Consider the following 114,122-nt stretch of genomic DNA (forward strand, 5'->3'; position numbering starts at 1 on the left):
CTATTAAACCCGCCCCCCCCCCCCCCCCCACCCGTCCCCCCCCCGGGGCCGCGCCCCCCCCAACCCCCCCCGGGGGGGCGGGGCCGCCCCCCCCCCCCCCCCCCCCCCCCCGCCGGTGTGGAGAGCGGTCGCCGCTCGTCGAGTGCTCGGGCCTGGCCCCGTCGGGCTCCCTGGCCCCGTCCGGGACGGTTCAGGCCTGGCGCAGCGGGGCGAGCGCGTCGGTCCAGGTGACCACCTCGGTGAGCAACTGCTGGAGAGCGACCTCGTGGCGCTCGGCCGGCGTGAAGGTCCGGAATCCTTCGAAGTCCGCCTGGAGCGACAGGTGAAGCTGGGTGCTCACCGCCGCCAGCTGAACCGCACCGGCGATGTGGCGCAGGTGGTCGACGGCGCGGGCGCCGCTGACGTTGCTGCCGTACCCGACGAATCCGGCGGCCTTGTTGTTCCACTCGTTGTAGACGAAGTCGATGGCGTTCTTCAGCGCGGCCGGGATCGACCGGTTGTACTCGGGCGTGACGAAGACGAACCCGTCCAGCTGGTCGATCTTGGCGGCCCAGGCGCGGGTGTGGTCGTGCTCGTAGTCGCCCATGCGGGGTGACCGCGGCTCGTCGAAGAGCGGGAGGGCGTAGTCGGCGATGTCGACCAGCTCGAAGTCCGCGTCCTCGCGGGCACTGGCCGTCTTCTGGATCCATTCCGCGATCTGCGGCCCGACGCGGCCGGGACGGGTGGTACCGAGGATGATGCCGATGGTGGTCACGCGTGTCTCCCTGGTGCAAGGTCAGTAGCGAGGTTCGAAAGCAAGGGTCATCAGAGTGCCCGACGACGGCGCACCCACGGCGGGAACCGGCCATACCGTCTGCCCCTCCGAAGACCCGAAGGTCCGGTGGCCCGAAGGCCCGGTGGCCCGGTCAGGGCAGTACGGTCTGCGGCACAGCCACCTCGACGGGCCGGCCGGTACGTACCGACTCACGCGCCGCCCGGATGACGCGCAGCGTGCGCAGGGCCGCCGCTCCGTCCGGGCCCGCCCCACTCCCCCGGCGGGACGCGGCGACGAACTCGCCGAGCATGACCGCGTACGGATCGTCCCCGCGCGTCTCCCACCGTTCGCGGGACGTACCGGAGTCGAAACCGCCGAGCAGCCGCGGGGAGGCGCTGAACTCCACGCTCGCCCGGTCGCCGATGAAGGTCATGACCGGGCCGCCCGCGGACGGTCCGGTCTCCTGCGAACCCCAACTGCAGTCGATGGAGGCGACGGTACCGTCCGCGTAGCGCACCGTGACCAGGGCCGCGCTCTCCATGCCGGGCTCCGCGCCGAGGATGCTGTTCGACTGGGCGTAGACCTGCTCGGCGTCGATGCCGCCGAGCGCCGCGTCCACCATGTCGAGCAGCGGGGGCCCGTTGGTGCCGAGAGCCCCACTTCGCGCCTCCTGCGCGCCGGACGGACGCGGCCTGTTGTACGCCCCGTGGATCGTCGTGAGGCGGCCGAGGACCTCGCCCTCGGTCAGCTCCCGGCGTACGGCGGTGAACGCGGGGCCGAAGCAGACCGGCGAGGCGATGCTCAGACGCACCCCCGCGTCCTCGCAGACCCGCACCATGGCCTCGGCGTCCGCCTCGTCGGTGGCGGGCGGAATCTCGCACAGCACGTGGGCCCCGGCCCCGGCGGCCCGCTCGACCAGTCCTCGGCGAAGGCCCGCCTCGCTGGTGACGACCACGGCATCGGGGCGCAGCCCGAACAGCGCGTCCCAGTCGGCCGCGCAGGTGGCACCGAGCCGGTGTGCCGTGGCCCTCCCCCGCGCCGGATCGTCCGGTGAGCCCTCGGGGTCCGCGACGAGCAGGTCCACGTCCGGCATGTCATGCAGCAGCCGGGCGTACGTCGCGGCCCGCTCGTGGGCGAACGACAACACGGCGACCTTCATGCGGCAGCCCCCTTCACGGGCAGTTCGACGGCGCGTCCGGTCCAGGCGGAGCGTGCCGCGGCCTGGGTGATGCGGACGGCGGCCAGTGCGTCGTGGGCTCCCAGCCGCGGCTGGGAGCCACCCCTCAACGCCTGGGCGAATTCTCGGATCTCGCAGGTGAACGGTGATTCCCCGTAGTAGCCGAAGGTCCCGGCGGGGCCACCGGACACCTGGATCTCCTGGGGCCACTCGGAGTCGTGGACGATGGTCCCTCCCGTGCCCGAGACGTGGAAGGTGACACGGATGGGCGGCTGCGGCGTCGGCGTCCAGCGGCTCACCACCTGGCTCAGCGCGCCGCCGGCGTGGGTGAGCACGACCGTGCCGACCGCGGCGGTGCCCTCGGGCGCGGGTGCGGCGATCTCCCCCTGGTAGAGGGCATGCACGCGTACGACGTCTCCGAAGAGCCAGTAGGCGATGTCCACGCCGTGCAGCAGCTGATCGGTCAGGATGCCGCCCGACTCCGCCGAGGCATGACCGCTCCAGGGACGCGGGTGGTACCCCGCCACGGTGAACCGGGCCACCGTGCCCGTGCCCAGACGTCCCTCGGCCACCAGCTCGTGGAGCCGGGCATAGGCGGGCGCGAAACGGATGTCGTGCGCCGGATAGACGGGCACACCGGCCTTCTCTGCCGCGTCGACGATCTCCTCGGCTTCGGCGACGTCGGCGGCGAGCGGCTTCTCGCACACCACGGCCACGCCTCTGGCGATGGCGGCCAGGGCGATCTCCCGGTGGGTGTCCGTGGGCGAGCAGATGTCCACGGCATCCGCTCCGTCCAGAGCTTCCTCCAGGGAGTCCACTGCCTTCACGCCGAACTCGTCGGCCAGTTCCGCGGCACGCCCGTCCAGGGAGTGGACCCGCACGGACACCCCGGCGGCGATCCACGCCTCCAAGTGCATCCGGGCTATCAGTCCCGCGCCGATCAGTGCCGTCTCCAGCTGTCGCACGGCGTCCCCCGCTCCTCTTCACGGTATCCGTCGCCGCCGACATCCCATGGGTCCGCAGCCTGATCAGTCTCGCCCGCTGCCCCAGCGGCGGCCATCACCAACGTGAGTAGTCCCAACCGGTCCGGCGGTCCGGTGCGGCCGTCCGGTGCGGCCGTCCGGTGCGGTGGTCCGGTCCGGTGGTCCGGTCCCCGGCGGGCTGGACGGCGGTCTGGACGGCGGGCCGCTCGGGCGCACCGCGGGCCCGCCGGGGTACGGCCACTGCGATGGGGCGTGGCCGGGACCGGCGGTGGTTGCTGGAGGCACACGCGCGCCTGGCCTTCGAAGCGCGGGTGTCGTCGTGGCTGACTTTCGGTGGTGCGGGTTCAGGACCGGCGGAGAGGAACTCGAGTCCGGGTAGAGCAGTGTCGGCACGTCCGTGCAGTGCCGTCACCGGTGACCGCCGGACGCCGACAGCCGGGTTCGCTCCCGTGCGGCGGGGTCGGCGCGACCGCTGCGCGGCAGCACGAAAGGCCCTTGCCCGGGTGCGGGGAAGGCCACTGCGCGAGAACGTGTACCCACCTTTGCCAAGGGGAGAGAGTCCCCCGCCCATCTGGCCTCTGACCTGCACATACACCCGGTCCGACCCAGATCGGCAGAACTGCCAGGCAGTTCCGTCAGCAGTAGAGGCAGATCGACGGGTCTTGGTACCCGGTCCGAGCGATCGTGGTACCCGGTTCAGAGGAACCGCCACCACGTCCACAGGAACCGGGTACCACGATCCTGGGAACGCCCTAGATTGACCTCACGTACATGTCTGCCAGGTCGGCGGCCCGCCGTCACAGGCCCACGGGGAGGGACAGGCGGTACTGTCGGCCGGCAAGGAACACGGCCCACGAGCGCGGTTGATTGACTTCCTGATCATGTACGTTAGGTTCATTTGGTCGGCCTCAGGGCCGTCTGCCGCGAACACCGTCAAAGCCCACGCGTGGAGGGCCCTTTGGGAGCAGTACGCAGGCTGGTCGACGCCGACACCGGCGAGCCGGTCCCTTACGCGCCGTACGCCTTCTCGGGCAGGCACACCCAGGTCGACAAGGCACGAGTCGAGGCGATCACCGAGTCCAAGGCGTTCACACCGAGCCAGAAGTTCCTGGTGCTGTGGTGGATCGGCGTGTCCCCCGAGGGGATGGAGCCGCTGAGGGCCACCGGAGCGGACATCGGCAAACGTGTGGGAATGTCCACGGACGCGGTGGGAAAGATCAACAGAAAGCTGGTCAAGCACCGCATCCTGGTCGTGCGGGGGCGCATCGGTAACTACAAGCTTTACCGCATCAGCCCTTACATTGCTTTCCACGGGACAGGGCTGGAGCAGCGTGAAGCGGTGAAGGCGTGCAACCCGCCGGACATCCCCGGTTTCGACAAGAAGACCCCCTCGCGGTGGGAGGCCCAGTGACCAGCGACGACAAGCAGAAAAACCTGGACCTGCTGAAGGCCACGGTCGGCATGACCGCCAACCAGCGTCTCGTCGTGATGTTGTACGCCCTGCACCCCACCGACCGGTCCGGTGCCATCCTGGAAACCGCCGCCAACCTCGCGAAACTGGTAGGCATGGCGCCTCCGGTGTTCTCCCGCACCCGCAAGCAGGTCATCGAGGCCGGCTGGTTGGAGGAGACGGAGAAGATCGGCCACATCCGGTACTACCGGCTCGACCCCAAGCACCTGGGCGAGAACGTCGTCGTCCCGCTGCGTCGCGCGACCTGACGCGCACGCGAACCGACACGTCCTGAGCGCCGTACCTCATTGACGTCACGTCAATGAGGTACGGCGCTCAGGACGTCCTTGATGACTCCTGAGGCAGTGTCACCGCGGGGCGTCCCGTTGCCGCTGTTCGGCATGAGGGGGGCCGACCAGCCGTGCCGCCGCCGATGACGGTCACGCGTAGACATCAGCACCGGGGCAGCATGCTTTCCGTACGCGACAGGTACGCGACACATGCGTGACAAGTACGCGCCGCGTACGCGAGATGTACGCTGTTGGTGTCACCTCGCGGTAGCCTGACGCCCAGGAGGTGCCCATGTCGGAGTTGTTCGACGCGATCGACGCCCTGGTCGCGTCCCGCGCCCCGCTGCCGCCGCCGGAGGAGCGCAAGCGGCTGCGGAAGGCCCACGGCCTGACCGTGGACGAGGTGGCCCAGGCGCTGCGGGTCCGCCGCGCCACGGCGAGCGGCTGGGAGTCCGGCAAGACGGAGCCGCGGCCACCGGAGCGCGACGCCTACGCCCGGTTGCTCGGCAAGCTCGCGGAGCTCTATCCCACCGACTCCACCGGCACCACGCCCGCGGTGCCCCCGCAGGAGCCGCCGACGCCCCGGCCCCCCTCCTCTCCCGCCACCGCCGCCGCACCGACCGCACAGGCGCCACAAGCACCCGCCCCCGTGCGGCCCGAATCCCCGGCCGAGCCCGCCTCCCGGAACACTCGCCCCCACCCGGCCCCGACGGAGACCCCGGTCGCCCCGGTGACGGCACCGCGTCCGGCACGAGCCGGCGGGCCGCCGCCGACGCGCAGGCGCTCGGCCCCGGCCTCGACCCCTACCTCGGCCGCTGCGACCGATGGCGACGCGCGCTTCGAGAACGGCCCGCTCGCCGTCCTCGACGTCGTGGACGGCGATGTTCTCGCGCACTGTGCGGGCGGTCTCATCCTGGACGTACCGGCCAAGTCCCTGCCCGCCCTGGTCGACTGGACGCTCAAGGAGGCCCGGCTCGGGCAGCCGAGGCTGTCCGGACCGGGCAAGGACGCCGACCCGCTGCTCGTGCTCAGCGAGGCCGCGTGCCGGCGCTACGGCCTGCCCGTCCAGCTCACCGACGAGGAGCGGCTGTCCGGACGGCTGCCGGAGAACCACAAGGTCGTCAGGCAGCTGACGCGCGCCGAGTGGAAGCTCACCCGGCGCGGATTCGGCCCCTGGGCCCGGATCTACCGCCCGGCGCAGGGCTCGGCGCGCAACTGCGTGCAGCTGTGCGTCCCGTCGTGGGGCGCGCTCGACACCCGGCACTGGGCGGACGCCGCCCGGCTCCACCCGGCGGACCTCGCCCGGCTCCTGGGCACCTACGCGGCCCGGGTGATGACGCCACGCGGATCGACCGCGGTGACCGGCCTGGAGCTGATGACCGCCCTGCACCCGCCCACCCGCGCCTCCGCACCGGACGAGACGGGCCGCAGGCACAGCGAGCCCAACCCCGGTTCCCTCGGGCAGGACCCGGTCGACTGCGCCCCCTGCGAGGCCCCGGACGGCCACCCGCTCCTCGCGGACCTGCCGCGCTTCCACCGCCGTACCCCCGCGGAGGTCCTGCGGGAGGAGGCGTACGACTGGGCGCGTCCGCTCACGGACGAGGAGTGCACCCGGCGCCACCTGGTCGGCATCGACGTCAACATGGCCTTCGCCGCGGGCGCGAACGGGCTGGTCGTCGGCCTGGGAGCGCCCACGCACGTCAGGCGGCCGGACTTCGACCCGAAGCTGCCCGGTTCCTGGCTCGTCGATCTCTCCCATGTCGACCTGTCACGCGTGAAGCTCGGCAAGGAGTGGGCGGATCTGGACAGTGACCTGCTGCCCAGCCCGTTCACCCCGACCGGCGAACGGCCCGAGGGCCCGGCCTGGTACGCCACGCCCACCGTCGCCTACGCGATGGAGCTGGGTTACGACGTACGTCCGGCCGAGGCGTACGTCCGGTACGACAACGGCCGCTACCTGGACGCCTGGTACAACCGGCTGCGCGACGCGTACGTGACGACGATGGGCGACCTCGGAGTGCCGGGCACGGCGAGCCCGGAGGAGTTCCTCGCGGCGATGGACGGCTACCGGGACCGCGACCCCGGCATGGCGATCGTGGTGTCCGCGATCAAGGCCACGGTGAAGGGCGGCATCGGCAAACTGCGCGAGCGTCCGCGAGGCGAGGGCTGGAAGCCCGGTCAGCCGTGGCAAGCCCTGTCCCGGCCGACGTGGCGGCCGGACATCCGCGCCGCCATCATCTCCCGCACCCGGATCAACATGCACCGCAAGGTGCTCAAGCACGCGTCGTTCACCGGCCGTTACCCGGTCGCCATCCTCTCCGACTGCGCCGTCTACGCGGCCGACGGGCCCTCCCCGCTCGACTTCCTGCCGTACCGGGAGGGCAAGCCGCTGCCGGGCGGATGGCGGCTGGGCGTCTCGCCCGGGATGGTCAAGCACGAGGGCACCCAGTCGGTGCTGTGGGGTGAGGGCGTACGTGAGCGGTTCGACGCCCCGGAGCTCAATCTCGCCCGGTACATCAAGACCGGTGAGGTCACCAACGAGGACGACGGGGAGTAGGCACTGATGGCCCAGTTCGGGGACGGCCTGGAAAAGGCGGTGCAGCGTTCCTTCACCCGCCCGATCCCGAAGTCGGCCGGTGCGCGGATGCGGTACCTGGTACGGCAGCTCAAAGGCACGCGGGCCGCCGCCGAGCTGCTCGGCGTGTCCCAGCGAACCGTCGAGCGGTACCTGAAGGACCAGATCAGGAAGCCCCGTCCGCAGCTCGCCGCACGCCTGGAGACGGAGGTACGCAGGCGCTGGCAGCCGCAGATCCGGGCCAGGGCGCGGCAGCGGGCGGCGACCACCGACGGCATCGTCATCGACACCCGCGCCCGGATCGGTTACGCAGCCCCGATCGGCTCGACCGACGACTCCCGTCTGCGCCAGCTGACCGTCGCCCTCCCCCCGCAGTACGCCGCCCGGCTCTTCGACGCCCAGCAGCAGGGCGCCGACGACGGGCGCCTTCGGGAGATCACCGCTGAGGCGCTGAAGGACGTGTACTTCCAGGACGGCGGCCGCCGCGCCGGCACTCTTGAACAGGTCCGCTTCACCGACGTGGAACACGTCGACTTCGAGCTGTAGGCGGGCCGCCCCGTTGTTCCACTCGTGTCCGGCTCCCCACTTCGGCATGCCCGCGTCGAGGGCCTCTTCCGTGATCACCTGGGCAGGCTTCGACCAGGGATCGCGTACGAGCGCACGTACGGGCACCCCGGCGGCCAGAAGTGCGCGAGCCGTGGCCCCGCCTTGCCGGCCGGTGGCGCCGGTGACCAGGACGTAAGCTGCCTCGGCCGACCCTTTCCGAGTGCACCAGGCCCGCGTTGCTGCACCGTGCTCGTCATGGCGGCCCTCACCACGGTGCTCGCCATCGTGCTGGTGCCCAAGCGCTCCGCCTCGAAGGAATCACCGATGACAGTTCCGCGCCCGGAATCGGCGTCCCCTGCCGCGCGCACTGATGCGGCCAAGCGGGGCTGAGCCGGCCACAGCCAGGAAACCGATCGGGGAGACCGGCGTACGCGGTGCCGTGTGGTCAGCGGCGGCGCACGCGGCAGTCGACGGCCGCTGGAGAACGGTTGGAGGCCGATGGCCCGCGCCGCCGGTCTCCGGTTCACTGGGCCGATGGCGCACATGGACACGACCGGAAGGACCACGACGGCAGGGCAGTCCCTCCCGTCGGCCGGAGGGGAAACGCCCGCCTGGTACGCCGCTCACCCCGGCGTCCAGCCGTACGACCCGGGCCAGGCGGAACGTCTCCTGCGCTCCACACCACCAGCCGCGGCCTGCTCGGACCTCTTCCGGGCCGCCCGCGTCCTGTTGCACGACGGGCATCCGCTCCGGGTCGCGGTCGGGTGCGACGACCTGCTGAGCCGTGCCGGGACCTCCGCCTGGTCGGCGGCGTTCCGCGCACTGCGCTCGGAGGCCCTTCTCCACCTCGGAGACCTCGAAGCCGCCGAGCACCAAGCCACCGCCGCACGGGACACGGCCGGCCACCATCTGGCCACGCTCGGCCCCTGGTGCACCGCGCTCCTGGCGGAATCGCTCATCGAGCAGGGGCGCCACGAGGAGGCAGCCGCACATCTCGGCGGGCCCTCGGCCGGAAACAGTCTGTGCGGACTGCCCGCGCTGCGGGCCCGCGGCCGGCTTCTCCTGGCTCTGCACCGCCCCCACGACGCCCTCGCCGCCTTCACCCGTGCCGCCAGGACGGCACGGCGGCACGGCACCGGGCTACTCCCCCACCTTCCGTGGCGCAGCGACATCGCCGAGGCCCTCCTCCAGCTCGGCCGGACGGACCGGGCTCACGCACTGCTCACGGAGGAACTCTCCTCCCTGGCCGCCGGCCCCCGCGAACGCGGCGTCGCACTGCGCCTCTTGTCCGCCACCGAGGAACCCGGACAGCGTCTGCCCACCCTCTCGCGTGCCGCCACCGAACTGCGCCGCTCGGACGACCGCGTCGAACTCGCCCGCGTTCTGCGCGACTTCGCCCACACTCTCGACACCCTCGGCGAACTCAGCACCGCGGACGTCTTCCGCCGCCGTGCCGCCGGTCTGTCGGCGGCTTAGACCAGAGCGCGCCCACCCGGCGCACAAGGCGTCCCGGCCGTCGCAGTGCCGAAACGGCGGAAGCCCGCCTGAACGGCGGGCTTCCGTACGGGGCACGGCGAGGAGGGTCTCCCTCGCTACTCCGCGCGGGCGGTCGACTGCTCCACGAAGGAGCGCGCCAGCTCTTCCAGGCGAGCCGGGTCCCGGTTCAGCGCCTTGGAGTTGAGGAAGTGCAGCAGGGCGAAGAAGACGTCGTCCTTCTCGATCTTCGTGTCCAGAAGCATCGCGAGGGCGCCCGGCTCGTCGTACGGCACCCTGCGAACCTGCTGCCCCTCGCCGGTGCCGTGCGAGCCGGTGTCGCGTGCGGGCTTGTCCGTGCGCGGTTCCGGCACCGCCTGCGGGGCAGGCCGTTCGTCGGCGCTCTGGCCGCGAGCGGCCGGAGCCTTCGTGTCGGCGGCTTCTATTACGTCGTAATAGCCTTCGGTCTTCTTCCCGCCGTCCTCGTGCTCGGAGCCGCTCTCCTGCGCCTGCGTCCTCCGGTTGCGTTCCTTCCTCTCGTCCTCCTTGCGGGCACGCTCCGCCTTGAGCGCCTGAAGCGCCGTTCGCTGTTCTTCGGCCGGCTTGTTGCCCACGGCCCGGAGCAGGTCGATGGGCTCTTCACTGATCCGGGCCTGGAGTTCGGGGGTGAGGTTGAGGAGGGCGAGCCGTTGGGAGACCCAGCCCTGCGAGCGGTGGAGCCGCTTGGCCAGCGCGGTCTGGCTGCCGTGAATCTTCAGGAGCCGTTGAAGGGCGCGGGCCTCGTCCAGTTCTTCGAGGTCCTGACGGTGGATGTTGGCGACGAGAGCGGATTCGAGGAGTTCCTCGGAGGTGGTGCCCTGGTCGTCGCTGACCATGACGTTGAGGGTGGTGAGGCCTGCTTCGCGAGCTGCCGCGAGTCGGCTGCTGCCGTCGATCACGACGTGGGTGGTGTCGTGTTCGAGGTCGGGCTCGCGCTCCGGGTTGGCCTTGACGTAGGCGTCACGGTTCATGACCGTGATCGCCTGCTTCTGGCCGTGCGTCTTGAGGCTTCCCGCCAGGTCGGTGAGGTCACCGAGGCTGGAGCGTGGGTTGTCGGGGTTGAGGCTGATGCGGTGCGGGGGGAGCGCGGTCGGCGGGGCGACGCCGTCGGTGGGCACCCCGGTGGCGGCGGCGACGGCCTGACGTCGGGCGCTGAGCGGGCGCGCTCCCCCGCCGAACCGGCCGGCACCCAGCTGGTCGGCCTTGCTCATGCGATCTCCCTGGCCAGCGCGCGCATGCCGATCGCCTGCTGGGACTTGGGGGCGTACGACAGCAGTGGCTGCTTCACCCGGACGGCTTCCTTCTGTTCCTTGAGGTCTCCGATGAGTCCGACCACGCGGGGGTCCTTTATGTCGACCCACCCCTGCAGTGAGGAGGTGGCGATGTAACCACGCCGGGAGTCGTAGAGATTGACGACGATGCCGAGGTAGTCGACGTCGATCTGGAGGTCACCGCGAAGGTCGTCGATCTGCGTGGTGAGCAGGTCGTAGGCGTCGGCGGAGCTGTCCTCGGCCTGGACGACGATGAGGGCACCGGACTGGCCGGGCCTCTCACCGTCGCGGCGGCGGCCGTAGTAGGAGGCGGCGTCCATGCTGAGGCCGAGGCTGGGCGGGCAGTCGACGACGATGACGTCGTAATCGGTCTCCAGCGGGGCCAGAGCCCGCTCGAGCGCTGCCTCGCGGGCACGCACGGCGGACAGCCGTACGTCGAGAAGGAAGGCGTCGTTGCAGGCGGGCAGGAGGTGGAGCCGGCCGTCGAAGGTGTTGTCGTCGATGGAGACGATGAGGTCCCGCAGATCGCCCTTGGGGTCGCCCGCCATGTGGTTGGTGAGACTGTCACCGTTCATGGGCAGCGGGCTCGCGCCGAGTTGGTTGGTGAGGTGGCACTGCGGGTCGAAGTCGACCAGCAGGACACGGAGTCCGAGGCCGGGGAGGTTCTCGACGTCGAGCGGGTCGCTGCTCGGCTGCTCCTCGGACTCGGTGTCGCTGGCGCGGAGCGCCTTGGCGAGTGCCTTGGCGATCTGAACGGCGTGCAGTGCGTTGGGGTCCTCCGCGAGGGCCTCACCGAGTCCGGCGGTGATGGCGGTCTTGCCGACACCGCCCTTCTGGTTGCAGACGATGACGCGTCGGGTGATCTCGGGGCGGTCGACGTCGGGGGCGGGGTTGGAGTCGAGCCACAGTTGCACGGACTGGGCGAGACCCTGGATCAGGGAGACACGACGGTCGGCGACGACGTGGCGGAACTCCTCCCACTGGCCCGGCGGCAGGAAGGTGGAGAAGGAGTCTGCGCCCGCGGTGTCGACGGACGCCGTCGTGGACGCCAGACCGCACCAGTCCCTGATGCCCTGTTCAACGGCGACCTGGATCTCGATGCCGTGCTGTGCCGCTCTGATCTTGAGGTTCTGCCGGAGCCATCCCGGCAGCTTGGAGACGACCTTTTCGCGGTCGCTGGAGGTGGCTGGAGAACTCATGGGGGACACCTTACTAACGCCCATGATCCTTTGTGACACCGACACGTTAGGAAGCAGGGCTTGTTGCGTCCAGCGTCGGCTATTACGCCGTAATAGCCGACGTAGGGGAGCAGGCGTCAGGAGGGCCCCTGAGAACCGTGCCAGGGCGTCCTGGGTTCGCAGACGGCACCGTCCGGCATGGTTGGGTCGCCTGCCGCCTGAACCATGGGGCCGCTGACCGACCGATGCCTCCGGCTGGTTATTACGCCGTAATAGCCGGCACCCCACGGGGAGGCGCAGGCAGGTGGATCACTCCGCCAGTGCTGACGCGACCGCCGCACAAGCAGCGTCAGCCTCGTCCGTCCGCGCCGACGGCCGACCCGTCCGGTGCTCCAGTCTGCGCAGGGCGCGCAGCGTCGCACTCAAGTACCGGCTGAGACCGAGCATCTGTGTGGGCGTGCCGCAGTGGGGGAGGACTTCCGCGACTTCGCCGAGCCAGTACTCGGCGTCCTCGTCCAGGACGAGCGCGTCCTGGTGGTCCAGGAGACGCCGCGCGGCCCGAGCGAGGAGGCTGTGCCGTTGCCGGGCGTCGGCCTGGGCACGCTCCTCGGCAGCCCTGTGTGCCGCGATACGGCGCTCGGTCTGCCGGACCGCTTCGGGCGTGCGCCGCACCTGTCCGGTGCCCGGGACCGCGCCGGTCAGGGAGAGGGCTTGGAGTCTCCTGGCCTTGTTGTACGCGGCGCTCGGTGCGCCGACCGCCAGCGGGGGAGCGAGTTCCCGCCATTCGGCGCCGGCGGCGCGAGCGCCGGCGATGGCGGTGCTCTGGTGGAGACGCACGCGTTCGCCGAGGAACTCCCAGAGCAGTACGCGCGTCAGAGCGGCCGCCTTCTGTCGCTCCGGTGCCAGGCTCCGGAGGGAGTTGGCGTGCTTCTCCGCGTAGACCAGCGCCCCGTAGATCTCGTCGTCCGCCGGCATGCGCTCGATGTCGGGGTCCCCCGCCTTCTCATGGAGTCCGCGCAGTTCACCGACGAGTGCGCCGGCATCCAGCGGTCCGACGTTCCTGTGCTGCCTGACCAGGGGTTTCGCCGGGTCGGGGGACCTTTTCCTACGAGATGCCATGAAGAAAGCATGCCCCTTCCCGGTCCGGTTCACAGAGTGTGAACCGCAGTGTCGGGAAAGGCGCGTACAACACCATCCTCAGTTCCCAACGGCCTGCTGGAACCGGCGGAGGCGAAGGCGAACTCGGTGAGGTAGCAAGCCTGCCCTGCCACAGCGCTGATCCGCTGCCGGTTGAGTCGCTGTGTGTCTCTCGGTCGCTCCGGTCGCTTCGGTAGCTCCGGTCGCTGACCCTGCCAGAGCTCTGAGACTGAAGACCAGCTACTCAGCGACTGTTCAGTCGCTCCCTTCAGTTACTGCAAAAGCGCAGGTCAGACGGGGTGTGTCGTCGAAACAGCGACTGAAGCGACTCAAGGTCCGGGTATATGAGGACATTCGTGTGTGCGTGCGTGCGTCATATATAGAAGGCTTCAGTCGCTTCAGTCGCTATTTGATCACTGAAACGTCATCTGACCTGCGGTTTCTCAAAACGACTCTGCCAGCGACCGAAAGCCCCTCGGTCGCTGGGCTTCCCACCTCGGTCGCTGCCGGGCCTCCGGCTGGCCTCACCGACACGGCGTCACAGGACTTTTCCCCAGGCTCCATGACCTCACCGGCCGCGTTCGCTAGTCTGTGTCCATCGTTGAGTCGCTTCAGTCGCTGATGGGGGAGAGAGATGCCTGCTGAGCTGCGCTTTTCTCGCAGCGACTCACGACGGCCCGCCCTTGAGCCTTCGGTCGCTGAGCTCTCCCTCGCCACTGCCCGGTGGTGTGCCCGCCGAGGCTGGCCGGTGCACCCCCTCGCCGCAGGCCGCAAGACGCCCGTGGCGAACTGCAGCGACTGTCGCGCGCAGCCGCACCCGCCCACCGACTGCCCCTGCATTCCCGCGGGTCGCTGGTGCCACGGTTTCCACTCCGCCACCCTCGATCAGGACCGCATCCAGCAATGGTGGGGCAGCAACCCCAAGTTCGGCATCGGCGTTTCCTGCGGTCGGGCCGGCCTGGTCGTCCTCGACATCGACGCACACCCCGTCCAGCCGCCCACCCGGGACCGGATCCTGCCCGGCATCCCCATCGCCGACCACATCGACCTCACCGGACTGGCCAACGGCTTCCACACCCTCGCCGTCCTGGCCGCTCTGCGAGGCAGGCCCAGCCCCGCAGAGGACGAGTCCACGCTGCGCGTGCGCACCCCGTCCGGAGGGCTCCACGTCTGGTACCGGGTCGGCGACGGCCGCCGCTGGCAGTCCTCCGTCGGCTCCAGCTCCGGCCGAGCGCTGGCCTGGCAGGTCGACATCCGAGCCCACGGCAGCTACATCATCGCCCCCGGCACCGCCACCCGGCACGGCGTCTACACCCCCCTCGGCGACGTCCGCGAGCCGGCGGCCCTCCCGCTGTGGCTCGCTCAGGAACTCGAACGCACCGGTCATCTGCCCGCGCCGAACATCCCCGCGCCCAGACCGGTCCCGCCCCGGGCCCGGCAGGCCGTCCTCGCCGCGGGAGGCGGACGGGAGCAGCACGTCCTCGCAGCCGTCCTGGCCCCGGTCGAGGACTGCGCACAGGTCCCCGAGGGCGCGGGCTTCTCGGACACGCTCAACCGCGCCGCGTACACCCTCGGCGGGCTCGTGGCGGCGGGCCGCCTGCTCCGAGAGGAAGCCGAACAAGCTCTGCGGCACACCGCGGTCGCCGTCCGCCCCGGCCAGGAGCGCCGCATCGGGCAGATCATCCGCAGCGGCCTCACCGCAGGCCTCAACCGTCCACTCCACGACAACGGGAGGCGCCAGTGACGTCCCCCCGGCCCGAGACGCTCTTCGAGTTCAACCCCGAAGCCGTCGCCGCGCAGATCCGCGCGCAGGGCACCACGGCCGTGCCCCGTCCCGCCCAGGCCGAAGCCCCCCAGGCCCCGGTGGGCGAGGCGACAGCCGACGGACTGCTGCCCGACACGCTGTCCGACCGCGGCAACGCGAAGCTCTTCGTCAGGCTCTACGCCAACGACTACCGGCACGTCCCCGGCATCGGCTGGTACCGGTGGGACACCACCCGCTGGCAGATGGACGAGGACGACACCGTCCTGTGGGCCGCCGGTGACCTCGCCGAGAGCATCGCCACCCATGACCCCCGGGGCACCTTCACCACCACCGCCCTGCAGAGCCACCGCCGCCGCGCCCTGTCGACCACGGGCATCAACGCCATGCTCACCCAGGCCAGGTCGGCGCCCGGCATGGTGCTCAACGCGGCCCGCCTCGACGCCGACCCGTACGCCCTGTGCACGCCGGACGGCATCGTCGACCTGCGCACCGGACTGCTGAAGTCGCCCGATCCCAACAAGGACTTCCACTCCCGCTCCACCGCCGTGGGCCCGCTGCACAACGCAACCCCCCGCTGGGAGAGGTTCCTGACCGACACCTTCGGCGACGACGCCGAAGGGCGGGTGATGATCGACTACCTGCAACTCCTGCTCGGGTACTCCGTCACCGGCGACGTCGGCGGCCAGATCCTGCCGTTCCTGTTCGGCTCGGGCAAGAACGGCAAGTCCGTCCTCCTGGACGTGCTGATGAAACTCCTCGGCGACTACGCCGACGCGGCCCCGCCGGGATTCCTGATGGCGCGACCCTACGAGGGGCACCCCACGGACCTGGCCGAGCTGCACGGCCGCCGGGTCATCGTCTGCTCCGAGGTCAAGCCCGGTGACAAGTTCGACGAGGCCCGCGTCAAGCTGCTGACCGGCGGCGACCGGATCAAGGCCCGCCGGATGCGGCAGGACTTCTTCAGTTTCGCGCCCACTCACAAGCTGTGGCTGCTGGGCAACCACCGCCCGGAGGTCGGCACCGGTGGCTTCGCCTTCTGGCGCCGGATGCGTCTGATCCCCTTCGAACGCGTCGTCCCCGACCACCGGAAGATCGACAACCTCGCCGACATCCTGGTCACCGAGGAGGGCCCCGGCATCCTGGGCTGGCTCATCGACGGCGCGCGCCGCTACCTCGCGGGCGATCGCGACCTCACCGGCCCCGAACGCGTACGCATCGCCACCACCGCGTACGCGGAGACCGAGGACCACACCGGCCGCTTCTACGAAGAGAGCTGTGTGCTCGGCCCCGACCTTCGCGCGGAACAGACGGCGCTCTACGCCGCCTACAAGACCTGGTGCCACAATGAAGGGGCACCGGTCATGTCCTCAAGGGCGTTCGCGGCCCGGACCCGGGAACTCGTGGGACTGGCCTCGCCCAAGGAGATGATCCTTTCCAACCAGCGCAAGCACTATCCAGGCATCGGCCTGCTCACGGACCAGGAAAGGGCTGCAGGCGCATGAGCTCCCTGATCACCGAGGACGAGATCAGTCACGAGAGCCAGCTGGTCTGGCTGGAGGACATCGACAACCTCGACTACGTTCGCCAAAGCCTGGACCGACTGCCCACCCGGAAGGGCAAGCCCGCCTATCACCGTGACGGGCGCATGGTCGGCTACGCGCTCCTCGGGCCCACGGCCAAGGCGTCCCGGGCCTCCGGCACGTTCCGCCGGCGGGTCTTCTGGCTCCTGCCCCACGACCGCGACAGCCAGCCCGGTGGTCTCTACGCCAAGAGCGCTCCCGCCGAGGCCGTCGACCCGCGCACGCTGGACGCCCGGGTCAAGGGCTACAAGACCGAGCGCTCCGAAGGCGGGCCGCCCTCCAGCGCCATGCAGCAACTGGGCATAACGCTGCCGCTGTGAAACGCCGGGTGGGCCCCGGCGACCGCCGGGGCCCACCCGGCGTCTCACACGCCCGGGACCGGTCTCAGGGACGCGCGGGCCAGGTCCGCTCGGCCTCCACGTACAGCAGTTCCGCGGCGATGCCCGACTCCCGGCAGCGCCGCTCGAGCAGACCCGTCTGCCGGATCTGCTCGGAGTCCGGGTCGTAGGAGGAGCCCGTCAGATGCCGGACCCACGGCTCCAGGCCCAGCGCGTACATGTACACCTCGCTCGCTCCGAAACGGCGCACCAGGCGTTCCGCCATGTCGGCGTCGCAGCCCTTCAGCCGTCGCGCCTTGTCGTGCTCCCGTTTCGTGGGCCGCTCCAGGAGCGGCCCGTACAACCACGACATGGGCGCGCCCACGCACTCCAGGCCGATGAACACCGTGTCCACGGGGCCGGTGGTCTCCCGCACCCGGCGGTAGACCTCGGGCTCGGTGTCGACGGCGTCCGTGGCGAAGAGCACGCGCCGGCCGCCGATCTCCACCAGCGGTACCGCCTTGGCCCGGATGTCCAGGTCACCGTGCTCGCCGAGGAACGGCAGCATCGTGACCTTCGCGTTCTCCCCGACCGCGATGGAGTCGAGCTCGCCCAGTTCCACGACCGAGCGGAAGCCGAGCGACTCCAGGAGCAGCTTCGGGCTCGGGTCCTCCAGGGAGCCGCCGCCCGCCCGCGGTACCACGACCGTGTCCACGCGGTGGCGCAGCTGCAGCAGGGCCTCCACCGACACGTGGTCGCAGTGCAGGTGGCTGAGCACCACCGCGTCCAGCCGCTCGGGCAGGTCGGCGAAGGTGAAGTGGTCGTGGCCGTCACCGGCGTAGTGCGGAAGGGGGTCGAGCAGCACAGACGCCGACGGCGTCTGCAGGAGGACCGTGGCATGACCGAAGTACCGCATCCGTACGGTTCCGTCGGCCACCGGGGCGGCCGGAGCGGGTGCCCGGTCGGTGAACAGCGCCGCGAACGCGTCCGCCGCACCCTGGTCCGGGTCCGTCCCCAGCAGGCGCTCGGCGAGCTCGACCGGGTCGGCAGGCACCCGCGCGGCGGCGTACAGGTCGTCCAGCCTCGGGTCGTCGAACGGCACGGGCAGATCGACCCGGTCCGGGCGGGCGAGGACGGGGCTGCCGAAGGTGAACGGCTGGTCCATGTCGGGCCGGGGGAGCAGACACACGGACTGTCCCGCCCGCCAGGCCTCGGCCGCCCGGTAGGCGAGGGCCTCGAAGAAGCGCAGCCGGGGCCGGTCGGCCGTGTCGTACACCAGCTCGACCAGGCCGCGCAGTCCCTCGGGCACCTGGGGATACAGGGATTCCATCGGGCGGCCGTCGGCCTGCTCGGCGATCAGCGCCTGTGCCGCCCGGACGTCCTCCGCCAGCCGCAGCAGGCCGACGGCGTCGCGTTCCGTGCGGGTCAGCAGTTCCTCGACGTCCTCGGACGTGCCGCCGTACGGGGACAGGAAGGGACCGCCGTAGCGCGCGGGGTTGGCCAGCGCGGAGGCGTGCACCTGCGGTGACCGCAGATAGCTGCGCATCGTCGGGAGATAGCGGTAGTTCAGGTTGAGAGCCGCCGTCTGCGGTGGCACCAGATGGCACCACGCGTACCAGCGGTGCAGCAGCGGCTGCGGCACCGCGGACGGGCTCAGGTACTGCTTGACCACGCCGCTCATCATCTGGCTCCCAGTTTCTTCTCGTCTTCGCTCGGCACCGCGGCGGCCGGGGCGACCGGGGCGGGTTCGGCGCCGGACGGCACGCCCACGCCGTCGCTCGGCCCGGGGGAGGGCGTGCCGGCGGGCGCGGCCGCGTTCCGGGCCGCCAGCACGCCCGGCGCGCACAGCGCCAGCGTCAGGAAGATGCCGGCGCCGGCCACGACGAAGGCGAGCCGGGGATGCGTGTCGGGGCTGAGGAACCCGCCGCCCAGATAGCCCAGAGTGCTGCCGAGGAACGCGGCCGACGACACGGTGCCGCCGACCCGGCCGAGCACCTCCACCGGCACCGCCCGCTGCAGCAGCGTCTCCTCGCCGACGTTGGCGATGCCGTTGCCCAGGCCGGCGATCACCTGCATGGCGACGGCCACGTACAGCACGGGCGCCGCCGCCGTCAGCAGCAGGCCGAGTCCGGTGAAGAACCAGCCGAACAGGAAGACCCAGACGGGAGAGCGGTGTTCGGCTGCCCGTACGAGCCACAGCGAGGAGGCGACCATGGCCACACCGAACGAGGCGGACAGCACACCGAATCCGAACTCGCCCGTCTCCAGCGAGCGCTCGGCGAGGAACACCAGTGCCAGGTTGTCGAGCGAGCCGAAGAACACCCCGAGCAGCAGCAACATCACGATCGCCCGGGCCACCCGGTTGCCGCGTACGTGCCGCAGTCCCTCGGCGGTGTCGGAGAACAGCCCCTTCATGCCGCCGCGGCCGCCGGCGCCGAGCCCCGGCAGTGGGGGGACCCGGGTCAGCAGCGCCGCGGAGACCAGGAACGTCGCCGCGTTCAGGAGCAGGGCGCCGCGGGGCCCGACCCAGGCGCTCAGCAGGCCGCCGAGTACAGGCCCCAGCGCGGCCTGCAGGTTGAAGGCGGTGCCGAGCCAGGCGTTGGCCGGCATCAGGTCCGCCTCGTCCACCAGCCGCGGTACGACCGTGCGCCCCGCGGCGGAGAACACCGTCGAGGCGGACGCCGCCACCAGCACCAGGGCCACCAGGGCCACCAGCCCCGGCCGGATCAGGATGATGGCCGCGAACACGGCGGCCTGGACCAGCTCCGCCACGATGAGCAGTCGGCGCACGTTCACCCGGTCGGCCAGGGCACCGGCCAGAGGGCCGAAGAATCGCGGCACGGACTCGGCGAGGAGGATGAGCGACACCCCGGTCCCGGCGTTGGCCTCGCGGCTGACCAGCAGCACGAGGGCGATCATCGCCGCGCCGTCGCCCACGAGCGACACGGCGCGTGCCAGCCAGAACCGGCGGAACGCCGTGTGGCGCCGGATCAGATTGCGTTCGGTTGACAAGTCCAGGGGTCCTTTCGGGAACCGGGGTGGGGGGGGGAAGGCGCGGTCGGCCACAAGGCGCGGTCGGCCACAAGGCAGTCGCCCGGGAGGAGACTCAGACGGCAGGGAGGAGCCTCGGACGGCCGCGGGCGACTCAGCCGGCCGCGCGGCTGTACCGACCCGCTCGCAGTCCGGCTCCCAGGCGCGGATCGGCGGTGAGGTCCAGCCGCCTCAGCGGCAGGTCGCGGGCGTGCGGATCCGTGATCGCGCGCAGGGATTCGCCGTGCGCCGCGCGCCTGTTGTCCAGGACGAACAGTTCGCCGGCCCCGACCGGGACCTGGACCAGCCGTCGTCGTACGGCCTCGGTCAGGGCCGCCAGGGCCTTCGCAGCCTCCTGGTCGCCGTCGCGCGCACGCGTGGACGCCGGGTCGGCGCGCAGCCATGGAGCGGCTTCGTCGCCCTCCAGCAGGGCCACGCACCGCGGGTGCCCGGTCCCGGCGAGGGAAGCGGCGGACCGCGTGTCGTCGAAGCTCCGCGGTGGCGTGTCCGCCTCGGTGCGGCCCGTGCCGGTCACGTCCGCCAGGACGTGGAAGCGCCCTTCGAACAGCACCCGGCGAGTCGCGGAGGCCAGTGCGAGGTCGTCGACCGGGGTGAAGGCCGCGGTGCCCCGGGCGTCGTCGCGCAGGCCCAGCAGCATCGTCCAGTCCGCGCGCAGCGCGGGGGAGTGGCCCTCGGGGCGGGGGCCCGCGGTGGCGCCCGGACCGCAGTCCTCGCCGTCGCCGCCGGTCAAGGGGCACGGGCCGGGGGACGGCCGGACGGCCGGCCGGCCGGGAAGGGCCAGGGGCTCCCCGAGCAACGACCCGGCCAGCAGCAGCAGGGCCGCCGGGTGGTCCGTGCCGTGCCGTCCGGTGGGCCGCTCGTTCGGCACGGAGGCGGGCACTCCCTCGCCGAGCGGCAGACCGCCGATCAGGAAGCCCGCGTGGGGCAGGGTTCCGAGCCTGTGGTCGGTCAGCACGCGGCGCAGCGGACGGGGCAGTTCGTGGGCCATCAACGAGGCCAGCCTCAGCGCGCGTTCGGCACTCAGCGAGACGCTGGCCCGCACGTACTCGCGGGCCAGCGCGGCCACCGCGCGACCGTCACGGGGCAGCAGTTCGAAACGGGGCGGTGCCGCCGCGGCGGTCCCGTCCGCGGACGTTCCGGTGGGTACGGGTGGTGCCAACGTCTGCATGGAGGCTCCTCCGGTGACGGTAGGGGAGGCGGCCGGTGCGCGCGGTACCGCCGTGCGGCCCGGTACCCCGCGGCTCCGGCGGACCGGAGCCTTCGGCCATGGCATGCCGACTCCGGCGGACTGCCACGTGTCGGGGCCCCGCTGGTCTCCCACCTTTGCACGGGGGCCCTCAAGGACCGCTCAAGAACCCTTGGGGGCGCCACCGGTCACCGGGCCGCCGCCGGGCCGGGGCCCGCCACCGGCTCGAGGGCGGCTCCAGCCGGAATGCACGGCGCGCTGCTGCCATGACGTCATCCGAACGACGCCGCTCCCGGGTGCCGGGGGCCGACACGAGGTGGTGACGTATGACGGCGATGACCCAGACGAAGCGCCGCATCTACATGTCGGTCTTCAGCAGGTCCGCGTACCTGCCGGTGGTCTGGGGAGCGCTGCGCGCCTACGCCGAGACCCAGCCGGACGTCAGTGCCGCCTACTCCTTCGAGGAGCCGTTCTTCCTGCCGGAGCAGGTTGCCGACCCGGCCGGCCGGATGGAGGATCCCGCGGTCTTCGCCATGTCCTGCTACCTGTGGAACTTCAACAAGAACATGGCGGCCTGCCGGGCGGTCAAGGAACGCCACCCGAACGTGGTCACCGTCGTCGGCGGCCCGCACGTCCCGGACGACGCCACCGCCTTCCTCGCCGAGCACCCCTACGTCGACTTCGCCATCCACAAGGAGGGCGAGGCGCCGTTCGCCGGGCTGCTGCGGGCGCTGCTGGACGACGAGCCCGACTTCACCGCCGTGCCCTCGCTGAGCTGGCGCGACCGGGACGGCACGGTACGGCGCAATCCGCTGGGCGGCCAACTGCCGCGCGACATCGACGTCCCGAGCCCTTGGCTGAGCGGCATCATGGACGCCTCGTTCGACGCGGCCCGCGCCGCCGGCCACCTGCCGACCGTGCTGTGGGAGACCAACCGCGGCTGCCCCTACAGCTGCACCTTCTGCGACTGGGGTTCCAACACCCTGTCCAAGGTGCGCAAGTTCGACGAGGACCGGCTGCACGACGAGATCGACTACTTCGCGCGGCAGGAGGTCGCGGCGGTCCTGTGCTGCGACGCCAACTTCGGCATCCTGCCGCGCGACGTCGCTCTCGCCGACCACCTCGTACGCAACCACGAACAAGGCGGCTACCCGGGCAAGTTCGTCACCAGCTACGCCAAGAACGCCAGTGAGCGCATCGTGCAGATCAGCTCCAAGTTCGTGAAGGCCGGCATGTCCAACGGCGCCATCCTCGCCATGCAGACGGGCACCGCGGACGTCCTGGACCAGATCAAACGGTCCAACATGCCCGCGAAGAACTACGAGAAGCTCGCCACCCGCTTCAAGGAGGAGGGCGTCGAGGCGTACACCGAGGTCATCCTCGGACTGCCGCACGAGACGCCCGAGACCTTCGCCCGCGGCCTGTGCCGGATCCTGGAGATGGGCGTCCAGGACGACATCATGATCTACGAGTGCTGCCTGCTGCCCAACTCGGAGATGGGCAGCGCCGCACACCGCGAGCAGTACGGTCTGAAGACCATCACCCGCACCTACCTGCCCGACGACGTCGAGCAGGTCGAGGTCCTCGTCGAGCACAGCAGGATGACCCGCGGCGACTGGGTGGACATGTACACCTTCGGCGCGGTACTGCAGTCGATGCACAACCGCGGCCTGACCCGGCAGCTGGCCGTCTACCTGCACACCGAGGGCCTGCTGCGGTACGAGGACTTCTACCGCTCGCTCGCCGACGCGGCGACCGGCGACTCCACCACCGTGCTCGGCGAGGCCGTCGAGCGCGCCCGCACGCTGCTGTGGGACTACCTGGAGAACCCGTCCGTCCCCAACGAGGGCAAGGTCGCCTCCCAGCCGGACATGATGGCGCGCCTGAACGAGTGGGTGCCGGGCAAGGAGTCCTGGCTGATCTACGAGTGGTGCTGGGCGTACGTCCAGAACGAGATCGACCGGTTCTACCGGGAACTGCGAGCCCACCTGGAGTCCCTGGACGTCAAGGTCGACGAGCGGCTGGAGGAACTGCTGCGCTACCAGCAGGCCCGGGTGTTCCAGGTCGCCGACACCGGTACCCGGGTGGAGCTGTTCGGCCACGACTGGACGGCGTACTTCGCCGACCCGTCGGCCGGGCTGAAGCCCGGTGTGCACATCGCCCGGTTCGAGGCGCCCGCGACGAGGATGCGATGAGCGCGGCACAGCGGCTGCTCGATCTCGCCGAGCGCCGTCCCGGCCGGGTGGCGGTCGAACCGGCGGGCGCGCCGGAGCGCTCCCTCACCTACGGAGAACTCGCCGCGCGGGCCCGTGGCCTCGCCGCCCGGCTCACCCACCGCGGAGCCCGCCCCGGCGACGCCGTCGCCCTGATCGCCGCCGGCGCACCGGAGTTCGTCACCGCCCTGGTCGCCCTCGAAGCCGCCGGTCTCGTCTGCTGCCCGCTCGACGACACCCAGCCTCCCGAGCGGATGCGCCGCGCCATGCGAGTGGCCGGTGCCCGGCTCGCCGTGGTGGCGTCCGCCCGGCACGAGGCGCTGTGGACCGCCGAACTGGGTGACGCGGCCGTCACGGTCCCGGAGCCCGGCGACGAGCCGGGGGAGCCCGCGGCCGCCGACGGCGCGTGGCCCCGCCCCGTGTGGCCGGCTCGCGACGAGGACGCCGCCTACATCCTGTTCACCTCCGGATCCACCGGCACGCCCAAGGGCGTCCGGGTCGCACACGGCGCCTTCGCACGGCACTGCGACGCCGCCCGCGAGGCCTACGGGCTCGACGAGGACTCCGTGGTCCTGCAGTTCGCGTCACCCGGCTTCGACGTCGCCCTGGAGGAGATCTGGCCGACACTGCTGTGCGGAGGCAGAGTGGTCCTGCGCGACGGAGGGCTGTGGTCGCTCACCGAACTGCTGGACGTCACCCGCCGCCACGGCATCACCATGTGGCAACTGCCCACCGCCTACTGGACCCTGCTGGCCGCCGAGGCCGAGCTCAGCCCGGACCTCGTACCGCCCCCCTCGCTGGCCTGCGTGCTGACCGGCGGAGAAGCGGCCGCCCCGGCCACCGCCCGCCGCTGGCTCGCCTCGCCCCTGGGCGCGGTGCGACTGCTCAACGCCTACGGGCCGACCGAGGGAGTGGTCACCTCCACGCTGTACGAGGTGCCGCGCGACACCACCGCGCTGCCGGCGGGCGAGGCCCTGCCCATCGGCCGGGCCATCGGCGGGCGACGCGCCTTTCCCGCCGACGAGCGACTGCGCCCCCTGCCCGCGGGCCGCACCGGCGAACTCGTCGTCACCGGACCCTGCCTGGCCGACGGCTACGTGGGAGACCCCGACACCACCGCGCGTGCCTTCACCCGGCTGCCCGACGGTACGCGGGCCTTTCGCACCGGTGATCTGGTGACCGAGGGCGCCGACGGACTGCTCGAGTACCACGGGCGGCGCGACCGCCAGGTCAAGATCTCCGGGATCCGGGTCGAGCCCGGCGAGGTGGAGGCCGCGCTCGCCGAGTGCGCCGGTGTCACCGCCGCCGCCGTCACCGTGGCCGGCGAAGGGGACCGGCGGCGGCTCGTGGCCCATGTGGTGATGTCCCCGGCGTTCGCCGACCCGCTCCCGGACGCGGGCGCGCTGCGTGCCGAGCTCACCACCCGGCTGCCCGCGGCCCTGGTGCCCGCACGCGTGGAGTTCCACGAGCGGCTGCCCCGTACCGCCAACGACAAGATCGACCATTTCGCCCTGGCCGCGAGCGCGCTGCCGGGAACCCCAGTGACGGCGAGGAGTGAGGTGTGACCGCGACGACCACGACGGCCGCGACGACGGCCGCGGCACCCGGGGGCCGGCCCGGCCCCGACCACCAGGCGGACGTCGTACGGGAGTTCGCCCGCACCCTGGCCGACGACGGGCGCGCCCGCGCGGCCGGCCTGCTGACCGCCTTCGCGGACGCCCTCGCCACCGTGGCGGCCGACCCGCTGCGTCCCGTCACCGTCCCCGGCTGGTTCGCCGTGGAACGCGACACCGACGCCGACGAGGAGGACTCTCCCGACGAGGGCGACGACCTCGTCGTCGCCCTCGACCCGGAAGGGCTGCTGCCGCTGTACGAGGAGCTGTGCCGCATTCCCGACGCCGAGCGGCTGCGGGCCGCGGTGGTCCTGCTGCTCAACATCAGCGTGCGGCTCCAGCAGATCACCGGCGGAGCGGAGGCGTCCGCCCAGCTGATGCAGACCGCGGCGCAGCTGTCACCGGTGCTCGAGGCCGTGACCGGCGGTGCGCCGCCGCTCGTCGGACGGGCCGCTCTGCAGCTGACGCAGGACGGTGACCGGCTGGTACTGACAAAGCCGCACGCCGGATGGCTCGCCGCCGAACTGGACGGCCTGCCCGGACCGGAACGCCGCCGGGCCGCCCTAGGCCTGGTCGCGCTCGCCGAGCAGCTGGGGGACAAGCCGCAGACCCAGGACGCAGGGCGCGCCGTACTGGCCGTCGCCCTCGCACCGGCCACGGAGGGAGACCTCACATGATCACCAGCCAGACACTGGGCACCACCCTCTACCCGGTCAGCCTGGGCGGCGAACTGGTCGAGACGGCCGTGGAGATCGCCCGCGGTGCCGCCGCCCGTCTCGCCGGCGGTCCCGACCGGGAGCTGCTGAGGTCCCTCGGCGCCGACGCCGCCGCTCTCGACCGCCTCCTGCCCCAGCCCGCGTCACCCCTGTGACGCCGCCCGCCGACGGCCCGTACCAGCGCCGACGGCCCCCGCGGGCACCCGGCGAAGCGACGGGTGCCCGCCCCGAAGCCCCGGCTCCGCCACCGGCGGTCCCGGTGCACGACCCGGCTCCGCCCCCGGCGGTCCCGGTGCACGACCCCGGCCCCGCCGCAGGTGGCGCCGGTCTTCCACCCCGACACAACCAGGAGTCGAGATGACCCGGAACACCATGGACGTGCAGTCCGCCCAGCAGCCCGTCGCTGCCGCCCAGGCCCCCAAGCCGGCCGAGCGCAAGCCGTCGATCAGCTCGCGCATCAGCAAGTACGGCAAGTACGACCGGCTCCAGGGCTGAGTCGCACTTCCGGGAGGCGGGCGGTGGGTACCACCGCCCGCCTCCGGGCACGTCGTCGTCGAAGAGAGGTTTCCGCGATGTCCGCACAGCCGGTAAGCATCGACCCCGAACAGTTCCGCAAGGTGTTCGGCGGTGACCTGGGGGACGTGTTCCTCCTCGTCACCTCACCCGGCATCCGCGCAGGGCTGCGCGTCACCACGCGGGGCACCGTTCCCGTCCAGGAGTACAGCTGGACCGGCCCCGGCTCCCGCGACGGACTGATCGCCGAGATGGCCTCCCTGCGCGCCTGCGGCAAGCGGGCCTCCGTCCTGTGGATCGCCGACGACGAGTTCGTCCACTTCGACGACGAGCACCTCGAGGGCATGCGGCTCGGCGCCTTCTCCAGCTTCTCCGCGCCGTTCTCCGAGGAGACCCTCGCCGGCAGCGTCCGCATCGTCTCCGAGGTCGACTACGAGCGCGAACTGGAGATCGAGGAATCCTTCCTCACCCTGCTCGACCAGGCCGACGACATGCTCTTCCTCGGCCACGAGCACGGCACCGAGGCGGTCTTCCAGCACCAGTTCTCCGAGCACTGGTTCTCGCTGCACGGCCCGCTCCAGCCCGGCCAGCAGGTCGTCCTGCCCACCGGCGAGCTCAGCTCCCTCGTCAACGCCTCCGGCGAGTTCGAGGACCACACGCACTTCACCCTCAACGGCGAGGTCACCCTCCAGGGCGCGCCCATCGTGCACCGCGGCGGTCACGAGACGAGCCTCGCGCAGACCGAGCGGGTCTACCAGGACCTGGCGGCGATGGCCGACGAGCCCGCCGTCGTCACGTTCACCGACGGCCGGATCACCGCCGTCCGCCCGGCCGTGGCCGGTCGCACCCGGTTCGCCGAGGGGCTTGAGCGCCTGCTCGCCCACGACGACCGATACGCCAAGCTGCACGAGATCGGGTTCGGTACCAACGCCAGCTGCTCCCCGCTGCTGCCCGGCAACTACTTCGCCAACGAACGCCACCCGGGCGTCCACCTCGGTCTGGGCCTCGGCACCTTCACCCAGTTCCACGTCGACCTCATGAGTACCGCGATCGACGTCGTCATGCGGGGCGTCGAGGGCCGCGACGTGGAGCTGTTCCCGGCCCTCGGACTCACGGCGGGCCGCGCCCTGTCCGTGGCCGCCGCCTGATCCCACTCGCCCAGGAGGAGCGCAGGTGCTGCACGACGGTGGAACACCCTGGCCGGTCCGTCTGCGGGACGCGGAGCCAGAACCGCTCCTCGCCCCGGCAGCTCCGCCCGCGGCCCGGCCCGCCCCGGCGGGCCGGGCCGGCGCGCCCGCCCACCGCACGGCCGTACCCGCCCGGGTGGCGCCCGAGGCCGCGCGGACGCTGCACGCCATGACCGGCGGTGCCCCCGAAGGACTGCTGCTGCTGGCCGTGGCCGCCGTCCGCGTCGTGGCCGCCGGGCTCGGCGGCAACCGGCGCGTGCCCGTCGTCTGCCCCGCCCTCGGCGAGGACGCGGCCGAGGGCGCCGAATTCGCGCTGCTCGCCCCGCTGGACCCGCAGGCGCCCGCCACCCGCTTCCTGGAGACGCTGCACACCGAACTCGCCGAGGCCGCGGCCCACCCCTGGCCCGACCGCGCGGCTCTCGTCGACCGGCTCACCGCCACCGGCGCGGCCGACCCCGCGGTCCTGGACCAGCTGGCGGTCGTCTGCCCCGCCCTGCACGGGGAGCGCGCACCCGCAGCGCCCACCGGCGCGACACTGACCGTCGTCCAGGACACGCCCGACGACATCCGCCTCACCGCACACGGGACCTGCGAACTCGCCACGGCCCTCCCGCGCTGCGCCGCCGCCGTGCTCGAAGCTCTGGCCGCGGGCCCGCACCGCCCGGTGCGCGACCTCGACGTGCTCGGTGCCGCCCAACGCGCCGAACTGCGGGCCCTCGCCGCGCTGCCCGCCCCCGGCGCGTACGACGCCGCGACCGTCACCGCGCTCGTGACCGAGCAGGCCCACCGCACCCCGGACGCCCTCGCGGTCACCGGCGAGGGCCGCACCCTGACCCACGGGCAGCTCCTGGAGGAGACCGAGCGCGTCGCCGGGGTGCTCGCCGACCGCCACGGCGTCGGCCCCGGCGACCGGATCGCCGTGGTCGCCGACCGGGGCGCCTCACTCGTCGTCTCCTTCACCGCCGTCCTGCGCACCGGCGCGGCCTACGTCCCCCTCGACCCCGGCCACCCCGAGGCCCGCCTCGCCCTGCTGGCCGGACTCAGCGGCAGCCGCCTCGTGCTGCGGGCCTGCGCCGAGGGACCCGACGAGGACGCCCTGCCCGTCCCCGTGGTGGACCTCGACGACCTGCGTGCCGCCCACGCACCCGCGTGCCCCACCGCGCCCCGGCCGCAGGACGACGCGACCGTCCTGTTCACCTCCGGCTCCACCGGCACCCCCCGGCCGGTCGCCCTGCGGCACGACCAGCTCGCCCACAAGGTGCTCACCGGCGCGCGGGAACTGGGCCTGGACGCCGGCACCCGCACCGCGCTGCTCTCCGCGATCACCTCCGACGCCACCACCTTCCAGGTCTTCGCGACCCTGCTCAGCGGCGGCCGGCTCGTCGCGGTCGGCGCCCCCGACCGCATCGAGCCCGCCGCGCTGTGGCAACGCGTCCGCGACGGCGAGGTCAACCTCGTCAACTGCGTGCCCGGCCTCCTCTCCGCGCTGCTGCGCGGCCTGGACGAGGACGCCGGACTCCCCCTGCGTCACCTCCTGCTGGGCGGCGACACCATCCCCCGGGGGCTGCTGCCGCGCACCACCGGCCGACTGCGCGTCGGCACCTTCGCCAACCTGTACGGGCCCAGCGAAGCCACCATCGACGCCACCATGTACATCCGCCCCGGCCAGGAGGCCGGGCGGCTCCAGAGCGTGCCCATCGGACGGCCCTCGCCGGGCTACGGCGTCGTGGTCGTCACCCCCACCGGGGAGCTGGCCCCGGCCGGGGTCACCGGCGAGATACTCGTCGCCGGACCCGGCGTCGCCCCCGGCTACCTCGGCGACCCGGCGGCGACCGCGGACCGCTTCACCACCACGCCGCACACCGCGGACGCCCCCGTCTTCCGCACCGGCGACCTCGGCCGCTGGGACACCGACGGCGAACTGCGCTACCTCGGCCGCGGCGACGGACAGGTGCAGATCTTCGGCAACCGCGTCGAGCCCGGCGAGATCGAGCAGACCCTCGTCCGCGACGACGGCGTCACCGAGGCCGTCGTCGTCCCCCGCGTCCGTGACGGGCAGACCACCCTGCACGCCTGGTACACCGGCGCCCGCGCCCCCGAGGAGCTGGCCACCGCCCTGCGGGCCGCGCTGCCGTCCCACATGCGCCCGGCCACTCTGCACCGCCTCGACGCCCTGCCCCTGACCGCGCACGGCAAGGTCGACCGGCGCGCCCTGCTCGCCCTCCCCGGCGACGGCGACCGCCCGTGCTGGCAGCCCACCGATCCTCTGGCGGCGCTCGTCCGCGACGCCTGGGCCGACGTGTTCGGGCTCCCGCCGCGCACCGGACAGGACGACTTCTTCGCCGCCGACGGGCAGAGCCTGGCCGCGGTCCAGCTGGTCGGCACCGTCTGCGAGGCCACCGGACGGCCGGACGCGCTCACCGTCCACGACGTGTTCAGCCGGCGCACCCCCTCGGCGCTCGCGGCCGCCCTGCGCGAGCGCGACGTGCGCCCCGGCGGCCCCCGGCCGGCCCCGGCCGCACCCGGCGCCCCGGGGCGACCCACAACGGCACCCGGCACTCCCGCCACCGAGTCGCTGCCCGCCACCAACGCCCAGCGACGCATGTGGCTCCTGGACCGCCTCGACCAGTCACCGCTGCCCCCGTACAACATGGTGGAGGCGTACCGCGTCGACACCCCCGTCGACACCGCGGTGCTCGCCGCCCGCGTCGACGACCTCGTCGCCCGGCACGAGGCGCTGCGCACCGTCCTGCGGGAAGGTCCGCACGGACTGGAGCAGCTCGTCCTGCCGGCGCCCTCGGGCGTCCTCACCGTCGAACCGGTCCCCGACGGCACCGACCCCGGCGACCGTCTGCGGTCCGCCCACGCCCGAGAGTGCGCCTGGCGTTTCGACCTGGCCCACGGGCCGCTCACCCGCGTGCACTGGCTGCCCGACGCCGACGGCGGCACCCTGCTGTTCACCATCCACCACGCCGTGTGCGACGGCTGGTCGTACGCGGTACTGCTGCGCGACCTCGTCGACTCACTGCGCGCCGACGCGCCCCAGGCCCCGCCCGCCCCGCAGTACGCCGAGCACACCCGCGCGCTCGCCGACCGTCTCGCCGGACCGCGCGGCGAGGCCCACCGCGCCTACTGGACAGGTCAGCTCGCCGGCCTTCCCGAACCGCTCGAACTGCCCGCCGACCGGCGCCGCCGCGCCGGGCGCGACTCCACGGGCGGCAAGGTGCGCCTGCCGCTGCCCGCCGAACTCACCGAGGCGCTCACCGCGGCCTGCCGGGACGCCGCCGCCACCTCCTTCATGGGGGTCGTCGCCGCCGTGCGGGTGCTGCTGCTGAAGCTGTGCGGCCAGAACGACGCCCTGCTCGGCACCATCGACGCCGGCCGCGTCGGCAGCCGGGCCGCGGCGACCGTGGGGCTGTTCGCCAACACGGTCGTGCTGCGGACCCCCGTCGATCCCGACCGCTCCTTCCGCGAGCTGCTCGCCGCGGTACGCACCACCGCGCAGGAAGCCCTGGACCACGCCGAGTACCCCTTCGAGCGGCTCGTGGAGGACCTGCGGCTGCCGCGCGACGCGAGCCGCAACCCGCTCTTCGACGTACTCGTGGAGACCGCCCTGTCCACCACCGCCGTCACCGGCGACGAGACCGGGCCCGGTGTGCGCCACCTCGAACTCGACGCGCCCGTCAGTGACTTCGACCTGGCGTTCAGCTTCCTGGAAGCGGCCAGGGACCGCCCCGGGGAGCTGTGGGTCGCCTACACCGACGACCTCTTCGACCGCGCCACCGCCCACCGGATCGGCGAACGGCTCCTGACGCTGCTGACGGGACTGCTCGCCGACCCCGACGCCCCCGTGCGCCGGGCGACGGTACTCCCCGAGGCCGAACGCCACTACCTGCTCCACGAGGCCGACGACACGGCGGCTGACTTCCCCTCCGGCTCCACCCTCCTCGACCTGGTCGAGGAGCAGGCCGCCCGCACCCCCGGCAGGCCCGCCGTCGTGCACGGCGCCACCACCCTCACCTACGCCGAACTCGACGCACGGGCCGAGGCACTGGCCGCACGCCTGCGCACCGTCGCCGCCCCGCAACCCGGGCGGCTCGTGGCCGTCGTCACCGAACGCACCGAGTGGATGGCCGTCTGCGTCCTGGCGGTACTCAAGACGGGGGCCGCGTTCCTGCCGCTCGACCCGGAACAGCCCGCCGACCGGCTCGCCTTCGCGCTCACCGACAGCGAAGCCGTCGCCGTACTCGCCGACGGCGCGCACCATGCCCGCGCCACCGCCGCGGCCACCGTCCCCGTCCTCGACCCGCGCGCCCCGCACGCCCCCTGCACACCGGCCCCCGCCCCCGCCCGCCGCGCCGGCCCCCGCGACCTCGCCTACGTCATCTACACCTCCGGTTCCACCGGCCGCCCCAAGGGCGTCATGGTCGAGCACCGCGGCATCGTCAACACCGTCCATCACCGGGCCCGCCACTACGCCTTCGACGGCACCACGTCCGTCCTCCAGGTGCCGCCCCTGCACGCCGACAGCGGCGTCGGCGACATCTTCTCCGCCCTGGTCGCCGGCGCACGCGTCGTCGTCCTCGCCAAGGACCGCCTGCTGGACGCCGCCCACGTCGCCGAGGAGATCCAGCGCAACGCCGTCACCCACATCATGCTGGTGCCGAGCCTCTACCAGCTGCTGCTGGAACGGTGCGCCCCCCAGCTGCGCACCGTGCGCCAGATCGTGCTGGTGGGCGAGCGACTGCCCGAGGAACTCGCCGCCCGGCACGCCCACCTGCTGCCCGGCACCGCGCTCCACAACGAGTACGGCCCCACCGAGGACAGCGTCTGGACCACGGGACACCGCGTCACCGACCCCGGCGCCGGCATCCTCATCGGCCGGCCCATCGCCAACAAGACGGTCGACGTCCTCGACCCGGACGGCGACCTCGCCCCCCTCGGCGTCCCCGGCGAGCTGTGCGTCTCCGGCGCCGGACTGGCCCGCGGCTACCTGAACGACCCCCGGCTCACCGCCGCGCGCTTCGTACCCCACCCGGTACGCCCCGGCCGGCGCATGTATCGCACCGGGGACCTGGCCGTGCGCCGTGCCGACGGAAACCTCGCCTTCCTCGGCCGCGTCGACGACCAGGTGAAGATCCGCGGACAGCGCGTCGAACCCGGCGAGGTGGCCACCGTCCTGGCCGCACACCCCGACGTCCGCCGATGTGCCGTCGCCGTCCGCGCCCTGCCGGGCAACGGCGAACCCGGCCTGGTGGCCTACGTGGTGGGACACTGCGACCCGGGCGCACTGCGCGCCTTCCTGGCGGAGCGACTGCCCGCCGCGATGGTCCCCGCCCACTACACCGCGATCGCGGAACTGCCGCTCGGACCGAACGGCAAACTCGACCAGCGGGCCCTGCCCGACCCGGTCGCCGAGCCCGACGACGCCTCGGCCGAAGCCCGGCTCACCCCGGCCGAACAGCGGGTGGCCCGGGTGTGGCGGGACGTGCTCGGCCACCCGGTCACCGAACCGGGCACAGACCTGTTCGCGCTCGGCGGCCACAGCCTCACCGCGGCCCGCATCGCAGCCGGCCTCCAGGAGGAGTTCGGTACCCGGGTCCCGCTGAGCGCCGTCTTCCGGCATCAGACCGTCCGGGCCCTGGCCGCCCACCTCCAAGCCGCACAGCCCCTCACGCGCCGGACCGGGCCCGTCGCCGCGCTCGACGGTCCAGTGGCGCTCGACGGCCCGGTACTGCCGCTGTCCCGGGCCCAACGCCGCATCTGGTCCGCCGCACGCTCCAGCCCCGTACCGACGGCCCTCAACATCAGCGACGCGCTGCGCCCCCGGCGCGACCTCGACCCCGCGGCACTGCGCCGGGCCACCGCCGCGCTCGCCGACCGCCACGAGGTGCTGCGCAGCCGCGTCGCCGTCGTCGACGGCACGGCCCGCCAGATCGTTCTGGACCGGCTGCCCGGCGGCCCACCGCTGCGCGTCGTCGACCTCGCCCCGGGCCTGGGCGCCGACGCTCTCGCCGCCGAGCTGCGCGCCGCCCAGCAGACCGTCTTCGACCTCGCCACCGGCCCGCTCTTCGAGGTGCGGCTCCTGCGCGGCGCCCCGGGCGGCGACGTCCTCGTCGTCACCGCCCACCACATCGTGTACGACGGTGACAGCGTCGACCTCGTCGTCGCCGACCTGCTGCACGCCCACGACGCGCTGGCCGCCGGCCGGGAGCCCTGGGACGGACGCCCGCCCGCCCGCCAGTACCGGGAGTGGACCGCCGAGGAAGCCGCCTGGCTGGCCGGCCCCGAGGCCGCCGCCGACCGCGCCCACTGGCGGCGGACCCTCGCCTCGCCACTGCCGCGCCTGGACCTCGACCGCGCCGCTCCCCGCCCCGCCGCCCCGCCGCGCGGCCCCGCCGGGCTGGTCGCCCGTACCGTCCCCGTCGCACTCGTCGACGCGGCGGCGCGCACCGTGCCGGGCGCCACCGCGTTCATGGCACTGCTCGCCGCCTGGACGCGGGTCCTGCACCGCGCCGGCGGCCGGCCCGAGATCGTCGTCGGCAGCCCCGCGGCACTGCGGGACCGCCCGGAACTCGCGGGTGTCGTCGGCTGTTTCGTCAACGCCCTGCCCCTGCGCCTGGCACCCGGCGCCTGCGCGTCCGACGGCGAACTGCTCGTCCAGGTCCGCGACCGGGTCCTGGAGGCGTACGAACACGCGCGTTTCCCCTACGACGTCATCGTCACCGAACTCGTCGACCGGCCGCCGCGGGGCCGGCGCCCCGTCTACGACGTCGGCCTCAGCTGGGAGGTCTCGGAACGCGCCACCGACGGCTGGGAGTTCCTCGACGTGGTCCCCGAACACCCGCCGCTCACCGACGATCTCCGGATCTACGCGACCGCCCGCGGCAACGAGCTGCGCCTCGAACTCGCCTACGACCCCGCGCTGTTCACCCGTGACATCGCCACCGTCCTGCTCGACGACGTCGTCGGCACCCTCGCGGCGCAGGACCGGGGACCCACCACAGACACCGCCACACCCCGCCCAGCCGGAACAGCAGGGAGCGTACGGCCATGACCGCCCAGCCCGTGACCAGCCCCACGACCACCGTGTCCGCCGTCGCACGCGTCGCGGTCACCGGACTCCGGCCCCGGCCGGCCGCGCCCGCCACACCCGGACCCGCCACACCCGGACCCGCGACGACCGCGCCCGCCACGACCGCGCCCGCCGAACGCGGCCTGCCGCTGACGGCCCCCGCACGCGAGGCCCTGGCCGCGGGAGACCGGCGCGCCCTGCTGGCCGCGGCGACAGCGCTCGCCGCCGCCGCGGCGGAGGAGACCGGACGGGCCGCCGTCGTCGTGGACGGCCCCGGCGGACCCGTCCGCCCGCGCCTCGACACGTCCGCCGCGCACACCGTCGGCGACCTCCTGCGGGCCACCGCGGACACCGTCCCCGCCATGCCGGAGGCACCCGGGCTCCAGCTCGTCCTCGACGCCGAACGCTCCGTACTGCGAGCCGAGTTCGACACCGCCCGCTTCGCACCCTGGTTCGCCGATGCCTTCCTGCGCACCGTCGACCACCTCGCCGGACAACTCGCCGACCCGGGACGCCCCCTCGCCGACCTGACCCTGACCGCGGCCGCCGACCGGCAGACCGTCCACGGCCTGGGCCACGGCGGCTTCCGGCCGCCCGCCGACCCCGGCACCCTCGTGGACCGGCTGGAGCGCGGAGCCCTCGCCGGCGGCACCGCCCCGGCCGTGATCACCGCGGACGGCACCGTCGGCCATGACGAACTGCGCGCCGAGTCCCTGCGCACCGCCCGCCGCCTGCACGCCGGACACGGGGCGCGCACGGGCACCCGCGTCGCCCTCCTCGTCGGCAAGGGCCGCCACGCGCTCAGCGCCCTCCTCGGAACGGTGCGCTCCGGCGCGGCCTACGTGCCGCTCGACCCGTCCCAGCCGACGGCACGCCTCACGGAGGTACTCGCCGACGTCGACGCGGTCGCCCTGGTCGCCGAACCCTGCCACCTCGCGCTCGCCCGGACCCTCGCCGGCGCCACCGGCACCCCCGTGCTGTCCGCGGCCGAACTCGCCGCACCCGGCGGGCCCGACGAGGGCGCCGACCCCCTCCCGCCGCGGCCCGGTGACCCGGCGTACGTCATCTACACGTCCGGCTCCACCGGGCGGCCCAAGGGCGTCGTCGTACGCCACTCCGCCATCTGCGGCTACCTGGCCTGGAAGGACGACTACCACGCGCTGTCCCCGGACACCTGCCTGCTGCAGATACCCGCGCTGTCCTTCGACAGTTCCGTCTCCGACGTCTTCTCGGTGCTCGGCGCCGGCGGACGGCTCGTCCTCGTCGAGGGCAACCGCCGCCTGGACGGCCCCCACCTGCGCGCCCTCGCCGAACGCCACACCGCCACCCATGTCACGCTCGTACCGAGCCTGTACCGGGCGGTCATGGACTCGCTCGCCGCCGCGGGCACCCTGCGGGTCGTCACCGTCGCGGGCGAGGCGATGCCGGCCGGACTCGTCGACCGCCACCGGCTGCTGCTGCCGGGCACACGGCTCGTCAACGAGTACGGCCCGACCGAGAACTCCGTGGGAGCCACCGCCTTCGACTACCCGGAGCACGAGCTGCACGGCACGCCCATCGGGCGGCCCCTGAGCAACACGGCCGTCTCCGTCCTCGACGGGGCCGGCCGGCCCGTCCCGCCCGGCTTCCCCGGCGAGATCCAGCTGGCCGGACCCGGCCTCGCCGACGGCTACCTCGGGCGTCCCGGGCCGACCGCGGCGGCCTTCGTGCCCGACGCCGACGCCCCGGGCGGGCGCCGGTACCGCACCGGGGACCTGGCCTGGTGGCAGGAGGACGGCACGCTGCAGTTCCTCGGCCGGGCCGACGACCAGGTCAAGATCCGCGGCAACCGGGTCGAACTCGGCGACGTCGAGGCCCACCTGACGAACGTGGACGGTGTCACCGGTGCCTTCGCCGTGGTCACCGCGGGCCCGGACGGGCGGCCCTCGCTGGTCGCCTGGGTCACCGGCCCGGCCACCGCCGACCCCGCCCGTGTGCGGGCCCTCGCCGCCGAACGCCTGCCCTCCCCGCTCGTCCCGGACCGCGTACTGCCCCTGGAGAGCATCCCCCTCACCACCAACGGCAAGGCCGACCGCCGGGCCCTGGCGGACCGCGCCGCGGACGCCCTCGGGAACCGGCAGGCACCGCCACCGGAGCGGCCCGGGCCGCCCGCCCCGGGCGAGGTGGTCCGGGCACCGGCCCCCGATGCGCGAACCGGGCCGCCCGCCGCCGGCGGGGACCTGGAGGAGACCGTCTGCGGACTCTTCCGCGAGCTGCTGGGAGTCGACGAGACCGGCCCCGACGACAGCTTCTTCGCGCTCGGCGGCCACAGCCTTCTCGCGGTCGACCTCGTGGGCCTCCTCCAGGAGCGCCACGGGCTGCGCCTGGAGATCGACGAACTCTTCGAAGGGCCCACGGTCGCCGAGATCTGCGCCGTGCTGCGACGCGTCACCGCCGCCCCCGGCCCGGCCGGGCCGGGCGGCCCGCCGTACGGCACGGACGCCACCGCCCCCGACGACCACCCGCTGTCCGCCGCCCAGCACCGGATGTGGACCCTCGCCCACCTCGGCGGAGCCGGCGCGACGACGCACCACCTCACGGACGTCCTGCGCGTGGACGGAGCCCTGAGCCGGGACGAACTCGCCGAGGCGCTGACCGACGAGGCCGCCGGCCAGGAACTCCTGCGGGCCCGGTTCGTCGTCCGCGACGGCGCCCCCCGCCAGCGCTTCGTACCGGGCGACCGGCCCCCGCTGACCGTGGTGCCCCTGGAGCACGACCCGTCACCCGCGCGGGTCGCCGAGACCGTCGCGAGACTGGCCGCCGTGCCCTTCGACCTCGAGCACGAACCACCCCTGCGCGCCGCACTGCTCACGCTCTCGCCGACCAGCTCGGTCGTCGTCCTGACCGTCCACCACATCGCCTGCGACGGCACGTCCGCCGCCGCACTCGTGCGCCGCGTCCTCGCGCGCATACGGGCGCGGCGCACCGACACACCCGCGCCCGCCGTACCCACCGGACGCTTCACCGACCACATCGCCCGCGAGAGCGCCCGCCTCACCGGGCCCGAGGGCGCCGCCGACCGTGCCTACTGGCACGAGCGGCTGGCCGGCCCGCTGCCGTACCCCCTGCTGCCCGCCGACGGGGAGCGCGGCACGTCCGCCGGTCCGGGCGCCGCCCACACGGTGCGGCTGCCCGCCGAGGCGGGCGACCGGGTGCGCGCACTCGCCCGCGAACTGGGCACCAGCGTCTTCACCGTGGGCCTGACCTCGCTGGGCTGGCTGCTGCAGCGGTTCACCGGACAGCGACGCATGCTCGTCGGCACCCCCGTCACCCTGCGCGAGCACACCGCGGACGCCGACGTGGCCGGACCGTTCCTCAACACCGTCGTCCTCACCGCCGACCTGCCGCCCGAGGCCGCGTTCACCCAGGCCGCGGCACGCGTGCGGTCCGCCGTCGCCGGCGCCGTGGCCCACCGCCGCCACCCCTTCGACCGGCTCGCCGAAGAACTCCCCGGCGCGCGCGACGGAGGCCGCACCCCGCTGTTCACCGTGATGTTCACGGCCGACGAGCCGGGCGCCGCCGGTACCGACGAGACGTTCGACGCGGGACCCGGGCTCACCGTACGGCGCGAGCCGTTCGCCCACGACGTCAGCGAGTTCGAACTCAGCTTCCACCTGGACAACTCCGGTGACCACCTCGCCCTGACCGCCGAGTACGACACCGTGCTCTTCAGCGCCGCCCGCGTGCGCCGGCTCCTCGGCCACTGGGCCGACCTGCTCGCCCGGGCCGCCCGCGAACCGTCCCGCGCCCTCGCCGGCCTGCCCCTTCCCGACGCCGAACTGTCCGATCCGGCCCACCGCGACACGCGTGAGGCAGGCGGGCCCGCCCGGCTCCTGGACCCCTTCGGCAGTCCCGTGCCCATCGGCGTTCCCGGCGAACTGCACACCGCCGACGGCCCCACCGGCCTGGCGGCGGTCCGTGAGGAGGACGGCACCCTGGTACCCCGCGGACCGGCCGGCCGTCCCACCGCCCTGGCAGACACCGAACTGCGCCTGTGCGAGCACCCGGACGTCACCGACGCGCGGATGACCGCCCCGGACCACGCGCGGGTGACCGTACGTGCCGGCCGTCCCGTCACCGCCCAGGCCCTGCGCGCCTTCGTCCGCCGTGCCCTGCCGGCCGCCTGGGTACCGGAGACCGTCGAGATCGTCACCGCCCCGCACGGCACGACCGGCGGCGTCCCCGCCGACGACGGCACCGCGGACACCGTGACCGTCGTCGGGCGGGCCGTGGCAGCCTGCCTGGGACTGGCCGCGCCCGCAGGCCCCGACGACGACTTCTTCGAACTGGGCGGCGCCTCGCTCGACGCGATCGCCGTCGCGGGCCGGCTGCGCGCCACGCTGGGCACCGACGTCTCGCCACGGCTCGTGTTCGACCTGCGGACGCCCGCCGCCATCGCCGAGGCCCTCGCCCGCCGTGCCGCGCCCGCGACGGCACCGCCCGGCACCCAGACCCCCGCCGAGGACGGCCCGGTGCCCGCCTCCACCGACGGGCCCGCCCCGCTGAGCGCGGAACAGACCCACATCTGGCACGCCCTGCGCGACGGCGCACCCCAGGCCGCGTTCACGGTCCTGGAGGCGCTGCGCACCGGGCCCGTCGACCCGTACGCGCTGCGCGAGGCGGTCGAGTACACGGCCGCCCGCCACGACGCGCTCTCCAGCCGCCTGGTGAGCGACGGCCACGAGCCCCACTGGCAGCGGCTCTCCGTACCGCGCGTCTCCTGGCACGAGGACGACCTCGGAGCCCTCGACGAGGCCGATCGGTCCACGGCGCTGCGCGCCAGGACCCAGCGGCACCTGGCCGAACCCTTCGACCTGGCCGCGGGCCTGCTGCTGCGCGCCCGCCTGGTACGACTGTCCGACGACGAGCACGTCCTGCTCCTGGCGGTGCACCACATCGCCGTCGACGGCCGCTCCATGGAACTGATCACCACATGCGTCGAGGACGCCTACGCCGCCCTCACGTCCGGCCGGCGCCCCGGCCCCGCACCCGACGCACCGCTCCTCGCGGACGAGGCCCGCCGGCAGCGGACCCGGACACCCGACGCCGGCACCCTGGACGGGTGGCGGCGGGCCCTGGCGGCAACACCGCCCGATCTGCGGCTGCCCTACGACCGCCCCCGGCTGGTGCGGTCCGCCCTCATCCCGAGCGAACTGCCCTTCACCCTGCCCACGCCCGGTGCGCGCGCTCTCGCCCGCACCGCCGGACTCACCCCCTTCACGGCCCAGCTCACCGCGCTGACCGCGGCGCTCGCCCGCTACGCGGAAGGCCGGGACGAGGTGTGGCTCGCCACCGTCGTCAGCACCCGCGGCCGCCCCGGCCTCGCCGACGTCGTCGGCCCGCTGACCGCGACCGTCGTCCTGCGCGTGCCGACCGCGGGCGCCCACAGCCACCGCGACCTCGCCCAGCGGGTCGCCGAAACACTGCTGGACGCGCACACCCACCCCGAGACCGACCTCGCCGCCGTCGGCGACCTCGCCGAACGCGAGTACGGCATCGACCGGGCCCGGCTCAGCCAGGTCCTCGTGGTCGCCCAGGAAGAGGGCCGGCCGCGCCCCGGCGGCCTGTTCGCACCCGACGACGACACCGCGGCCGTACGTCCGACCGCCACCGCGTTCGACCTGGTGTGGTCCCTGCGGGCCGGGGCCGACGACGCCGGGGGAGTCCTCACCTACAAGGCGGAACTCTTCGACGCCGCGACCGCCGAGAACCTCGTCGACCGCTACCACCGCGCCCTGCACGCCCTGCTGCACACGCCGGACAGCCCGTGGCGCACCCCCGCGGACGGGCACGGGGAGGAACCGTCGTGAGCGGTGACTGGACCGAGACGCTGCGGCGGCTGAACGACACCGCGGCCCCCGTCCCCGACGGCACCGTCGCCGACCTGCTGCGCGAGCGGTCCGCCCGGTGGCCGGGACACCCCGCCGTGGTCACCGGCGACCGCACGCTCACCCACCGCGCGCTGCACGCCCTGGCCGACACGCTCGCCGTACGGCTGGCCGCTCTGGGCGCGGGCCCCGGCAGCGTGGTCCGCGTCTGCCTGCCCCGGTCGGCCGAACTGGTCGTCGCGCTGCTGGGCGTCCTGCGCAGCGGCGCGGCCTACCTGCCGCTCGACCCGAACTACCCCCGGCAGCGGCTGGCGGGCATCGCCGAGGACGCGCTCAGCGACCTCACGGTCACCACCGCGGAGTTCGCGGCACTGGTGCCGGACGGCCGGACGGTACTGATCGACCTGGACGAGCCGACGGCGGGCCCCGGCGACGCGGGCACCGGCGCGGCGCCGCCCGCCCGCTGCCCCGCCGCCCCCTCGGACCTGGCGTACATCATCCACACCTCCGGCTCCACCGGGCGGCCCAAGGGCGTGGGCATCGAGCACCGCAACCTCGTCAACCTGCTCGCCGCGACCGCCGAACCGTTCGGGCTGCGGCCCGGACGCCGCGTGCTGCAGTTCTCCGGCCCGGGCTTCGACGTGTCGGTGTGGGAGATCTTCGCCACCCTGTGGGCCGGCGCCGCCGTCGTCCCCTTCGACGCCCCCGTCGCCTCCGCCGAGACGATCACCGCCCTCGTCCGCGACCGCGAGGCGGACACGGTGTTCCTGCTGGCCGCGCTCCTCGCCCAGCTCGACCCCGCCGGCTTCCCCGGCGTACGCACCGTCGTGACCGGGGGAGAGGCGTTCTGCCAGGCGCTGGTGGACCGCTGGGCCCCGGACCGCGACCTGATCTACGTCTACGGGCCGACCGAGGCCACCGTCTTCCAGTCCTGGCACCGCTGCCTGCCCGGCGCCGAGGCAGAGCCCCCCACCGTGGGACGTCCCATGGCCAACCTGCGCTACCACGTGTGCGACGACCACGGCCTCCCCGTCGACGGGCCGGGCGTGGTCGGCGAACTGCTCATCGGGGGCGCGGGCGTCGGACGCGGCTACCAGGGACGGACCGCGCCCGACACCGGGCGCTTCGTGACCGACCCGTTCGCCCCGGCACCCGGAGCCCGCCTCTACCGCACCGGCGACCTGGTCAGCCACCGGCCCGACGGCACCCTCGACTTCCGTGGACGAGCCGACCGCCAGGTCAAGATCCGCGGCTTCCGTATCGAACCGGGCGAGGTGGAAGCCGCCCTGGCCGCCCTGCCCGGCGTCGCGGCGGCCGCCGTCGTCGTGCCGGACGGCACCACCGAGCCCGTCCTCGTCGCCCACCTCGTGGCACGCGGCACCGGCCTGCCCGAAGACTGGCGGGAACTGCTCGCCGGCCGGCTCCCCTACTACATGGTCCCGGCGGCCGTGGCCGTCTGCGACCGGCTGCCCGAAACCCCCAACGGGAAGGTCGACCGGCGCGCGCTGGCCGCACGCGGACTGCCCGCCGTACCGGATGCGCACGAGGCCCCCGCTCCCGCGGACGACCCGGAGCGGGCCCTCGGCGCCGCGCTCAGGCCGCCGCTGCGCGAGGTGTTCGCCACCGTCCTGGACCAGGCCGTCGCCGACCAGGACGACTTCTTCCGGCTCGGCGGCACCAGCCTGAAAGCGGCCGCAGTGGCCCAACGGGCCGCCGCCCGCGTGGGCGTCGACGTCTTCGTCCGCGACGTCTTCGAGTCACCCACGCCCGCCGCGCTCGCCGCCCGCCTGGCCGCCCGCCACTCCTTCGCCCGCCCCGGGCCGGACCCGGCCGCCGACGCCGACAGCACGCCCCGGACCCCCGGACCCGCCGGACACGAACCCGTCGGCACGCCCTCGGCGATGTCCCCGCTCCAGCGCGATCTCTGGCTGGAACAGCAACTCCGGGGCCCCGACGACACCGCCTACCACGTGCCCCTCCTGCTGCGCTGCACCGGCACCCTCCAGCCCCAGGCGCTGGCCCGGGCCGTGACCGCGTTGCAGGACCGGCACCCGGCGCTGCGGACCGTGTTCCACGAGCGAGGCGGAGAGCCGGTGCCCGTGCTGCGGACCGAGACCGCACCCCTCGCCGAGCGCACGGCGGACACCCCGACCGAGCGGGACACCCTCGTGGAACGGCTCATCCACGAGCCGTTCGACCTCGCGGCCGGCCCGCTGCTGCACCCGACCCTGATCCGCAGCCCCGGCGACTGCCACCTGCTGCTGGTACTGCACCACACCGTCGCCGACCAGATGTCCCTGGACATCGCCGCGGCCGACCTCGTCGCCTGCCACGACGCCACCGCCGAGGACCGCCCGCTGCCGCCGCCGCCCGCCGACATACCCGGGCCGCGCCCCACCGGCCGTGAACTCGCGTACTGGCAGCGGGAACTGACCCCGCCGCCCGCGCCCCTGCCGCTCCCCGTCGACCACCCCCGCACCGCCGGACCCGGCCGCCGTACCGCCGTACACCGGGAGGAACTGGACCCTGCGACGGCCCGGGCCCTGCACGACCTGGCCCAGGCCCGCCGCACCTCGCTGTTCACCCCGCTCGCCGCAGCCGTCGCCCTGGCCCTGCACCACGCCACCGGAGCCGAGGACGTCTGCCTGGGCACCGCGGTCGGACTGCGCACGGGCGGCACCGTCGGCTGCCACATCAACACCGTGGCCCTGCGCACCACGATCCGCCCCGCAACCAGTTGCGGCCGGCTCCTCGACGGCATCGCCGACCGTGTCGTCGGCGCCCTCGACCACGCCGCGCTGCCCTTCGGCGACGTGGTCCGCGCCCTGGACCCGCCCCGCACAAGCGGACGCGGAGCGTTCTTCGACGTCTGGGTCACCCTGTGGGACGAGATCGACGCCGAAGGCCCGCTGCTGCGGCTGACCGGCCACCCGGTGCCGCTGCGCGACGGCCTGTTCGACCTGTCCTTCCAGTTCGCGCGCGGCGCCCGCGGCACCCGTCTGATCCTCCAGTACGACCGTGACCTGTACGAGCCGTCCACAGCCGAGGCCCTGGCCCACCGCGTCCTGCGGTACGCCCGGGCGCTCGGCCGGGCCGGCCCCGAAGACCCGCTGCCCCTGTGGCAGCACCCCGCGGACACCTCCGTGCGGACGGCCGCACCCGCCCTCGCCGGCTTCGCCGGATTCGACTGGAGCGCCGCCGCGACCGGGCCGTCCGCCCCCGCCCCCCCTTTCCGTCCCCCACGCCTCAGCCGGCACTGACGGCTTCGAGCGAAAAGGCTTCTGAGATGCCCAGCAACAACGAACTGGTCATGCTGTTCTTCGTCCAACTGGCCGTCGTCCTGGCCGCCTGCCGGCTCCTCGGAGTGCTGCTGCGCCGCCTGGGCCAGCCGCAGGTCGTCGCCGACATGGTGGCGGGCTTCCTGCTCGGGCCCACCCTGCTCGGCCACGTCTTCCCCGCCCTGTTCGACGACCTCTTCCCGCAGGTCGTCACCGTGCCGGGAACCGGTGTGGACATCCAGCACCCCGCGCTGGCCACCCTCTTCGTCGCCGGCCAGCTCGGCCTGGTCTTCTACATGTTCGTCGTCGGGATGAGGTTCGACCACTCGATCCTGGCCGGGCACGTCCGGCAGTCCGCCGCCGCCTCGATGGTCGGCGTCGCCGCGCCGCTCCTCGTCGGCGGCCTCCTCGGCTGGTACCTGGCCGGCGGCGACCTGTGGTTCGCCGAGGACGTCGCCGGCTGGCAGGCCGCCGTGTTCCTCGGCGCGTCCTGCGCCATCACCGCCTTCCCGATGCTGGCCCGGATCATCAACGAACGCGGCCTGACCCGCACCAAGGTCGGCACCCTCGCCCTGGCCTGCGCCGCGGTCGACGACGCCGCCGCCTGGATCCTGCTCGCCGTGGTGGTCGCCGCCGTCCAGGGCGACCCGGGGGTCGCGCTGCTGGCCCTGGGCGGAAGCGCCGCGTACGTCGTCCTGCTGCTCTGCGTCAGGCGGGTCGCCGGCGAGCGTTTCGTCCGCTGGGGGACGGGCCCGGCCGGGGTACGCCCCGAGGCGCTCGGCGCGATGGTCGTGGTCCTGCTGGTCTGCGCGACCTTCACCGAATGGGTGGGCGTCTACTCGGTGTTCGGCGCGTTCCTGCTGGGAACCTGCATGCCCCGCGGTGCGTTCGCCGACGAGATCGGGCGCCGTATCGAACCCGTCACCAACTACGTCCTGGTGCCGCTGTTCTTCGTCTACTCCGGTCTCAACACCCGGCTGGACGTCGTGTTCGAGCCCGCCGTCCTGGGCACGCTGCTGGTGGTCCTCGTCGTGGCGTTCGCGGTCAAGGGCGGCGCCTGCGCCCTCGCCTCACGCAGCGCGGGCAGCAGCTGGCGCGACGCCGCATCCCTGGGCGCCCTGATGAACGCGCGCGGCCTGATGGAGCTGATCCTCCTGGGCATCGGCCGCGACGCGGGCCTGATCACCGTCGAGCTGTACACCGTGCTCGCACTGATGACCGTCATCACCACGGTGGCGGCGACCCCGCTGTACGAGTGGATCAGCGGCCGGGGCACCGACCCGGCGGCGACCGCCACGCCGTCCGGCCCGCGGCCGGCCCCGGGACGTGCCGATGCCCCGGAGCCGCTCCCCGGACGTGCCAGGTCCCCGCAGCCGGTCCCCGCACGTGCCGGGGCCCCGGAGCCGGGGCCCGAAGAGGTCCTGGCCCCGGAGCCGGTGCCCGCCGCTCAGATCGCCCGCCGGTAGCTCGTCAGCAGCATGTCCCGGTGACCCTCGGCGACGCCCGCCGCCGGATCCAGCCGCACCGGCTCGGTGCCGTGCAGGATCCGGCGGTCGTCGGCGTACAGCGAGTCCATCGGCTCGGCCAGCAACGGCCGCTCCAGCGGCGCGCCGTCGGCGGCGCAGATGATGCTCCGCCCGCCCAGCACCCCCGCGCGGCCCATCAGATGCAGAGAGATGAACTCGAAGCCGTCCCGGTGCACCCCCTCCGGCGAGGGCAGGCCCTCCTCGTCGGCCTGCGCGCGGACACGCACGAGATGGACGTCCACCTCCCAGTCGCACGGCTGGAGGCCCCGGGCGAACTCCCGCACGCTGCGCAGCAGCAGAGCGTGCAGGAACGGGTTGTCCCGCACCTCCGGCGAGACCGGGGCGAAGTACCGCGGAACGCCGCCCGCGAACGGGTTGACCTCCGCGCTCTGCAAGTACGCTCCCGGCACCGAGGGCAGCAGCGTCTGGCGTGCGGCCCGGTAGCGGTAGCGGACGTGCCGGCGCAGCCGGTACGCTCCGCCGTCGGCGAGGTAGGCGTCGGGCTCCAGATGGTCGTACGCCGCTCGCAGGCGGTCCAGCTCCGGCGCCCAGGCGGCGGTGCGGAACGCTCCGCCGGGCACCGTCACATAGCCCCGGTCGCGCACCTCCCCGGCGACATCGGCGTCGACGGTCAGCGCCACGGACCTGCCGTGGTCGATCACGGACTGCACGGGTCTCCTCCTCCTCCTCTTACTTCCGGCTTGTTCCGGTGTGCTCCTGGCCGTCAGCGCAGAAGGTCCAGCATCCGGCCGACCGCCTCGCGGGCCGGCTTGAGGTACGTCTCCTTGTCCCACTCGTTCTCCAGGTCCTCCGGAATGTGGTGGGTGTCCAGCAGCTCGCCGTCGCGGTAGAGGCGCAGCACCGGGTGGATGAACTGGCTCGTCGAACCGTCGGCGGGGTCGCGCTCCACGTGGAAGGGGTCGGCGCCCGGCGGCAGCTTTCCGTACTCCAGCGTCGTCAGCAGCACCGGCCGGCCCGCCAGTTCGGGGGAGTCGAGGGCGAACTCCACCGGCACCTCCGTGCGGGTCGCCGCCGTGCCCCCGGGGCCGTCGAGTACGTAGACGTCACCGAGGAAGCCCGGCATCTGGAAGGCCGAGGAGGCGGTCGTGGCGCGGCACGCGATCCGCTCGACGAGGGCTTCCGGGGTGCGTTCCAGCTCCTGCCACGCCGCCGACTCTCCGTGGTAGCGCTCGGCGAAGAGGCCGGCCAGGAAGCGGATGTTGTAGCGGAAACCGTGGATGAAACCCGAGAAGGACCGCTTGAAGTCACGGCCCTGCATCAGCGTGCCCGCGAAGAACAGGTCCGGAACGTTGACCGACTCCCACGAACTGGTGAGTGCGGGGAAACGCCCGCCGTACACGGTCTCCGGGACGGCCCCCTGCCCGAACACCGAGAAGTCCGGCCGGAAACCCGTGCACAGGACCACCCGGTCCACGTCGAGCGACCACTGCTGACCATGCGCGTGGTTGTACCGGAAATCGACCCTGAGCCGCCCGTCGGACAGCTTCTCGATGGATTCGAGCGACCCGTCCAGAATGGTGTTCTGCATTTTCAGCTGGTAGGAATCCAACGTGTTGACGTAGACCGCCCGGACATCGCTCACATGGTGGGTCGTCCACGCCAGCCGCACCGGACTGGGACTGAGCATGTGGGTCGAGGCCGTGTGCTGGAAGATGTTCTCCGCCGTCTCGAATCCCGAATTACCCTTGCCCACGATGAGCACGCGCCGGCCGGTGAAGTCCGCCGGGTCGGACGAGACATCGGCGTACTGCTCGGCGTGCTCGATGCCCGGCACGTCCGGCGGCGTGAACGGCTTGCTGAACCCGGTCGCCACCACCACCCGGCGTGCCCGCCAGCGCCGTCCGTGCCCGTCCTCCAGGCTGAACAGGCTCTGCCCGGACGCGTCCACGCCGCGCGTGATCCGCTCGACCCGGGTCCCGGACGTGACGGCGAGACCATGGCGTACGCGGAAGTCGCGCAGATAGCGCACCAGGTCGTCGGCCTTCGGGAAATAGTCCGGCGAGTACCGCGGGAAGACCAGCTCCGGGTCGTCACTCAGCAGCGAGTTCCAGTCCCAGCGCAGCCGCATCTCGGGATCGTCGAAACCGGTGTGCACCTTGTTGTTGGAGATCAGCCGCCGGTGCCGCGGATACCGCGTGAAGAACGTGCCGACATCCTCTCCGGCCTCCAGCAGCCGGTACGAGCGTCCCTGGCGGTGCAGGAAATAGGCGAGTTGCAGCCCGGCCGGGCCACCGCCCACGACGACGTAGTCGAGGATCTCCTCGGTCGGCTGCGAATGCGTTGCTGATTCACCCACGGAACACCCTCCGGGTTCGGCGAGGCGATCGCGGAAAGAAGCAACGGAACTCGGCACGCGCTCACCTGGGAGCGGCACCTGTCCCGGTCGCTCGACTCCCCCTCCAGGCACACTCCGCCGATGCTCTTCCCGGACTCGATCCTCTTTCCACACAATGGCGTGGTGACTTTGTACAGCGCGGTACTCGAAGCGGAGTCGAGCCCGGAGGACCGCTGCGCGGTGCCCGCGGTGGGCCTTCCGGTCTGGGGCCGCGAGCGGCCCCGGCTGTGCGCGGTCCGCGGAAACGCCGGCGGCACGGCGCAGTTCTTCCTGTGGGACCTCGCCACCGGAGCGTTCCGGCAGCTCACCGACGCCCCCCACGGCGTGGAGACCGGCCTGGTCGACCCCCGCGGCCGCGGACTGTGGTGGTACCGGGACGACGAGGGGACCGAGTGCGGCCACTGGGTCCGCTCCCCGCTGCGCGGCGGCCCCACCGTCCCCGCGCTGCCCGGCATGCCCGGGGGCTCCGCCGAAGGGCTCGCCCTCGGCCGTTCCGGCATCGCCGTGGCCGGCGTCGGTGAACCCGACGGCGGCTACGGGCTGTACGCCATGAGGCCCGGCGCCTCGGCGGTGGACACGCTGCGACGGAGCCGCAACCCGCTCTACGTCGGTGGCATCAGCGACGACGAGACCCTCGTCCTGTACGTCCACGCCGAACGCGGCGACCCCCAGCGGCCCGCCCTGCGCGTCATCACCCTCGACGGCGCCACCGTCGCCGACCTCGCCGACTGGCCCGCCAGTGGCATCGAGGTACAGCCCTTCGGTTCACCCTTCCGCCCCGGCGGCCACGAGGTCCTCGCCACCCACGAACGCCACGGCCTGCGCGCCCCCCTGCTGTGGGACCCGCACACCGGCGAGGTCACCGAGATCGACACCGGCCTGCCCGGCGAGGTACGCGCCCGTTTCTACCCGGACGGCGACGCCCTGCTGCTCCACCACCGTCACCGCGGCCGGAGCGAACTGCTGCGGCACACCCTCGCCGACGGCCGCACCACCGCGCTGCCCACCCCGCCCGGCACCGTCCACGACGTCGTCCCCCGCCCGGACGGCGGCCACTGGTACACGTTCTCCTCGGCCGCCACGGCCCCCGTGCTGTACGACGAGCGCGGCACCGAACCGCTCAGCGTGCCGCGGACGTTCCGCCCCGCCTCGCCGGTGCGTGAGGTCCTCACTGACGGGGACGGCGGCCTCGTCCCCGCCTATGTCAGTTTCCCCACCGGGCAGGGCGAGCGCCGACCGGACGGCACCGCGCACCCCGCCGTCTTCCTTCTCCACGGCGGACCGCACGCCGCCGACGGGGACGCCTACCTGCCGGCCGCCGCCGCCTGGAACGACGCCGGATTCACCGTCGTACGAGTCAACTACCGCGGCTCCGGCGACAACGGCCGTGCCTGGCGCCTCGCCCACCGCGCCGCCGTCGGCCACACCGAGCTCGCCGACGTGGCGGCCGTGCGCGCCAGGCTGGTCGCCGACGCGCTCGTCGACCCCGGCCGCTGCGTACTGACCGGCGGCTCCTGGGGCGGATACCTCGTCCTGCTGGGCCTGGGGACCCAGCCCGCCCTGTGGTCCTGCGGCGTCGCGGAGAACCCGATCGGTGACTACGTGGCCGCCTACGAGGAGGAGTTCGAGGGACTGCGCTGGGTCGACCGCGCCATGCTCGGCGGCAGCCCCGCCGAGGTTCCCGACACGTACGCCGCCGCCTCACCGCTCACCTACGTGGACGCGGTCCGCGCTCCTGTACTCGTCCTCGCCGGCCACCACGACCCGCGTTGCCCGCCCCGGCAGGTCGAGAACTACGTCTCCGCGCTCCGGCGGCGCGGTGCGGACCTGGAGGTCCGCTTCCGCGCGATGGGGCACAACACGGCCCACACCGGTCTCGGCGCCGAGTCGATCACCACGCAGATCACCTTTGTTCGCAGCCGGGTGGGTGCCCGGCCCGACACGAAAGCGGGAACATGAGCGAGAACCGCGCGAACAGCGGCTCCGGTACCAGCGGTTTCGGTACCAGCGGCGCCGACGCCACCGGCTCGGAGGGGCCCGCCCCGGCACCCGCGGCCCCGCGCCGCCGCCTGACCGTCAAGCGGGGAGGCTGCGGCTGCGAGGGCAAGCCCGCCCCCGGTGCGGCCGCTTCCGGGACAGCCGGTGCCGGTGAGGAGGCCTCCAGGTGAGCGGTGTGGAGTGGGCCGGACTGGATGTTCTGGGCTGGCGGCCGGAGTTGGCCGCCGCCTGGGACGAGGGCGGGTACGAGGAGGTCTTCCGGGGGGCGTGCCCTGGTCGTGTGGGCCAGGTCGACCGTGGCGCGTGCACGGTGCTGCTCGCCGACGGCACGGTGCGCGCCACGCCCGCGGCCCGGGTGTTCCGCCCCGAAGAGCCGCGTCTGGGCGGGCCCGGACTTGCCACTGGGGACTGGGTCGCCGTCGCCGGGGACCGGGTGGAGGCCGTCCTGCCGCGTCATTCGGCCTTCGTGCGGGGCAGTGCGGGCGCCAGGACCGAGGCGCAGATCGTGGCTGCCAACGTCGACACCGTCTTCGTGGTGGTGGCGCTCACCGGGGACCAGCGGTTGCGCCGTGTGGAACGCTATCTCGCGGTGGCCTGGCAGAGCGGTGCCCAGCCCGTCGTCGTTCTCAGCAAGGCCGACCTGCATTCCGACCCGGCTGCGGCGGCCGATGAGATCGAGGGCATCGCCCCGGGCACTCCGGTGCACACGGTGTCCTCGCACACCGGTGACGGCCTGGACGCCCTTGAGCAGTACGCCGCCTTCGGGCGGACCGTGGCCCTGGTCGGGCTCTCGGGTGTCGGCAAGTCCACGCTCGTCAACCGGCTCAGCGGCATGGAACAGCTCACCACGCAGGAGGTGCGGGGCGACTTCAAGGGCCGTCACACGACCACCCACCGGGAGTTGGTGACGCTGCCCGGCGGCGGTCTGCTCATCGACACTCCCGGGATGCGCGGCCTGGCGGTGTGGGATGCCGGGGAGGGCATCGACCGGGCGTTCAGCGACATCGAGGAGCTGACCGGCGGGTGCCGTTTCCGTGACTGTACGCACGGCGACGAGCCGGGGTGCGCGGTGAGTGAGGCGGTCGGTGACGGCGCGCTGGACGAGGGCCGTCTGGGCAGCTGGCACAAGCTGCGCCGTGAGCAGCGGATGCTGGAGTTGCGGCAGGACGCGCGTGCCCGCGCCGAGGACAAGCAGCGTGTGCGCACGCGTGCGCGTGCTCTGAAGAAGCGCCCGCACCGTTGAACGGCCCGCACCGTTGAACGGCCCGTGCCGCTAGGGTCCGTGCCGCCGGCGCGGTGGCGGGGACGGGGCTGTACGACGGCGAAGGCCCGTCGCTGTCACCGGGGGTGGTGACCGTGACGGGCCTTGGGGGTGTGGTGCTCGGTGGTGGTGGACGGCCGGGCGTGGTGCGGGTGCGCATGCCGTTTACTTGGGGTCGCGGTTGAACTGTGCCTGGGACCAGCGGTAGCCGAGGACGGTGAGGCCCAGGCACCAGGCGAGTGCCAGCCACCAGTTGTGGCCGATCTCGGTGCCGAGGAGGAGTCCGCGCAGGGTCTCGATGGCGGGTGTGAAGGGCTGGTACTCGGCGATCGGCTGGAACCAGCCGGGCATCGCGTCGGTGGGGACGAAGGCGCTGGAGATGAGGGGCAGCAGGATCAGCGGCATGGCGCTGTTGCTGGCTGCCTCGGCGTTGGGACTGCCCATGCCCATGCCGACCGCGATCCAGGTGAGGGCCAGGGTGAAGAACGCGACCAGTCCGAAGGCCGCCAGCCACTCCAGAGCCGAGGCGTCGGTGGACCGGAAGCCCATGGCGAGGGCGATGGCGCCGACGAGGACCACGCTGACGACGGCCTGGAGCACGCTGCCGATGACGTGTCCGACGAGGACGGAGCCGCGGTGGATGGCCATGGTGCGGAAGCGGGCGATGATGCCCTCGGTCATGTCGTTGGAGACGGACACGGCGGTGCCGATGGTGGTGCTGCCGATGGTCATCAGCAGCAGGCCCGGCACGATGTAGGCGATGTAGTCGGAGCGGTCGCCGCCGCCGATGCCGGCGCTCATCGCGTCGCCGAAGATGTAGACGAAGAGCAGCAGCAGCATGACCGGCGTGAGCAGCAGGTTCAGCGTCATCGACGGATAGCGGCGCGCGTGCAGGAGGTTGCGGCGCAGCATCGTGGTCGAGTCGCGTACGGCGAGGGAGAGGGTGCTCATCGGACGGGCTCCTTGGGCTGGTCGGGCTGGGCGGGGATGCCGGTGTTGTCGGTGAGGGCGAAGAAGACGTCGTCGAGGTCGGGGGTGTGCACGGTGAGTTCGTCGGCCTCGACGCCGGCGGAGTCCAGCCGGTCGAGGATGGCGCGCAGGTCGCGCTGGCTGCCGTCGCTGGGGACCTGCAGGGCGAGTGCGTCGTCGTCGCGGGTGACCCCGCCCAGTGCGGTGGCGGCGCTGTGGTAGGCGGCGGGGTGGGTGAAGCGGAGCCGGACGTGGCCGCCGGGGATGAGGCGCTTGAGTTCGTCGGCGGTGCCTTCGGCGGCGATCCGGCCGTCGTTGAGCACCGCGATGCGGTCGGCGAGCTCGTCGGCTTCCTCGAGGTACTGCGTGGTGAGGAAGACCGTCACCCCGTCGGAGACGAGTTCGCGGATGATCTGCCACATGTTGTGGCGGCTGCGGGGGTCGAGGCCGGTGGTGGGTTCGTCGAGGAAGATGACGCGGGGGCTGCCGACCAGGGTCATGGCGATGTCGAGGCGGCGCTTCATGCCGCCGGAGTAGGTCGAGGCGGGCTTCTTCGCGGCTTCCACCAGGTCGAAGCGCTCCAGCAGTTCGGCGGTGACCCGTTGTCCCTCCTGCTTGGGCAGGTGGTGCAGGTCGGCCATGAGGAGCATGTTCTCCTCGCCGGTGATCAGTCCGTCGACGGCGGAGAACTGCCCGGTGACGCCGATCGCGGCGCGTACGGCCTGGGGGGTGGCGGCGAGGTCGTGGCCGGCGACCTGGGCCTGTCCGCCGTCGGCGGTGATGAGGGTGGAGAGGATCTTGACGACGGTGGTCTTGCCGGCCCCGTTCGGCCCGAGCAGGGAGAAGATGCTTCCCTCGGCGACGGTCAGGTCGATGCCGTCGAGGACGGTCTTGTCGCCGTACGACTTGCGCAGTGCGTGAGCGGCGATGGCCGGGTTGGTCATGAGGGTGCTCCTTAGAGGCTGCGGGCGCTGATGTCGCCGTAGGAGGTGGTCGCGTGGATGTTCAGTCCGGCGCCGGCGCCGTCGGTGTTCCGCAGCGTGTTGCTGATCCGGCCGTAGGCGGTGCCGGCGTCGAGGGCCGCGGAGACCCCGCGTGCGGCGGTGACGGAGATCTCGCCCTGCTCGGTGCGGAGCGTGACCGTGCCGCGCATGGCTTCGGCGATGCGGATGTCGCCCTTCTGCGTGCTGATCTGGGCGGGGCCGCCCAGGCGGCCGAGTGAGACGTCTCCGGCGAGAACGGTCAGCCGGGCGCTCGCGGCCTCGTCGAGCTTGACCGAGCCCTGGGCGTTGTCGAAGGTGACGTCGCCGAGCCGGCCGACGCCCCGGATCTCGGCGGCGGCCGCCTTGCCCTCGACGCTGGAGCCGGCGGGCAGCTGGACCGTCACCTCGACGGCTCCGGAGGGGGAACCGAGGACCCGGTTCTTCGCCGGGGCGGCCTCGATCCGCAGGACGCCACCGTCGTAGGCGACGGTGACCTGCTCCGCGGCCTTCACGTCGCGGCTCTTGGAGGGGTCGGCGGGCAGGACCTCGACGGTGGTGTCGGTCCGGTCGGCGGCGATGAACCGGATGTGTCCGGCGGGGACGTCGATGACGGCCGAGACCTGGGCGGGGGTGTCGAACTGCGGCATGGTGCTCTCCTTCGTCGCTTTGTTTCTGATGACATGAACGCTACGTTGCGTTCACGGAATGAGCAACAGCAATATTGCGTACGAACCAAGTAAATGCAGGTCACTGACCTTATTTCGTTGCAACAATCTCGAAGATAATGCAACGAACGGCACTCGAGTCATTGCAATGAGATGGAGGTGAACGCTATGGTGGGAGCACCACAGCACATGAAGGAGGCCGCGATGCCGGGAGGTAGGCTCACCCAGCAGGAACGTCAGCAGATCGCGCTGGGACTGGCCGACGGCCTCGCCTACGCGGAGATCGCCAGACGCCTGGACCGTCCGACCTCGACCATCACGCGTGAGGTGACGCGCAACGGCGGACCCACCGCCTACCGCGCCGACCTCGCCCACCGCGCCACCGAACACCGCGCCCACCGCCGCAGGCAGGCGGCGTCCCGGGACCCGAGGACACTCCCGCAGGCCCACGGACGCGACGCCGAGGCGGTGCGCGAGTACGAGGAGATGTTCACGACCGTCCTGATGGCCTCGGGACTGCCCAAGATGATGTCCCGGGTCATGGCCTGTCTCTCCCTCACGGACTCGGGCAGCCTCACCGCCTCCGAACTCGTCCAGCGCCTCCAGGTCAGCGCGGCGTCCGTCTCCAAGGCGGTGACGTACCTGGAGAGCCAGGGCCTCGTCCGCCGGGAGCGCGACGACCGCCGCCGCGAGCGCTACGTCGTCGACGACGACGTCTGGTACCAGTCGATGATGGCCAGCGCCCGCTCCACCGCCCAACTCGTCGAGATGGCTCGCCAGGGCGTCGGCGTCCTGGGCTCCGGCACCCCCGCCGGCGCCCGCCTGGAGAACATCGCCCGCTTTCTCGACTTCGTCTCCGAGAGCCTCGCCCGCGCCGCGGAACAGGCCCGCGACGTCCTCCACACCAAGCCGCCCACGGCACAGGACGGCTAGGACGAGCCCGCCCGCACACCGGCCATTCCCGGCCCCGTCGAGCTCCTTCGGTGGCTCGGTGGCGGTGGACCCGTTCTCCGAACACCGCGGCGCGGGCCATGTTTATGGGTCCCGGTGATATGGGCTCAATGACTGCAGAAGTTGGTTGCCAATTTGGTTAAGTCGGCTGTAGTTGGTTTTCGGTTCTTCCGATGTGGGGGACCTGAGGAGCCATCTGCTGCAGCAGATCAGCCCACCGAGCCGGGCACCACCGATACCCTGACGCCGGCTTTGAGTCCGGGGCGGCCGGGCGGCTCGGCGGTGCGGGAGCAGCGGCCGGCGTACGCCGCCGGCCGGCTCGGTCAGGTCGGTGGCGGTGGGCCGGGTGGCGGGCACGTGGACGGTGGTCATGGTGTGCTCCCCTCTCAGCCGGCCCAGTGCGCGGGGACGGGCGCCGGCTCGGCGGGTGCGTCCCCGGCCGGCCCGGCCGCCGGGGCGGTGAACCGCGGGTCGACCGTGACGGTGGTGACGCCGAGTGGTCCGGTCAGCGCGCGCAGGGCGGGCTCGGCGAGGCGGATCCACGCCTGGTGGCCGCCGAGGGTCGCGACGAGCCCGCGCTCGGAGGTGAAGCCGACGGCCGTACGGCGACCCAGCGGCGTACGGAAGAGCAGGAGTGTGCATCCGGAGGAGCCCGGCCGGACCGGGACGTACAGGGGTCCGGCCGGGAACCGTTCGGAGGGCTCGGGGTCCTCGCCGTACTGCGGTACTGCCATGGGGTCCTCCCGAAGCCTGCGTCGGTGCGCAGGAGCGTGGACGGGTGTTCCGAGGCCCCGGACGCGGGAAGGCGGACCGGGGCACGTCGTCGACGCTATGCCGTCGTCCTCGTGTCCCGGCCCTCCCTGACGGGACGCTGATGTCGCTCGGGGCGATGTTGACGAGACGCTGACGGCTCTTTCACCGCAGCGGCCGGGCGGTACCGGGAGGTTCACCGCTCCTGGCGGACCCCCACGGGCGGGGGCTTCCCGAGCGGGCAGCTGCCGAAGGCCGTCATGGCCGGTGGATCCACTCCATGAACAGCGCGCCGATCAGCGTCCAGGCACCGATCCCGAGCAGCCACAGCGTCTCGGTGAGGACACCGGCGGTCAGCAGGACCGCGGCCGCGAGCAACAGGGCAAGGACGAGCCGCCTCATTCCCCGGTCGCTACGCGGCAGGACGATCACGCCGCCACCGCCCGTCGCCGGGCCGAAGCGCGGACGACCGGCCATCGAGCACTGTCCACAGTGGGACGGGGGACTGGCATGGAGCAACCGTAGACGCGAGCGCGCGCGAGAGTGAGGGACAGCGCGGGCGTCCGCCGATTCCATGACACGCCCTTGACGGCCGGGACCGGGTGGGTCACTTCTCGCATGTCTCGATGGCCTCGTTCGCGTGCGGTCGCCCCTTGGTCGTCGGAACACGTCACAGCTCTGCCTGGAGCTCTCCTGCTGGTGCTGTCATAGCTTGCTGTGGGTTCTGCATGGGTCCGGGACCGGCCCGTGGACCGGACGAGGGGGAAGCCGGCCCGGAGCCTCGACCCGGAATCCTGAACACGGGTTATGCGGCTGGGGCCAGCGTAGTTGGTGTGAGGTGCAGGGCGTTCTCGTAGGCGATCGGTGATCGTTGTCCGAGGCGGGAGTGTCGGCGTCGGGTGTTGTAGCGGTGAAGCCATCGGAAGGCGTCGAGGCGGGCCTCGTGCTCGCCTGGCCAGGTCTTTCGTCCTTGCAGGGTTTCGCGTTTGAAGGTCGCGCTGAAGGACTCGGCAAGTGCGTTGTCCGCGCTGGACCCGACCGCGCTCATGCTTCGCCGAACCCCTGCTGACCTGCAAGCTTCAGCGAATGCCCTGCTCGTGTACCGGGCTCCGTGGTCGGTGTGCATGATCGAGCCGGCGAGGCTGCCGCGGGTGCGGATCGCCGCGGCCAGGGCGTCGGTGACGAGGTCCGCGCGCATGTGGTCGGCGATCGCCCAGCCGGCCAGACGGCGTGACGCGAGGTCGATGACGGTCGCCAGGTAACAGAATTTCCCGCCCTCGATGGGCAGGTAGGTGATGTCGCCGACGTACTTGGTGTTCGGCTCGCCGGCGGTGAAGTCGCGGCCGATCAGACTTCGGTCGGTCGGCGCATGAAGGGGGGCCTCTTGGCAGCTCGGGGGTGCGAACCTGACCGAGCGGCCCAAGGAGGCCCCGTTGTCCTACGTGCAGGCGCCCTCGCCTGCCCAGTTCAACTGTTCGCCCGGGGCTCCTGCGGGCCGCGGGCCGGCAGCGTCCGACTGAGGACGAGGTTGGTGGTCGTGCTCCCGAACTCGGCCAGCGCGTCGATGACTTCCTCAAGGTGAGCCATCGACGTGGCCGCCACCTTCAGGACGTAGCAGTCGTCCCCCGTGGTGCGCAGGCACTCCAGGATCTCCAGGCGCTCCCCGAGCAACCTGCGCAGTGGCTCGTGCCGGTTCCCCGGGTACTTCAGCCGCACCACCGCCAGCACCGCGTATCCGGTCCGCTCCAGATGCACCTGCGCCCGGTAGCCCGTGATCACCTCGGTCGCCTCCAGGCGCCGCACCCGCTCCGTCGTCGCCGACGCGCTCAGGTTGACCCGCCGTGCCAGCTCCGTGAACGCGATCCGGCCGTCCCGCTGGAGCTCATCCAGGATCGCCCAGTCCGTCGAGTCAAGATTCTCGGTCATCCGCCCAGATTACCGGGGTATCCACGGGCGAACCGCCCCTGAACAGGCAGGGATCCCTTCTGGCGACCCCTGGGCCTGGCTAGGCTGATCTCTATGAAGATCGGCGTCAACGTCCTCAATTTCGGCCCCGGCACCGACCCCGGCGTCCTTCGGAACTGGGCCCGCACCGTGGAGGGCCTGGGCTTCGACCTGCTGATGGTCTCCGACCACATCGCCGTCACACCCGACGTCGCCGCGCGGTATCCGGCCCCGTTCTACGAGCCCTTCACCACCCTGTCCTGGCTGGCCGGCCTCACCACCCGGATCCGGCTCGGCACGACGGTCCTCATCGCTCCCTACCGACATCCGCTGCTCACCGCCCGGATGGCGGCCAACCTGGACGCGCTGAGCGGCGGCCGACTGGTCCTCGGCGTGGGAGTGGGCTGGGCCCGGCAGGAGTTCGCCGCCCTCGGGATTCCCTTCGAACGCCGTGGACGGCTGACCGACGAGCACCTGCGGGGCATGCGGGCGGCCTGGGCGGACACCGCCGACTACGGAACGCGGAAGATCCCGGTGTGGGTCGGCGGCAACAGCGACGCGGGACTGCACCGTGCCGTGCGGCTCGGGGACGCGTGGCACCCGCTGCGTTGCACCATCCCGTGGCTGCGCGAAGCCGCGGTCAGGCTGAAGGCGGCCGCGGACGAGCAACACCTCCCGGTGCCCGCTCTGGCCCCCCGGATCGCCCTCGAAGTCACCGCGGCGCCGGTCATCGGGGAGCAACGACTTGCCGGGCAGGGCGCGATCGACCAGATCATGGACGACCTCGACCAACTGCGGCTGCTGGGAGCCGAGACCGTCGTCCTCGACCCCTACAACGGCGACCCCCGCGAGACCTGCCACCCGCAGGCGGCCTGGCAGGCACTCGCCACAGTGGCCGCGCGCCTCAACCTTTCACCCACCCCGACCACGGCGGAGCAGACATGAGCACACCCGACGACCACACCCTCCTGAGGCAGGCCATCGCGCTAGCGGCCAAGGCACGGGCGGGTGGTAACCCCCCGTTCGGGTCGCTGCTGGCAGGCCCGGACGGCACGGTGTTGGCAGCGGAGCACAACACGACCCTCACCGACAAGGACATCACGGCGCACCCGGAACTGAAACTCGCGAGGTGGGCCGCACGGGAGCTGGACGCTGCCACGGCGGCGGAAACCACGATGTACACGAGCTGCCAGCCGTGCGGGATGTGCGAGACGGCCATCGAACGGGCCGGGCTACGGCGGGTGGTCTACGCACTGTCCAACGACCAGCTCATGGACATCAAGCCGCCCGGCAGCGGCCTGCCGCCCGTGCCACAGGACGGTCCCGCGCTGCTGGACGAGGTGAAGGCCGTGTTCGAGGGCTACTACGGCGCGTGAGGGCGTAGTGCGGCGCGACGGCCGAACCGAACGCGATCGACCACGTCGGTTCGGCCGGGCGCCTTGGTGCTGGCGGGGCGCTCGGCCGGCCGAGCCGCTTCGAACCAGGGTCGGGCCAAGGCCAGGGCCAGAGACCGGGGTCAACAGCCGTATCTCGCTGTCTGAACTTCGGGCCTGAGGACGTTGGCGCAGCAACCCAGCCGGAAGCACCGCGGATTCTCAGCGGTCAACGACTTCGCGTCTTCCGCAACGGATCGAGAACAGGCACTCACCGTACCGAGGACAGCCATCGGCGCCGTATGCCGTCGATCCCCACGGACCTGATGATCTGACAGTCGCCTCATCCCGTACAGGCACAGGCGAACCACCCTCGCACCTGCGACGACAGCGGGTTCAGCGGTCGAACCCATCCAGGAATCCGCGCACTCGCGCGCTTCGAGTCGCCGGGGACGCATGCCACAGGCCAAGGGCGTCGGTGCTCCGCATTGAAGATTACGCTGCGGCAGTCGCGAGTGATGGGGCACGGCTACACGTTGGGTGGATTGGCTGTGTTTGTGGTGGGCGCCTGGTCGATCTCGTTGCGGTTGCGGACGATATCGCTCGAGTGGCCACGGACCCAGCGCACGAGACGGATACATCTGTCACCCCGGAGTACAACCGATCGATCCCCTCGGCGCTGAAAAACGCCATCGACTTCCTTTACCGCGAGTGGAACAATAAGGCGGCAGGATTCGTCTCCTACGGCAGCAACGTCGGCGGTGCCCGAGCAGTGGAACACCTGCGCCTCGTCACGGCAGGTCTCCAGCTGGCCGGTGTACGCACTCAGGTCTCCCTGTCACTCGCCACCGACTTCGCCGCGTTCACCACGTTCACCCCCAGCGAGCATCACAACACCGTGCTCCGGCAACTCGTCACCGAGGTAGCAGCCTGGGCCGACGTGCTCGCACCACTGCGCCGTCCTTGACCAAGGTTCAGACTGCACGATGACAGGGCACGGGTTATGCGGCTTGTGCCAGCGTAGTTGGTGTGAGGTGGAAGGCGTTCTCGAAGGCGATCGGTGATTGTTGTCCGAGGCGGGAGTGAGCTTGTTCCGCTTTGACGGACATTCGCGATCTGGGATACGGCCCCGGGGAGGATGTCCATCATGGAGAGCATGGGGAAGAAGCCTCGCCGCCCTCGCGGTTCGTTCACGCCGGAGTTCAAGGCCGAGATCGTCGGGCTTGCCGACGGGGTGACCGCTCGGTCGGGCAGGTCGCCAAGGACGTGGAGCTTACCGAGACCGCGGTGCGGGACTGGGTGAAGCAGGCCGAGGTCGACGCGGCGAGCGCAACGGGCTGACCAGCGGTGAGCGTGAGGAGTCGGCCGCGTTGCGGCGGGAGAACCGTCGGATGCGTGAGGATGTCGACGTCCTCGAGCGGGCCACAGCCTTCTTCGCGAAGGAGATCCGGTGACGGTGCACCCGTTCATCGAGGCGGAGAAGCGTGCGGGTCACAGCGTCAAGTGGGCGTGTGAGCTGATGAAGGTCTCCAGGACCGCCTTCTATGCCCGTCGCTCCGGCCTGCCCGGCCCCGTGCGGTGCGGGATGCCGAACCGACCATGCGGATCGTCGAGGTCCATGCGAAATCGCGCGGAACCTACGGGGCCCCGCGCGTGCATGCCGTGCTCAAGCGCCAGGGTGCCGGGTGCGGCCGTCGTCGTGTCGCACGACTGATGCGGGCCGCCGGGCTGCAAGGCCGGCACCGCAGACGACGACACGTGACCACGATTCCCGATCCGGGGGCTGCTTCCCGTCCCGACCTCATCGTCCGGGACTTCCAGCCCGACCGCACCGGGCTCGATGCCCGCTGGTGCGGCGACATCACGTATGCCCCGACGGAGGAGGGCTGGCTGTATCCGGCTACGGTCATCGACATCGCCTTCCGGGCGCGTAGTCGGCTGGGCAACTGCCGATCATCTGCGGGCCGAGCTGGTTGCCGAGGCGCTGACAGCCGCCTGCAGGCAGCGTCGCCCCACCCATCCCGTGATCCTCCACTCGGATCGCGGCTGTCAATACACCAGTCGGCAATTGGGTTGTCCGGCAGTCCAGTTCGGGATCCGGCTGTCGGCCGGCCGCACCGGCCAGTGCTGGGACAACGCGCTCGCTGAGTCGTTCTTCTCGACCATCGAACGCGAACTGCTCGGTACCTTCGCGTGCCCCAGCCGGGCCGCCGCCCACACCGCGATCTTCGATTTTATCGAAGGCTGGTACAACTTGCACCGACTGCACAGCAGCCTCGGCTACCTCAGCCCCGCCGAGTACGAGACCGCATTCGCAGCCTGACCACCACACCAATGGTGTCCGTCAAAGCGGACCAAGCTCAGCTCACCGGAACGCGGGCGCGGGGACAACGGGCACCTGCACAGCTGCACCGGTCATCGGGACCATCCGAGCATGCCCGCTGATCATGCTGGGCCACTGGGAAACTCCAAGGTCCCCGACAGGGTCAAGCTAGCGCAGGCAGCCGGAGCGGGCCGGACCACCGGAGCGCGGGGCCCTCCGCACCCGGGAGACGCCGGTCACGCGCGCAGCAGTTCGGTCACGCCCGAGTGAGGAGGTTCAGTTCCGCCAGCGCGGCCGCGGCGTGCCTGGCGTGGCCCGAGGACCGGCTCTTGGCCAGGGCCCGGTTCAGGTGGGACGTGGCGGCGTCCCGGTCACCGCGGAGCCGTGCGGCCTGCCCGAGGCCGATCTCGGCACGGATCTCGCCCCGGTGGTAGGCGCGTTCGGCCGACACGGACAGCGCGCGCCCGTACAGCTCCGTCGCCCGCTCGGTGAGGCCGCTCGCCAGCGCGGTCCTGCCGAGGAAGGCCAGCGTCTCCACGACCTCGGTCCACAGGCCGAGCTCCTCGGCCATCAGGAGTCCCTCGCGGTGCAGCCGTTCGGTCCGTACACGGTCGCCCTCGCGTTCGGCCGCGAGTGCCAGGGACCGGGTGGCCCGGAGCTGGCCCCAGCGGTCGTCGACCTCGCGGAACAGCGCAGCGCCCAGCTCCGCGGACCCGTCCCGCGTCGGGGCGTGGCTCGCCAGCTCCACCAGGGCCGCGGCCTCGCCCCAGCGGTCCCCGGCGGCACGCGCGCCGATCAGGCTGGCCTCTACCAGCTGCCGTCCCTCGCGGTAGTGGCCGCGGCCGGTCAGCCCGGTGCCGACGAACCACTGGAGCCGGGCCTTCAGCACCGGGTCCTCGACCCCGTCGGTGGGGTCCTCGCCCGCCGGGCCGGGCACGGCGTCGGCCTGCGAGGTACGCAGCTCGACACCGGCCAGCCAGGCCCGTGCCGTCAGACGCGCGGCCGGGTCGGCGTCGGCGTCGGCCGCCAGTGCCGTCCGCAGTGACCTGCGGGCCTCGGGGATCCGCCCGCGCAGGAACCAGTACCAGGCCAGCGCGTTCACCAGCCGCATCGCGTACCCGGCGGAGTCCTGGGCGACCGCCAGGTCCAGGGCTCGGCGCAGATTGACGGTCTCAGCGTTGAGGCGTTCCAGGGAGCACCGCTGGTCCGGGCCGCGCAGCCGCTCGCTCTCCCGCTCGGCCGACTCGGTGCAGTACCGCACGAAGCGCGCGCGTACGGAGCTCTCCTCGTCCGTGTCCGCCAGCCGCTCGGCGCAGTAGGCGGCAACCGATTCGAGCAGCCGGAACCGGTCGCCCTCGCGGACCACCAGCGAGCGGTCCACCAGCCGGGAGAGCAGGTCGGGAATCCGCTCGGCGGGCAGCTTCCCGTCGGCGCAGACCGCCTGGGCGGAGGGCATGACGCAGCCGTCGGCATGCACGACCAGGCGGCGCAGCACGGTGCGCTCGTCCGGTGTCAGCAGTTGCCAGCTCCAGTCGAGCATGCCTCGCAGCGTCTGCTGGCGGTCCGGGAGCCCGCGCATCCGTACGTCAGGCCGGGCGAACCGGTCGTCCAGCCGGGCGGCGAGCTCCTGCGGGCTCAGCGTCCGCAGCCGGGACGCGACGAGTTCCAGGGCGAGTGGTATGCCGTCGAGGCGGCGGCAGATGGTGGAGACCGCCGCCGCGTTGTCCGCGTCCAGGACGAAGCCGGGTGCCGCCGCAGCGGCCCGCTCCACGAACAGCTCGACGGCGCTGGACCGGGCGATCGTCCGCGGATCGGTGTGCTCCGGCAGCGCCAGCGGAGGCACCGGGTGCACCACCTCGCCGGGGATGTCCAGGGCTTCCTGGCTGGTGAGCAGGAGGTGGGCCGCCGGCACGGCCGACAGCAGGGACTTGGCCAGCACGGCGACCGACTCGACGAGGTGCTCGCAGTTGTCCAGCAGGATCAGCAGCCGTTTGTCGGCCACCGCCTGGCACAGCCAGCCCACCTGGTCGTCCAGGTCCGGTTCGGTCGCCGCCGTGTCGCACAGGCCCAGCGTCGTGATGACGCGTTCGGCGAGGTCGTCCGGGCCGGACGCGGCGCTCAGGCCGGCCAGTTCGACCAGCCACACTCCGTCGGTGTACTGCCCGGCCGCGTCGCTCGCCGCGGCGATCGCCAGCCGTGTCTTGCCCACCCCGCCGAGGCCGGTGAGGGTGACGAGACGGGTACGCGCGCCGGGGTCCAGCCGGGCCAGCACCTGTGCGGCCGCCTCGCGCCGCCCGATCAGCGGGGTCAGTGGGGCGGGCAGGTTCGTCCGGCACGACCGCGACCCGATCGCCGGTGTGGCCAGCTGCGGCTCCTGGCGCAAGATCGCCTCGTGCAGCGCGGCGGCCTGCGGACCGGGCGAGGCCCCCAGCTCCTCGGCCAGTTCCTGGCGTAGCTCCTGGAAGCTCTGCAGCGCGTCGCCCTGCCGCCCGGAGCGGTACAGGGCGCGCATGTGGGCCATGCGCAGCCGCTCGCGCAGCGGGTGCCGTGCCACCAGCGTCCCCAGTTCCGCCGCCAGTGACGTGTGCTCGCCCAGGGTCAGCCGGACCTCGGCGTGGTCCTCGACGACGGCCAGACGCAGCTCCTCCAGCCGGGCGGTCTCACTGCGGGCGAACAGGGACTCGGCCACGTCCGCGTAAGCCGGGCCTCGCCACAGGGCGAGCGCGTCGGCGAACAGGTCCGCCTTCACCGCCGGCTCCCGGTGGGCGCGGGCGCGGTCGGCGAGCTCCTGGAACCTCAGGGCGTCGACCACGTCGTCCGCGAGCAGCAGCCGGTAGCCGACGGGCTCGCGCACCACCCGTTCCCGGCCCAGCACCCGGCGCAGTTGGGAGATCTTGGTCTGCAGGGTGTTGGCGGACCCGTCCGGCGGGTCGCTCGCCCACAGGTCCTCGATGAGGCGGTCCGCCGGCACCGGCCCGCCGCCGTGGACGAGCAGGTTCGCCAGTAGGGCGCGCACCTTCACTTCGGGGACCCTGACCGGCCGCCCCTCGGCGTCCCAGACGGCCAGCGGGCCGAGCACCCCGTAACGCATGGCCGCAGTCTATCGCCGAACGACCATCAGGAAACCGTGCGTGAGGGGCGGCACAGTGGCGATCGCATGTCGACGATCCGAGAAATGAACAGGGAGTGCCATGAGCACAACGACCGTAGGCAGGGCGGGAGTCCGGGAGTGGGGAGGGCTGGCCGTCCTCTCGTTGCCCACCGTGCTGCTGGGCCTGGACGTCACCGTGCTCTACCTGACCCTCCCCTCACTGGCCGAGGATCTGCGCCCGTCCGCTGCCCAAGAGCTGTGGATCATGGACGTCTACGGGTTTCTGATCGCCGGCTTCCTGCTCACCATGGGCACGCTGGGTGACCGGATCGGCCGCCGTCGGCTGCTGATGATCGGGGCCGCGGCCTTCGGGATCGTCTCGGTGCTGGCGGCCTGCGCCACCAGCGCCGACATGCTCATCGCCGCGCGGGCGGCCCTCGGGGTCGCCGGTGCCACGCTGATGCCGTCCACGCTGGCCCTGATCAGCAACATGTTCGCCGAGCAGCGGCAGCGCTCCCTGGCGATCGGTGTCTGGGCCACGAGCTTCGCGCTCGGCATGGCGCTCGGCCCGGTGGCCGGCGGGGCGATGCTGAACCACTTCTGGTGGGGTTCGGTGTTCCTGCTGGCGGTGCCGGTCGCGATCGTGCTGCTGGTGGCCGCGCCGTTCCTGATCCCCGAGTACTCGGCGCCACAGAGCGGCGGGCTGGACCTGATCAGCGTGACGCTGTCGCTGGTCGCGATCCTGCCGCTGGTCTACGCGGTGAAGCGCTTCGCCAAGGACGGTCTCGATCTGCCGATGATCGTCGCCGCGCTGATCGGCGTGGTCTTCGCGGTGCTGTTCGTCCGCCGGCAGGGAAAGCTGGAGAGCCCCCTGCTGGACGTGCGCCTCTTCGCCAACCGGACGTTCAGCTCCGCGCTGAGCGTGCTGCTCATCGGCCTCGTCGGCGTCGGCGGCTCGATGCTGCTGATCACCCAGCAGCTCCAGTTCGTGGAGGGACTGCCGCCGGTCGAGGCCGGGCTGTGGATGGGCCCGCCCGCCCTGCTGATGTTCCTGGCCGCGATCGGCTCGCCCCTGGTCGCGCGGCGGGTGCCGCCGGGCCTCGTGGTAGCGGCCACCCTGGCGCTGTCCACGGTCGGGTACGTCCTGCTCGCCCTGGTGGGCCCTTCGGGCGGCATCGCCCTGATGGTCGTCGGATTCGGCCTCGTCTACCTCGGGCTCGGGGCGATCGCGGCCCTGGGCACGGACCTGGTGGTCGGGGCGGCGCCGGCGGAGAAGGCCGGCTCGGCCTCGGCGATGTCGGAGACCGTGCAGGAACTGGGCGTCGCGCTCGGCGTGGCGATCCTGGGCAGTCTGGCGACCGCGGTCTACCGCAGCCAGATCGACGACAAGATCCCGACCGGCACCCCGTCGGGCGTGGCCGTCGCCGCGGGCGACAGCCTCGCCGGCGCGGTCGCCTCGGCCGAGCAGATGCCCGCCGGCTGGCTCGACCTCGCCAAGGAGGCCGCCACCTCCGGCATGAACACGGCGATGGTCGTGGCCGCGGGGTGCACCGCGGTTCTGTCGGTCCTGTCCGCGGTCGTGCTGCGGCACGTGGGAGTCATTGGCGACGAGCCGAAGGCCGCGGCGCAGGCGGCTCCGGTGGAGCCAGTGAAGTCGCAGGTCTGACCGGCCGCGTCCCGCCCCCGTCGCCGCCGCTCGCGGCGTGGGGCGACAGGGCCGCGCGCACTGGCCGCGTCCCTGCTCAGCCCCCTCCGCCGCCATGTCCCGCGCCAACTGGATGAAGGAGCTCAGCGCCGGATGGCGATCGCTGAAGGCCCGGACCGGATGCACCGGCACCGCGGGCGCCTCCCGCGGGAGGAGGTAGCTGATCTCGGCATGCGGGTGCATCCCGGCGGTGGAAGCCGGGGTCACGCCGATGCCGACACCGGCGGCGATGTAGCTCTGCCAGTCGTCGATCGTGTCCACCTCCACCACGGGTTGCCCGCCCTCCTCCCACAGGCCGGGGTTGGCGGTTGTGGAGAAGGAGTTGTCACCGGCGGGCAGTCGGCCTGGTCCCGCGGCAGCACCTCGTCCAGCCTGATCAGCGGGCAGCCCGAAGGGGCCGCGACCCCCCCGGGGCTCCGTGACGAGCGGCTCCACGTGCAGAGAGTGCCGCCCGATGTGCGTGCGCATGATCGCTACGTCCGACTGGCCGGTGGTGAACCCGCCCACGGGCTCGTCGATCCGCTTCAGGCGTACCAAGACCTCCGGGTTCGCCGCCTTCCACTGGCGCGATATCTCACTGGTGTACACACCGAACGCCGACCAGGCGTGCCCTGCCCGCAGGCCCCCCACCCGTCACAGGTCCGAGCGCATGGCGTCGTCGAAGACGGTGACGGCGGCATCCGCTTGGCTACGGCCAGCCCTGGATGGTGGACGGCACATCGGCTACGACATCACCCGCACCGTCTTCCACCTCCCCACTGGGGCGAAAAACCCGAAGGACTGCCCCCGGCCTGTGCGACTACCTCGCCACCTGGCTGCCGGCCTGGCTGGACGACGCGCTCGACCTGGCCCGCTGGAACCTGCTGGGCGAACTCCTCGTCGTCGACGCCCGCCTGCCCCAACCCACCTGGTACGGGGCATGAGGTTGGTGGCGGTCGGCGAGGCGTCTCGGGCTTCGAAACGGGCGTTATGAATTCTGTCATCCAAAACGTGCTAGGTTCGCCTCATGGCCAGACCGCGCACGTTCGACGAGACCGCAGTACTTGACGCCGCGGCGCGCGAGTTCCGCGTGCACGGCTTCGCCGAGACCTCGACCGAGCAGCTTTGCGAGGCGGCGGGCGTGCGCCGCAGCAGCCTGTACAACGCGTTCGTCTCCAAGGATGAACTGTTTGTGCGGGCCTTGCGGCACTACGTCGCGACGACCGGAGCGCGCCAATCGGCGATCCTCGCCGACGACGAGCTGACGGGCGCGGAGAGGTTGCGCACCCTTGTCGACGTCGTCGTGGACGAGGAGCTGCAGGCGGCGCACCGCGGCCACGCGGCCGGCTGCATGGTCGTACAGAGCCTCATGAACCCGGACCTGCGCGAGCGGGACGAGCGCGTGACCCGAATCCTCGACCGCGATCTACGCGAGAGACTCTCCCTTCTGTCCGGAGCGATCCGGGCCGGCCAGATCGACGGGTCGATCGCCGAAGGCGTAGATCCCGACGACGGGGCGGTGCTCGCCAGCACCGTCATCTCGGGCCTGCGCGTGACCGCACAGACCGGCGTCGACGTCGAGACGCTCCACCGGATCGCCCTGGCCGGCTTGAGCTCCCTCCTGCACTGACAGCGCCGCTGCCCGGCGGCGCTTCTTCATGTCCACATTTTGGATAATCGAGTACAGAAAGGCTCTCTCTTGAGCACAGCAACAGCACCAGCCGTGGAGAAGGCCGTCCCACCCGCGGTGTACGTCCTCGCCGCAGGGGTGTTCGCGATGGTGACCAGCGAGTTCACCGTCGCAGGCCTCATGCCCCAGCTCGCGGAAGGCCTCGTCACCGGGATCCCGCAGATCGGCTACCTTGTGACGATCTTCGCCGTCGCCATGGCCGTCGGAGGCCCACCGCTCACCTTCGCCCTGCTCAAGGTTCCGCCGAAGAGCGCGCTCATGACCATCTTCGCGATCTTCCTCGTCGGCAACGTCATCGCAGCGCTCGCGACCGGGTATCCGATGATGGTCCTCGCCCGGATCATCAGCGGGGCCGCCTCGCAGGCGTTCTTCGGTATCGCGGTCTCGATGGGCGTCCAATTGGTCGACGAGCGGGTGCGCGGACGCGCGGTCGCTGTCGTCATGAACGGGCTGATGCTCGGGACTCTGCTCGGCCTGCCGCTCGCGATCTTCGTCGGTGGCCGGTTCGGCTGGCAGACCGCGTTCTGGACGATCTCAGTGATCACCCTGGTCGCCGCCGTCCTGACGCTGGCCTTCGTGTCGAACCCCGCCGCACCGGCCGGCGGCGGTGCCGAGCCCGCCGCATCGACCCGTTCGGATTTGGCCGTGCTGCGAAAGCCCCAGTTCTTGCTCGCCCTCGCCTCCAGCACGCTCATCATCGGAGCGACGTTCTCGGCCTTCAGCTTCTTCACCCCGATCCTCACCGAAGTCACCGGCTTCTCGGACAGCCTCGTGCCCGTTCTTCTGCTCGTTTACGGAGCGGCGACCCTGGTCGGGAATCTTGTCATCGGCCGCCTGGCCGACAAGCACACGATCTCCACGCTACTGTTCGGCACCGCACTGAACGCCCTCTTCCTCACCGGCTTCGCGCTCTTCACCGACATTTCGTCACTGGCGCTGGCGTTCATGCTCGGCATCGGCCTGGTCGGCGTCACCATGAACCCCGCCATGGCTGTCCGCATCCAGCGTGCAGGAAGCACCGCACCACTGGTGAACACGATTCACGGCTCGTTCATCACCCTTGGCGTCATCATCGGGTCTGCTGTCGGCTCCGCGCTCATCCCGCTGCATGGCTTGCGAGCACCGGTCGTCCTCGGGATCGGTCTGGCAATCCTGGCAATCGCCGCCATCTTGCCCGCCCTGGCCAGCCCGTACTTGCGACGCGGTGAACCCGATGACGCATCAGAGGCGGAATCGGACCAGTCCCTCCTGTCTGCCTTGACCGAAGATATCCGAACCGATCGGGAGACCACTGTGAATCGCGTGCTGGCAGACCGCTCCGGCGAGGTCAAGGCATGACCCATGCGAACGCGCCGCTCAGCATTGAAGGACGACGACGTTTGGTCGAGCGATGCGAGAACCGGCCTGTCGCACAGGTGGCCGCCGAGAGGGGAATCTCGCGGGTGTGCGCGTCGAAGTGGGTCAACCGATGGCGGCGTCACGGTGACGCCGGACTTCAAGACCGCGCGTCGACTACACATCGGAGTCCGCATGCGACACCTGCTTGGGTCATAGAGCATCGAGACCTGGCGGCGCGACCACACATGGTCGGCCCAACGCATCACCGGCGAATCTGCCGACCTGACGAGCTCGTGCAGGAGGGGAGCCCATGTACCGTCCGCTTCCCAGTGCGCGAACCGCTCGTACGCCGTCTGCCACGGTCCGTAGCGTTCCGGCAGGTCGCGCCACGGAGCGCCCGTCCGCAACCGCCACAGCACTCCGTTGATCACCTGCCGGTGATCACGCCACGGCCCGGCCCCGCCCGTCAGCCTTCGGCAGCAGACATTCCAGCCGGTCCCAGGCCGCGTCTGGCAGCTCCCCGCGGCCCACCGCGCGATCTCTCATGGTCGAGTCCTCCCGGTATCGAGTCGCCGTCCGTCACCCCTCGGCAAGCCGCACGGGCTCACCACGACGTGCCAGGTCAGCGACGTGTTACGAAGAGCACAGGCCCATAACTGTACCTTCTGTAAGGTACAGTTATGGGGTCGTGGTGGTCTGCCGGAGAGGCGTGCGGAAATGGTGCTGAGTACGAAGCGGCGCTGGTTGCTACTCACGGTGGTGAGTGCGGGGCTGCTGTTGATCACGCTGGACAATTCCATCCTGTACGCGGCACTGCCGACGCTGGTGGAGGACCTCGGCGCGAGCAGTTCCGAGAGCCTGTGGATCATCAACGCCTATCCGGTGGTGATGGCCGGGCTGCTGCTGGGCAGCGGGACGCTGGGGGACCGGGTGGGACACCGGCGGATGTTCCTGATCGGCCTGGTGGTCTTCGGGACCGCTTCGCTGGCCGCCGCGTTCTCGTCGAATCCGGAGGCTTTGATCGCGGCACGGGCGTTCCTGGCGGTGGGCGCGGCGGCGATGATGCCCGCGACCCTGGCCCTGATCCGTGTCACCTTCGACGACGAACGTGAGCGCAACATCGCCATCGCTGTCTGGGGAAGTCTGGCGATCGTGGGCAGCGGGCTCGGCCCGATCGTCAGCGGCATCCTGCTCAACAGCTTCTGGTGGGGATCGGTCTTCCTCATCAACGTCCCCGTCGTCATCGCGGCGATCATCGCCACGCTGGTCCTCGCGCCCTCCAATGACGCCGATCCCTCCAAGCGCTGGGACCTGGTCTCCTCGCTGCTCGCGCTCGTCGCCCTGGTCGGCCTGGTGATCGCGATCAAGGAGACCGCGAAGAACGGTCCCGCATCTCTCCTCGTGGCCGCCGCCGTCCTCGCGACCGCGGTGGGCGGGTGGGCGTTCGTCAGGCGGCAGCGCCGTCTGCCCTACCCGCTGCTGGACTTCGCGATCTTCCGCAACCCGGCGTTCCTCTCGGGAGTCCTGGCCGCCGGGCTGTCCATGTTCGCCATCGCCGGTGTCCAGCTGGTCACCACCCAGCGCTTCCAGCTCGTGGAAGGCTTCACTCCCCTGCGCGCAGGACTGCTGGTCGCCGCCGTCGCCCTGGGGGCGCTGCCGACGGCCATGGTCGGCGGTGCCATCCTGCACAAGGTCGGCCTGCTGCCCATCGTCGCAGGCGGCCTCGCCCTCGCCGCGGCCGGCGCCGCGGTGGTCCTGGCCAGCTTCGACACGAGCATGGGACTACTGGTGACCGGACTGCTGCTCACCGGCGCCGGGCTCGGAGCGGCGATGTCCGTCGCCTCCAGCGCGATCATGGGCAACGTCCCGGCCCGCCGGGCCGGCATGGCCTCCTCCGTCGAGGAGGTCTCCTACGAGTTCGGCAGCCTCATCGCGGTCGCCCTCCTCGGCAGCCTCCTGACCGCCGTCTACAGCACGACCATCGACCTGCCCGCCGGAGTGCCGGACCGGGCGCGCGACAGCCTCGACGCCGCGCTCGCCCTGGGCAAGGACGACCCCTCGCTGATCACCGCCGCCTCCAACGCGTTCGACAACGCCTACTTCGTCGTGATGGTCGTGGTCACCGCCGTAATGGCCGTCGGCGTGATCGCCACGGGTCTGCTCCTGCGCCGCCACGGACCCGGATCAGCCCTGACCACCACCGCGCACCTCACCGACGCACCAGCACACCACTGACCAGACGGAGCACCCATGCGAACCAGCAAACGCACCCAGATCCTCGAAGCCGCCGCCCGCGTCGTGGAGCACGAGGGCGTCAAGAGCGTCACCTTCGAATCCGTCGCCGCCGAGGCCGGCCTCACGAAAGGCGGACTCCTCTACCACTTCGCCTCCCGCGACGACCTCGTGCAGGCCATCCACCAGCACCTCGCCAACCAATGGGAAGCGAGCATGACCGCAGCAGCGGGAAAACCCGCATCCCGAGCCACTACCGCCGAACGACTCACCGCCTACACCCGCGTCGCCACCCAGAGCGCCACCCGGGCCGAACTGCTCTTCATGCTGGAAGGATCCACGACCGCCGAACACGCCGCCCCCTGGAACGCGGTGATCGAACGCTGGGCACCGCCCCCCGCCCCGGCCACCGACGACCCCGCCACGCTCGATCCGTTCATCGCCCGCCTGGCCGCCGACGGACTATGGCTGTACGAATCCCTCACAACCGAGCGCCTCGATCCCGACCTGCGGCAAGCCATCGCCGAACGCCTTGCCGCCACCCTCCACCGCGACGGCGACTGACCCCTCCCTGTACGGCTCAGCACGTGGCTCGCTTGCCCGCGAAGCCCTGCCGGGATCCTTTGTCAGACAGGCCCTGGGCGTACTTCTCCCGCCGTAACCGTAATCACCCGCGACAACGCCGGATCAAGCACACCATCCCGAGCCGAAGAACCAGCGGGCCCATCGAACGCGAGGCGGGATCTCCGGCGATTGGCCCACAGGGTTCGACAAGACGATCTACAGGCGGAGGAATGAAGCCGAGCGGACGATCAACGCCCCGGAAGAGCTTCTGGGTCGTGGCCACGAGGTCCGACAAGCGCGCTTACATCTTCCACGGCACCGTTACCGTCGCTTCGATCCGACTCTGGTTCCGCTCGTGAGTCGCCGAACTTACGGCCGTGACGGCGACTGCGGCACGCGGCCTGCCGTCAGCCAGCTACGGCCTCGATGAGGGAGAACGGTGCGGCCTCCGTGAGCGGGGAGACCGAGGTGAGGGACAGGCCCGCGCGGTGGCACACTTCCTCGAAGTCCTTGCGGGTGCGTTCTCTGCCGCCCACGTTCACCAGCATGTTGAGGTCGCTCAGATAGGTGACTCCGCCGTCGGTGACGTCGGCTTCGGCGTTGGTGTCGACGACTTCGGGAAGCACGGGTTCCACGATCAGGACGAGGCCGTCGGGCGGCAGCACCTCGCGGCAGTGGCTCAGGATCGTGACCGCCTGGTCGTCCGTCCAGTCGTGCAGGACGCTCTTCATCAGATAGAGATCCGAGCCCTCGGGGACCGAATGGAAGAAGTCCCCGGCGATCAGAGAGCAGCGTCCCTTCAGCCCGTGCCGCTCGATCGTCTTCGGCACCTCGGCCAGACCCTCCGCCGTGTCGAAGACCACACCGGTGAGGCCCGGATGTCCGGCGAGTACACCGGCCAGGAGGGTTCCGTCGCCCCCGCCGACGTCCGTGACAGTGGTGAACCGGCCGAAGTCGAAGGTGTGCGGCAGCGCGGCGGCGGTCTCCGAGACGGCTTGGCTCATCGCCGCATTGAACTCCGCGGACAGCTCGGGGTGCTGGCCGAGGTGGCTGAAGAAGTCCGTGCCGAAGACGGTATCGAACGCGACTTCGCCGGTGCGGACGCTACCGTCCAGGTGCTCCCAGGCGCCGGCAGCCACTCAGCGGCACGCACACCACGGCGATGAGCCAGCAGCAGCCTCACGGCAACGCCTTCGAGGGGCTGCTGACGTGTCCGGAGCGGGCCACGGAGTCCGCGTGGATGCCGAGCTCACCCGACGGCACTGGCAGGGTCACGACTACGACGGCGACTTCCACATGTACGACGGCAAGCTGCCCATCGTGGCCACCGGCATGAAGCACCTCCAGGAGCACGGCCCGGCCGGAGCGGTTGTCCGGCGCTTCAGCCGACCGCACCACCAGACGCTCATCGAGGCGATCGGCAACCCGCGCCGCGAAGCCTACGACGCCCGGAAGCAGGCCGAGTACGCAGCTCGCCGGCGGGAGCACCAGCAGGAGGTGCGCTGCATCGCCGCACAGCACAGGGCAGAGCGGGAGGCCCGCCGTCCGGTGTGCGTCGGCTGCGGCACCCGGTTCACCGACGAACGGTGGAAGGCCATCGAGCCCGCCGGGTGGGGGGCTCGATGGGAGACCCACCCGCACCTGTGCGAAAACTGCAAGCAGCGCGCTATCACCACCGAGCGTTAAGCCGCGCTGGCTGGGCCCCAGTACCAGGAGCACGACCAGGCCGTGCCGAGCGGAAGGCCGGCGGCACTTGTTTCTCCCGCTTCCGCGGCTGACGTTCGCACGGAGACCATGGCCAGGCAGGACCGCGCTGCCTGGCCGTGGCGGGATGGTGCGCGCCTCGCAGTCGGCGGTCCTGCTGCGGCACTCTGCCTGGCACCTCGTCTGGGAGGGGGAAACCTCGATCTGCCGGTACCCGGCCGTTCTGCTGGAGCCGCCCCTGGTGACGGTGCTGCGAGATCGCAGCGGCAGGCACCCAGGAGGGCCGGGTAGGTGTGAACAGGCAAGCAGGCTAGGTCAGCCCGGCGGGTATCCGCTGCCCTCGACCGCCTCACCACATAGGGTGTCACTGCGCAATGGCGCCGCAGCCTGCCCACGCTCTGCCCGCCTCCGGGCGTACAGCTCGTATCGAACGCTGTTCACCGCGATCTCGGCCGCGTTGCGCCCGGGCCCGTAGTAGCGCCCGGTTTCCGGTCTCTTTCCTCCGGACACTGACATCACACCGCAAGCGGATACAGGTCTTCAAGGGGCAGGTCGTGAGAGGGTGAGGTTCGATCTGGGACGGGGGACAACGTGGGGCTGCTCTACGGCTACGACATCTATCTGCGTCCTCGGAGCGTCGCCAGGGCATTGGCGATCCTGGCCAAGCTGGCGCCACCGGCTCGTGCCGTGCCGCCGCTTGAGGTCACCCTGCCCGACGGTGACCGGGTCGTCCTCCCGTTCACGTCGCATTTCGAGAGCGAGCCGGTCGTCTGCTCCACGAGCGGCACGCTCGAGCTCGACACATCCCTCATGTTCGACGTCGATGACGCAGTGCGTGAGTACGTGCAGACGTGCGGTCCTGAGCCCGAGAAGGACGGGTGCGTCCAGATCGGCTACGTCTACGTGACGATCCGGTTCGAGTCCCGGCTGCACCCTGGCTACGCGTCGGTGGAGTGCTGGGCTGCGACATCAGGGATGAGCCGCTTGTTCGCGAGGTCGGCCAACATCAGAAAGGTGTTCACCGACCTCACCGCGGACAGCGGCGGAGTGTGCTGCCTGTTCGATACTGGCGACGGCGCCCCCGAGCAGGTGTGCTGGCTCAACGGTGAACCTGCCCAGGAGGTACTCTCCGGTGCACGCTTCCCAGATAAGCGAGCCTTGGTGACGGCTTGGTCCGATCCCGAGACGTGAGCACCGGTGGTCCCCCTCTGAGGGTACGAGATCGTATGACGAGCTCGTAGGAGACGGTTGGAGCATGAGTTCCGTCTTCTGGCTCAATTCTGTGATGGGAGAAGGGCGCTTCCTCCATGAACGTGGTCCGTCTGTCCGTCCTGCGAAGCGCCGGAGACGGGGCAAAGCTGAGATCGCTGGGGCCGTGCCGTCGGCATCAATGAAGTTGAGCCAGCGCTCTCCGTCGTGAACCGAGCCAAGCCTCGGGTGTGACGGAGAGCCCGCTCGTCGAGAGGACCGGCTCCTTGCACGGCGGTGACGGTTACGCAGCGTGAAGGAATTCACCTACCACCGTGGTGAACTCGTCAGCCTTCTCGAAGAACACGACGTGTCCGGCGTCGATCTCGGCATAGACGCTGTGGGATATCGCCGCGTGAAGGACGCGGCTGTGCTCGATGGGGACGGTGGCGTCCTGAGTGCCGCCGAGCACCAGGGCCGGGGCCTGGATGCGGGGCAGCAGGTGGCGGATGTCGATGCGGGTGTCGAGGTCGACGTGGCGCAGGGTGCCCGGCGTGGGCGGCATGTTGGGTATCAGTCCTTCCACTTGGTCCCGGCCGATGGTGTTGAGGAAGGCGCGGCTGAAGCCGGTCATGGTGACGCTGCGGCCGAAGGCAGCTGGATCGCTGTCGCCGAGCTGTCGCCAGAGCGTGAACAGGTTGCGCAGGTATTCGTCGCTGTCGGTGTGCGCCCAGCCGGCGACCAGGACGAGCCGCCGTACGAGGTCGGGCCGCAGCGCGGCCACGGCTGCGGTGACCGCGGTGCCCATGGAGAAGCCGAGCAGGTCCACGGGGCCCGCGCCGGTGTCCTCGATGACGGCGATCACTTGCGCGGCAAGCCGCTCGACGGTCAGGGGTTCGCCGGCGTCGGTGGTCTGTTCGGTGCCGGACAGATCCGGCGTGATCACGGTGTGTGCGGCGGCGAACCGAGGGGCGATCTCCCCCCAGGTGAGAGCGGCACCCGCGGAGCCGGTGCCGTGCACGAGGATCAGGGTGGGGCCGGTGCCGGTGATCTCGTAGTGAACCTGGGCGTCAGCGACGGTGACGATGGCCATGGTGGAACCTCCTCGACTGGGAAGAGCGGTCACCGCGAGGTCGGGTACTCCGGCCCCGCGGTGTCACCACCGTGCCGCTGAACGGCCAGAGGCGGCAGAGACCTGCGCACCCTGGGATCGGCAGTCCCTGGTTCGACTCGGCCCGCTCGTGCAGGATGACGGGCATGCCGATCAACCGTCGCGAGCTCGCCGACTTCCTGCGAAACCGAAGGGACCGGGTGCGCCCGCAGGACGTGGGGCTGACGCCAGGCCCTCGACGGCGGACACCGGGGCTGCGGCGGGAGGAAGTCGTTCAGTTGGCCGGGATGTCGGCCGACTACTACATCCGCTTGGAGCAGGCGCGCGGGCCGCAGCCATCCGCGTCCATGCTGGCCGCGCTCGCCCGCGCCCTGCGTCTGTCCGCGGACGAGCGGGACCACCTCTACGTGCTGGCGGGCCACCCGCCGCCCGCGGCCCGCACCGGCACCGGCCAGGTCGGCCCGGGCCTGTTGCACCTGCTCGACCAGCTGCCCCACACCCCGGCCCAGGTGCTGAGCGATCTCGGTGACGTCCTCGCCCAGAACGCGATCGCCGAGGCACTGTTCGGCGGGGTGTGCACAGTCTCCGAGCACGGCCGCAACGTCGTCTGGCGCTGGTTCACCTCCCCTGCGGTCCGGGCCGCTTACCCGCCGGAGGAGCACCATCACTACAGCCGTCTGCACGTTGCCGATCTGCGAGCCGCGGTGACACGGCGCGGCACGGACGCCGAGGCGGCCCGGCTCCTGGAGCGCCTGCGCGCGGCCAGCGAGGAGTTTCGCGAGCTGTGGGACCTGCACGAGGTCGCGGTACGCAGGCACACCCGGATGCGGATCCTCCACGACGAACTCGGTTCCATCGACCTCGATTGCCAGGTGCTGATGGCTCCCGAGGGCGACCACCGCCTCGCCCTGCACACCCCGCCGCCCGGCAGCGACACAGCCGGCCGCCTCGCGCTCCTCCAGGTCATCGGCACCGAACGGTTCCGCGAAGCCGGTCTCGACGGGAGTTGAGGCACATGCCCCGTCGCGCGTCCGCTCAGATCGGACAGGTTCCCGCAGGAGGACTGCGCCCATCGTCCGGACGCGCACCACCGGTGGTCGCCGTCCTCCAGCTCGCCGAGCCGCAGGGCCTGGCGGTCACGGTGTCTGCGCTCCAGGAGGAGCCGGAAACCGGCAGGCGCGTTCGCGGACGGGCGGCCATCAACCCCGGGGGAGTGGCGGGTGCATCCTTCGAGGCAGCCTTCCGTGTTGTGTTCCCATGTGAATCCGGCTCAGTCAGGGCGGCGTCGTCCAGGCGGTGTGTCCGGGTTGGTGGGGCTTCAGGTGGCAGGCGGGACGGCGCGGTGGCCGTCAGGGAGCCGATGCGTGAACCGGATCTGACGCACATGATCCGCCTCGCCCTAGCCTGACCAGTCCGTGCTACCTCCGGCGGGCGCCGCGAGCGCAGCGCACAAGGTGTCATATGTGGCTGCCAGCTCTCGGAGAGCGGCGGTTACAGCCGGCGTCTCGCCCACTACGAGCCTGTATTGCACGCTGCCGAGCAACCGGGCCTGGTGGTCGGCGATTTCGGAGGCGCGGGTTGCGCCCAGTTCAGCAAGCCACAGCGACGCGTCGGAAAGGCGCCGGGCACCCACCCGGACGGCGAAGCCCGCCAGATGACCGCGAGTCCGATCGTCCAGCCCAGCCTGCACGCTGGCGGCAAGACGTTCCACTGCGGCACCGCTGCCCAGGGCGCCGTGCGGGGTGCGGCTTTCGGCAGGTTGACCAGACAGCCACTGTTGTGCCGTTGCCAGTGAGCGACGCAGTGCCGCACGGACATCCACCTGCCGCATGCGCTGAAAGGCGCTGCGCATGGTGAAGGGGTCTGCGCACTCCACCAGCTGCCCCTCCCAGGCCGCGGCAAAGGCATCGACGGGCAACGTGGCAAAGGGGAATCCGTCGGGATCATGGAAGAGCACGTGCTGGTCATCAACGTCGAGCACGACTACCCAGTGGTCACTGCCGGTGGCCACGCCAACGGACCATGGCTGGTGTAACAGCAGGCCGATGTCGACCGGCCCTACCAGCACCGGGCCCAGCCTGCTGGCTCGTCGGAGTCGGTTGATGGCCTCGGCCGCATCACCGCCGCTCGTGCGCGTACAAGTCCATCCCAGCACGCCGATGGCTTGGCCCAGTCCGAGGTCGGGATCCCAGCCGAGTGGATCGAATTGAGGCAGGCCGCCCTCGGCAAACTGCGCGCCGAACGGGGACCCGGTCAATACCTCAATCGCCGACGGCGGCGGCGAATTCGCACCCAGAACCATCGCCAGCGAGTTGGAGTAGCAGTAGGGGGACGAACCGCTGAAGGCAGGTGTCATGCGCCGACCCTGGCATTTTCAATTATTGGTGACAAGAAGTCTCCGGCGGCCAGCTATTAACGGACTGCCTCCTCACCGACGGGGCTGGTGTTTGTTCAGGTGGTGTGTCCGGGTGGATCACGCGATGCCCAGGGTGATGAGCGGGCGGTTGGTGTCGCGAGCGTGGTGACGTAGTCCGGCGGCGATGTTGGTGTGGTTGGCGGTTCGAAGCGCGCCGATGGCCAGATTGCGCAGGGATGCCATGGAGACTCTCGCGGTGCACGGTGCTCGCCCAGCTGATGCGGGTGCCGCTGCTGGCCGCACCCAGAGTGCTGGGGGTGGACGACTTCGCGCTCTGCCGCGACACCTACGCCGCCCTTCTGGTCGATGCCACCACCCGTCTCCCGCTCACGCTTTGGGAGGGACGCGACGCCGAACAGCTCGGCCGGTGGCTCCGTGAGCACCCAGGTGTTGAGGTTGCCTGCCGCGACGGCTCTCTCGCCTACCGACAGGGCATCGCCGTCGTCGCCCCGGATGCCGTGCAGGTCAGTGACCGTTTGCACCTTTGGCAGGGCCTCTCCCGTCGAGTTCAGGACATCGCCTCCGGCCACCGCGGATGCCTGCCCACAGCGCTGCCCACTGAGGAGCGAGACCGGTCCCGCACCGGTCGAGGAGCCCAGCGTGGACACGCGAGCCGCGCGCCACGCCAGAAGGCATTCGAGGCTGTGCAGGCCCTGACCCTCACCGGCCGGAGCCACAGCTCCGTGGCCCGGGAACTCGGCCTGAACCGCCGAACCGTCAGTAAGTACGCCCGGGCCCCCAGCTCACGACCTGGTCCGCCGATTCGCCGCCATGGTCGAAAAACCGCGACGCGGCACCCTTGCCAGAGTGGCTGGAGGACCTCGCGAACAGCGAACCGGCTCCGCTGACCGGCCTTGCCCGAGCCCTGCGCGAAGACCGACATGCCGTCGCCGGGGATCACCACCCCATACAACTCCGGGGTCAACGAAGGTCCCATCACCGACGGCACACTGCAGAAACGCCTCATGGCCGGACGCGCTGGTGTCTCCCTTCTCCGCCACCGCGTCGTCCTGATCGCCCAGCTTCGCCGAAGCTACGTGAAACGGGCCGGCCCCAGCGTCCCCGAGATGATCTCCGACTGCGAGAATCTTGCCAGAGCCACGTTCACGTGTACGCCGACACTTGAGTCGTGACTCCTCGCGGAGCTGCCGCCGTTCGACGGTCAGCCCGCCACCTTGTGGATACCGCACGCCCTGGTGATACCGCACAGGCAACGAGCCGTCAGCCCCTACGACTCCACGAGTTCAACTCCAGTAGAGCCGTAGTGGCCGGCGCATTACATCAGCCGGGCCTGGCCGGCGTGGCAGGCTGATTCGGTCAGATTGTGGCCCCCGGGTCGGCCACTCCGGTTTCGAAGGCCAGTACGACCGCCTGGGTGCGGTTGCCGACCCCCAGTTTGGCCAGCACGTTGCCCACATGGGTCTTCACGGTCTCCAGGCTCAACACCAACTGGGCGGCGATGTCCTGGTTGGACAGCCCCCGTGCCATGAGTCGCAGCGTCTCGGTCTCGCGGCCGGTGAGCGCGGCGGTCACGGAGGCGTCCCGTCGTACGGACCGGCCGGAGGCCATCCGGCGGACCGCGTCCGGGAACAGCACCGAGTCACCGGCCGTCACCAACCGGATGGCGTGCGCGATCTGCTGTGCTGGGGCCCGCTTGCGGATGAACCCGCTGGCGCCCGCCCGCAGGGCGTCCCAGACGTACTCGTCGTGCTCGAACGTGGTGATCACCACGACCTTCGGCGGGTCGGGCAGCGTCCGCAGTCGCCGGGTGGCCTCGATTCCGTTCACTCGCGGCATGCGCACATCCATCAGCACCACATCCGGTCGCAGCCGGGTCACCGCGGCGACCACCTCGGCGCCGTCGGTGGCCTCGCCCACCACGACCAGGTCGGGCTTGGCCGACAACAGTGTCCGCAGGCCGGTGCGGGTCAGCTCGTCATCGTCCACGATGAGCACGGTCACGGGCGGATCAGCGTACTGGCCCGGTGGGTTGGAGGCGTTCATGACACCGACCGTAGCGGTATCCGGACCAGGAGCCGCCAGAGTGCGTCCTTCGCGTCCCCTCTGACGCTGCCGACGGTGTCCACCACCCCTGCGTGTGTCTCTCCCCGGAGCAGTCGCACTCGCTCCTTGATCCCCTCCACACCATGGCCCCCGGGCCGCTGCCGGACAGGTGTCCCCGCACCTACCGGATTGGTCAGCTCCACCTCCAGCCACCCGGCCCGCACTGTCGTCCGTAGCCGGATCCGGTCCTTCCCGCCGTGCCGCATGGCATTGGTCAGCCCTTCCTGGACGACGCGGTACGCCTCCCGCGACACCGTGGCCGGCACCCGGGTTAGGTCGCCTTGGACCTCCACTGCCAATTCCGCGCCCGTGCCGCGGACTCCCTCCACCAGCGGGCCCAGGTCCGCGAGGGTCGGCCGGGGCGCTGTGGACGGCCGCTCCTCCCGCAGGATCCCAAGAGCATGGTCGAGATCGTCCATCGCGGCCCGGGAGGTCTCCTCGATGCTGTTCAGGGCGCGCCTGGCCCCGGCCGGATCGGTTCCCATCAACTCCCCTGCCACGGCCGCCTGGATCGTGGACGCCGTCAGGGTGTGGCCGATCGAGTCGTGCAACTCCTGAGCCAGCCGGTTCCGCTGAGCCAGCAGGTTCATCCGCTCTTCGGCGGCGGCCAGCCGCTCGCCGAGCCGGTGGCCGAGGAACACCGGCGCGAGCGGCCGAAACACGGCCGCGCCGCCGAGAGTGCCCCCGACCGCCAGCGCCAGGCACCCTACGGCCGGCAGCAGCGTCCACGCTCCCCGCCAGCCTTCCCCGATCCGCAGGGACAACCCGAACACGGCCATGCGCTCCTCACCGCCCAGCCAGACCGAGGGAAACGCAACCGCTGCGAACGCGGCCAGGCACGAAACAGCCATCACCGCCCCGCCGAGCACCATGTGCAGCATCAGCCATACCGATGTGCGCAGCCGGTTGACCCAGCCCCACCCCGTCGTTGCCACTGGCGCGGGCAACCCGGCCCTCAGCAGCCCGTTGGCCAGCCGCACGCTCACGCGCCGGGCCGCCAAGGGAGAGCCCATGGCCACGGTCGTCACGGCGAACGCGAGCACGAAGCCCAGCACACGCAGTTCCACCGGCCACCTCGGCGGTGCGAACAGTGTGGCCGCCGTCAGCGGCAGAAGGCTCATGGCCGCTCCCAGGGCCGCGTACGTCCAGTCCCGGAGCACAGTCCCGCGCGAAGGCGGGCGAATTGATTCAGGCACGGTCGGACCGTACCTCCGTGCCGCGCCCGGCCGCCTCCCCCGAAAGTGCCAGAACGCCTCCCGACAACGAGTGAACCGTAATTCGCTCCTGGTGGCGATACGCACCCTGTTGCCGGATGTGAGGATTGGGAACCGTGATCCCCGAAGCAGGCGCCACGATTACAGAAGTCGAAAGGTGAATACGTTCATGCTCTCCAATGATGCGAAACCGTCCGCCCGTAAAGGTGTGGCATCCTTCCTTATCATTTCCTTCGCCGGAACCTGGCTGTGGTTGCTGTTCGCCCGGGCGGTCCTCGGACTGTCCCCGTTGAACCCCCTCCTGCAACTTCCCGGCTTCTGCATGCCCGGCATCGCCGCGGTGGTCGTCCGCTGCTGGATCACGAAAGAGGGGTTCGCCGACGCGGGACTGAAACTGCGCGCCAAGGCTGCCTGGCGCTACTACGCCCTGGCCTGGCTGGGGCCTCCCTTTATCGCCGCATGCACCCTCGTTCTCGCCGCGGCGGTGGGCGTGTGGGACCCGGATCTGTCCGGTCCGGGCGGGACACCCGGAACGAACGAACTGGTCTCCGTCCTCGGCCTCATGGTGGTGACCGTGATCCTTACTCCTCTCTACGCGGGCGAGGAATTCGGCTGGACCAGCTATCTCAGGCCTCGGATTTTCGGCGGTCGCACGGTGCCGTCTGTCATCGCCACGGGCGTCATCTGGGCGGTGTGGCACTTTCCGCTGGCCTTCATCGGCTACGTCGAATTCCCGAACGTGGTGTTGGGGCTGGTGATGTGGACACTTTCCTTCCAGCTTCAGGAAATCATTCTCATGTGGCTGTACCAGCGCAGCGGCAGCGTATGGGTCGCGAGCCTGGCCCACGCGGGGAACAACATGGTCCTCTTCCTGATCCTCGGTGAGATGCTGAACGAGACGGAAGGCCTGGGCGCGGCCGCCCCCATGGTGCTGTCCCTCGTCCCCATGGCCGCCATCTGCCTGTGGATCGTGAGCAGCCGAAGGCTGACACGCGAGCGCCGATTCCCGGACCCCTTGCTCGCACGGCACGGTGGCTGAACGGACTGAGGCCAACCGCGGACGCGCACCGCCTCCGTGCCGTTGTTCCCGTGTGATCCGGCTTGGTGGCGTGGTACGTTGCAAAACTTTGTTCCGACCGGAAGGAATGCCATGGACGTCCCCGCCCTCCACAGCCGGTTCCTCGGCGACGTGCTTCCTAGAATTCAGCAGGACACACGAGTGACCGGTGTTGCCCTGGCAGGATCACTTGCGGGTGGATACTCCGACGTCTACTCCGATGTCGACCTGATCGTGGTCATCGACGACGAGGCGTTCGACTCGGTCATGAAGGAGCGTCTCACGCTGATCGGTTCATGGACCGTGCTTGTGGCCGGGTTCACTGGGGAACACGTCGGTGAACCACGCCTGATCGTCACCCTTGTCGGGCCGCCTCTCCTCCATGTCGACTTCAAGTTCGTACGGGCCACCGACTTCGCCGAGCGCCTTGAGGACCCGGACATCCTGTGGGACCGAGACGGCGGCCTGGCAGACTCGCTCGCGGAGCATCCGCTGACAGCCTCGGTGCCCGACCTCCAGTGGATCGAGGACCGATTCTGGATCTGGGTGCACTACGGTGCGACGAAACTCGGCCGCGGCGAACTGTTCGAGGTCATCGGCTTTCTCGGCTACCTGCGCGAGGCAGTGCTGGGTCCCCTGGCCGCTGGCCGGGCGGGTGCGACACCCCGCGGCGTGCGCCACCTCGAATCCAGCGCACCGGATGAGGCGCGCGACCTTCGGACAACCCTGTGCGGTTACGACCGGCACGACGCCGGTCGGGCACTCCTCGCCAGCGTCAAGCTCTACCGGCGGTGGCTCGACGACACAGACGCGACGATCGAACGCCGCCGGCACGCCGAGAGACTCGCAGTGCGGTACCTCCACGATGTCATCGATCAAGCGAGCTGACCAGCCCTCTCGGCGCGCACCGTCCGGCGGCCCGCAGCAGCGAGGAAGCCGTTCACCTCGAACAGTTCGCCGCGGCCGAGTTTCGTCGCACCGTAGTGCACCCAGATCCAGAACCGGTCCTCGATCCACTGGAGGTCGGGCACCGAGGCTGTCAGCGGATACTCCGCGAAGACCGATCTGGCAGGTATTTGCCGCCATCCTCGCAGGCCACAGACGTCTCAGGAACGTGTGCTGGCTACAACCTGTCAGGGGGCTTTCTCTGCGGGGCGGGGGTTGTCTGTGCTGATCGTCCTGGTCTTCGTGATCCTCGTGGCGCCGACTGCGTTCGGGCAGGGAGTGCTGGACGTGGTGGGGGAGCTGGCCGCGGGCATCACCGACTCCAGTCGCTGAGCCAGGCCGCACTGTGCCGATTCCCTCTCTGACGGAGGCCGGCGCCTCGTGTGTCCCGGCCTGGGACCGTTCAATTCTGTTCGAGGCGGCTGCTGCCCGTGCTGCTCGCCCGCCAGACAAGGAACGATGATGACGACTGCCATGCCCCCGGTGACCGAGCCTGATACTTCGGCGCGGACCTGTCCCGGTGATCAGGTCGGCCCCTGCACCGAGTGCCAGCGGCCGACCCACCGATACGGAGCCGGGGCCCGCAGCTCACTGTGCGAGTGGTGCGAGCTGAAGCCGTGGCGAGGTGGGGCGCGAACCTCAGAGCCGCCGGCCGCTTTCGACTCACAGCCAGAACGCATCGAGCCGGCTGTGCCCACCGCTCTTACGCCCTTCCCGTACGGCTCCACGGCCCCGCTCGCCTCTTGACGTCCGCAGGAGCACGCTGGAGATGTGACCAGCGCGCCCATCGTCGTGCACCGGCCCTCCCTGTCGGGAGGCCGGAGAGTCTCCGTGCACCGCCACGGACGGGACGAGATCCTCGGCACCGCCTACAGCGACCACGACCTGGTCGTGTTCCTCGACGGCGCCGGCATCACGGATCCGGAGGCCGTCCTCGATCAGCCGCAGTGGGTGGAATGGCGCGACCGCCCGGCCCACGACTTCGGCGCCACCTGACGCCCAGGGCGTGGCAGGCATCAGCCGTGACGTTGACGCTGCCGGATCCGATGCTCACCACGCCGGTGGCCAGCCCCGACCTGCTGCCCGGAGCCGCCGCCGAGCCGAAGTGGGACGGTTCTCCAGACACTCGAAGCTGTCTCACCAAGTGGCTGTCGGGTCGGGCATCGCGGACACCAGGGCAGCGTGGATCCCGGGGAAAAGCCGTCGACCAACGTCATGCCGGTCCGGCAGGCTCCAGGCCATGACCACCCCGCCCTTCGTCCCCGGACTGGAGCTCTCCCGCCGCTTCTACCGCGAAGCCGTCCGGCCTCTGTTGGACGAGGCCGTCCCCGGCATCGTTCATTCCGCCGCCCGTCTCGGCGGCGGCTCGGAGGTTCTGGGATTCGACACCGTCCGCTCCACCGACCACGAGTGGGGACCCCGGCTCCAACTGTTCCTGCACCCGAAAGACGTCACCCGCCACGGGACGGCGATCAAGAAGCTCCTCTCCGCGCGGTTGCCGAAGACCTTCCTCGGCTATCCCACGCACTTCGCCGCCACTGCCGAGGCGGGCATCCAGATCATGCAGGCGACCGACGGGCCTGTGCACCACCGCGTCGACATCACCGACCCGGCCACCTGGTTCACCGCGCAGCTGGGCTTCGATCCCGGCCGGGACGTCACCGCGCTGGACTGGCTGGCCACTCCCACGCAGCGGCTCGCCGAGGTCACCGCCAGCGCCGTCTTCCACGACGGACTCGACCGGCTCGGCCCGGCACGTGCGCGGCTCGCCTGGTACCCGCACGATCTCTGGCTCCACCTGCTCGCCTGCCAGTGGCAGCGCATCGCCCGGGAGGAGGCCTTCGTCGGCCGGTGCGGCGAAGTGGGCGACGAACTCGGCTCCGCCGTCGTCGCCGCGCGCCTGGTCCGCGACCTGATGCGACTCTGCCTGCTCATGGACCGCCGCTACCCGCCGTACAGCAAATGGCTTGGCAGCGCCTTCGCCCGCACACCCCACGCCGCCGTCCTCACACCCGTCCTCACCGCAGCCCTGGCCGCCACCGACTGGCACACCCGTGAACACCACCTGGCCCGCGCCTACGAGACCCTCGCCGCCGCCCACAACAGGCTCGGCCTCGCCGAGCGGGTCGACCCCACCACGCGCCCCTACCACAGCAGGCCGTTCAAGGTCCTCCACGCCGAACGCTTCTCCGCGGTGCTGACCGCCCGCATCACCGACCCGACCGTCCGCGCGCTGCCGCTGACCGGCAGCGTCGACCAGTTCGCTGACAGCACCGACGCCCTCAGCAACCCACAGTGGACACGAGCGGCGACCCGGGCCACGGCCTTCGTCCCAGAGCCGTGACGGCGTCGCCGAACGTCGATCCGACGCCGCCACGCACTGCCGCATGTCTCATGAGACACCGCGAAGTCTGGAGAAGGACGGCTACCGCGCCCAGCTCGCCCGCTACGCCGACGGCAAGGTGCTGCTGCGCTCGCGGCACGGCACGGACATGACGAACGCATGCACGGAGATCCGGGACGGTGCCCTGGCGCAGCTGCCCGCCGATACGGGTCTGGACGGTGTTATGCGACCTGCCGCGCTGTCTCAGCCTGCGAATGTCTCATCCCGAAGGGCACCGGGGGCGCGCCGGGTGGCGCGATGGGCGACCGTGTCACGCCGTCCCGTATCCCTGGCCGAGACGTCACGCGCGGCCGGCGCGGCGGGCGTAGGCGCGGGCGGCGCGGGCGCGGTCACCACACCGGGTGGAGCACCAGTGGCGGCGGCCGTGGCGGAGCAGGTAGCGGTTGCAGGGGGTGGAGGCGCAGGCGGTGAGCCGCTCTGCGTCCGGGCCGGTCAGGAGGTCGGCGGCGTCGGCAGCCAGAGCCGCCAGGGCGTGATCGACGAGCTCCGAGGTGGGGTTGGGCATGGCGCGGTAGGGGCCGCTCTTGTCGTCCCAGGCCAGCAGCGGGGCGGTGGGCACGCGGGTCAGCGTGTCATTGATCGCGGCGACCGCGGCAGGCAGCGCGGGCAGCCCCGCGACACGGGACGCGAACAGCGCCCGGACCTGCTCACGCAGGGAACGCAGCTGCGCGGCGCACATCTCGAGCAGGCCCGCGTCGACCGGAGTGAGGCTCTGCTGCGTCAGCCACTGGTCGGCGCCGGCAGGCGTGCCGAGCTGGTCGACGTAGTGCCCGCCTGGCAGCGCGACGGCGCTGTTGACCAGGGCGATCGAAGGGTGTTGTTCGGCGCCCGGAGCGGGCGGCAGCCCGGACTCGATGACGAGACTTTCTTCCATGTCCCTCATGGTATGACCTGGACGCAACCATGACTCACGGTTTGATTTGCTGCCATCCGTGATGCCTGTCTATAGTCAATCACGGTTCAACTATTTCTCAACCGTGAGGTTCCTATGTCTGCTTCCCCTGCGACCACGCAATTCCCCGTCCGTGTCTTCGGCGGTCCCACGGCCCTGTTCGAGTACGGTGGCCTGCGGTTTCTGACCGATCCCACCTTCGATGCCCCCTGCACCTACCCCGCCCCTCCCGGCGCCCCGGCTCTGACCAAGACGGCCCACTCCACCGGCACCCCCGCCGACCTGGGGCCCGTCGACGTGGTCTTGCTCTCGCACGACGAGCACGACGACAATCTCGACAACGCCGGCCGTGCCCTGCTCGCCGACATCCCGCTGACCCTGACCACCACCGGCGGCGGCGAACGCCTCGGCAACAAGGCCAGGGGACTGGCCGACTGGGAGTCCGTCGAGCTGGACCGCCCCGGCGGCGGCACGCTCACGGTGACCGCCGTCCCCGCCATCCACGGGCCCGGCACCCGTGAGGAAGTCGAACCGATCGCCGGACAGGTCATCGGCTTCGTCCTGACCGGCGAAGGTCTGCCCACCGTCTACGTCAGCGGCGACAACGCCTCCCTGGACGCTGTCAGGGAGATCGCTGAACGCTTCGCCCCGATCGACACCGCGATCCTCTTCGCCGGCGCCCCGCGCTTCGCGGAAATCTTCGACGGCGGTCTGATCGTCCTGGACAGCGCCCAGGCCGCCGAGGCCACCCAGATCCTCGACGCCCGCCGCGTGGTGCCCGTCCACTTCGACAGTTGGTCCCACTTCACCGAGGGCCGAGACCAACTGCAGGCCGCCTTCACCGCCGCAGGGCTCACCGACCGCCTGCAGCTGAACTGAACAGGCCAACCCCAGCCTGCCCGTGGGGGTGTGCCGGCCCGCCGGCCACACCCCCACCCGCGTCCCGCACGTCCCCGCATCTGCGCCCGCTCCACCGACGGATGAGCACACCACGTTCATCCGTATCCACCTCATCGAGGCAGCCGACTCCCACCCACCGAGACATCCGGCCCTCCCGCCGGCCTCAGGTACGCCACAGGCTCGCCTGATGGCCCCTCCTTCCTGGATCAGCCATGGCCCACCACACGACCGCCCCGAAGACAGCGTCTCCCCAAACTCCCGCTGAGGGCAGCGGCCCGCTGAATGCCCGCACACAACAGCGCATCCTCACCGTCCTGTTCGCCTCCCAGGTCCTGAGCGGACTCGGGCTCGCCGCGGGCACCACCGTCGCCGCCCTGCTCGTGCAGGACATGCTCCACTCCACCGCGCTGGCCGGACTGAGCAGCGGCCTGCTCACCGCGGGTTCCGCGCTGGCCGCCATCGCTGTCGGCCGCCTCTCCCAGGCCCGCGGCCGCCGTCCCGGACTGGCCGGCGGGTACCTCGTCGGCGCACTCGGCTCCGTCGGCGTCATCGCCGCCGCCGTCCTCAACAGCCCTGCCCTGCTCTTCGCCGCCCTGTTCCTCTACGGTGCCGGCACCGCCGCCAACCTCCAGGCCCGCTACGCCGGCGCCGACCTCGCCGCACCGGCCCACCGCGCCCGCGCCATCTCCACTGTCCTGGTCGCCACCACCGTCGGAGGCGTGGCCGGTCCCACCCTCGCCGGCCCCACCGGCAACCTGGCCGAAGCCCTCGGCCTGCCCAGCCTCACCGGTCTCTTCATCGTCGCCGCCGCGGCCTTCGCCCTGGCCGCCCTCGTCCTGCTGGTCTGGCTGCGACCCGACCCCCTCCTGATCACCCGCACCCTGCACATCGACACGGGCACAGACAAGGACACGACGCAGCCCACCGGCGCGCCGGAGGCATCCACGACCGCGCCGGGCACCGCGCGCCGCGGGCCCGGACTGAAACTGGGTGTCCTGGTCCTGGTCCTCACGCAGGCCGTGATGGTGGCGGTCATGACGATGACCCCCGTCCACATGCATGCCCACGGCCATGGTGCTGGCGCCTCCGGTCTCGTCATCGCCCTGCACGTCGGCGCCATGTACCTGCCCTCCCCACTGACCGGCCGGCTCGTCGACCGCTTCGGCGCCGCATCCCTCGCCGTCGGGGCCGCCCTCACACTCCTGGCCTCCGGCGTCCTCGCCGCCACTGCCCCGGACGGCTCCGTCGCCCTGCTCACCCTCGCCCTCGTCCTGCTCGGCCTGGGCTGGAACTTCGGCCTGGTCAGCGGCACCGCCATCGTCACCGACTCCGCCCCCCTGGCCACCCGCGCCAAAACTCAGGGACTCGTCGACGTCGCCGTAGCCATCTCCGGAGCCGTCGGCGGCATGCTCTCCGGCCTCGTCGTCGCCGTCGTTGGCTACTCCGCCCTGGCCACCGCCGGAGCAGTCATCGCCCTCGCGCTGCTGCCCGTCATCATCGCCACCGCCCGCAAGGACTGACCACACACCACACCGTCACACCACGGTCAGGGGAGGTTGAAACCGGCGGCAGTGAGGACCTGCCGATGAGACACCTGTGGCAGCCCACATAAACGGTGAGCTGGTGGTGTGGGAGTCCGGCCGCCCCGCGTTCAAGCGGCTCCAGCCGCGCCTGGCCCGCCGCCGCGGGACCGGCACCCCGGCAGTGGCGCGGGCCTGGCCCGCGCACCTGGTCGTGTTCGGTTTCCTGCCCCTGGCCGGCGCCGATCTCACCGCCTGGTCGTACGCCCGACGCCGACGTGCTCTTGATGATCGGTGTCGGTCCCGGGGCGCTGCGCGGCGAGGCCCAGGTCTGCGACCTGGGGCCTCGTTCAGGAGTGGGTGACGCAGTCAGGAAGGACCTGAGGTGGTCACCCGGGTTCGGGGCCGTGTAGCCCCGGTCGGCGGTTGCGGACGTCTTCGATCTTGGCGGTCACGCGTTCGGCCTGGATGTCACGGCCCTTCTCGCTGGGGTGTGCGTACCACGGATCTGCTGGCCGAAGAGGTCGGGCGTGGAGTCTTCCAGCAGGCCGCCGATGCCCCGGTTGGCGCCGTCGCAGGCCGTATTGCTTCCGGCGCGGTCATAGAGGTCCAGGAAGGCGGCTCCTGGACCAAGGATGCCCGCACGAGGTCGTACAGCCGCTGCGCTCGGCTTCGCCTGTCGTCTCGAAGTGGGCTGCGCCGTGCGCCGTCTTCTCTGGGGGTCACCGTGTGGCGCGAGGCGAGTGAAGACCACTTTGTGCAGCTCAGCGCCGGTGTGATCGACAGTATCGTGTGCAACACCTGTGGCGCCACTGCCGGTTCGCCAAGCGGGATTGCCGACCCGGCAGCAGAGGTTCGGTGTCAGTGTTCGGCCCCCTTCTCACGGATGTCGGAGGCTGGTGGCACGGGGGTGGCAACCAGCAACAGTGCGGCAAACACAAGGGGAGCGGCTGTCTGATACCCGATCCACACCTCGCCCCCGGCACTGCCGTCCTGCCACGCCATCAGTAAGCCGACAAGCGCCGTCAGTACCCAGCCGCTGTCGTAGGCGACCATGAGCCGCATGTAGGTGCGGATCGGGCGACTGCGCACAAACTTGATCTCGATTCCGCCGCCGATCAGCAGGGCGACGCCGGAGACGGCCATCAACCAGGCGGACACGCCAAGTAGATCGCCAAGCCAGGAAGCGCCAATCAAGTAGGCGGCACCGAGCACTACCTTGAAGACACCGTCGGCGATGATCCCCGCCAAGCGGCGCGTCGCTGACGGTGTCGCAGCCTGGGCCTGCGTCATGAGCGTTCCTCCCTGATTCCTGTCCCACTCTAGTAACTTCGTTACTAGAATAATGGGATTATGAGAATGACGAGAGCAGAAACCAAGGAACGCAACCGCCGCGCCCTGCTGGATGCTGCCTTCCAAGTCGTCTCCCGGGATGGGCACCGCGCCAGGCTCGACGAGATCGCAGAGCGGGCAGGCCTGACGACTGGCGCTGTCTACTCACTGTTCGGCAGCAAGGGCGGCCTGGTGGCAGCCTTGGTCACCGACTACCTGCGGCCGCACTATGAAGAGATCGAACGAGTGATCCCCGCAGAAATGGATCTCCTGGAAGCGGTTGAAGCCTTCGCCCGGTACTACCGGCGCAGCTGCGATGCCCCGGCCGCGATCTCTGCCCTGTCGTTGCAGATCACCCTGCTGGACATGGCCCTGCACGACGCCGAACTCGGTTCCCAGCTCGCCGCGTCCGCGCAAACGCAGGAGAGCCACCTGATCGCGTTGTTCACCGGCAGATCGCACAACGGGAAAACCGTGACGTCGCACCAGGCACAACGTCTGGTTACCGGGCTCAGGGCACTGTTCGTCGGTCTCACGCAGGGAGTCATCCTGGGCCTCGCCCCCGGTGCCGACGAGCAGTACTTCGCTGACACCGCCTGCGCCCTGGTGTCCAACGCGACCCTCATCGATCAGGACGTCGACGCCCCTGCGTGATTCAGCTGCGTTGGTTCAGGGCTCTGGTCAGGTCTCGGTTGGCCTCCCTCGCGGCATCGAGATCGGACCGGGGCTCCTCCAACGCGGAGGTCAGTTCGACGTTGTGCTGCTCCAGCCTCGTGATCCTCCGCTGGAGCTCGTCGATGTCCGCTGGGGCTCCGAGCCCTGACTCCTGCCATGCCTGAGTTCCCAGCGCCTGCGAGAGCCGCTTCTCCAATTGCTGAACGCGGGCGGTCAGGCGAGCGTTGCGAGCCTGGGCGTTCGCGAGGTCGGCCTGAAGCGAGGCCCGGCTCACCGGTGAAGTGCCTGCCGGGTCTTGAGCCGCAGGTTCGAGCTCGGCCGCGTGCACGATCTCCAAGAGGTCGCGGTGTCGGTAGAGGAAGCTGCGATCGACTCCGGCCTGCCGGGCGATCGCTGAGACGCTGATGGGCGTGCCGTTCCTGGCGGCGTTCTTCACTGCGGTGGCGACCCGCTGGCGGCGCCGCTCGGGGTCGGCCTGGCGGCCGTCGCGCATGGCGGGGATCACGGCAGCCTCCAAGGCCTGACGTCAGGAAGCGGCTGGCCGACGCGGGGCATGCCCAGCATCACTGAGCGGCCGCGGCGAACCACGGCGACGGCTTCTTCGATCTGGGCACGTTCTTCGTCGGAAAGGTCGTCCAGGTCTGCCTTGACCCGGTTGATCAGACGGCGGACCCGGCTGATCTCCTCCTCGGAGGGCATCGCCTCGCTGCGGGCCCAGTCGTCGGCCTCGAAGGCCGACATCAGCCGTTCCCGGCTGCGGAGAAGATCAGAGAGGTATCGCTCCAGGTCCGGAAGGTAGGAGACATCGGTGCGGAAGTGGTCGCAGCCGATGCAGCGGAAGCGGAGCGGGCAGCTCTGGCCGCCGGCCGCGACGTTGTGGGGTTCCAGGCAGATGCCGTAGGCCGTGGCGACTTCGCCGATGGCCCGCCGTACATGCTCGGAGTCCAGAAGTCCTTGTGCTTTGCGCCAGACACGGGTGCCGCGGCGGTCAAACCGCAAGGCGGTGACCCGGTCGACCGCCTCACGGCGTCGCTCCTGGCTGACCCGTAATGGTGCACTTGGGTATTGGAACTCTCGGAATGCCTCGTGGACGGCGCCCATCAGCGGGATCGGTCAGCCGTGATCGGCAACCGAATGGCGCTTGGTGTCGTCCGCGAAGCCAGCGGTGGCTCGGTGCAGCTGTTCAAGGAACTGCGGCAGGGATGGGGCTGCCGGCTCGAAGTCGTCGATCCATGACGCCGTAGTGGATCGGTGGACCTGCCCGCTCTGGTCGAGAGCGAAGAGGTGTCCTCCGCCGTCGCTGCCGAAAACGATGCCAGTGCGATGGTCGGTGAGGCGAACGGGTCCGTATTCGGTGAGGTGGTCGAGCACCAGGTCGGGCGGGTGGATGAAGTATCCGTGGTCGATGTCTGGCAGCTGCAGCTCTGCGATTGAGCAGTAGAAGATGCCCAGGGCGGCTGGGAGGCCGACGGTGTCATTCAGCCGCGAGGCCGCGGCCCGGCTTCGGTCGTCGGCCGCGAGAACGCCGTTGTCGCCCGGTGGGAAACCGTGGACGGTCTCGAAGCGGGCAAGTGCCTGCTCAAGCATGGTGGTGATCTCGCGTTGCCAGGTGGTGAGCCAGTCGACCGAGAGGTCCGGGGTGGTCATCGGGTGCCCTGTTCTGTGTCGTGAGTGGGTGCGTCGGTGAGTGTGCCTGAGCGGCGGCTGACCTCGGCTGCGTAGGCGCCCCAGTCTCCGGCAGCGGCTCGCTGCCATTTGACGGCGACGGTGATGTCGATGCCGAGGGTGCGGGCGAGGACCGCAGCTGGCAGTTCGGTGGCGAGCTGGAACAGTGCGGTCGAGCGGGCTTCCGCCAGCCGGATGCCGAGCTTGCGGAGCCGTTCGCCCATGGCCCAGGCGCTGATCGGCCGGCCAGGCTGGCCCCCGGGGAAGAGCCAAGGCGATTCTCGTCGGCCGAGGACAGCGTGGCTGCGACGAATCGCGACCTGCTGTCGGGCAAGGTCAGCGACGGGTGCGGGAAGCTCGACCGGGACAGCGCCAAGGCGGATGCGAACGGTCCCGTCAGTCTCCTCGATGTGGTCGACGGTGAGCCGGGAGATCGCCGCAGGCCACTGGGCATAGAGAAGCAACAGCAAGCCGGCGAGGCGGTCTTCGGGCCTGATGGCGGCGTCGTGCAGCAGGCGACGGGCGGTGTCCCAGCGGGCCTCGTCGTCCATCGCCTGGGAGGGGCCGTTCCACCTGACGGCTGGGAAGCTGAGGTCACGGGCGATCTTCTGGGCAAGGGCCCAGCGCACAAAGTGTCCTGCTTCCCGGCGGTGGCGGCCTTCGTCGCTGGTCATCCAGCGTTCGAGGTCGGCCTGGCGGCAACGGGCAAGGGTCAGGTTCTGTTCCTCGAGCCAGTCCAGGAGATGGACGGCCGCCCGCAGATGTTGCCGTGCGCTGGCGAGCTGGTAGTGGGTGATTTCCTTGCCGCCACTGCGTCGGCGAAGCCGACGCAGGAGATGCCAAGTCGCATACCGGTGCAGGATTTTCCGTCCCTCAGCCGTCGCGTGGGAGGCGATGAGGTTCTTCACGTGCCGTTCGAGACGGACCATCTGCTCGTCCCGCGGGGGCAAGGTTCCGGTGGCGACAAGAACGCTGCGGATGTGCTCGACGACCTTCCCTTCGGGAAGCTCGTCCACGGCCTCATGGGTGAGCGGCCGGCGGCCGGAGCCGAGATCGGACAGGACGGTGGAGACGATGCCCTTGGAGAGCCAGCGCATCGCGGTGCCAGCTCGATCGGTGTCGGCCAGGGCCTCGTGAAGGGACTGGAGCTCCGGGTTTATGGAGCCTGTGCCATCGACGAGGAGTTCGTGGAGCCGCTGCTTGAGGGTGCAGCGGGGGCACGGTCCCGGCGCGTGCAGCCGTTCGGCTTGGCCGCAGGTGGGACAGGGGCGCCAGAGCTCGGCGTCCGGCGTGGTGCAGGGGCCGCAGACGGGGGCGTCGGCGGTGCCGGAGTGAATGCCGCGCATTCGTCCACAGACGGTGCAGTGAGCTTGGCGCCTGTCACAGCCGCCGCAGCGGGGCAGGCCGGTGAGCTTCGAGAGCATGCAGGGTGCGGTGCGGCCGCAGATCGAGCAAAGCAGGATGGGCAGGGGACGGCAGTTAGGGCAGATCGGCCCGTCTGCGGTGCGGTTGCTGACCATGCGTGACTCGCCGCAGACGATGCAGGTCTCCAGGTTTGCAGGGTCCTTGACCAGGCAGCTCGGACACAGTGGTCGCCCGTCGGCGTCGCGGGTGGCCGGCTCTCGCCGGGCACCGCAGCGTACGCATTCTTCGAATCGGGACTTGGCGATGCAGTTGCGGCAGACCCGCTGCCCGTCGAGCGGCTTGTCGATGCGGACCACTCGGTGGCAACGCGGGCATGTGGGCCGGACGATCCCGGCGACGCCGGCCTCGACCAGCAGGTCGATGAACCGCAGGATGGCGCGATGCGGCGCCAGAAAGCCCTCCCCTGTCAGCAGACGAGGGTTCTCCTCCAGGGCCCAGACCAGTCTCTGCCGGTATGTGGGACGGTTGGGTGCCGTGCGGCGAAGGGCTTCGGCGATCACGTCGCGGTCAGCGCCCGGGGCGATCGCGGTGATCAGTTCGTGGACGACCGTCACGGGATCGCGGTCATCGTTGTCGGGACACATCTTGCAGCGGGGTAGGCCCTTGCGGTCCCGGAAGCTGACGCGTCGGACGTTTCCGCAGGTGGTGCACTCAGCGGTCTCCTGCCCGCAGACCGAGCAATACCAGTCCTGACCCTTGCGCTGGATGGTTCGCAGCTGCTTGCCGCACTCCGCGCAGACCGGTGCCGCGATCGCCGAGGCGCCGGCCTTGCGGAGCTCGATGAGCAGATCGCCGATTGCCCGGGGCGCTGGGGACCGGCCGTCGGTCAGGACGGCGGACCGCATCGCCAAAGCCTTGGCCAGCTGGCGGGACTTCGCTCGGCCGCCCGCGACCGCGGTGACCACGGCTCGGGTTCTCTCGGCGCCGAGTTCGTTCTCGACATCGGTGACGAGGTCTGTGATCAGGCCGATCGGGTCCGTGACGGCGCGATCAAGTTGGTCAGCCGTGGTCAAGGCCGGTCAACTCCTCTGATCCGAGCCCGCTTCGGACGCAGTCCGCCGAGCCCCTCCGACTCGGGCGCCGAGCCGGCGGCGGCTGCCTTCTTCGGCTTCTTCGCGGTGCCGGCTGCCGCGATGGGCTCGATGAGGTCGTCCATGGTGCAGTCGAGGATGTCGAGCAGGGCCATGAGGATTTTTAGGCTCAGTCGCTCTGGTCGCTCGACGACGAGCCGGTAGACCTGGCTTGTGGACAGCGTGATGCCGCGTTGGGCGAGCGGCGGGAGAAGGTCGGTGGTGGAGAACATCCCGCGATCGGCCATGACCTTGCGCAGGTGCCAGTGGTAGTCGAGCTTGGCGGCCATCGCCGGATCCCTCCTGTCAGGCCCCGGCGAACGCCGGGGCCAGTGCCTTGTGCAGGGAAGTGTTCATGAAGTCGTCGCTGACGTGCGTGTAGATGGCCAGGGAACTGTCGCACTCGTGGCCGACCTGCTGCTGGATGAAGCGCCGGTCCACCCCGTCCTCGGTCAGGTGCGTGACGTACGAGTGCCGAAGACTGTGCGGGGTCAGCTCTTTCGTCAGCCCGAGAGCGTCCCGGTATGCCTCGAACCGGTCGTTGATCGAGCCGGGCTGCAGGCGGCCACCGCGTTCGGTGATCCACAGAGCGGGGTGATCGGGGAATCCGAAGCGGGGGCGGACGTGCTCGACGTAGTCGGCGACCGCCTCGACGGCCCAGTCCATCACCGAAAGCACGTTCCGCCGTCGCGGTGGCTGGCCCTTCTTCGCCTTGCCGTAGCGGACGTTGAGCGTGCCGTAGCGGCCGAACTGGCGGGCCTGTGGGTTGCGTCCGAAGTCGACCACATCGAGCTTGGACGTCTCGGTCCGGCGAAGTCCCCACCCGTAGATCACCTTGAAGAGGGTGGCGTCGCGGTAGGCCGCCAGGGCACCCTTGCGTTTCGCCCGTACCGCTCGTTCGACCTGATCGTCGGCGTAGTCGAGAAAGAGCTGCAGCTCTTCCCGCGTGAAGGGCCTGGCCTCGGGGTACCCTTCGTAATCCTGCAGGTGAGGGAGAGTATTCCACTCGTGGCAGATCGCCATCGGGAAGGTGCCGAAGGCTTCCTCGCAGGCCGGGGCCCAGCCGTAGCGGGCGTCGATAAGGAGCTCGGTGAACAGTCGGACGATGCCCTGGTAGCTGCGGACCGTGGACGGCGCCAAGTGCTTCTCGCTCGTCAACGACGCTGACCACTCGTCCAGGTGGGCGGGCGTCCATCGCCACGGGTACTCGTTCGTGAAGTCCAGAAACCGGCGGATCAGCCGTTCCCTCGGGTCGATCGTGTCGTCCTTCAGCCCCCGCGACTTCTGCTGAGCACGCCAGCCCCGCAGCATCGCGTCGAACATCGCGTCCTCGGGACGCAGCTGGACCACCCCGGAGACGAGTTCCAGTTGAGCCGCCCCGGCCAGGGCCACCTTGCGCTGATGCACCACTCCAGACCCTCCCTTCTGGAGGGCAGATCATGCATCAGAAGGGATCAGCTCGGCAACATGCCTGCTCAGGAAGCCAGTCCATAGACCCTACGAACTCGTTCCGCTTCTCGCCGCGACCAGGCAACCTGCGGTTTCTCGCCCGTCTGATGCAATTTCCGAGGGTTGTAATAACCCTGAGTTGTGGAGAGTTCACGATGGTCCATCAAATCCATGAGCACGTCAGGGTCGACATTGGCGTCCGCGTGCCGCTGAACGAAGGAGTGCCGGTAGGCGTAGGGAAAGATCTTGGACTTGTCGAACGGCAGCAGCTTCGTCACCAGCTGCCCCTCGACCTCGACGACGACCGGAATCATGATGTCGGGCAGAGCGTTGACCCAGGCCCGGTGGGCGTCGTCGATCGAACCGATCGGCTTCGTCCCTGCGGCGTTGGCCACCGGGCTCGGCAGCAGCTTGAGCTTGTCGGCCGGAGTGCCGGGGAAGCGTTCACGCACCCGCTCCTGCTGTTCCGTGATCACGGCGGCGGTCGCCTTCGCGATCGGCAGACGACGGCCCAGCCGGTAGTTCTTGGAGTTGTCATAGATCAGGACCAGGGTTCCGTCCGGGTCCTTGCCCAGGCATTCCAGCGCCAGTGTGCTGACCTCGTCCGGCCGCCGGCCGGTGTCGACAAGCAGCTCGGCCGCGACGCGGTACTCGCGGTTGCTCATCTTCTCCAGCAGATCGAAGTTGTCACAGAGTTCCCGCATCACCTCGTCCGGCAGGTCCCGTCCCGCTTCGGTGTCCTCGGGCTCGTCGGGGATGTCCTCCATGAACGCGACACGGTTGCAGAAGCCGACCATGTCCGTGCGGCTGAGAAGCCGAAGCTCATGCCCTTCGTCGTCTCGCTGCAGCCGCAGGCTGTCCGAGAGCTGCTCCATGCCGCGGATCATGTTCTGCATGGAACTGGCGACATGCCGGCCGCGACGCCGAGGAAGTTCGTCATAGGCCCAGACCTTGACCGCTTCCTGCAGAGGCCGCTGGTGGGTCCGGCTGAACGTGAGGGTGCCCTGGTGGCCGAAGACGAACAGGTCCCAGACGTCCTTGAGCCGCTCGGTCTCCGCAGTCGCCCCCAGCCTGCGCAGCGCGGTCTGTGCACCACGGATGATCATCCGCAGGTCGTCGACCATCCCTGCGCGGATCAGGTCGTCCTCTCCCAGCGTCTCCAGGCTCGGGACCTGGAGCAGACGCAGCTGATCGCTGATGTGCCGCATCCGGTGATCCTTGGTCTTCGCCTCCCTGGCGGTGCGGACCTGAAGGCAGTAGAGGAGCTCCGCGACCAGCCGGTCAGGCAGCCCGCGCAGGCTGACTTCGCGGTTAACCGGCACCGACGACGACGTCAGGCGCCACCGTTCCTCGTCTCCGTCGAAGGTCCCCAACCGCCGTTCGCGGTTGAGGCGGCCTCGGTGGACCTCGCAGTAGCGGGTCCGTTCCGAGCCGCGCAGCCGGTAGCAGGCGGCGACCTGACAGGGTCCGAACCCGGGCAGCCCCTGCTGCGGTGAGTTCCGCAGGAAGTCCTCCACGGTCAGCTCGGACGAGCTGTGCCAGCGTGCCTGGTGAGTGGTGCAAAGACCATGAGTGACCAGCCGGGGCGGCCGCTGACAGCCCGGGACACGACAGAGGACCTGCCCGTCGGAGCGGTGACAGGAACTCTCCCTCGGGACCGCGGCGAAGTCCTCGAAGGACAGGCCGGACCGCCGCCAGCGGCCGATGCAGCCGACACAGACCGGTTCGCCGAGCGGGGTGCCCTTCGTGCAACCGGGGATCTCGCAGTCCGGCATGCCCAGCACCGGGTGGACCTTGGGGTAGCGCACGACACGCGACTCCCGGTCCCAGCTCACCAGGCTCAGGAACTCGGCGTCCAGGGCGTCGATGATGACCTGGGTCCGCAGGTCCTGCAACTCATGGGCCAGCGGCAGAGGTGCCCCGATCACTTCTCCACCGTCCCGTGCGGGGACCGCGGGGAAGGGACACGCTCGATCGCCTCGCGCAATCGGGCCCGGTCGGGGATCAGGTAGGGCCTGGGCGACTCCGGGTGTGTCTGGCCGAGCAGGGCCTGCACCTCGTCCGCCGACCCGCCGGCGTCCGCGACGTTGCTGCCAAAAGCCCGGCGGGCCATGTGGGGGCCGACCCTCCGCGACAGCCCGGCCCGCTGGCTCAGCCGCTCGAACAACTCGCCCAGCGCGTCCGGCGGCATCGGCGCCCCCAGCGGCTCACGGAACAGGTTCACCAGCAGGAAATCGCTGCCGCCCGCCCCGAGTACTTCGTGGCGCTCATCGACGTACTGGTCGAAAGCCTGGACCACCAAGAAGTCCAACGGCTGTGTCCATGCCTGCCTCGACTTCGACCAGGCCCGGTTGCTGTTGTCCCGCCGCCGGACGTGGAGGTGGGCACCGCTGTAGTCGCAGCCCAGGGCCCGTGAGTCGGGAAGCAGGTGACAGTCACTGCGGTGTAGACCGGCCGCCTGGCCGCGGCGCAGCCCGACCCTGCCGAGCAGCAGCACGATCAGCCGGTCACGGGCGTTGCGGCACCCCAGGAACATCGCCACCAGCTCTTCGTCGGTGGCCCGGTCCACCTCGGCCTCCGGCTCCTGGCTCCGGTGGACAGCCCGCAGCCGGTAGGTCAGGCCGGAGTCCTCGCCCTGGGCCTCCACCGGCAGGTCCCGGCTGTCCGCCAGCTCGTAGATCTGCCCGAGCACCGACCTCGGCGCCTCACCGACCGACACCGCGTACGACAGCAGCCCCCGCACCGCCGTCAGGATGTCGTTGACCCTCCGCTTTTTGCGAGCCGGGTTGGCGCCCGGCCCCAGCACCACCGGCGCCGGATCACCATCCAGCGAGGACGGCGTGTACTTCAGCCAGACCATGAACAGGCTCAAGTCCCGTGCAGCGACGGACCAATCGCGCCCGGTTGAGCGGCACCACCGCAGGTACAGCGCTATGCCGCCGCGTACGCCTTCGTCGTCAGCTCGGACCGGCTTCCGCCGAACCGCAAGAACCTCAGCCACTGATCAGCGATGAACACGACCTCGTAGCCGTCATCGACGACCGTCCAATACCGCACGCCAGAGAGCAATCTGACAGGAAAGACACGCAATGCAACTCCATGATCCGACGGTGGGCCTTTGCCGAGCTCGGAAGGCAGTGAGACACCCCCGGCTCCCTGGACGGATCGCGTGGATACAGAAATCTGGTCACCCGTTCGGACGGAAAGCTGCAGTAGCGGATGTAGACATGTGGCCGTCGTTGGGGTTACTGTTTTCCTGTAGCCAGGACGTCAGTGAGGCGCGGCAGGGACGAACTGCCCGCATGCAGAACAGTGGTTGCGGCACGGCAGTGGAGTGGTAGGGCCAGAGGTTCCCAGGGTCCCCCCGCTGACTGCTGGGCCGGGCGGCTTGATCAGGGCTGCCAGTACTGAGCAGGACCAGCAGTGGCAAGAGGTGAAAGAGAGAAGGAGGAGGACGCCATCAGGATCGCCCGGGCGAGAACGGTTCACCCGGGTACCGCAGGCCCCGGAACGGAAGGTGGTCCCACGGTCACGCATCCGCGATCCCTCACCTGCCCGCCCCCCGACGGGGGACGGTGCGGAAACAGAAGGCCGGCAGTCCAGTAAGCCGGCAGATGGTGTTGCAAATCCCTCGGGGCCTTGGTGCCGTACGGCACCAAGGCCCCTCGACGCGTTCCCCGATCAGAGGTGCAGATGACCCCAGATACCCCGCTCAACCGAATTGACGACGACGACTACCCCGCCTACACCATGGGGCGGGCAGCCGAGATGCTCGGCACCACACCCGCCTTCCTGCGGGCCCTGGGCGAAGCCCGGCTGATCACGCCACTGCGCTCCGAAGGCGGCCACCGCCGCTACTCCCGCTACCAGTTGCGTATCGCAGCCCGCGCCCGGGAACTCGTCGACCAGGGCACCTCCGTCGAAGCCGCCTGCCGCATCATCATCCTGGAAGACCAGCTCGAAGAGGCCCAGCGCATCAATGAGGAACTCCGGGGACGGCCCAACGGCATCCCGGGCAAGGCCGACGTCTGAGGGGCCGCGTTTCCCAGCCCGGCCTGGGGTCGGGCTGTCGGAGCGGGGGGGGGCTCTGGCTTCGACCGAGGATGCGCTGAACACCCATGCGCGATGCCATGTTCTGGCTATGACTCACGTCCTTTTGCCGCAGCGATGCGGCTGTGGACGCGGAACCGGACGGTCGGGTCGTCCCGGCGCGGGGCACAGGACGACAGCGGCAGGGACGGCGATGTATCCCTGATTCCTCAAGCGGTCTGTCAAGCCGCGAGAGCGGTGGGTGGCAGAGGTTCGTAGGTTCGTCCGTCGCGGAGGAGGGCCCAGAGGACGTTGACGCGGCGGCGGGCCAAGGCGAGGACGGCTTGGACGTGGCGCTTGCCTTCGGCTCGCTTGCGTTCGTAAAACCGACGGGACTCATCGCAATGGCGGATGCTGAACAACGCGGAGATATAGAAGATGCGTTGCAGGCGGCGGTTGTAGCGCCGTGGCCTGCGAAGCGCCGCCGCGCCGCTGGGTGTGGTCGGCCATGCCACCGTCCGAACGGCAGGACCGGCTGCGTGAACTGCGCACCGGGGTCCAGTGGCTGCGCCACACCGCCGAGCTGCACTACGACATCCCGCCCTGCTGGTACCGGCACCGCTGGGCGCGGGAGATGCTCACCGCCCTCCACCTGGGCTGGCTGCGCACCTACGAGAGCGAGAAGACGCCGGGGCGCGAGCTCGCCGAGGCGGAGCGGATCAACACACTCCACGCCTTCAGGCCGCACATGAGACTCCCCGCCTGTGTCGGCGGCCACCAGGAGCCTCCCCCGCCTCCGCCGCCAGATCCGGGAGCCGACGAGGAATGGGAGCTGTACCTGGCCACCTCCGCCGACACCACCGCCTCGGCGACGCACCCGGCCGAGGCGGAGACGCGGCGGATCGCCGCCGAGCTGGACCCGCCGCTGTAACTGGACCGCCGCTGTAGCGAGCGCGCCGCTGCAGTGGGGCGTGCTCGGCAGCCGGTGAGCGGCGACCGGCGACCGGGTGGTGCAGCGACACAGGAAGAGGGTGTCGAACACGGCAGAGACCGGAGACGTACACCGGGACCGCCACCTGCCCGGTGGAGCAACTGAGACCGCAGGGCACAGTGAGCCTGGAAGGGCCGACCCGTGAGGCGGTCGGCCAGGGCACGACCCGCCTCGAACGGCGGCGATGGATGGTCGCCAGGGGCCTTCTCCGAACGTGGTCAGCACGCCCCGATCGACCAGAAGACGCCCACCTCGTCGTCGGACACCGCGATCAGGCCCAGGTCCTCGAAGAGGTCGAGGCCGTTGAGGTACTCGGTGGTGAGGAAGTTGCGGAATTCGGTGCCCTGAAGGCCCACTGCGAGGAAGTCCGGGGCCGGGCCGGAGGCGGCTGCCGTCGCGTTGGTCCAGTAGCGCGCGGTGGGCCCGTACCGGTCGAGCAGGGTTCGGGCGTCCGACAGAGCGGCGTCCCGGTCCGGGCGGGAGCGGACGGGGCCGGGTTCCCACTCCCATTCCTCGGCCATGCGAGAACGAGAACGAGGACGTCAAGGAGAGGACCGAGGCGGCCTTCGGGTCGCAGCCGGATCGCTTCGGTTGGCCGGCACCCCTCGCGCCGCACAGCAGGGCCTGCTCGCCCCGTACACGCGGCAAGTGGCCGAAGCACGCGCGGACGGCAGCGGCGCCGAACGCACGGTCGCGGCTGTAGGCCTACAGGTTCAACAGAGCCCGCGCGCCTCTCCGCAGGGGTTGTTTCGTTGCCGGGGTGGATGAACGCCGGGCGGTGGGGCGAGCGGTGGTCGGCGTCTCGCTGCCGGTCTTCCGGCAAGGCGGCCGTGCTCCAGACCCTCCACTCACCGACTCGTACGGTGATGTAGCCGTGACGACCGGTCCACGGGGCTGGATGTGCTCGGTCGGTGAGCATTGCGGTGAACGCGGCCACTGACTTCTGGTCGCCGAGAGTGAGCCGGCCGGTGTCATGGCGTGAGCGTTTGAACCGACCGGGACTCACGCCCCGCTGGACACCCACCGCACCACCGCAACCACCCCCAGCACCACAGCCGGTACCGCCCACGGCCACCGCATCACCCGCCGTACCGAGGGCGCCAGCCACAGCGCTCCCACCGCGCCCGCCAGGACGACTCACAGGGCACAGGCCAGCTCGATTCCGCCGTACGCCGCCTGGTCCCAGTCGCCGTCCGGACGGGTGCTGACGGCCAGCCAGAGGAAGAAGGCAGCCGCCAGGGTCAGCAGCACCACCGGGACGGCGAGGATCACGCGGAGCAGACGGCGGTCGTCATCGGGGTGGTGCGGGCGGTCATCCACCGGGTGACGGGAGTGACCGGTCTCCTGCCTGCCGCTGGTGCGCGAGGGGTTCGAGGACTGCATCAGCGGATCGCGTTCCTTGCCTGGTCCAGATGATGGGCGAAGTCGCGGCCATAACGTTGCGCCTGGTCGTTCTCCCAGTACGGTCCCCCGTTGTACCGCGCGGCAAGCTCCTGTTGCTCTTCCACCGTCATCTCCTCCGGGGGTACGTCGGCGAAGTCGCTCTCCGCCTTGAGCTGGGCCAGGTACTCGGCGGCGATGAAGATGTTCTGTCCCGGGTCCTGAAGGGATTCCTCCACCGTGGCTCGCTGTTGGTCGGTGAGGTTCTCCGGGTCGTAGCCGAGCACCTCGGCACCACGCCGTACCTGGATGGCGATCGGCCCGAAGGACGTCTCGTCGGGGTCGCCGCCCAGTCGTGACGGCAGGTTCTCCGGCGCGACGGGACTCAACGGGGAGTCCGCCTGTTCCCGGATGGTGTCGGTGATGTCGTCGAGCGGGCCGGGCTGGTCGGCGATCTCCTTCCAGGCGATGCCCGCCACCATCGACGGCGGCAGTCCGGAGTTCTGCGCGGCGGCCCTGATGACGTCCTTGTTGGCCCGGATCCACTCGCTCTTCTCCTGGTCGCCGGAAGGCGGAATCCAGTAGTTGTCCGTCGCGCCCGGCAGTGAGGCGAGCTGCATGCGGATGTTCTGGAGCGTCGGGGAGACCGGCTTGTCCCCGGCCCTCGGGTAGTAGTCCTGCTTGGGGCCGCTGCCCGGCAACCGGGTCACCGGATTACTGCTCGCCTCGGCCGCCTCGCGCCGGAGGTCGGGCATGGCGGCGGCGACGTCCACCCGCTCGGTGAGGAACACCTGGAAGTCCGGCACCAGGTCGTACGCCTGCTTGAGCTCGTGGACGCAGAGGGCACGGGCCTCCTTCTCGGTGGTCCACGCCAGGTGGAAGTCACCGCCCGCCGCGTCGTGCAGCCGGTTGGCCTCGTCCCGGATGTCGTCGACGTCCATGGTCAGCTCCGCGAAGAAGTCCAGGACGCCGGTGGTGTCGCGCATGTCCTCCCACTGCCGCATCGGCTCGGCCTCCTGAGCCGTGCGGGTGATCGCGGTGCCCTTGGTGTCGATCAGTTCCGCGAGCGCCTGCTCGTTGACCAGGCCACTGGAGTAGTACGCCTTCGCCAGCGTCAGCGCCTCCGCGTAGCGACGCAGCGCGCCCGCCGCGTGCCCGTAGGCTTCGTCGAGCTCGTCGACCAGACGGCGGCCCTCAGTGAGCCTGGCCGTGTAGTGCGCGCTGCCCTCGCTGCGCCACTCGGTGTGCTTCTCCGCCCGCTCCGCCGCAGGAGCGACAGCCTTCAGGAGCGCCTGGATACGGTGGAATTCGTCCGCGTTGCGCTCCACCAGCGGCGGGTTGCAGTTCTCCAGGAACTCGACGTCCTTACGGTAGCCAAGTCCGTCGCTCATCGCGTTCCCGGCGAGACGTAACGGCCGTCGAGCACGGCCTCCAGGAAACGGCGGGCGGTCTCGTCCTCGATCTCCGCGAAGTCCCCGCCGACCGTCCGCAGACGGGTCGACAGCGCCGCGAACAGGGCCATGGTGTCCAGGAACTGGTCACCCGCGAACTCGGTGAAGCGCTCCACCTGACGCGCCACGTTCCCGTGCGTCCTGGGCTCCCGTGCCATGGTGGTCAGCTCGGCGTCCGGTCGGGGACGCACTTCAAGGCGGCCTGCTCGTTCGGGAAGTGCCCGCGGGCCTTGACTGCCCGCCGAATCCGGGCGTTCACCGACTCGATGGCGTTCGTCGTGCAGACGATGCGGCGGATCTCGGTGTCGAACCGGCGGAACGGAGTGAACTCCTCCCAGGCGTTCTCCCAGAGCCGGACGATCGCCGGGTACTTTTTGCCCCACGCGTCGGCGAACTCCGCGAACCGCTCCAGGGCGACCTCCTCCCTCGGAGCCGTGTAGACGGGCTTGAGGAGGCGGGCGATCTTGTCCCAGCCCTGGCGGGCGGCATAGCGGAAGGAGCTCCGCAGCAGGTGCACCACGCAGGTCTGCACGATTGTCCTCGGCCAGACGGTCTCCACCGCGTCGGCAAGCCCCTTCAGCCCGTCGCAGACCAGCATGAGGACGTCGTTCACGCCGCGGTTCTTGATCTCGGTCAGGATGTGCATCCAGTGCCTGGCACCCTCGCCACCGTCGCCGGCCCACAAACCCAGAATGTCCCGTCGGCCCTCGACCGTGACGGCCAGGGCAACGTAGACGGGCCGGTTCGCCACCGCGCCGTCGCGGATCTTCACGTGGATCGCGTCGATGAAGATCACTGGATAGACGGCGTCCAGGGGCCGGTTCTGCCACTCGGCCATGCCCTCGAGGACCTTGTCGGTGATCGTGGAGATCGTCTGGCGCGACACGTCGGCGCCATAGACCTCGGACAGGTGAGCCTGCACCTCGCCGGTCGTCAACCCCTTCGCGGCAGAAGAGATGACCATCTCGCCGACGCCCGACAGACGCTTCTGCCGCTTCTTGACGATCTTCGGCTCGAAGGAGCCCTCGCGGTCACGGGGCACGACGATCTCCACCGGGCCGACATCGGTCAGCACGGTCTTGCCACGGGTTCCGTTGCGGCTGTTGCCGCCGTTCTTCCCCGCCGGGTCGTGCTTGTCATAGCCGAGGTGGTCGGTGATCTCGCCCTCCAGGGCGGACTCCAGGAGCCGCTTGGTCAGCTGCTGGAGCAGCCCACCCTCGCCGGTCAGCTGCAGACCCTCGGCCTGAGCGCGGCCGACCAACTCGTCGATGAGCTGGTCGTCCGCCTTCTTCGCCGGCTGCGGCTCAGCGGCCTTGACGGACTCGGCCTCGGTCACGTTGTCGCTGGTCATCGATGCATCTTCCTTGATCAGGAGTTACACCGATCGTTTTACAGTCCCCGTCGAGCTTGGGGGCGAAGCCCTTCGCGATGTAGGCGGCCCAGGTCGTCTCTTTGATGTCGTTCTGCAGCAGGAGCCTGGACTCGGCCTGGCCGACCAGGCCGTCGGGTGACTCCGTCTGGGGGAGCTCGGGAATTCCAAGGCCGGCCAGGTGCGCATCGAGCTGTTCGGCGTCCCAGATCCGGGTCTTCCGACCGCTGTTGAGCGGCGGGGGCAGCGTGTCGGCTACGGTCGCCGGAAGATTCTTGCGGCCCAGGCGCTTGCAAACTCCATCGGTGCCCAAGGGGGTGCGCTCATGCCGGCACCACCATCGCGGGGAGCGGCAGCTGCGGCCATGCAGCATCCGGCACTCGGGGGTGCGCCCGGCGAGATAGACCCGGCGCACCTCGTAGACGGCGAACTCGGCCTGGTCCAGCGATGCCTCGAACGCCTCCAGCACGGCCTGGTTGCGCTCGTCCTCGGTGAGATTCCGGTACAGGGATGTCTTCGCGGACAGGCTGGAGTTCTCATTGAGTGCCATCGCCGCGTACTCCAGCCGCAGGGCAGAGGCGGCCAGGTGCGGGAACCTGCGCAGCCGTGCCTCGTGGTTGGCGCGGGAGGAGCAGACGCCGGAGAAACAACACATGACACAAATGGACTTCTGAACTGGCTCGCCGGTGACGCTCAGGACGTAGGCCTCTACCTGGGCCCGGTCTCTCCTTGTTGCTACAGAACCTGGGCCCCAGGGGCGGGGGCCGGATGAGTGATGGCTCGTCAGACCGGTTGCCCTGGCTCGGACCGAGGCCGTGTGGATCGTGCTGCAAGATCGCTCCCTGCGGCTGGAGTTAGGCACGGCATCACGGGGTGAGACCCCAGGAGTAGATGTCCTTCGAACTGCTACGCCGTGCTAGTGACGCTGCCTCCTTCCCACGGCGTAACAGTTCTGCCCACGTGGCTGACGTCTCGTCGCGCCTGCCTGATGAGGATGAAGGCATGCCCCTGAAGCTCCTTCACCGGCCCCCGCCCGTCAGTGACACCGAGCGGCCCGTTCCTCGTTGGGCGATGCGCCTGGCCTATGCGCTTCCGCTACTGCTGCTGCCGTCGTGCCTGTGGCGGCTGCCCTTCGCTCTGCACTTCGACATGGGGCAGGTTCAAGAGGCAGGCATGCCGGGGTATTGGGTGGGCGTCCCGTACATCCTCGGGCTCAGCGCGTTGTCGGAAGGGATCGCGTTCCTGACCATCGGGCTGGTCCGGGGCTGGGGGGAGGTGGCGCCCGGCTGGATCCCGATCATCGGCGGGAAACGCGTTCGGCCGGTGGCGGCATTCGGCCCCGCTGCCCTCGGCGGTCTGATACTCACGCTTCTGTTCACTACTGTTCCGATCGGCGAGGGTCGCGAGCTTGCCTTCTACGGCATCATCGACACTGCCGAATACAGCAATGCCGCCTGGGAGATGTTGGCGACGGTGTGTGTTACCCCCCTCGCCGCCTGGGGACCCATCACCCTCATTCTTGCGATCGCCTACTATCGCCGCCGCACCGTCGCCATCGCCGAGTGAGGACGCTATACGGACGCCGGCGGTACGTGGAGACGACGCCCACGTACCGGGCGCCCTCGGCAACGCACTGGAGTCCGCGCTGGGCAACGTGTACCTCGCCGCTCGCTCTTGGGTGCATACGGGCGAGTCCGCGACCGACAGGCCGGGCCACCTCAACCCAACCACAAAGGAGATCACCATGACCACCGCCACCGACCATTACGACCGGCTGCTGGCCGAGCACTACACCTGGCTGCTCGGAGGAGACGTGGAAAGCGCGGCAGCAGCGCAAGGTGAACTCCTGGGTGGCCTCGGGCTGGCCACACGTCCGGAAGCGGAAGCGGCCGCGGTCGACCTCGGCTGCGGTCCCGGTACGCAGAGCCTGGCCCTGGCCCGGCTCGGATTCACGTCCGTAACGGCCGTCGACACCAGCAAGCACCTTCTCGACGAACTCACCGGGAACGCCCGCCGGGCCGGACTCACCCAGGCTGTCCGCCCGGTGCACGGCGATATCCGGGGCATCCTGCCCCGCCTCAGCACTCCGGGATCGCTCACAGCCGTCGTGTGCATGGGCGACACCCTTCCCCACCTGCCCAGCCAGAGCGACGTACAGAACCTGCTCACCGACACTGCCCGGGCAATGCGATCCGGTGGGAGCTTCGTTGCCACCTACCGAGACCTGACCGGCCAACTGACCGGCGCGGACCGCTTCATCCCGGTCCGTAGCACCGCTGACCGGATCCTCACGTGCTTCCTCGAGTACGTCGACGACGACACGGTCCAGGTCCACGATCTTCTGCACACCCGGCAGGACGGAGCCTGGAACCTCACAGCGAGCAGCTATCCCAAATTGCGCCTGGCACCCCAGTGGCTGACCGACCAGTGCACGGCGTCCGGTCTCGAGGTCCGTCACCACGCCGTGGGCCCGCGCGGCCTGCACGTCCTGCACGCCGTCAAGCCAAAGTGACGCACGCCTGGGTCCGTACCCTCCAAGCGGTGCGGGCGGGACGGCAGGCCCCGGCGGCTGTGGCCGTCGTCCTGCAAGCCCGCTCGAAGTCAAGGCCGGAGCAGGAAGGGGAGGGGGAGGCATGCGGTACCTGGCGATCGGCGAGCTCGCGGCCAGAGTTCACGTACATGCCTCGGTGCTGCGCTACTGGGAGGAGCGCGGCCTGCTGCCCGGCGCGCGCCGCGAAGGAGGGCGCCGGGTGTGCTCTTCGGCAAGCCGTACGACGAGGGCTACAGCATCCTCCGATCGCTGCTTGCCGAAGCGCGCGAGGCCGGTATCGGCCGCATCAGTGCTCCCCAGTACCGCCGTGCCCAGGGGGTGGAGCCGGACCTGCGGGAGCTGCTCGATCCCTCCAGCGATAGAGTCCTGGCCGACTATCTCTGCTCCCTGCTGGCTTCGTGCATCTCTAGTACTGCGACGGTGCTTGCCGTGACTGCTGGCCAGGTTGGTCGTTGGTGGGGTCATGGGTGGGGACCTTGCTGATGTCAGGTTGTGGGCGGGTGAACTCGAGGCGGTGCATGAGCGGTTCGTGCACCGGTTCAACCGGGAGGAGCCGCGTCAGTCTGCGCTTGCCTATATGCGGGGGCTGGTTGCTCCGCTGGAGCGAAAGAACGGCTGGACCCTTGCGGAGGAGGCCGGGCACGCGGGGCCCGATCGCATCCAGCGGTTGCTGAACCGCATCGAGTGGGACGCCGACGAGGTCCTGGGCGACGTACGCGACTACGTCGTCGAACACCTTGGAGACCCAGATGCCGTCCTGATCGTCGACGACACCGGATTCCTGAAGAAGGGCATCCGCTCGGCCGGCGTGCAAAGGCAGTACTCCGGGACCGCCGGACGCACCGAGAACTGCCAGATCGGCGTCTTCCTCGCATACGCCACGAGCCGCGGACGCACTCTGATCGACCGGCGGCTCTACCTGCCCACCTCTTGGACGGACGAGCGGGAACACTGCCGCCGGGCCGGCATCGACGGCAGCGTCGCTTTCGAGACGAAGGTGGCCATGGCCAAGGCGATGGTCCGCCGGGCCATCGCCGACAAGGTCCCGTTCCGGTGGGTGACGGCGGACGCCGCCTACGGCTTCAGCAAGGGCTGGCGATACGAACTCGAGCAGGCTGATGTCTTCCACGTCATGGCCACCACCCGCCCCGACACCGTCGTCACCCGCTGGTCCATCGACCACCCCGTGCACGTCCTGTTTCCCGTCCTGCCGCGGCAGAAGTGGAAACGCCGTTCCTGTCGGACTTTGAGCTGGGCTTTGTCGAGGGTGGGAGGCATTGTCGGCTGCCGTTGGGCCAAGGCCCCACCGCCGAGCTTCGTGAGGCGGGAGAGCGTGTCAACCACAAGCGGATCGCGCGGGTGATGCGGGCTGCCGGTCTGGCGGGCGTGCGCTGCAGACATCACACCACTGTTGCGGACCCGGCCGCGACGAAGGCACCGGACCTCGTCGGCCGCGACTTCACGGCAAGTGAGCCGAACAGGAAGTACGCCGGCGACATCACCTACCTCCCGCTGGAGGGCGGCACGTTCCTCTACCTGGCGACCGTCATCGACCTCGCCTCACGCCGCCTGGCCGGCTGGTCGATCGCGGACCACATGCGCACCGGCCTTGTCACCGACGCCCTGGCGGCCGCCGAACGGACCCGCGGCAGCCTCGCCGGGGCAGTCCTGCACACCGACCACGGGGCCCAATACACCAGCCGGGCCTTCGCCGACGCCTGCCGCCAGTCCGGCGTCCGTCAGTCCATGAGCGCGATCGGCAGCTCGGCGGACAACGCGCTCGCCGAGTCCTTCAACGCGACCTTCAAACGCGAGACGCTCCAGGGCCGCAAGCACTGGCCCAGCGAGCGCGAGGCCCGCCTCGGTGCGTTCCGCTGGCTCACCCGCTACAACACCCGACGCCGTCACTCCCGCCTCGGACAACGCAGTCCCATCGCTTACGAGACAGCCCCCGATACAACACCAACTACCCTGGCCCAAGCCGCATAGCCCGTGTCCAAGATCCCGGGTCAAGGCCCGTTCACGTCCCCGGAACCCTCGTACGAGCGAGTGCGTTCACTTTGCAGTTCGAGGGCAGGTGGAGGCTTGCGGGGTGCTCAGCTCGGCCACGACTCGGTCTCGGCCTGGTGAACCGTGATGCAGCGCACGGCATGGCGTACGAGCGTGTGACCATGCCCTTCGAGCCGAGTTCGCGTATACCGCGCTTGCCGGGGAACGACTGCCGGCCTGGAAAGCCTTCAGACTCGCGAAGCGACGGGTTCGCGGGTGGCTGCATAAGCTTGATCGTCCTGCTCATCGAAATCCCGGTCGCCTTTCTGCTGGGACTGACGTCGGTCATCCGTGGATGGGGCCGTGCGGACGAGCAAACCGCGGCGCCCCCGATGGACTGGGTTCCGATCCTCTGGCTCGGCGGGTTCACATTGGGCGTGCTCGTGATCGCCGTGATCTTCCTGTACTCGGCACATCCGTTCGCAGGTGCGGTCCAACTGCTCGTGGCAGCCCTTGCACTGTGTTTCACGATCGCTGCTTGGCACGACCAGTACGAGCGTGCCCACCCACCTCCGCTACCAACGAAGACCGGGATGCCGCCTTCGAACCACGTGACCGACCGGTAGGACCCACAACGGCGGATGCCGAGCACAAAGCCACACAGGCGCAGCAACTGGGGCAGCGATGCACACTCACCCCGCGAGCTGTCGCGGTCGGTCACAGCGACCATAAAGAACAAGCTAAGCCCTCGTCTTCCCTGGTGGGCGGCTGGCGGGGTGTCGGTCGCGGGGCCGGTCTGAGGTTGTTCCACGGATAACGCCCTGTCATCTGCGGGAGCTTGGTTCGTCAGAACGTCCGCCGCCACTTCAAGCCGTCACCCGAGGCGATCGCCGAGCTGACCAGTCTTCTGGCTCCGGGCGACGTCCGCCGCTGAACGGCACCGGTACGCCTGGCACCGGATCGTCCGGACTCAGGCCGTGGGACCGAGGTTCTCCCGCGCCCACTGCTCCATCGTGGTCCCAGGGCGTCCCAGGACGGTCTGGACATCGTCGTGGACGACGGCCTCAAATCCCATGTTGCCGAGCACGGTCTGGCGAGTCGTCGCGACAGCGCTCTCCATGTAGAGGCGTTCGGCGGCTGAGGGGACTGAGCTCGCGTACGCGGCCAAGTCGTCGGGGCCCGACACGGAGCACGTGATCTCGGTTCCCAGCACCTCGCTGAGGGTCTTGGCGACCTGCGGTCCTGTGGCCATTTCCGTGCTCAGCCAGTAGTTCTTGCCTCCGTGTTCGTCTGGTCCTTCACGCAGCACTGCAGCTGCGACCGCGGCGATGTCGGCGGCGCACACCCACCCGCGTGCGTTCTCCTGCCAGGGGACGTTGAAGGAGCCGGTCTCGGCGACCGTGGCCAGCACCGTGTCGGTGATGACGTTGGAGTGCAGGTGCGTCCATGCGATCCCGCTGGCCTCGATGTAGGTCTCGATGAGCTCATGCCAGCTGTAGTGGGGAATAGCGTGGCGGCCGGAGCTGAAGACACCGAGGTGGACGATGTGGGCCACCCCGGCCTGCGCGGCGGCGTCGACGAACGTCTTGCTCTGGTGGAGCATGTCCGCGGTGTACCCGGTCAGGAGGAAGACCCGGTCGACCCCCTCCAGCGCCTTGGCGAAGTGCTCGGGCCGGTCCAGGTCCAGCAGGACGGCTTCGCGTCCCTGCGCGCGCCACTGCTCGGCGACATCGGCGCGCCGTGTCGCGAGGCGGACCTCAAGTCCCTCGTGGTCCTTGTCCAGCTCGTTGACGAGCTGCGATCCGACTGTTCCGGACGCGCCGATGATCAGGGCTGTTGCCATGGTGGTGCCTTTCGGTTCTGCGGGCGTAACGCCGCCCCGCCGGTGCGATGGTGCGGGTTCAGGCTGCGGTCGCGTTCTTGGTCAGCGCGTCCATGAGGAGTTCGACGAGCCGGTGGGCCTGCTCCCTGGTGCTGTGCTGCGCCGAGGCGGCGGCGCTGCCCACCAGGAGCAGGGCGTCGCCCGGGGTGATGTCGGCGCGCAGGGAGCCGTCCCGGGCTCCGGCGTCGATCAGGGTGGTGACGGCGTCTTTCAGGAGCGTGTGCGTATGGGCGTATGGGTCGGCGTCGGAGGCGAGGGCGGCGTTCAGGGCCGCGCACATGTTGCTGTTGGCCATCGCGTGGTCCAGGAAGTGGTCCAGCCATGCCCGGGTGGCCTCGGCGCCGGTGTGTCGGGCGACGAGGTCGCCGGCCTTCTCGCACACGAGGGTGATCTGACGCGTGTGGGCGGCGACGAGGAGGGCTTCACGTGTCGGAAAGTGCCGGTAGAGGGTGCCGACTCCGACGCCCGCCTGCTTGGCGATGGCGGCCGGCGTGGCCTCCGGGCCCTGCTCGGCAAAGGCGCGCGCGGCGATCTCCAGCAGTCGCTCGCGATTGTGCAGCGCATCGCTCCTGGTCCTGCGGGGGGCGGTGGGCATGCGGCATCCTCCTTCGATCGCCCCGACTCACTTCCGGAACGCATTCCGTTTAGAACGTTAAACGGAATACGTTCCGCTAAAACTGTACACCCGGCACCCGGAGGGTGCTGCGTGTGCGATCCGGGCAGCTGTGAGCGTTGCGGCCCTTGCCGGGTTCACGCACCCGTGGTCGGCCCTGTCCGGCCAGCCGATCCTGCGGTGAGCGCGGCCAGGCGCCCCCTCCTCGTCCAGCAGGGAGTCCAGCACCGACCGCTGCCCCACGCCGAGCATCCCGTACAGGGTGGCCCACAGTCGCTGGTTCGCCGCCTCCCGCACCGAGGCCACCAGCCGCGTCAGCGTCGTCACCCCGGCAGCAGACCCGCCGCTCCCGCAGCCACCCCGCCGCCGCGGCGCCTTCGGCCCCTCGCCCATCGTCCACGCCCGCGCGTCCACCCAGCTCGCCCTCCGCCTCGGCGAACTCCCGGTGCTCACGGCTATCGGTCAAAGTCCAGTGACAATCGATCAAGATCGTTTGTCAGAGGTCAGCTGTCCTGGGACAGTGAACCTGGACCGTTTGCCATCGAAGTCGGACCGGTCCCGCCGCTGGTCAGTGTGTTGCCTGATGGCGCGGCGCGCGGGAGCTCATGCGTGTTCTTCGGCGTAACGGACGAGTGCCCATGCGCTTGCCGCCCATGGATGGATCCGTGTGGCACCGGCCTCGTCCGGGCTCTGTTCGGCGGCGCGGACGACGTAGTGCACCGGCCCCGCGGTGTACGTCGTGACGGTGACATCCCCCCAGTTGCCACCGAGAGCGGTCATCGCGGCTCTCAACGCGGGCCCAGGATCGTCGGCGTCCCCGCTGATCGGTCCCAGCACCGCGTCTGCACCGTCGCTGTCTTCCTGGATGCGGCAATCCGGTTGGCCGACTTCTGCACGAATCCGCTCAGTGAACCGGACGGCCGCCCCCGCTGCGGGAACTTCCGCCTCGACCTTCACCGAGACCATCAGTCCCGTCAGGTCACTCACCAGCTTGGAGAGGTCCTCAGCCTCCTCGTCGGACAACCGCATCTCGTCCGCTGGCTCTATGTCCTCCTCGTTGCTCTGCATGAGCACCATTCTCGCCATAGGTGGTCCAACCCCGGTGTCAATCGGCCCAGGTTCGCTGTCACAGGACATGGGCGGAACCGAGACGCCATGAGCTTGTGGGACTGTAGAACGATCGGTGTAACTCCTGATCAAGGACGATGCATCGATGACCAGCGACAACGTGACCGAGGCCGAGTCCGTCAAGGCCGCTGAGCCGCAGCCGGCGAAGAAGGTGGACGACCAGCTCATCGACGAGTTGGTCGGCCGCGCTCAGGCCGAGGGTCTGCAGCTGACCGGCGAGGGTGGGCTGCTCCAGCAGCTGATCAAGCGGCTCCTGGAGTCCGCCCTGGAGGGCGAGATCACCGACCACCTCGGCTATGACAAGCACGACCCGGCGGGGAAGAACGGCGGCAACAGCCGCAACGGAACCCGTGGCAAGACCGTGCTGACCGATGTCGGCCCGGTGGAGACAGCCGTGCCCGTGACCGCGAGGGCTTCTTCGAACCGAAGATCGTCAAGAAGCGGCAGAAGCGTCTGTCGGGCGTCGGCGAGATGGTCATCTCTTCTGCCGCGAAGGGGTTGACGACCGGCGAGGTCCAGGCTCACCTGTCCGAGGTCTATGGCGCCGACGTGTCGCGCCAGACGATCTCCACGATCACCGACAAGGTCCTCGAGGGCATGGCCGAGTGGCAGAACCGGCCCCTGGACGCCGTCTATCCAGTGATCTTCATCGACGCGATCCACGTGAAGATCCGCGACGGCGCGGTGGCGAACCGGCCCGTCTACGTTGCCCTGGCCGTCACGGTCGAGGGCCGACGGGACATTCTGGGTTTGTGGGCCGGCGACGGTGGCGAGGG

The 114,122-nt window shown here is 70.8% G+C and carries 91 protein-coding genes and 16 pseudogenes (1 of these 107 only partly in view); 58 read left to right on the plus strand and 49 right to left on the minus strand.

What is annotated here, in order from left to right; genetic code table 11:
- Positions 1–190: 190 nt before the first annotated feature.
- From ACH4NX_RS29465 to ACH4NX_RS29475, 3 genes are all read right to left on the minus strand, one after another.
- Positions 191–754, minus strand: coding sequence for an NAD(P)H-dependent oxidoreductase (locus ACH4NX_RS29465; protein ID WP_351399941.1), 564 nt, complete (start codon positions 752–754; stop codon positions 191–193).
- A 151-nt stretch (positions 755–905) separates the two neighbouring features.
- Entirely contained in the window at positions 906–1,913 is a 1,008-nt protein-coding gene (locus tag ACH4NX_RS29470) for a Gfo/Idh/MocA family oxidoreductase (protein ID WP_351399943.1), read from the minus strand.
- Positions 1,910–2,896, minus strand: a complete 987-nt coding sequence (locus ACH4NX_RS29475) for a Gfo/Idh/MocA family oxidoreductase (RefSeq protein WP_351399945.1) — start codon at positions 2,894–2,896, stop codon at positions 1,910–1,912. Before ACH4NX_RS29475 ends, ACH4NX_RS29470 begins: the two co-directional genes overlap by 4 nt.
- A 976-nt stretch (positions 2,897–3,872) precedes the next feature.
- Between ACH4NX_RS29475 and ACH4NX_RS29480 the strand changes: the two genes are divergently transcribed.
- From ACH4NX_RS29480 to tpg, 4 genes are all read left to right on the plus strand, one after another.
- Positions 3,873–4,325, plus strand: a complete 453-nt coding sequence (locus ACH4NX_RS29480) for a MarR family transcriptional regulator (RefSeq protein WP_279561530.1) — start codon at positions 3,873–3,875, stop codon at positions 4,323–4,325.
- Positions 4,322–4,633 carry a replication initiation protein, RepL2 gene (locus tag ACH4NX_RS29485; RefSeq protein WP_279561529.1) on the plus strand — a complete coding sequence of 104 codons (312 nt, stop codon included), beginning with the start codon at positions 4,322–4,324 and terminating at the stop codon, positions 4,631–4,633. Before ACH4NX_RS29480 ends, ACH4NX_RS29485 begins: the two co-directional genes overlap by 4 nt.
- Before the next feature lie 313 nt (positions 4,634–4,946).
- Positions 4,947–7,211, plus strand: a complete 2,265-nt coding sequence (gene tap, locus ACH4NX_RS29490) for a telomere-associated protein Tap (protein ID WP_398129134.1) — start codon at positions 4,947–4,949, stop codon at positions 7,209–7,211.
- Positions 7,212–7,217: 6 nt separating this feature from the next.
- Positions 7,218–7,775, plus strand: a complete 558-nt coding sequence (tpg, locus tag ACH4NX_RS29495) for a telomere-protecting terminal protein Tpg (RefSeq protein ID WP_351399949.1) — start codon at positions 7,218–7,220, stop codon at positions 7,773–7,775.
- A 72-nt stretch (positions 7,776–7,847) separates the two neighbouring features.
- On the opposite strand, the pseudogene ACH4NX_RS29500 reads toward tpg, so the two are convergent.
- Positions 7,848–7,964: pseudogene (locus ACH4NX_RS29500) on the minus strand (NmrA family NAD(P)-binding protein); the annotation flags it as partial.
- A 66-nt stretch (positions 7,965–8,030) separates the two neighbouring features.
- Here ACH4NX_RS29500 and ACH4NX_RS29505 point away from each other — a divergent pair.
- Positions 8,031–8,165, plus strand: coding sequence for a hypothetical protein (locus ACH4NX_RS29505; RefSeq protein ID WP_351399952.1), 135 nt, complete (start codon positions 8,031–8,033; stop codon positions 8,163–8,165).
- Positions 8,166–8,309: 144 nt separating this feature from the next.
- Positions 8,310–9,251 carry a hypothetical protein gene (locus ACH4NX_RS29510; RefSeq protein WP_351399953.1) on the plus strand — a complete coding sequence of 314 codons (942 nt, stop codon included), beginning with the start codon at positions 8,310–8,312 and terminating at the stop codon, positions 9,249–9,251.
- A gap of 116 nt (positions 9,252–9,367) precedes the next feature.
- Here ACH4NX_RS29510 and ACH4NX_RS29515 read toward each other — a convergent pair whose 3' ends face one another.
- The 3 genes from ACH4NX_RS29515 to ACH4NX_RS29525 form a co-directional block, all read right to left on the minus strand.
- Positions 9,368–10,498, minus strand: coding sequence for a ParB/RepB/Spo0J family partition protein (locus ACH4NX_RS29515; RefSeq protein WP_398129135.1), 1,131 nt, complete (start codon positions 10,496–10,498; stop codon positions 9,368–9,370).
- The gene (locus tag ACH4NX_RS29520) at positions 10,495–11,757 is read right to left on the minus strand and encodes a ParA family protein (protein WP_351399957.1); all 1,263 of its coding nucleotides are present in this window, start codon (positions 11,755–11,757) and stop codon (positions 10,495–10,497) included. Before ACH4NX_RS29520 ends, ACH4NX_RS29515 begins: the two co-directional genes overlap by 4 nt.
- Positions 11,758–12,045: 288 nt before the next feature.
- Positions 12,046–12,855, minus strand: a complete 810-nt coding sequence (locus tag ACH4NX_RS29525; protein ID WP_398129136.1) for a hypothetical protein — start codon at positions 12,853–12,855, stop codon at positions 12,046–12,048.
- A gap of 766 nt (positions 12,856–13,621) precedes the next feature.
- Between ACH4NX_RS29525 and ACH4NX_RS29530 the strand changes: the two genes are divergently transcribed.
- From ACH4NX_RS29530 to ACH4NX_RS29540, 3 genes are read left to right on the plus strand one after another with little or no spacing between them, the layout of a single operon-like run.
- Entirely contained in the window at positions 13,622–14,617 is a 996-nt protein-coding gene (locus tag ACH4NX_RS29530) for a bifunctional DNA primase/polymerase (protein ID WP_398129137.1), read from the plus strand.
- A complete protein-coding gene (locus tag ACH4NX_RS29535) occupies positions 14,614–16,140 on the plus strand; it encodes a phage/plasmid primase, P4 family (RefSeq protein WP_398129138.1) in 1,527 nt (508 codons plus the stop codon). Before ACH4NX_RS29530 ends, ACH4NX_RS29535 begins: the two co-directional genes overlap by 4 nt.
- Positions 16,137–16,538: a DUF6009 family protein gene (locus ACH4NX_RS29540; RefSeq protein WP_279561518.1), complete on the plus strand. Its 402-nt coding sequence runs from the start codon at positions 16,137–16,139 to the stop codon at positions 16,536–16,538. Before ACH4NX_RS29535 ends, ACH4NX_RS29540 begins: the two co-directional genes overlap by 4 nt.
- Before the next feature lie 64 nt (positions 16,539–16,602).
- Here the strand turns inward: ACH4NX_RS29540 and ACH4NX_RS29545 are convergent, their stop codons facing one another.
- From ACH4NX_RS29545 to ACH4NX_RS29555, 3 genes are all read right to left on the minus strand, one after another.
- Positions 16,603–18,207, minus strand: a complete 1,605-nt coding sequence (locus ACH4NX_RS29545) for an MBL fold metallo-hydrolase (RefSeq protein WP_398129139.1) — start codon at positions 18,205–18,207, stop codon at positions 16,603–16,605.
- Positions 18,208–18,215: 8 nt separating this feature from the next.
- Positions 18,216–19,547: an MFS transporter gene (locus ACH4NX_RS29550; protein ID WP_351399967.1), complete on the minus strand. Its 1,332-nt coding sequence runs from the start codon at positions 19,545–19,547 to the stop codon at positions 18,216–18,218.
- A gap of 133 nt (positions 19,548–19,680) precedes the next feature.
- Positions 19,681–20,754, minus strand: a complete 1,074-nt coding sequence (locus tag ACH4NX_RS29555; protein ID WP_351399969.1) for a hypothetical protein — start codon at positions 20,752–20,754, stop codon at positions 19,681–19,683.
- A 344-nt stretch (positions 20,755–21,098) separates the two neighbouring features.
- Between ACH4NX_RS29555 and ACH4NX_RS29560 the strand changes: the two genes are divergently transcribed.
- From ACH4NX_RS29560 to ACH4NX_RS29605, 10 genes are all read left to right on the plus strand, one after another.
- Positions 21,099–22,967, plus strand: a complete 1,869-nt coding sequence (locus ACH4NX_RS29560) for a B12-binding domain-containing radical SAM protein (RefSeq protein WP_351399972.1) — start codon at positions 21,099–21,101, stop codon at positions 22,965–22,967.
- Positions 22,964–24,550 carry an amino acid adenylation domain-containing protein gene (locus tag ACH4NX_RS29565; RefSeq protein WP_351399974.1) on the plus strand — a complete coding sequence of 529 codons (1,587 nt, stop codon included), beginning with the start codon at positions 22,964–22,966 and terminating at the stop codon, positions 24,548–24,550. Before ACH4NX_RS29560 ends, ACH4NX_RS29565 begins: the two co-directional genes overlap by 4 nt.
- On the plus strand, positions 24,547–25,275 hold the full coding sequence (locus ACH4NX_RS29570) for a hypothetical protein (protein ID WP_351399976.1): 729 nt from the start codon (positions 24,547–24,549) through the stop codon (positions 25,273–25,275). The genes ACH4NX_RS29565 and ACH4NX_RS29570 overlap by 4 nt, the downstream gene beginning before the upstream one ends.
- Positions 25,272–25,469 (plus strand): hypothetical protein, encoded by a 198-nt coding sequence (locus ACH4NX_RS29575; protein ID WP_351399978.1) that lies wholly within the window; start codon positions 25,272–25,274, stop codon positions 25,467–25,469. The genes ACH4NX_RS29570 and ACH4NX_RS29575 overlap by 4 nt, the downstream gene beginning before the upstream one ends.
- A gap of 202 nt (positions 25,470–25,671) precedes the next feature.
- A complete protein-coding gene (locus ACH4NX_RS29580) occupies positions 25,672–25,809 on the plus strand; it encodes a hypothetical protein (RefSeq protein ID WP_279561510.1) in 138 nt (45 codons plus the stop codon).
- A 77-nt stretch (positions 25,810–25,886) separates the two neighbouring features.
- Entirely contained in the window at positions 25,887–26,975 is a 1,089-nt protein-coding gene (locus ACH4NX_RS29585; RefSeq protein WP_351399980.1) for a hypothetical protein, read from the plus strand.
- Between the two features lie 25 nt (positions 26,976–27,000).
- Positions 27,001–34,071: an amino acid adenylation domain-containing protein gene (locus tag ACH4NX_RS29590; protein WP_398129140.1), complete on the plus strand. Its 7,071-nt coding sequence runs from the start codon at positions 27,001–27,003 to the stop codon at positions 34,069–34,071.
- Positions 34,068–39,938: an amino acid adenylation domain-containing protein gene (locus tag ACH4NX_RS29595; protein ID WP_398129141.1), complete on the plus strand. Its 5,871-nt coding sequence runs from the start codon at positions 34,068–34,070 to the stop codon at positions 39,936–39,938. Before ACH4NX_RS29590 ends, ACH4NX_RS29595 begins: the two co-directional genes overlap by 4 nt.
- Positions 39,935–43,216, plus strand: coding sequence for an amino acid adenylation domain-containing protein (locus tag ACH4NX_RS29600; RefSeq protein WP_398129142.1), 3,282 nt, complete (start codon positions 39,935–39,937; stop codon positions 43,214–43,216). Before ACH4NX_RS29595 ends, ACH4NX_RS29600 begins: the two co-directional genes overlap by 4 nt.
- A 26-nt stretch (positions 43,217–43,242) precedes the next feature.
- A complete protein-coding gene (locus ACH4NX_RS29605; RefSeq protein WP_398129143.1) occupies positions 43,243–44,700 on the plus strand; it encodes a cation:proton antiporter in 1,458 nt (485 codons plus the stop codon).
- On the opposite strand, the gene ACH4NX_RS29610 is transcribed toward ACH4NX_RS29605, so the two are convergent.
- Both ACH4NX_RS29610 and ACH4NX_RS29615 read right to left on the minus strand, forming a co-directional pair.
- Positions 44,682–45,431: a 2OG-Fe dioxygenase family protein gene (locus ACH4NX_RS29610; RefSeq protein WP_351399991.1), complete on the minus strand. Its 750-nt coding sequence runs from the start codon at positions 45,429–45,431 to the stop codon at positions 44,682–44,684. The two genes, ACH4NX_RS29605 and ACH4NX_RS29610, sit on opposite strands and share 19 nt — an antisense overlap.
- Positions 45,432–45,484: 53 nt before the next feature.
- A complete protein-coding gene (locus ACH4NX_RS29615; protein ID WP_398129144.1) occupies positions 45,485–47,077 on the minus strand; it encodes an NAD(P)-binding domain-containing protein in 1,593 nt (530 codons plus the stop codon).
- Positions 47,078–47,239: 162 nt separating this feature from the next.
- Here ACH4NX_RS29615 and ACH4NX_RS29620 point away from each other — a divergent pair, with 162 nt between their 5' ends.
- Genes ACH4NX_RS29620 through rsgA form a run of 3 tightly spaced genes read left to right on the plus strand, consistent with a single transcriptional unit; the run spans position 47,240 to position 50,357 of the window.
- On the plus strand, positions 47,240–49,075 hold the full coding sequence (locus ACH4NX_RS29620) for an alpha/beta fold hydrolase (RefSeq protein ID WP_398129145.1): 1,836 nt from the start codon (positions 47,240–47,242) through the stop codon (positions 49,073–49,075).
- The gene (locus tag ACH4NX_RS29625) at positions 49,072–49,284 is read left to right on the plus strand and encodes a hypothetical protein (RefSeq protein WP_398129146.1); all 213 of its coding nucleotides are present in this window, start codon (positions 49,072–49,074) and stop codon (positions 49,282–49,284) included. Before ACH4NX_RS29620 ends, ACH4NX_RS29625 begins: the two co-directional genes overlap by 4 nt.
- Positions 49,281–50,357 carry a ribosome small subunit-dependent GTPase A gene (gene rsgA / locus ACH4NX_RS29630; RefSeq protein ID WP_351399999.1) on the plus strand — a complete coding sequence of 359 codons (1,077 nt, stop codon included), beginning with the start codon at positions 49,281–49,283 and terminating at the stop codon, positions 50,355–50,357. The genes ACH4NX_RS29625 and rsgA overlap by 4 nt, the downstream gene beginning before the upstream one ends.
- 183 nt (positions 50,358–50,540) lie before the next feature.
- Here rsgA and ACH4NX_RS29635 read toward each other — a convergent pair whose 3' ends face one another.
- From ACH4NX_RS29635 to ACH4NX_RS29645, 3 genes are read right to left on the minus strand one after another with little or no spacing between them, the layout of a single operon-like run.
- Positions 50,541–51,326, minus strand: a complete 786-nt coding sequence (locus ACH4NX_RS29635; RefSeq protein ID WP_398129147.1) for an ABC transporter permease — start codon at positions 51,324–51,326, stop codon at positions 50,541–50,543.
- Positions 51,323–52,288 (minus strand): ATP-binding cassette domain-containing protein, encoded by a 966-nt coding sequence (locus ACH4NX_RS29640; protein WP_398129148.1) that lies wholly within the window; start codon positions 52,286–52,288, stop codon positions 51,323–51,325. The genes ACH4NX_RS29635 and ACH4NX_RS29640 overlap by 4 nt, the downstream gene beginning before the upstream one ends.
- A gap of 11 nt (positions 52,289–52,299) precedes the next feature.
- The gene (locus ACH4NX_RS29645) at positions 52,300–52,974 is read right to left on the minus strand and encodes a DUF4097 family beta strand repeat-containing protein (protein ID WP_351402164.1); all 675 of its coding nucleotides are present in this window, start codon (positions 52,972–52,974) and stop codon (positions 52,300–52,302) included.
- A gap of 222 nt (positions 52,975–53,196) precedes the next feature.
- On the opposite strand from ACH4NX_RS29645, the gene ACH4NX_RS29650 reads away from it, so the two are divergent.
- The gene (locus ACH4NX_RS29650) at positions 53,197–53,925 is read left to right on the plus strand and encodes a helix-turn-helix domain-containing protein (RefSeq protein WP_351402162.1); all 729 of its coding nucleotides are present in this window, start codon (positions 53,197–53,199) and stop codon (positions 53,923–53,925) included.
- Positions 53,926–54,329: 404 nt separating this feature from the next.
- Here the strand turns inward: ACH4NX_RS29650 and ACH4NX_RS29655 are convergent, their stop codons facing one another.
- The 4 genes and pseudogenes from ACH4NX_RS29655 to ACH4NX_RS29670 all read right to left on the minus strand — a co-directional run bounded on the left by ACH4NX_RS29655 (position 54,330) and on the right by ACH4NX_RS29670 (position 56,619).
- Entirely contained in the window at positions 54,330–54,677 is a 348-nt protein-coding gene (locus ACH4NX_RS29655) for an SAV_915 family protein (protein WP_398129149.1), read from the minus strand.
- 274 nt (positions 54,678–54,951) lie between these two features.
- On the minus strand, positions 54,952–55,170 hold the full coding sequence (locus ACH4NX_RS29660) for a hypothetical protein (protein WP_351402157.1): 219 nt from the start codon (positions 55,168–55,170) through the stop codon (positions 54,952–54,954).
- Positions 55,171–55,498: 328 nt separating this feature from the next.
- A pseudogene (locus ACH4NX_RS29665) lies at positions 55,499–56,125 on the minus strand (IS3 family transposase); the annotation flags it as partial.
- Positions 56,126–56,160: 35 nt separating this feature from the next.
- Positions 56,161–56,619 (minus strand): Lrp/AsnC family transcriptional regulator, encoded by a 459-nt coding sequence (locus tag ACH4NX_RS29670; RefSeq protein WP_351402155.1) that lies wholly within the window; start codon positions 56,617–56,619, stop codon positions 56,161–56,163.
- A gap of 93 nt (positions 56,620–56,712) precedes the next feature.
- Between ACH4NX_RS29670 and ACH4NX_RS29675 the strand changes: the two genes are divergently transcribed.
- The 5 genes and pseudogenes from ACH4NX_RS29675 to ACH4NX_RS29695 all read left to right on the plus strand — a co-directional run bounded on the left by ACH4NX_RS29675 (position 56,713) and on the right by ACH4NX_RS29695 (position 60,333).
- Positions 56,713–57,582 carry an LLM class flavin-dependent oxidoreductase gene (locus tag ACH4NX_RS29675; protein WP_398129150.1) on the plus strand — a complete coding sequence of 290 codons (870 nt, stop codon included), beginning with the start codon at positions 56,713–56,715 and terminating at the stop codon, positions 57,580–57,582.
- The gene (locus ACH4NX_RS29680) at positions 57,579–58,013 is read left to right on the plus strand and encodes a nucleoside deaminase (RefSeq protein ID WP_398129151.1); all 435 of its coding nucleotides are present in this window, start codon (positions 57,579–57,581) and stop codon (positions 58,011–58,013) included. Before ACH4NX_RS29675 ends, ACH4NX_RS29680 begins: the two co-directional genes overlap by 4 nt.
- Before the next feature lie 604 nt (positions 58,014–58,617).
- A complete protein-coding gene (locus ACH4NX_RS29685) occupies positions 58,618–58,977 on the plus strand; it encodes an NADPH-dependent FMN reductase (protein ID WP_398129152.1) in 360 nt (119 codons plus the stop codon).
- A gap of 632 nt (positions 58,978–59,609) precedes the next feature.
- Positions 59,610–59,753 (plus strand): annotated as a pseudogene (locus tag ACH4NX_RS29690) (IS3 family transposase); the annotation flags it as partial.
- A gap of 124 nt (positions 59,754–59,877) precedes the next feature.
- Complete coding sequence (locus ACH4NX_RS29695; RefSeq protein WP_398129153.1) at positions 59,878–60,333, plus strand: transposase; 456 nt, start codon at positions 59,878–59,880, stop codon at positions 60,331–60,333.
- A gap of 256 nt (positions 60,334–60,589) precedes the next feature.
- Here ACH4NX_RS29695 and ACH4NX_RS29700 read toward each other — a convergent pair whose 3' ends face one another.
- A complete protein-coding gene (locus ACH4NX_RS29700) occupies positions 60,590–63,424 on the minus strand; it encodes a BTAD domain-containing putative transcriptional regulator (RefSeq protein ID WP_398129154.1) in 2,835 nt (944 codons plus the stop codon).
- Positions 63,425–63,524: 100 nt separating this feature from the next.
- On the opposite strand from ACH4NX_RS29700, the gene ACH4NX_RS29705 reads away from it, so the two are divergent.
- The 5 genes and pseudogenes from ACH4NX_RS29705 to ACH4NX_RS29725 form a co-directional block, all read left to right on the plus strand.
- Complete coding sequence (locus ACH4NX_RS29705; RefSeq protein ID WP_398129155.1) at positions 63,525–65,090, plus strand: MFS transporter; 1,566 nt, start codon at positions 63,525–63,527, stop codon at positions 65,088–65,090.
- 734 nt (positions 65,091–65,824) lie between these two features.
- Positions 65,825–66,037 (plus strand): annotated as a pseudogene (locus ACH4NX_RS29710) (DUF6895 family protein); the annotation flags it as partial.
- 98 nt (positions 66,038–66,135) lie between these two features.
- Positions 66,136–66,738, plus strand: coding sequence for a TetR/AcrR family transcriptional regulator (locus ACH4NX_RS29715; RefSeq protein WP_398129156.1), 603 nt, complete (start codon positions 66,136–66,138; stop codon positions 66,736–66,738).
- Positions 66,739–66,831: 93 nt separating this feature from the next.
- Positions 66,832–68,136 carry an MFS transporter gene (locus tag ACH4NX_RS29720; protein ID WP_398129157.1) on the plus strand — a complete coding sequence of 435 codons (1,305 nt, stop codon included), beginning with the start codon at positions 66,832–66,834 and terminating at the stop codon, positions 68,134–68,136.
- Positions 68,133–68,409 (plus strand): annotated as a pseudogene (locus ACH4NX_RS29725) (leucine zipper domain-containing protein); the annotation flags it as partial. The gene ACH4NX_RS29720 and the pseudogene ACH4NX_RS29725, both read left to right, overlap by 4 nt.
- Here the strand turns inward: ACH4NX_RS29725 and ACH4NX_RS29730 are convergent.
- Positions 68,391–68,682, minus strand: a pseudogene (locus ACH4NX_RS29730) (transposase); the annotation flags it as partial. The pseudogenes ACH4NX_RS29725 and ACH4NX_RS29730 sit on opposite strands and share 19 nt — an antisense overlap.
- A gap of 171 nt (positions 68,683–68,853) precedes the next feature.
- On the opposite strand from ACH4NX_RS29730, the gene ACH4NX_RS29735 reads away from it, so the two are divergent.
- The 3 genes and pseudogenes from ACH4NX_RS29735 to ACH4NX_RS29745 form a co-directional block, all read left to right on the plus strand.
- On the plus strand, positions 68,854–70,371 hold the full coding sequence (locus ACH4NX_RS29735; protein WP_398129158.1) for an MFS transporter: 1,518 nt from the start codon (positions 68,854–68,856) through the stop codon (positions 70,369–70,371).
- Between the two features lie 15 nt (positions 70,372–70,386).
- Positions 70,387–70,932 carry a TetR/AcrR family transcriptional regulator gene (locus tag ACH4NX_RS29740; RefSeq protein WP_398129159.1) on the plus strand — a complete coding sequence of 182 codons (546 nt, stop codon included), beginning with the start codon at positions 70,387–70,389 and terminating at the stop codon, positions 70,930–70,932.
- Positions 70,933–71,009: 77 nt separating this feature from the next.
- Positions 71,010–71,291: pseudogene (locus tag ACH4NX_RS29745) on the plus strand (IS5/IS1182 family transposase); the annotation flags it as partial.
- A 48-nt stretch (positions 71,292–71,339) separates the two neighbouring features.
- Here ACH4NX_RS29745 and ACH4NX_RS29750 read toward each other — a convergent pair.
- Positions 71,340–72,059: pseudogene (locus ACH4NX_RS29750) on the minus strand (methyltransferase); the annotation flags it as partial.
- 109 nt (positions 72,060–72,168) lie between these two features.
- Between ACH4NX_RS29750 and ACH4NX_RS29755 the strand changes: the two are divergent.
- Together ACH4NX_RS29755 and ACH4NX_RS29760 are read left to right on the plus strand one after the other, a co-directional pair.
- Positions 72,169–72,618, plus strand: coding sequence for a hypothetical protein (locus tag ACH4NX_RS29755; RefSeq protein ID WP_398129160.1), 450 nt, complete (start codon positions 72,169–72,171; stop codon positions 72,616–72,618).
- 609 nt (positions 72,619–73,227) lie between these two features.
- The gene (locus tag ACH4NX_RS29760; RefSeq protein ID WP_351401690.1) at positions 73,228–73,827 is read left to right on the plus strand and encodes a hypothetical protein; all 600 of its coding nucleotides are present in this window, start codon (positions 73,228–73,230) and stop codon (positions 73,825–73,827) included.
- Between the two features lie 301 nt (positions 73,828–74,128).
- Here the strand turns inward: ACH4NX_RS29760 and ACH4NX_RS29765 are convergent, their stop codons facing one another.
- Positions 74,129–74,917, minus strand: a complete 789-nt coding sequence (locus tag ACH4NX_RS29765) for an alpha/beta fold hydrolase (protein WP_398129161.1) — start codon at positions 74,915–74,917, stop codon at positions 74,129–74,131.
- Between the two features lie 164 nt (positions 74,918–75,081).
- Between ACH4NX_RS29765 and ACH4NX_RS29770 the strand changes: the two genes are divergently transcribed.
- A complete protein-coding gene (locus tag ACH4NX_RS29770; protein ID WP_398129162.1) occupies positions 75,082–75,945 on the plus strand; it encodes a helix-turn-helix domain-containing protein in 864 nt (287 codons plus the stop codon).
- Between the two features lie 389 nt (positions 75,946–76,334).
- On the opposite strand, the gene ACH4NX_RS29775 is transcribed toward ACH4NX_RS29770, so the two are convergent.
- Positions 76,335–77,291: a hypothetical protein gene (locus ACH4NX_RS29775; RefSeq protein ID WP_398129163.1), complete on the minus strand. Its 957-nt coding sequence runs from the start codon at positions 77,289–77,291 to the stop codon at positions 76,335–76,337.
- A gap of 117 nt (positions 77,292–77,408) precedes the next feature.
- Positions 77,409–77,534 (minus strand): hypothetical protein, encoded by a 126-nt coding sequence (locus ACH4NX_RS29780; protein ID WP_398129164.1) that lies wholly within the window; start codon positions 77,532–77,534, stop codon positions 77,409–77,411.
- A 35-nt stretch (positions 77,535–77,569) separates the two neighbouring features.
- On the opposite strand from ACH4NX_RS29780, the gene ACH4NX_RS29785 reads away from it, so the two are divergent.
- A complete protein-coding gene (locus ACH4NX_RS29785) occupies positions 77,570–78,199 on the plus strand; it encodes a transposase (RefSeq protein WP_351401738.1) in 630 nt (209 codons plus the stop codon).
- 469 nt (positions 78,200–78,668) lie between these two features.
- On the opposite strand, the gene ACH4NX_RS29790 is transcribed toward ACH4NX_RS29785, so the two are convergent.
- Positions 78,669–79,355, minus strand: a complete 687-nt coding sequence (locus tag ACH4NX_RS29790; protein ID WP_351401700.1) for a response regulator transcription factor — start codon at positions 79,353–79,355, stop codon at positions 78,669–78,671.
- Positions 79,352–80,482 carry a sensor histidine kinase gene (locus ACH4NX_RS29795; protein ID WP_398129165.1) on the minus strand — a complete coding sequence of 377 codons (1,131 nt, stop codon included), beginning with the start codon at positions 80,480–80,482 and terminating at the stop codon, positions 79,352–79,354. The genes ACH4NX_RS29790 and ACH4NX_RS29795 overlap by 4 nt, the downstream gene beginning before the upstream one ends.
- A 316-nt stretch (positions 80,483–80,798) precedes the next feature.
- Here ACH4NX_RS29795 and ACH4NX_RS29800 point away from each other — a divergent pair, with 316 nt between their 5' ends.
- Both ACH4NX_RS29800 and ACH4NX_RS29805 read left to right on the plus strand, forming a co-directional pair.
- The gene (locus ACH4NX_RS29800) at positions 80,799–81,668 is read left to right on the plus strand and encodes a lysostaphin resistance A-like protein (RefSeq protein WP_398129166.1); all 870 of its coding nucleotides are present in this window, start codon (positions 80,799–80,801) and stop codon (positions 81,666–81,668) included.
- Positions 81,669–81,779: 111 nt separating this feature from the next.
- Positions 81,780–82,574, plus strand: coding sequence for a nucleotidyltransferase domain-containing protein (locus tag ACH4NX_RS29805; RefSeq protein WP_398129167.1), 795 nt, complete (start codon positions 81,780–81,782; stop codon positions 82,572–82,574).
- On the opposite strand, the gene ACH4NX_RS29810 is transcribed toward ACH4NX_RS29805, so the two are convergent.
- Positions 82,562–82,717 carry a hypothetical protein gene (locus tag ACH4NX_RS29810; RefSeq protein WP_351401709.1) on the minus strand — a complete coding sequence of 52 codons (156 nt, stop codon included), beginning with the start codon at positions 82,715–82,717 and terminating at the stop codon, positions 82,562–82,564. The two genes, ACH4NX_RS29805 and ACH4NX_RS29810, sit on opposite strands and share 13 nt — an antisense overlap.
- A gap of 685 nt (positions 82,718–83,402) precedes the next feature.
- Here ACH4NX_RS29810 and ACH4NX_RS29815 point away from each other — a divergent pair.
- Complete coding sequence (locus tag ACH4NX_RS29815) at positions 83,403–83,627, plus strand: hypothetical protein (protein WP_351401711.1); 225 nt, start codon at positions 83,403–83,405, stop codon at positions 83,625–83,627.
- Positions 83,628–83,871: 244 nt separating this feature from the next.
- Complete coding sequence (locus ACH4NX_RS29820) at positions 83,872–84,975, plus strand: DUF4037 domain-containing protein (RefSeq protein WP_351401713.1); 1,104 nt, start codon at positions 83,872–83,874, stop codon at positions 84,973–84,975.
- A 340-nt stretch (positions 84,976–85,315) separates the two neighbouring features.
- Here ACH4NX_RS29820 and ACH4NX_RS29825 read toward each other — a convergent pair whose 3' ends face one another.
- Complete coding sequence (locus ACH4NX_RS29825; RefSeq protein WP_351401715.1) at positions 85,316–85,909, minus strand: CGNR zinc finger domain-containing protein; 594 nt, start codon at positions 85,907–85,909, stop codon at positions 85,316–85,318.
- A 114-nt stretch (positions 85,910–86,023) separates the two neighbouring features.
- Between ACH4NX_RS29825 and ACH4NX_RS29830 the strand changes: the two genes are divergently transcribed.
- Both ACH4NX_RS29830 and ACH4NX_RS29835 read left to right on the plus strand, forming a co-directional pair.
- Complete coding sequence (locus ACH4NX_RS29830; protein WP_351401717.1) at positions 86,024–86,806, plus strand: MBL fold metallo-hydrolase; 783 nt, start codon at positions 86,024–86,026, stop codon at positions 86,804–86,806.
- A gap of 233 nt (positions 86,807–87,039) precedes the next feature.
- Positions 87,040–88,347, plus strand: a complete 1,308-nt coding sequence (locus tag ACH4NX_RS29835; protein ID WP_351401719.1) for an MFS transporter — start codon at positions 87,040–87,042, stop codon at positions 88,345–88,347.
- A gap of 861 nt (positions 88,348–89,208) precedes the next feature.
- On the opposite strand, the gene ACH4NX_RS29840 is transcribed toward ACH4NX_RS29835, so the two are convergent.
- On the minus strand, positions 89,209–89,640 hold the full coding sequence (locus ACH4NX_RS29840) for a hypothetical protein (protein WP_398129168.1): 432 nt from the start codon (positions 89,638–89,640) through the stop codon (positions 89,209–89,211).
- Positions 89,641–89,706: 66 nt separating this feature from the next.
- On the opposite strand from ACH4NX_RS29840, the gene ACH4NX_RS29845 reads away from it, so the two are divergent.
- Positions 89,707–90,333, plus strand: coding sequence for a TetR/AcrR family transcriptional regulator (locus tag ACH4NX_RS29845; RefSeq protein ID WP_398129169.1), 627 nt, complete (start codon positions 89,707–89,709; stop codon positions 90,331–90,333).
- Position 90,334: 1 nt separating this feature from the next.
- Here ACH4NX_RS29845 and ACH4NX_RS29850 read toward each other — a convergent pair whose 3' ends face one another.
- The 8 genes from ACH4NX_RS29850 to ACH4NX_RS29885 form a co-directional block, all read right to left on the minus strand.
- A complete protein-coding gene (locus ACH4NX_RS29850; protein ID WP_351401723.1) occupies positions 90,335–90,859 on the minus strand; it encodes a DUF6262 family protein in 525 nt (174 codons plus the stop codon).
- Positions 90,856–91,455, minus strand: coding sequence for a hypothetical protein (locus tag ACH4NX_RS29855; protein ID WP_398129170.1), 600 nt, complete (start codon positions 91,453–91,455; stop codon positions 90,856–90,858). Before ACH4NX_RS29855 ends, ACH4NX_RS29850 begins: the two co-directional genes overlap by 4 nt.
- Positions 91,456–91,467: 12 nt before the next feature.
- Positions 91,468–92,001, minus strand: coding sequence for a hypothetical protein (locus tag ACH4NX_RS29860; protein WP_398129171.1), 534 nt, complete (start codon positions 91,999–92,001; stop codon positions 91,468–91,470).
- Positions 91,998–94,457: a site-specific integrase gene (locus ACH4NX_RS29865; RefSeq protein WP_398129172.1), complete on the minus strand. Its 2,460-nt coding sequence runs from the start codon at positions 94,455–94,457 to the stop codon at positions 91,998–92,000. Before ACH4NX_RS29865 ends, ACH4NX_RS29860 begins: the two co-directional genes overlap by 4 nt.
- Complete coding sequence (locus ACH4NX_RS29870) at positions 94,454–94,804, minus strand: helix-turn-helix domain-containing protein (RefSeq protein ID WP_398129173.1); 351 nt, start codon at positions 94,802–94,804, stop codon at positions 94,454–94,456. Before ACH4NX_RS29870 ends, ACH4NX_RS29865 begins: the two co-directional genes overlap by 4 nt.
- A 16-nt stretch (positions 94,805–94,820) precedes the next feature.
- On the minus strand, positions 94,821–95,924 hold the full coding sequence (locus ACH4NX_RS29875; protein WP_398129174.1) for a tyrosine-type recombinase/integrase: 1,104 nt from the start codon (positions 95,922–95,924) through the stop codon (positions 94,821–94,823).
- A 65-nt stretch (positions 95,925–95,989) separates the two neighbouring features.
- Positions 95,990–97,891 (minus strand): hypothetical protein, encoded by a 1,902-nt coding sequence (locus ACH4NX_RS29880; RefSeq protein ID WP_398129175.1) that lies wholly within the window; start codon positions 97,889–97,891, stop codon positions 95,990–95,992.
- A complete protein-coding gene (locus tag ACH4NX_RS29885) occupies positions 97,888–98,823 on the minus strand; it encodes a tyrosine-type recombinase/integrase (RefSeq protein ID WP_398129176.1) in 936 nt (311 codons plus the stop codon). The genes ACH4NX_RS29880 and ACH4NX_RS29885 overlap by 4 nt, the downstream gene beginning before the upstream one ends.
- An 833-nt stretch (positions 98,824–99,656) precedes the next feature.
- On the opposite strand from ACH4NX_RS29885, the gene ACH4NX_RS29890 reads away from it, so the two are divergent.
- Positions 99,657–99,995, plus strand: a complete 339-nt coding sequence (locus ACH4NX_RS29890) for a MerR family transcriptional regulator (protein ID WP_398129177.1) — start codon at positions 99,657–99,659, stop codon at positions 99,993–99,995.
- A gap of 239 nt (positions 99,996–100,234) precedes the next feature.
- Here the strand turns inward: ACH4NX_RS29890 and ACH4NX_RS29895 are convergent.
- Positions 100,235–100,471, minus strand: a pseudogene (locus ACH4NX_RS29895) (IS110 family transposase); the annotation flags it as partial.
- A 29-nt stretch (positions 100,472–100,500) separates the two neighbouring features.
- Here ACH4NX_RS29895 and ACH4NX_RS29900 point away from each other — a divergent pair.
- Positions 100,501–100,923, plus strand: coding sequence for a hypothetical protein (locus tag ACH4NX_RS29900; RefSeq protein WP_398129178.1), 423 nt, complete (start codon positions 100,501–100,503; stop codon positions 100,921–100,923).
- A 278-nt stretch (positions 100,924–101,201) separates the two neighbouring features.
- On the opposite strand, the gene ACH4NX_RS29905 is transcribed toward ACH4NX_RS29900, so the two are convergent.
- The 6 genes and pseudogenes from ACH4NX_RS29905 to ACH4NX_RS29930 all read right to left on the minus strand — a co-directional run bounded on the left by ACH4NX_RS29905 (position 101,202) and on the right by ACH4NX_RS29930 (position 105,733).
- Positions 101,202–101,504, minus strand: a complete 303-nt coding sequence (locus tag ACH4NX_RS29905) for a hypothetical protein (protein WP_398129179.1) — start codon at positions 101,502–101,504, stop codon at positions 101,202–101,204.
- Between the two features lie 616 nt (positions 101,505–102,120).
- Positions 102,121–102,366, minus strand: coding sequence for a hypothetical protein (locus tag ACH4NX_RS29910; RefSeq protein ID WP_398129180.1), 246 nt, complete (start codon positions 102,364–102,366; stop codon positions 102,121–102,123).
- Positions 102,366–103,754, minus strand: coding sequence for a hypothetical protein (locus ACH4NX_RS29915; protein ID WP_398129181.1), 1,389 nt, complete (start codon positions 103,752–103,754; stop codon positions 102,366–102,368). The genes ACH4NX_RS29910 and ACH4NX_RS29915 overlap by 1 nt, the downstream gene beginning before the upstream one ends.
- A complete protein-coding gene (locus tag ACH4NX_RS29920) occupies positions 103,751–103,942 on the minus strand; it encodes a hypothetical protein (protein WP_351401740.1) in 192 nt (63 codons plus the stop codon). The genes ACH4NX_RS29915 and ACH4NX_RS29920 overlap by 4 nt, the downstream gene beginning before the upstream one ends.
- 56 nt (positions 103,943–103,998) lie before the next feature.
- Positions 103,999–105,165: pseudogene (locus tag ACH4NX_RS29925) on the minus strand (IS256 family transposase); the annotation flags it as partial.
- Positions 105,119–105,733 carry a hypothetical protein gene (locus tag ACH4NX_RS29930; RefSeq protein ID WP_398129182.1) on the minus strand — a complete coding sequence of 205 codons (615 nt, stop codon included), beginning with the start codon at positions 105,731–105,733 and terminating at the stop codon, positions 105,119–105,121. The gene ACH4NX_RS29930 and the pseudogene ACH4NX_RS29925, both read right to left, overlap by 47 nt.
- A gap of 452 nt (positions 105,734–106,185) precedes the next feature.
- On the opposite strand from ACH4NX_RS29930, the gene ACH4NX_RS29935 reads away from it, so the two are divergent.
- The 8 genes and pseudogenes from ACH4NX_RS29935 to ACH4NX_RS29970 form a co-directional block, all read left to right on the plus strand.
- The gene (locus tag ACH4NX_RS29935) at positions 106,186–106,749 is read left to right on the plus strand and encodes a hypothetical protein (protein ID WP_398129203.1); all 564 of its coding nucleotides are present in this window, start codon (positions 106,186–106,188) and stop codon (positions 106,747–106,749) included.
- A 178-nt stretch (positions 106,750–106,927) separates the two neighbouring features.
- Positions 106,928–107,695, plus strand: coding sequence for a class I SAM-dependent methyltransferase (locus ACH4NX_RS29940; protein ID WP_398129183.1), 768 nt, complete (start codon positions 106,928–106,930; stop codon positions 107,693–107,695).
- Positions 107,696–107,816: 121 nt separating this feature from the next.
- Positions 107,817–107,921, plus strand: a pseudogene (locus ACH4NX_RS29945) (MerR family DNA-binding transcriptional regulator); the annotation flags it as partial.
- A 14-nt stretch (positions 107,922–107,935) separates the two neighbouring features.
- A complete protein-coding gene (locus ACH4NX_RS29950) occupies positions 107,936–108,217 on the plus strand; it encodes a hypothetical protein (protein WP_398129204.1) in 282 nt (93 codons plus the stop codon).
- A pseudogene (locus ACH4NX_RS29955) lies at positions 108,198–108,974 on the plus strand (IS701 family transposase); the annotation flags it as partial. The gene ACH4NX_RS29950 and the pseudogene ACH4NX_RS29955, both read left to right, overlap by 20 nt.
- Positions 108,975–109,039: 65 nt before the next feature.
- Positions 109,040–109,723: pseudogene (locus ACH4NX_RS29960) on the plus strand (IS3 family transposase); the annotation flags it as partial.
- A gap of 290 nt (positions 109,724–110,013) precedes the next feature.
- The gene (locus ACH4NX_RS29965; protein WP_398129184.1) at positions 110,014–110,349 is read left to right on the plus strand and encodes a DUF6234 family protein; all 336 of its coding nucleotides are present in this window, start codon (positions 110,014–110,016) and stop codon (positions 110,347–110,349) included.
- Between the two features lie 221 nt (positions 110,350–110,570).
- Positions 110,571–110,657, plus strand: a pseudogene (locus ACH4NX_RS29970) (site-specific integrase); the annotation flags it as partial.
- Between the two features lie 36 nt (positions 110,658–110,693).
- On the opposite strand, the gene ACH4NX_RS29975 reads toward ACH4NX_RS29970, so the two are convergent.
- From ACH4NX_RS29975 to ACH4NX_RS29990, 4 genes and pseudogenes are all read right to left on the minus strand, one after another.
- Positions 110,694–111,566, minus strand: coding sequence for an NmrA family NAD(P)-binding protein (locus ACH4NX_RS29975; RefSeq protein WP_398129185.1), 873 nt, complete (start codon positions 111,564–111,566; stop codon positions 110,694–110,696).
- A gap of 58 nt (positions 111,567–111,624) precedes the next feature.
- Positions 111,625–112,200, minus strand: coding sequence for a TetR/AcrR family transcriptional regulator (locus ACH4NX_RS29980; RefSeq protein WP_398129186.1), 576 nt, complete (start codon positions 112,198–112,200; stop codon positions 111,625–111,627).
- 228 nt (positions 112,201–112,428) lie between these two features.
- Positions 112,429–112,669, minus strand: a pseudogene (locus tag ACH4NX_RS29985) (hypothetical protein); the annotation flags it as partial.
- Between the two features lie 152 nt (positions 112,670–112,821).
- Positions 112,822–113,286 carry a hypothetical protein gene (locus ACH4NX_RS29990; RefSeq protein ID WP_398129187.1) on the minus strand — a complete coding sequence of 155 codons (465 nt, stop codon included), beginning with the start codon at positions 113,284–113,286 and terminating at the stop codon, positions 112,822–112,824.
- 145 nt (positions 113,287–113,431) lie between these two features.
- Between ACH4NX_RS29990 and ACH4NX_RS29995 the strand changes: the two are divergent.
- Positions 113,432–114,122, plus strand: a pseudogene (locus tag ACH4NX_RS29995) (IS256 family transposase); it runs 601 nt beyond the window's last position.

Origin of the sequence: Streptomyces sp. NPDC017225 (genome assembly GCF_044331465.1) — a bacterium.
Taxonomy (GTDB): domain Bacteria; phylum Actinomycetota; class Actinomycetes; order Streptomycetales; family Streptomycetaceae; genus Streptomyces.

Bases quoted from the DNA above. Each gene is read 5' to 3' on its own strand.
- ACH4NX_RS29470 (WP_351399943.1), bottom strand. From the start codon at position 1,913: ATGAAGGTCGCCGTGTTGTCGTTCGCCCACGAGCGGGCCGCGACGTAC.
- tap (WP_398129134.1), top strand. From the start codon at position 4,947: ATGTCGGAGTTGTTCGACGCGATCGACGCCCTGGTCGCGTCCCGCGCC.
- tpg (WP_351399949.1), top strand. From the start codon at position 7,218: ATGGCCCAGTTCGGGGACGGCCTGGAAAAGGCGGTGCAGCGTTCCTTC.
- ACH4NX_RS29505 (WP_351399952.1), top strand. From the start codon at position 8,031: ATGGCGGCCCTCACCACGGTGCTCGCCATCGTGCTGGTGCCCAAGCGC.
- ACH4NX_RS29510 (WP_351399953.1), top strand. From the start codon at position 8,310: ATGGCGCACATGGACACGACCGGAAGGACCACGACGGCAGGGCAGTCC.
- ACH4NX_RS29515 (WP_398129135.1), bottom strand. From the start codon at position 10,498: ATGAGCAAGGCCGACCAGCTGGGTGCCGGCCGGTTCGGCGGGGGAGCG.
- ACH4NX_RS29520 (WP_351399957.1), bottom strand. From the start codon at position 11,757: ATGAGTTCTCCAGCCACCTCCAGCGACCGCGAAAAGGTCGTCTCCAAG.
- ACH4NX_RS29525 (WP_398129136.1), bottom strand. From the start codon at position 12,855: ATGGCATCTCGTAGGAAAAGGTCCCCCGACCCGGCGAAACCCCTGGTC.
- ACH4NX_RS29540 (WP_279561518.1), top strand. From the start codon at position 16,137: ATGAGCTCCCTGATCACCGAGGACGAGATCAGTCACGAGAGCCAGCTG.
- ACH4NX_RS29555 (WP_351399969.1), bottom strand. From the start codon at position 20,754: ATGCAGACGTTGGCACCACCCGTACCCACCGGAACGTCCGCGGACGGG.
- ACH4NX_RS29560 (WP_351399972.1), top strand. From the start codon at position 21,099: ATGACGGCGATGACCCAGACGAAGCGCCGCATCTACATGTCGGTCTTC.
- ACH4NX_RS29565 (WP_351399974.1), top strand. From the start codon at position 22,964: ATGAGCGCGGCACAGCGGCTGCTCGATCTCGCCGAGCGCCGTCCCGGC.
- ACH4NX_RS29575 (WP_351399978.1), top strand. From the start codon at position 25,272: ATGATCACCAGCCAGACACTGGGCACCACCCTCTACCCGGTCAGCCTG.
- ACH4NX_RS29580 (WP_279561510.1), top strand. From the start codon at position 25,672: ATGACCCGGAACACCATGGACGTGCAGTCCGCCCAGCAGCCCGTCGCT.
- ACH4NX_RS29585 (WP_351399980.1), top strand. From the start codon at position 25,887: ATGTCCGCACAGCCGGTAAGCATCGACCCCGAACAGTTCCGCAAGGTG.
- ACH4NX_RS29595 (WP_398129141.1), top strand. From the start codon at position 34,068: ATGACCGCCCAGCCCGTGACCAGCCCCACGACCACCGTGTCCGCCGTC.
- ACH4NX_RS29605 (WP_398129143.1), top strand. From the start codon at position 43,243: ATGCCCAGCAACAACGAACTGGTCATGCTGTTCTTCGTCCAACTGGCC.
- ACH4NX_RS29625 (WP_398129146.1), top strand. From the start codon at position 49,072: ATGAGCGAGAACCGCGCGAACAGCGGCTCCGGTACCAGCGGTTTCGGT.
- ACH4NX_RS29635 (WP_398129147.1), bottom strand. From the start codon at position 51,326: ATGAGCACCCTCTCCCTCGCCGTACGCGACTCGACCACGATGCTGCGC.
- ACH4NX_RS29640 (WP_398129148.1), bottom strand. From the start codon at position 52,288: ATGACCAACCCGGCCATCGCCGCTCACGCACTGCGCAAGTCGTACGGC.
- ACH4NX_RS29645 (WP_351402164.1), bottom strand. From the start codon at position 52,974: ATGCCGCAGTTCGACACCCCCGCCCAGGTCTCGGCCGTCATCGACGTC.
- ACH4NX_RS29650 (WP_351402162.1), top strand. From the start codon at position 53,197: ATGCCGGGAGGTAGGCTCACCCAGCAGGAACGTCAGCAGATCGCGCTG.
- ACH4NX_RS29655 (WP_398129149.1), bottom strand. From the start codon at position 54,677: ATGGCAGTACCGCAGTACGGCGAGGACCCCGAGCCCTCCGAACGGTTC.
- ACH4NX_RS29660 (WP_351402157.1), bottom strand. From the start codon at position 55,170: ATGGCCGGTCGTCCGCGCTTCGGCCCGGCGACGGGCGGTGGCGGCGTG.
- ACH4NX_RS29670 (WP_351402155.1), bottom strand. From the start codon at position 56,619: ATGACCGAGAATCTTGACTCGACGGACTGGGCGATCCTGGATGAGCTC.
- ACH4NX_RS29675 (WP_398129150.1), top strand. From the start codon at position 56,713: ATGAAGATCGGCGTCAACGTCCTCAATTTCGGCCCCGGCACCGACCCC.
- ACH4NX_RS29680 (WP_398129151.1), top strand. From the start codon at position 57,579: ATGAGCACACCCGACGACCACACCCTCCTGAGGCAGGCCATCGCGCTA.
- ACH4NX_RS29695 (WP_398129153.1), top strand. From the start codon at position 59,878: ATGCCCCGACGGAGGAGGGCTGGCTGTATCCGGCTACGGTCATCGACA.
- ACH4NX_RS29700 (WP_398129154.1), bottom strand. From the start codon at position 63,424: ATGCGTTACGGGGTGCTCGGCCCGCTGGCCGTCTGGGACGCCGAGGGG.
- ACH4NX_RS29705 (WP_398129155.1), top strand. From the start codon at position 63,525: ATGAGCACAACGACCGTAGGCAGGGCGGGAGTCCGGGAGTGGGGAGGG.
- ACH4NX_RS29715 (WP_398129156.1), top strand. From the start codon at position 66,136: ATGGCCAGACCGCGCACGTTCGACGAGACCGCAGTACTTGACGCCGCG.
- ACH4NX_RS29735 (WP_398129158.1), top strand. From the start codon at position 68,854: ATGGTGCTGAGTACGAAGCGGCGCTGGTTGCTACTCACGGTGGTGAGT.
- ACH4NX_RS29740 (WP_398129159.1), top strand. From the start codon at position 70,387: ATGCGAACCAGCAAACGCACCCAGATCCTCGAAGCCGCCGCCCGCGTC.
- ACH4NX_RS29765 (WP_398129161.1), bottom strand. From the start codon at position 74,917: ATGGCCATCGTCACCGTCGCTGACGCCCAGGTTCACTACGAGATCACC.
- ACH4NX_RS29770 (WP_398129162.1), top strand. From the start codon at position 75,082: ATGCCGATCAACCGTCGCGAGCTCGCCGACTTCCTGCGAAACCGAAGG.
- ACH4NX_RS29775 (WP_398129163.1), bottom strand. From the start codon at position 77,291: ATGACACCTGCCTTCAGCGGTTCGTCCCCCTACTGCTACTCCAACTCG.
- ACH4NX_RS29780 (WP_398129164.1), bottom strand. From the start codon at position 77,534: ATGGCATCCCTGCGCAATCTGGCCATCGGCGCGCTTCGAACCGCCAAC.
- ACH4NX_RS29785 (WP_351401738.1), top strand. From the start codon at position 77,570: ATGCGGGTGCCGCTGCTGGCCGCACCCAGAGTGCTGGGGGTGGACGAC.
- ACH4NX_RS29790 (WP_351401700.1), bottom strand. From the start codon at position 79,355: ATGAACGCCTCCAACCCACCGGGCCAGTACGCTGATCCGCCCGTGACC.
- ACH4NX_RS29800 (WP_398129166.1), top strand. From the start codon at position 80,799: ATGCTCTCCAATGATGCGAAACCGTCCGCCCGTAAAGGTGTGGCATCC.
- ACH4NX_RS29805 (WP_398129167.1), top strand. From the start codon at position 81,780: ATGGACGTCCCCGCCCTCCACAGCCGGTTCCTCGGCGACGTGCTTCCT.
- ACH4NX_RS29820 (WP_351401713.1), top strand. From the start codon at position 83,872: ATGACCACCCCGCCCTTCGTCCCCGGACTGGAGCTCTCCCGCCGCTTC.
- ACH4NX_RS29825 (WP_351401715.1), bottom strand. From the start codon at position 85,909: ATGGAAGAAAGTCTCGTCATCGAGTCCGGGCTGCCGCCCGCTCCGGGC.
- ACH4NX_RS29830 (WP_351401717.1), top strand. From the start codon at position 86,024: ATGTCTGCTTCCCCTGCGACCACGCAATTCCCCGTCCGTGTCTTCGGC.
- ACH4NX_RS29835 (WP_351401719.1), top strand. From the start codon at position 87,040: ATGGCCCACCACACGACCGCCCCGAAGACAGCGTCTCCCCAAACTCCC.
- ACH4NX_RS29840 (WP_398129168.1), bottom strand. From the start codon at position 89,640: ATGACGCAGGCCCAGGCTGCGACACCGTCAGCGACGCGCCGCTTGGCG.
- ACH4NX_RS29845 (WP_398129169.1), top strand. From the start codon at position 89,707: ATGACGAGAGCAGAAACCAAGGAACGCAACCGCCGCGCCCTGCTGGAT.
- ACH4NX_RS29855 (WP_398129170.1), bottom strand. From the start codon at position 91,455: ATGGGCGCCGTCCACGAGGCATTCCGAGAGTTCCAATACCCAAGTGCA.
- ACH4NX_RS29860 (WP_398129171.1), bottom strand. From the start codon at position 92,001: ATGACCACCCCGGACCTCTCGGTCGACTGGCTCACCACCTGGCAACGC.
- ACH4NX_RS29870 (WP_398129173.1), bottom strand. From the start codon at position 94,804: ATGGCCGCCAAGCTCGACTACCACTGGCACCTGCGCAAGGTCATGGCC.
- ACH4NX_RS29885 (WP_398129176.1), bottom strand. From the start codon at position 98,823: ATGGTCTGGCTGAAGTACACGCCGTCCTCGCTGGATGGTGATCCGGCG.
- ACH4NX_RS29890 (WP_398129177.1), top strand. From the start codon at position 99,657: ATGACCCCAGATACCCCGCTCAACCGAATTGACGACGACGACTACCCC.
- ACH4NX_RS29900 (WP_398129178.1), top strand. From the start codon at position 100,501: ATGCCACCGTCCGAACGGCAGGACCGGCTGCGTGAACTGCGCACCGGG.
- ACH4NX_RS29905 (WP_398129179.1), bottom strand. From the start codon at position 101,504: ATGGCCGAGGAATGGGAGTGGGAACCCGGCCCCGTCCGCTCCCGCCCG.
- ACH4NX_RS29910 (WP_398129180.1), bottom strand. From the start codon at position 102,366: ATGCAGTCCTCGAACCCCTCGCGCACCAGCGGCAGGCAGGAGACCGGT.
- ACH4NX_RS29915 (WP_398129181.1), bottom strand. From the start codon at position 103,754: ATGAGCGACGGACTTGGCTACCGTAAGGACGTCGAGTTCCTGGAGAAC.
- ACH4NX_RS29930 (WP_398129182.1), bottom strand. From the start codon at position 105,733: ATGGCACTCAATGAGAACTCCAGCCTGTCCGCGAAGACATCCCTGTAC.
- ACH4NX_RS29935 (WP_398129203.1), top strand. From the start codon at position 106,186: ATGCCCCTGAAGCTCCTTCACCGGCCCCCGCCCGTCAGTGACACCGAG.
- ACH4NX_RS29940 (WP_398129183.1), top strand. From the start codon at position 106,928: ATGACCACCGCCACCGACCATTACGACCGGCTGCTGGCCGAGCACTAC.
- ACH4NX_RS29975 (WP_398129185.1), bottom strand. From the start codon at position 111,566: ATGGCAACAGCCCTGATCATCGGCGCGTCCGGAACAGTCGGATCGCAG.
- ACH4NX_RS29980 (WP_398129186.1), bottom strand. From the start codon at position 112,200: ATGCCCACCGCCCCCCGCAGGACCAGGAGCGATGCGCTGCACAATCGC.
- ACH4NX_RS29990 (WP_398129187.1), bottom strand. From the start codon at position 113,286: ATGCAGAGCAACGAGGAGGACATAGAGCCAGCGGACGAGATGCGGTTG.